This is a genomic window from Bradyrhizobium sp. SPXBL-02 (assembly GCF_051853065.1).
Classification (GTDB): domain Bacteria; phylum Pseudomonadota; class Alphaproteobacteria; order Rhizobiales; family Xanthobacteraceae; genus Bradyrhizobium.
The window spans coordinates 4,611,419-4,720,540 of sequence record NZ_CP182474.1 but is presented as its reverse complement, the minus strand read 5'-3'; the positions used below and the strand labels follow the sequence as shown (position 1 = coordinate 4,720,540).

120 protein-coding genes (2 of these 120 only partly in view) are annotated in these 109,122 nt (G+C 65.5%); 69 read left to right on the top strand and 51 right to left on the bottom strand.

Annotation, left to right across the window (positions count from 1 at the left end):
- Positions 1-516, bottom strand: partial view of a metallophosphoesterase family protein gene (locus tag ACNJYD_RS22255; RefSeq protein ID WP_172786373.1) — the 5' portion only. The gene continues 327 nt to the left of window position 1, outside the view; 516 of the gene's 843 nt are visible here — the first part of the coding sequence; it begins with the start codon at positions 514-516; its stop codon lies beyond the left edge, outside the window.
- A 69-nt stretch (positions 517-585) separates the two neighbouring features.
- Positions 586-1,200, bottom strand: coding sequence for an acriflavin resistance protein (locus tag ACNJYD_RS22250; protein ID WP_439363311.1), 615 nt, complete (start codon positions 1,198-1,200; stop codon positions 586-588).
- Positions 1,201-1,355: 155 nt separating this feature from the next.
- Between ACNJYD_RS22250 and ACNJYD_RS22245 the strand changes: the two genes are divergently transcribed.
- Together ACNJYD_RS22245 and ACNJYD_RS22240 are read left to right on the top strand one after the other, a co-directional pair.
- A complete protein-coding gene (locus tag ACNJYD_RS22245; RefSeq protein ID WP_439363310.1) occupies positions 1,356-1,778 on the top strand; it encodes an MAPEG family protein in 423 nt (140 codons plus the stop codon).
- 35 nt (positions 1,779-1,813) lie between these two features.
- Complete coding sequence (locus tag ACNJYD_RS22240; RefSeq protein WP_439363309.1) at positions 1,814-3,115, top strand: RsmB/NOP family class I SAM-dependent RNA methyltransferase; 1,302 nt, start codon at positions 1,814-1,816, stop codon at positions 3,113-3,115.
- Positions 3,116-3,325: 210 nt separating this feature from the next.
- Here ACNJYD_RS22240 and ACNJYD_RS22235 read toward each other — a convergent pair whose 3' ends face one another.
- The 3 genes from ACNJYD_RS22235 to ACNJYD_RS22225 form a co-directional block, all read right to left on the bottom strand.
- Complete coding sequence (locus ACNJYD_RS22235; RefSeq protein WP_008141931.1) at positions 3,326-3,535, bottom strand: cold-shock protein; 210 nt, start codon at positions 3,533-3,535, stop codon at positions 3,326-3,328.
- A 265-nt stretch (positions 3,536-3,800) separates the two neighbouring features.
- Positions 3,801-4,133, bottom strand: coding sequence for a DHCW motif cupin fold protein (locus ACNJYD_RS22230; protein ID WP_439363308.1), 333 nt, complete (start codon positions 4,131-4,133; stop codon positions 3,801-3,803).
- Between the two features lie 186 nt (positions 4,134-4,319).
- On the bottom strand, positions 4,320-4,691 hold the full coding sequence (locus ACNJYD_RS22225; RefSeq protein ID WP_439363307.1) for a nuclear transport factor 2 family protein: 372 nt from the start codon (positions 4,689-4,691) through the stop codon (positions 4,320-4,322).
- Between the two features lie 149 nt (positions 4,692-4,840).
- On the opposite strand from ACNJYD_RS22225, the gene guaA reads away from it, so the two are divergent.
- From guaA to ACNJYD_RS22205, 4 genes are all read left to right on the top strand, one after another.
- Positions 4,841-6,439 (top strand): glutamine-hydrolyzing GMP synthase, encoded by a 1,599-nt coding sequence (gene guaA / locus ACNJYD_RS22220; protein WP_439363306.1) that lies wholly within the window; start codon positions 4,841-4,843, stop codon positions 6,437-6,439.
- 304 nt (positions 6,440-6,743) lie between these two features.
- Entirely contained in the window at positions 6,744-6,986 is a 243-nt protein-coding gene (locus ACNJYD_RS22215; RefSeq protein ID WP_172786382.1) for a type II toxin-antitoxin system Phd/YefM family antitoxin, read from the top strand.
- Between the two features lie 3 nt (positions 6,987-6,989).
- Entirely contained in the window at positions 6,990-7,427 is a 438-nt protein-coding gene (locus ACNJYD_RS22210; protein ID WP_439363305.1) for a type II toxin-antitoxin system VapC family toxin, read from the top strand.
- 89 nt (positions 7,428-7,516) lie between these two features.
- Positions 7,517-8,767, top strand: coding sequence for a serine hydrolase domain-containing protein (locus ACNJYD_RS22205; RefSeq protein WP_439363304.1), 1,251 nt, complete (start codon positions 7,517-7,519; stop codon positions 8,765-8,767).
- Between the two features lie 163 nt (positions 8,768-8,930).
- On the opposite strand, the gene ACNJYD_RS22200 is transcribed toward ACNJYD_RS22205, so the two are convergent.
- Entirely contained in the window at positions 8,931-9,281 is a 351-nt protein-coding gene (locus tag ACNJYD_RS22200) for a cupin domain-containing protein (protein WP_439363303.1), read from the bottom strand.
- A gap of 189 nt (positions 9,282-9,470) precedes the next feature.
- Here ACNJYD_RS22200 and ACNJYD_RS22195 point away from each other — a divergent pair, with 189 nt between their 5' ends.
- The 3 genes from ACNJYD_RS22195 (at position 9,471) to ACNJYD_RS22185 (ending at position 12,094) form a co-directional block, all read left to right on the top strand.
- Positions 9,471-10,133 (top strand): SRPBCC family protein, encoded by a 663-nt coding sequence (locus ACNJYD_RS22195; RefSeq protein WP_260383363.1) that lies wholly within the window; start codon positions 9,471-9,473, stop codon positions 10,131-10,133.
- Complete coding sequence (locus tag ACNJYD_RS22190) at positions 10,133-10,495, top strand: ArsR/SmtB family transcription factor (protein WP_439363302.1); 363 nt, start codon at positions 10,133-10,135, stop codon at positions 10,493-10,495. Before ACNJYD_RS22195 ends, ACNJYD_RS22190 begins: the two co-directional genes overlap by 1 nt.
- A gap of 345 nt (positions 10,496-10,840) precedes the next feature.
- A complete protein-coding gene (locus ACNJYD_RS22185; RefSeq protein WP_172789764.1) occupies positions 10,841-12,094 on the top strand; it encodes an IS110 family transposase in 1,254 nt (417 codons plus the stop codon).
- Between the two features lie 193 nt (positions 12,095-12,287).
- Here the strand turns inward: ACNJYD_RS22185 and ACNJYD_RS22180 are convergent, their stop codons facing one another.
- The gene (locus ACNJYD_RS22180; RefSeq protein WP_439363301.1) at positions 12,288-12,788 is read right to left on the bottom strand and encodes a peptide deformylase; all 501 of its coding nucleotides are present in this window, start codon (positions 12,786-12,788) and stop codon (positions 12,288-12,290) included.
- A gap of 79 nt (positions 12,789-12,867) precedes the next feature.
- Here ACNJYD_RS22180 and ACNJYD_RS22175 point away from each other — a divergent pair, with 79 nt between their 5' ends.
- Entirely contained in the window at positions 12,868-13,452 is a 585-nt protein-coding gene (locus tag ACNJYD_RS22175) for a TetR/AcrR family transcriptional regulator (RefSeq protein ID WP_439363300.1), read from the top strand.
- Between the two features lie 80 nt (positions 13,453-13,532).
- Positions 13,533-14,108, top strand: coding sequence for a DUF308 domain-containing protein (locus ACNJYD_RS22170; protein ID WP_439363299.1), 576 nt, complete (start codon positions 13,533-13,535; stop codon positions 14,106-14,108).
- A gap of 13 nt (positions 14,109-14,121) precedes the next feature.
- Here ACNJYD_RS22170 and ACNJYD_RS22165 read toward each other — a convergent pair whose 3' ends face one another.
- On the bottom strand, positions 14,122-14,577 hold the full coding sequence (locus tag ACNJYD_RS22165) for a cupin domain-containing protein (RefSeq protein WP_439363298.1): 456 nt from the start codon (positions 14,575-14,577) through the stop codon (positions 14,122-14,124).
- A gap of 89 nt (positions 14,578-14,666) precedes the next feature.
- Here ACNJYD_RS22165 and ACNJYD_RS22160 point away from each other — a divergent pair, with 89 nt between their 5' ends.
- The 3 genes from ACNJYD_RS22160 to ACNJYD_RS22150 all read left to right on the top strand — a co-directional run bounded on the left by ACNJYD_RS22160 (position 14,667) and on the right by ACNJYD_RS22150 (position 16,885).
- On the top strand, positions 14,667-14,954 hold the full coding sequence (locus ACNJYD_RS22160; protein WP_172786391.1) for a hypothetical protein: 288 nt from the start codon (positions 14,667-14,669) through the stop codon (positions 14,952-14,954).
- Positions 14,951-15,382 carry a PIN domain-containing protein gene (locus tag ACNJYD_RS22155; protein WP_439367502.1) on the top strand — a complete coding sequence of 144 codons (432 nt, stop codon included), beginning with the start codon at positions 14,951-14,953 and terminating at the stop codon, positions 15,380-15,382. The genes ACNJYD_RS22160 and ACNJYD_RS22155 overlap by 4 nt, the downstream gene beginning before the upstream one ends.
- A gap of 279 nt (positions 15,383-15,661) precedes the next feature.
- Positions 15,662-16,885: an MFS transporter gene (locus ACNJYD_RS22150; RefSeq protein WP_439363297.1), complete on the top strand. Its 1,224-nt coding sequence runs from the start codon at positions 15,662-15,664 to the stop codon at positions 16,883-16,885.
- Between the two features lie 21 nt (positions 16,886-16,906).
- On the opposite strand, the gene ACNJYD_RS22145 is transcribed toward ACNJYD_RS22150, so the two are convergent.
- From ACNJYD_RS22145 to ACNJYD_RS22130, 4 genes are all read right to left on the bottom strand, one after another.
- Positions 16,907-17,293, bottom strand: coding sequence for an ester cyclase (locus ACNJYD_RS22145; protein WP_439363296.1), 387 nt, complete (start codon positions 17,291-17,293; stop codon positions 16,907-16,909).
- Between the two features lie 53 nt (positions 17,294-17,346).
- Positions 17,347-18,219, bottom strand: a complete 873-nt coding sequence (locus ACNJYD_RS22140) for a bifunctional helix-turn-helix transcriptional regulator/GNAT family N-acetyltransferase (protein WP_439363295.1) — start codon at positions 18,217-18,219, stop codon at positions 17,347-17,349.
- Between the two features lie 54 nt (positions 18,220-18,273).
- Positions 18,274-18,687, bottom strand: a complete 414-nt coding sequence (locus ACNJYD_RS22135) for a cupin domain-containing protein (protein WP_439363294.1) — start codon at positions 18,685-18,687, stop codon at positions 18,274-18,276.
- A 77-nt stretch (positions 18,688-18,764) separates the two neighbouring features.
- Positions 18,765-19,166, bottom strand: a complete 402-nt coding sequence (locus ACNJYD_RS22130; RefSeq protein ID WP_439363293.1) for an Ohr family peroxiredoxin — start codon at positions 19,164-19,166, stop codon at positions 18,765-18,767.
- 148 nt (positions 19,167-19,314) lie between these two features.
- Here ACNJYD_RS22130 and ACNJYD_RS22125 point away from each other — a divergent pair, with 148 nt between their 5' ends.
- Entirely contained in the window at positions 19,315-19,773 is a 459-nt protein-coding gene (locus ACNJYD_RS22125; protein WP_212257500.1) for a MarR family winged helix-turn-helix transcriptional regulator, read from the top strand.
- Positions 19,774-19,853: 80 nt separating this feature from the next.
- Positions 19,854-20,597, top strand: a complete 744-nt coding sequence (locus tag ACNJYD_RS22120) for a 2-keto-4-pentenoate hydratase (RefSeq protein WP_439363292.1) — start codon at positions 19,854-19,856, stop codon at positions 20,595-20,597.
- Positions 20,598-20,650: 53 nt separating this feature from the next.
- Here ACNJYD_RS22120 and ACNJYD_RS22115 read toward each other — a convergent pair whose 3' ends face one another.
- The 5 genes from ACNJYD_RS22115 to ACNJYD_RS22095 are packed head-to-tail and all read right to left on the bottom strand — an operon-like array spanning position 20,651 to position 27,955.
- Positions 20,651-21,832: a VWA domain-containing protein gene (locus ACNJYD_RS22115; RefSeq protein ID WP_439363291.1), complete on the bottom strand. Its 1,182-nt coding sequence runs from the start codon at positions 21,830-21,832 to the stop codon at positions 20,651-20,653.
- Positions 21,829-24,054 (bottom strand): DUF5682 family protein, encoded by a 2,226-nt coding sequence (locus tag ACNJYD_RS22110; RefSeq protein ID WP_439363290.1) that lies wholly within the window; start codon positions 24,052-24,054, stop codon positions 21,829-21,831. The genes ACNJYD_RS22115 and ACNJYD_RS22110 overlap by 4 nt, the downstream gene beginning before the upstream one ends.
- Before the next feature lie 16 nt (positions 24,055-24,070).
- Positions 24,071-25,147, bottom strand: a complete 1,077-nt coding sequence (locus ACNJYD_RS22105) for an ATP-binding protein (protein WP_172786400.1) — start codon at positions 25,145-25,147, stop codon at positions 24,071-24,073.
- Entirely contained in the window at positions 25,144-26,574 is a 1,431-nt protein-coding gene (locus ACNJYD_RS22100) for a DUF5691 domain-containing protein (protein WP_439363289.1), read from the bottom strand. Before ACNJYD_RS22100 ends, ACNJYD_RS22105 begins: the two co-directional genes overlap by 4 nt.
- Positions 26,567-27,955, bottom strand: a complete 1,389-nt coding sequence (locus tag ACNJYD_RS22095; RefSeq protein WP_439363288.1) for an SWIM zinc finger family protein — start codon at positions 27,953-27,955, stop codon at positions 26,567-26,569. Before ACNJYD_RS22095 ends, ACNJYD_RS22100 begins: the two co-directional genes overlap by 8 nt.
- A 58-nt stretch (positions 27,956-28,013) precedes the next feature.
- On the opposite strand from ACNJYD_RS22095, the gene ACNJYD_RS22090 reads away from it, so the two are divergent.
- From ACNJYD_RS22090 to ACNJYD_RS22060, 7 genes are all read left to right on the top strand, one after another.
- The gene (locus tag ACNJYD_RS22090) at positions 28,014-28,226 is read left to right on the top strand and encodes a hypothetical protein (protein ID WP_172786403.1); all 213 of its coding nucleotides are present in this window, start codon (positions 28,014-28,016) and stop codon (positions 28,224-28,226) included.
- A gap of 79 nt (positions 28,227-28,305) precedes the next feature.
- Complete coding sequence (locus ACNJYD_RS22085; protein ID WP_439363287.1) at positions 28,306-29,970, top strand: acetolactate synthase large subunit; 1,665 nt, start codon at positions 28,306-28,308, stop codon at positions 29,968-29,970.
- 205 nt (positions 29,971-30,175) lie between these two features.
- The gene (locus ACNJYD_RS22080; RefSeq protein ID WP_172786405.1) at positions 30,176-30,523 is read left to right on the top strand and encodes a Lin0512 family protein; all 348 of its coding nucleotides are present in this window, start codon (positions 30,176-30,178) and stop codon (positions 30,521-30,523) included.
- A gap of 4 nt (positions 30,524-30,527) precedes the next feature.
- Positions 30,528-31,220 (top strand): GNAT family N-acetyltransferase, encoded by a 693-nt coding sequence (locus ACNJYD_RS22075; RefSeq protein WP_439363286.1) that lies wholly within the window; start codon positions 30,528-30,530, stop codon positions 31,218-31,220.
- Positions 31,221-31,289: 69 nt separating this feature from the next.
- Positions 31,290-32,474, top strand: a complete 1,185-nt coding sequence (locus ACNJYD_RS22070; protein ID WP_439363285.1) for a serine hydrolase domain-containing protein — start codon at positions 31,290-31,292, stop codon at positions 32,472-32,474.
- A 94-nt stretch (positions 32,475-32,568) separates the two neighbouring features.
- On the top strand, positions 32,569-32,778 hold the full coding sequence (locus tag ACNJYD_RS22065; RefSeq protein ID WP_172786408.1) for a YgaP family membrane protein: 210 nt from the start codon (positions 32,569-32,571) through the stop codon (positions 32,776-32,778).
- Entirely contained in the window at positions 32,775-33,296 is a 522-nt protein-coding gene (locus ACNJYD_RS22060; RefSeq protein WP_172786409.1) for an RNA polymerase sigma factor, read from the top strand. Before ACNJYD_RS22065 ends, ACNJYD_RS22060 begins: the two co-directional genes overlap by 4 nt.
- A gap of 71 nt (positions 33,297-33,367) precedes the next feature.
- On the opposite strand, the gene ACNJYD_RS22055 is transcribed toward ACNJYD_RS22060, so the two are convergent.
- Together ACNJYD_RS22055 and ACNJYD_RS22050 are read right to left on the bottom strand one after the other, a co-directional pair.
- Positions 33,368-34,708, bottom strand: coding sequence for an RtcB family protein (locus ACNJYD_RS22055; RefSeq protein WP_439363284.1), 1,341 nt, complete (start codon positions 34,706-34,708; stop codon positions 33,368-33,370).
- Between the two features lie 108 nt (positions 34,709-34,816).
- On the bottom strand, positions 34,817-36,142 hold the full coding sequence (locus ACNJYD_RS22050; protein ID WP_439363283.1) for a TROVE domain-containing protein: 1,326 nt from the start codon (positions 36,140-36,142) through the stop codon (positions 34,817-34,819).
- A 1,167-nt stretch (positions 36,143-37,309) separates the two neighbouring features.
- Here ACNJYD_RS22050 and ACNJYD_RS22045 point away from each other — a divergent pair.
- On the top strand, positions 37,310-37,981 hold the full coding sequence (locus ACNJYD_RS22045; RefSeq protein WP_439363282.1) for a DUF429 domain-containing protein: 672 nt from the start codon (positions 37,310-37,312) through the stop codon (positions 37,979-37,981).
- 6 nt (positions 37,982-37,987) lie between these two features.
- Here the strand turns inward: ACNJYD_RS22045 and ACNJYD_RS22040 are convergent, their stop codons facing one another.
- Positions 37,988-38,191 carry a hypothetical protein gene (locus tag ACNJYD_RS22040; RefSeq protein WP_172786412.1) on the bottom strand — a complete coding sequence of 68 codons (204 nt, stop codon included), beginning with the start codon at positions 38,189-38,191 and terminating at the stop codon, positions 37,988-37,990.
- 163 nt (positions 38,192-38,354) lie between these two features.
- On the opposite strand from ACNJYD_RS22040, the gene ACNJYD_RS22035 reads away from it, so the two are divergent.
- Together ACNJYD_RS22035 and ACNJYD_RS22030 are read left to right on the top strand one after the other, a co-directional pair.
- Entirely contained in the window at positions 38,355-38,501 is a 147-nt protein-coding gene (locus ACNJYD_RS22035) for a hypothetical protein (protein ID WP_175424029.1), read from the top strand.
- Positions 38,502-38,576: 75 nt separating this feature from the next.
- Complete coding sequence (locus ACNJYD_RS22030; protein ID WP_271508350.1) at positions 38,577-39,281, top strand: glutathione S-transferase family protein; 705 nt, start codon at positions 38,577-38,579, stop codon at positions 39,279-39,281.
- A 7-nt stretch (positions 39,282-39,288) separates the two neighbouring features.
- Here the strand turns inward: ACNJYD_RS22030 and ACNJYD_RS22025 are convergent, their stop codons facing one another.
- Positions 39,289-39,660: a tRNA-binding protein gene (locus ACNJYD_RS22025; RefSeq protein ID WP_439363281.1), complete on the bottom strand. Its 372-nt coding sequence runs from the start codon at positions 39,658-39,660 to the stop codon at positions 39,289-39,291.
- A gap of 106 nt (positions 39,661-39,766) precedes the next feature.
- On the opposite strand from ACNJYD_RS22025, the gene ACNJYD_RS22020 reads away from it, so the two are divergent.
- Entirely contained in the window at positions 39,767-40,126 is a 360-nt protein-coding gene (locus ACNJYD_RS22020) for an ArsC family reductase (protein ID WP_439363280.1), read from the top strand.
- A gap of 3 nt (positions 40,127-40,129) precedes the next feature.
- Here ACNJYD_RS22020 and ACNJYD_RS22015 read toward each other — a convergent pair whose 3' ends face one another.
- Entirely contained in the window at positions 40,130-40,810 is a 681-nt protein-coding gene (locus tag ACNJYD_RS22015; protein ID WP_439363279.1) for a hypothetical protein, read from the bottom strand.
- A gap of 305 nt (positions 40,811-41,115) precedes the next feature.
- On the opposite strand from ACNJYD_RS22015, the gene ACNJYD_RS22010 reads away from it, so the two are divergent.
- The 7 genes from ACNJYD_RS22010 to ACNJYD_RS21980 all read left to right on the top strand — a co-directional run bounded on the left by ACNJYD_RS22010 (position 41,116) and on the right by ACNJYD_RS21980 (position 47,609).
- Positions 41,116-41,871, top strand: coding sequence for an ABC transporter ATP-binding protein (locus tag ACNJYD_RS22010; RefSeq protein ID WP_172786417.1), 756 nt, complete (start codon positions 41,116-41,118; stop codon positions 41,869-41,871).
- Positions 41,864-42,610, top strand: coding sequence for an ABC transporter ATP-binding protein (locus ACNJYD_RS22005; RefSeq protein ID WP_212257518.1), 747 nt, complete (start codon positions 41,864-41,866; stop codon positions 42,608-42,610). Before ACNJYD_RS22010 ends, ACNJYD_RS22005 begins: the two co-directional genes overlap by 8 nt.
- Positions 42,611-42,665: 55 nt before the next feature.
- A complete protein-coding gene (locus tag ACNJYD_RS22000) occupies positions 42,666-43,886 on the top strand; it encodes an ABC transporter substrate-binding protein (RefSeq protein WP_439363278.1) in 1,221 nt (406 codons plus the stop codon).
- Positions 43,887-43,961: 75 nt separating this feature from the next.
- Complete coding sequence (locus ACNJYD_RS21995; protein WP_036000843.1) at positions 43,962-44,825, top strand: branched-chain amino acid ABC transporter permease; 864 nt, start codon at positions 43,962-43,964, stop codon at positions 44,823-44,825.
- A gap of 1 nt (position 44,826) precedes the next feature.
- Entirely contained in the window at positions 44,827-45,795 is a 969-nt protein-coding gene (locus ACNJYD_RS21990) for a branched-chain amino acid ABC transporter permease (RefSeq protein WP_172786420.1), read from the top strand.
- A 155-nt stretch (positions 45,796-45,950) separates the two neighbouring features.
- On the top strand, positions 45,951-46,595 hold the full coding sequence (locus tag ACNJYD_RS21985) for a DUF47 domain-containing protein (RefSeq protein ID WP_166816744.1): 645 nt from the start codon (positions 45,951-45,953) through the stop codon (positions 46,593-46,595).
- A gap of 9 nt (positions 46,596-46,604) precedes the next feature.
- Positions 46,605-47,609: an inorganic phosphate transporter gene (locus ACNJYD_RS21980; protein ID WP_260383391.1), complete on the top strand. Its 1,005-nt coding sequence runs from the start codon at positions 46,605-46,607 to the stop codon at positions 47,607-47,609.
- Here ACNJYD_RS21980 and sugE read toward each other — a convergent pair.
- Entirely contained in the window at positions 47,602-47,916 is a 315-nt protein-coding gene (gene sugE, locus ACNJYD_RS21975) for a quaternary ammonium compound efflux SMR transporter SugE (protein ID WP_172786422.1), read from the bottom strand. The two genes, ACNJYD_RS21980 and sugE, sit on opposite strands and share 8 nt — an antisense overlap.
- A 174-nt stretch (positions 47,917-48,090) precedes the next feature.
- Between sugE and ACNJYD_RS21970 the strand changes: the two genes are divergently transcribed.
- The 8 genes from ACNJYD_RS21970 to ACNJYD_RS21935 all read left to right on the top strand — a co-directional run bounded on the left by ACNJYD_RS21970 (position 48,091) and on the right by ACNJYD_RS21935 (position 57,021).
- Positions 48,091-49,713 (top strand): peptide chain release factor 3, encoded by a 1,623-nt coding sequence (locus ACNJYD_RS21970; RefSeq protein ID WP_172786423.1) that lies wholly within the window; start codon positions 48,091-48,093, stop codon positions 49,711-49,713.
- 272 nt (positions 49,714-49,985) lie between these two features.
- Positions 49,986-50,564 (top strand): hypothetical protein, encoded by a 579-nt coding sequence (locus ACNJYD_RS21965; RefSeq protein ID WP_260383672.1) that lies wholly within the window; start codon positions 49,986-49,988, stop codon positions 50,562-50,564.
- 68 nt (positions 50,565-50,632) lie between these two features.
- The gene (locus ACNJYD_RS21960; protein WP_439363277.1) at positions 50,633-51,217 is read left to right on the top strand and encodes an NnrU family protein; all 585 of its coding nucleotides are present in this window, start codon (positions 50,633-50,635) and stop codon (positions 51,215-51,217) included.
- 135 nt (positions 51,218-51,352) lie between these two features.
- Positions 51,353-52,945, top strand: coding sequence for a class I adenylate-forming enzyme family protein (locus tag ACNJYD_RS21955; RefSeq protein ID WP_439363276.1), 1,593 nt, complete (start codon positions 51,353-51,355; stop codon positions 52,943-52,945).
- A 165-nt stretch (positions 52,946-53,110) separates the two neighbouring features.
- Complete coding sequence (locus tag ACNJYD_RS21950) at positions 53,111-53,764, top strand: tetratricopeptide repeat protein (protein WP_439363275.1); 654 nt, start codon at positions 53,111-53,113, stop codon at positions 53,762-53,764.
- A gap of 31 nt (positions 53,765-53,795) precedes the next feature.
- Complete coding sequence (locus ACNJYD_RS21945) at positions 53,796-54,335, top strand: hypothetical protein (protein ID WP_212257523.1); 540 nt, start codon at positions 53,796-53,798, stop codon at positions 54,333-54,335.
- 50 nt (positions 54,336-54,385) lie between these two features.
- On the top strand, positions 54,386-55,768 hold the full coding sequence (gene der / locus ACNJYD_RS21940; RefSeq protein WP_439363274.1) for a ribosome biogenesis GTPase Der: 1,383 nt from the start codon (positions 54,386-54,388) through the stop codon (positions 55,766-55,768).
- On the top strand, positions 55,765-57,021 hold the full coding sequence (locus ACNJYD_RS21935) for a TCR/Tet family MFS transporter (protein ID WP_439363273.1): 1,257 nt from the start codon (positions 55,765-55,767) through the stop codon (positions 57,019-57,021). Before der ends, ACNJYD_RS21935 begins: the two co-directional genes overlap by 4 nt.
- 180 nt (positions 57,022-57,201) lie before the next feature.
- On the opposite strand, the gene ACNJYD_RS21930 is transcribed toward ACNJYD_RS21935, so the two are convergent.
- The 5 genes from ACNJYD_RS21930 to radA all read right to left on the bottom strand — a co-directional run bounded on the left by ACNJYD_RS21930 (position 57,202) and on the right by radA (position 63,408).
- The gene (locus ACNJYD_RS21930) at positions 57,202-58,425 is read right to left on the bottom strand and encodes an ABC transporter substrate-binding protein (RefSeq protein WP_172786430.1); all 1,224 of its coding nucleotides are present in this window, start codon (positions 58,423-58,425) and stop codon (positions 57,202-57,204) included.
- A gap of 267 nt (positions 58,426-58,692) precedes the next feature.
- A complete protein-coding gene (locus ACNJYD_RS21925; RefSeq protein ID WP_439363272.1) occupies positions 58,693-59,433 on the bottom strand; it encodes an SDR family NAD(P)-dependent oxidoreductase in 741 nt (246 codons plus the stop codon).
- A gap of 180 nt (positions 59,434-59,613) precedes the next feature.
- A complete protein-coding gene (gene purF / locus ACNJYD_RS21920; protein ID WP_439363271.1) occupies positions 59,614-61,137 on the bottom strand; it encodes an amidophosphoribosyltransferase in 1,524 nt (507 codons plus the stop codon).
- A 28-nt stretch (positions 61,138-61,165) separates the two neighbouring features.
- On the bottom strand, positions 61,166-61,795 hold the full coding sequence (locus tag ACNJYD_RS21915; RefSeq protein WP_172786433.1) for a CvpA family protein: 630 nt from the start codon (positions 61,793-61,795) through the stop codon (positions 61,166-61,168).
- 167 nt (positions 61,796-61,962) lie between these two features.
- On the bottom strand, positions 61,963-63,408 hold the full coding sequence (gene radA / locus ACNJYD_RS21910; RefSeq protein ID WP_172786434.1) for a DNA repair protein RadA: 1,446 nt from the start codon (positions 63,406-63,408) through the stop codon (positions 61,963-61,965).
- Positions 63,409-63,598: 190 nt separating this feature from the next.
- On the opposite strand from radA, the gene ACNJYD_RS21905 reads away from it, so the two are divergent.
- Both ACNJYD_RS21905 and ACNJYD_RS21900 read left to right on the top strand, forming a co-directional pair.
- A complete protein-coding gene (locus tag ACNJYD_RS21905) occupies positions 63,599-64,747 on the top strand; it encodes an ABC transporter substrate-binding protein (RefSeq protein WP_439363270.1) in 1,149 nt (382 codons plus the stop codon).
- Complete coding sequence (locus tag ACNJYD_RS21900) at positions 64,747-66,816, top strand: putative bifunctional diguanylate cyclase/phosphodiesterase (protein ID WP_439367501.1); 2,070 nt, start codon at positions 64,747-64,749, stop codon at positions 66,814-66,816. The genes ACNJYD_RS21905 and ACNJYD_RS21900 overlap by 1 nt, the downstream gene beginning before the upstream one ends.
- Positions 66,817-66,828: 12 nt before the next feature.
- Here ACNJYD_RS21900 and ACNJYD_RS21895 read toward each other — a convergent pair whose 3' ends face one another.
- Entirely contained in the window at positions 66,829-67,554 is a 726-nt protein-coding gene (locus ACNJYD_RS21895) for a sulfite exporter TauE/SafE family protein (protein WP_172786436.1), read from the bottom strand.
- Positions 67,555-67,773: 219 nt separating this feature from the next.
- Here ACNJYD_RS21895 and ACNJYD_RS21890 point away from each other — a divergent pair, with 219 nt between their 5' ends.
- Both ACNJYD_RS21890 and ACNJYD_RS21885 read left to right on the top strand, forming a co-directional pair.
- Entirely contained in the window at positions 67,774-68,550 is a 777-nt protein-coding gene (locus ACNJYD_RS21890) for a potassium channel family protein (protein WP_439363269.1), read from the top strand.
- Between the two features lie 161 nt (positions 68,551-68,711).
- Positions 68,712-69,080, top strand: a complete 369-nt coding sequence (locus ACNJYD_RS21885; protein ID WP_260383403.1) for a GFA family protein — start codon at positions 68,712-68,714, stop codon at positions 69,078-69,080.
- A 3-nt stretch (positions 69,081-69,083) separates the two neighbouring features.
- Here the strand turns inward: ACNJYD_RS21885 and ACNJYD_RS21880 are convergent, their stop codons facing one another.
- Positions 69,084-69,854, bottom strand: coding sequence for an exodeoxyribonuclease III (locus tag ACNJYD_RS21880; protein ID WP_439363268.1), 771 nt, complete (start codon positions 69,852-69,854; stop codon positions 69,084-69,086).
- A gap of 40 nt (positions 69,855-69,894) precedes the next feature.
- On the opposite strand from ACNJYD_RS21880, the gene ACNJYD_RS21875 reads away from it, so the two are divergent.
- Positions 69,895-70,110: a hypothetical protein gene (locus tag ACNJYD_RS21875; protein ID WP_172786439.1), complete on the top strand. Its 216-nt coding sequence runs from the start codon at positions 69,895-69,897 to the stop codon at positions 70,108-70,110.
- A gap of 140 nt (positions 70,111-70,250) precedes the next feature.
- On the opposite strand, the gene alr is transcribed toward ACNJYD_RS21875, so the two are convergent.
- Entirely contained in the window at positions 70,251-71,516 is a 1,266-nt protein-coding gene (alr, locus tag ACNJYD_RS21870; RefSeq protein WP_439367500.1) for an alanine racemase, read from the bottom strand.
- A gap of 46 nt (positions 71,517-71,562) precedes the next feature.
- Positions 71,563-73,074 carry a replicative DNA helicase gene (locus ACNJYD_RS21865; RefSeq protein ID WP_061876691.1) on the bottom strand — a complete coding sequence of 504 codons (1,512 nt, stop codon included), beginning with the start codon at positions 73,072-73,074 and terminating at the stop codon, positions 71,563-71,565.
- 551 nt (positions 73,075-73,625) lie between these two features.
- On the opposite strand from ACNJYD_RS21865, the gene ACNJYD_RS21860 reads away from it, so the two are divergent.
- Positions 73,626-73,832 (top strand): transcriptional regulator, encoded by a 207-nt coding sequence (locus ACNJYD_RS21860; RefSeq protein WP_439363267.1) that lies wholly within the window; start codon positions 73,626-73,628, stop codon positions 73,830-73,832.
- Positions 73,833-73,841: 9 nt separating this feature from the next.
- Here the strand turns inward: ACNJYD_RS21860 and ACNJYD_RS21855 are convergent, their stop codons facing one another.
- Entirely contained in the window at positions 73,842-75,092 is a 1,251-nt protein-coding gene (locus tag ACNJYD_RS21855) for an SAM-dependent methyltransferase (protein ID WP_172786440.1), read from the bottom strand.
- 276 nt (positions 75,093-75,368) lie between these two features.
- On the opposite strand from ACNJYD_RS21855, the gene ACNJYD_RS21850 reads away from it, so the two are divergent.
- The 3 genes from ACNJYD_RS21850 (at position 75,369) to ACNJYD_RS21840 (ending at position 77,453) form a co-directional block, all read left to right on the top strand.
- On the top strand, positions 75,369-76,268 hold the full coding sequence (locus ACNJYD_RS21850; protein ID WP_439363266.1) for a hypothetical protein: 900 nt from the start codon (positions 75,369-75,371) through the stop codon (positions 76,266-76,268).
- A 109-nt stretch (positions 76,269-76,377) separates the two neighbouring features.
- Positions 76,378-76,974, top strand: coding sequence for a TetR/AcrR family transcriptional regulator (locus tag ACNJYD_RS21845; RefSeq protein WP_439363265.1), 597 nt, complete (start codon positions 76,378-76,380; stop codon positions 76,972-76,974).
- An 11-nt stretch (positions 76,975-76,985) separates the two neighbouring features.
- Positions 76,986-77,453, top strand: a complete 468-nt coding sequence (locus ACNJYD_RS21840) for a PaaI family thioesterase (protein ID WP_212257535.1) — start codon at positions 76,986-76,988, stop codon at positions 77,451-77,453.
- Between the two features lie 74 nt (positions 77,454-77,527).
- Here ACNJYD_RS21840 and rplI read toward each other — a convergent pair whose 3' ends face one another.
- The 4 genes from rplI to rpsF all read right to left on the bottom strand — a co-directional run bounded on the left by rplI (position 77,528) and on the right by rpsF (position 80,000).
- A complete protein-coding gene (gene rplI / locus ACNJYD_RS21835; RefSeq protein WP_172786444.1) occupies positions 77,528-78,127 on the bottom strand; it encodes a 50S ribosomal protein L9 in 600 nt (199 codons plus the stop codon).
- Positions 78,128-78,178: 51 nt separating this feature from the next.
- Positions 78,179-79,156, bottom strand: coding sequence for a DUF2232 domain-containing protein (locus tag ACNJYD_RS21830; protein ID WP_172786445.1), 978 nt, complete (start codon positions 79,154-79,156; stop codon positions 78,179-78,181).
- A 131-nt stretch (positions 79,157-79,287) separates the two neighbouring features.
- Complete coding sequence (gene rpsR, locus ACNJYD_RS21825) at positions 79,288-79,527, bottom strand: 30S ribosomal protein S18 (protein ID WP_007592020.1); 240 nt, start codon at positions 79,525-79,527, stop codon at positions 79,288-79,290.
- Between the two features lie 5 nt (positions 79,528-79,532).
- Entirely contained in the window at positions 79,533-80,000 is a 468-nt protein-coding gene (gene rpsF / locus ACNJYD_RS21820) for a 30S ribosomal protein S6 (protein ID WP_025035823.1), read from the bottom strand.
- 346 nt (positions 80,001-80,346) lie between these two features.
- Between rpsF and ACNJYD_RS21815 the strand changes: the two genes are divergently transcribed.
- From ACNJYD_RS21815 to gmk, 9 genes are all read left to right on the top strand, one after another.
- Positions 80,347-81,051, top strand: a complete 705-nt coding sequence (locus ACNJYD_RS21815) for a TetR/AcrR family transcriptional regulator C-terminal domain-containing protein (protein ID WP_439363264.1) — start codon at positions 80,347-80,349, stop codon at positions 81,049-81,051.
- Between the two features lie 3 nt (positions 81,052-81,054).
- The gene (locus ACNJYD_RS21810) at positions 81,055-82,080 is read left to right on the top strand and encodes a fatty acid desaturase family protein (protein ID WP_439363263.1); all 1,026 of its coding nucleotides are present in this window, start codon (positions 81,055-81,057) and stop codon (positions 82,078-82,080) included.
- A 203-nt stretch (positions 82,081-82,283) separates the two neighbouring features.
- Positions 82,284-83,243: an ACP S-malonyltransferase gene (gene fabD / locus ACNJYD_RS21805; RefSeq protein ID WP_439363262.1), complete on the top strand. Its 960-nt coding sequence runs from the start codon at positions 82,284-82,286 to the stop codon at positions 83,241-83,243.
- Between the two features lie 11 nt (positions 83,244-83,254).
- Positions 83,255-83,992, top strand: a complete 738-nt coding sequence (gene fabG / locus ACNJYD_RS21800) for a 3-oxoacyl-[acyl-carrier-protein] reductase (RefSeq protein WP_172786449.1) — start codon at positions 83,255-83,257, stop codon at positions 83,990-83,992.
- 311 nt (positions 83,993-84,303) lie between these two features.
- Complete coding sequence (locus ACNJYD_RS21795; RefSeq protein WP_008551805.1) at positions 84,304-84,543, top strand: acyl carrier protein; 240 nt, start codon at positions 84,304-84,306, stop codon at positions 84,541-84,543.
- 107 nt (positions 84,544-84,650) lie between these two features.
- A complete protein-coding gene (fabF, locus tag ACNJYD_RS21790; protein WP_212257540.1) occupies positions 84,651-85,916 on the top strand; it encodes a beta-ketoacyl-ACP synthase II in 1,266 nt (421 codons plus the stop codon).
- A gap of 127 nt (positions 85,917-86,043) precedes the next feature.
- A complete protein-coding gene (mltG, locus tag ACNJYD_RS21785; protein WP_172786451.1) occupies positions 86,044-87,327 on the top strand; it encodes an endolytic transglycosylase MltG in 1,284 nt (427 codons plus the stop codon).
- A gap of 117 nt (positions 87,328-87,444) precedes the next feature.
- Positions 87,445-88,332: a YicC/YloC family endoribonuclease gene (locus ACNJYD_RS21780; protein WP_439363261.1), complete on the top strand. Its 888-nt coding sequence runs from the start codon at positions 87,445-87,447 to the stop codon at positions 88,330-88,332.
- A gap of 3 nt (positions 88,333-88,335) precedes the next feature.
- Entirely contained in the window at positions 88,336-88,995 is a 660-nt protein-coding gene (gmk, locus tag ACNJYD_RS21775) for a guanylate kinase (RefSeq protein ID WP_172786453.1), read from the top strand.
- On the opposite strand, the gene ACNJYD_RS21770 is transcribed toward gmk, so the two are convergent.
- Positions 88,928-90,298 carry a hypothetical protein gene (locus ACNJYD_RS21770; protein ID WP_439363260.1) on the bottom strand — a complete coding sequence of 457 codons (1,371 nt, stop codon included), beginning with the start codon at positions 90,296-90,298 and terminating at the stop codon, positions 88,928-88,930. The two genes, gmk and ACNJYD_RS21770, sit on opposite strands and share 68 nt — an antisense overlap.
- Positions 90,299-90,417: 119 nt before the next feature.
- On the opposite strand from ACNJYD_RS21770, the gene ACNJYD_RS21765 reads away from it, so the two are divergent.
- From ACNJYD_RS21765 to ACNJYD_RS21755, 3 genes are all read left to right on the top strand, one after another.
- On the top strand, positions 90,418-90,735 hold the full coding sequence (locus ACNJYD_RS21765; protein ID WP_212257542.1) for an ArsR/SmtB family transcription factor: 318 nt from the start codon (positions 90,418-90,420) through the stop codon (positions 90,733-90,735).
- The gene (locus tag ACNJYD_RS21760; RefSeq protein ID WP_212257543.1) at positions 90,732-91,217 is read left to right on the top strand and encodes an SRPBCC family protein; all 486 of its coding nucleotides are present in this window, start codon (positions 90,732-90,734) and stop codon (positions 91,215-91,217) included. The genes ACNJYD_RS21765 and ACNJYD_RS21760 overlap by 4 nt, the downstream gene beginning before the upstream one ends.
- A 117-nt stretch (positions 91,218-91,334) precedes the next feature.
- Positions 91,335-91,946 carry a cupin gene (locus ACNJYD_RS21755; RefSeq protein WP_212257544.1) on the top strand — a complete coding sequence of 204 codons (612 nt, stop codon included), beginning with the start codon at positions 91,335-91,337 and terminating at the stop codon, positions 91,944-91,946.
- On the opposite strand, the gene ACNJYD_RS21750 is transcribed toward ACNJYD_RS21755, so the two are convergent.
- Both ACNJYD_RS21750 and ACNJYD_RS21745 read right to left on the bottom strand, forming a co-directional pair.
- Entirely contained in the window at positions 91,934-92,635 is a 702-nt protein-coding gene (locus ACNJYD_RS21750; RefSeq protein WP_172786458.1) for a Crp/Fnr family transcriptional regulator, read from the bottom strand. The genes ACNJYD_RS21755 and ACNJYD_RS21750 overlap by 13 nt on opposite strands.
- A 17-nt stretch (positions 92,636-92,652) precedes the next feature.
- Entirely contained in the window at positions 92,653-92,892 is a 240-nt protein-coding gene (locus tag ACNJYD_RS21745) for a hypothetical protein (protein ID WP_439363259.1), read from the bottom strand.
- Positions 92,893-93,049: 157 nt separating this feature from the next.
- On the opposite strand from ACNJYD_RS21745, the gene ACNJYD_RS21740 reads away from it, so the two are divergent.
- Positions 93,050-93,787, top strand: coding sequence for a Crp/Fnr family transcriptional regulator (locus tag ACNJYD_RS21740; protein WP_172786460.1), 738 nt, complete (start codon positions 93,050-93,052; stop codon positions 93,785-93,787).
- Positions 93,788-93,797: 10 nt separating this feature from the next.
- Here ACNJYD_RS21740 and ACNJYD_RS21735 read toward each other — a convergent pair whose 3' ends face one another.
- From ACNJYD_RS21735 to lptF, 9 genes are all read right to left on the bottom strand, one after another.
- Complete coding sequence (locus ACNJYD_RS21735) at positions 93,798-94,517, bottom strand: Crp/Fnr family transcriptional regulator (RefSeq protein ID WP_260383419.1); 720 nt, start codon at positions 94,515-94,517, stop codon at positions 93,798-93,800.
- A gap of 159 nt (positions 94,518-94,676) precedes the next feature.
- Positions 94,677-94,913, bottom strand: a complete 237-nt coding sequence (locus tag ACNJYD_RS21730; RefSeq protein ID WP_212257547.1) for a hypothetical protein — start codon at positions 94,911-94,913, stop codon at positions 94,677-94,679.
- A 75-nt stretch (positions 94,914-94,988) separates the two neighbouring features.
- On the bottom strand, positions 94,989-96,047 hold the full coding sequence (locus tag ACNJYD_RS21725; protein WP_212257548.1) for an alcohol dehydrogenase: 1,059 nt from the start codon (positions 96,045-96,047) through the stop codon (positions 94,989-94,991).
- 23 nt (positions 96,048-96,070) lie between these two features.
- A complete protein-coding gene (rsmA, locus tag ACNJYD_RS21720; protein ID WP_212257549.1) occupies positions 96,071-96,928 on the bottom strand; it encodes a 16S rRNA (adenine(1518)-N(6)/adenine(1519)-N(6))-dimethyltransferase RsmA in 858 nt (285 codons plus the stop codon).
- Positions 96,928-97,965 (bottom strand): 4-hydroxythreonine-4-phosphate dehydrogenase PdxA, encoded by a 1,038-nt coding sequence (gene pdxA, locus ACNJYD_RS21715; protein ID WP_212257550.1) that lies wholly within the window; start codon positions 97,963-97,965, stop codon positions 96,928-96,930. The genes rsmA and pdxA overlap by 1 nt, the downstream gene beginning before the upstream one ends.
- A complete protein-coding gene (locus tag ACNJYD_RS21710; RefSeq protein ID WP_172786466.1) occupies positions 97,965-98,900 on the bottom strand; it encodes a peptidylprolyl isomerase in 936 nt (311 codons plus the stop codon). Before ACNJYD_RS21710 ends, pdxA begins: the two co-directional genes overlap by 1 nt.
- A gap of 61 nt (positions 98,901-98,961) precedes the next feature.
- On the bottom strand, positions 98,962-101,448 hold the full coding sequence (locus ACNJYD_RS21705) for an LPS-assembly protein LptD (protein WP_439363258.1): 2,487 nt from the start codon (positions 101,446-101,448) through the stop codon (positions 98,962-98,964).
- Entirely contained in the window at positions 101,448-102,545 is a 1,098-nt protein-coding gene (lptG, locus tag ACNJYD_RS21700; protein WP_439363257.1) for an LPS export ABC transporter permease LptG, read from the bottom strand. The genes ACNJYD_RS21705 and lptG overlap by 1 nt, the downstream gene beginning before the upstream one ends.
- Positions 102,542-103,708 (bottom strand): LPS export ABC transporter permease LptF, encoded by a 1,167-nt coding sequence (lptF, locus tag ACNJYD_RS21695; RefSeq protein WP_439363256.1) that lies wholly within the window; start codon positions 103,706-103,708, stop codon positions 102,542-102,544. Before lptF ends, lptG begins: the two co-directional genes overlap by 4 nt.
- A gap of 338 nt (positions 103,709-104,046) precedes the next feature.
- Between lptF and ACNJYD_RS21690 the strand changes: the two genes are divergently transcribed.
- The 3 genes from ACNJYD_RS21690 to ACNJYD_RS21680 all read left to right on the top strand — a co-directional run bounded on the left by ACNJYD_RS21690 (position 104,047) and on the right by ACNJYD_RS21680 (position 106,643).
- The gene (locus ACNJYD_RS21690) at positions 104,047-105,546 is read left to right on the top strand and encodes a leucyl aminopeptidase (RefSeq protein ID WP_439363255.1); all 1,500 of its coding nucleotides are present in this window, start codon (positions 104,047-104,049) and stop codon (positions 105,544-105,546) included.
- Positions 105,547-105,552: 6 nt separating this feature from the next.
- Positions 105,553-106,005, top strand: a complete 453-nt coding sequence (locus tag ACNJYD_RS21685) for a DNA polymerase III subunit chi (protein ID WP_439363254.1) — start codon at positions 105,553-105,555, stop codon at positions 106,003-106,005.
- Positions 106,006-106,154: 149 nt separating this feature from the next.
- The gene (locus ACNJYD_RS21680; protein ID WP_212257555.1) at positions 106,155-106,643 is read left to right on the top strand and encodes a hypothetical protein; all 489 of its coding nucleotides are present in this window, start codon (positions 106,155-106,157) and stop codon (positions 106,641-106,643) included.
- A 93-nt stretch (positions 106,644-106,736) separates the two neighbouring features.
- Here the strand turns inward: ACNJYD_RS21680 and ACNJYD_RS21675 are convergent, their stop codons facing one another.
- Complete coding sequence (locus tag ACNJYD_RS21675; protein WP_439363253.1) at positions 106,737-107,210, bottom strand: hypothetical protein; 474 nt, start codon at positions 107,208-107,210, stop codon at positions 106,737-106,739.
- Between the two features lie 24 nt (positions 107,211-107,234).
- Entirely contained in the window at positions 107,235-107,603 is a 369-nt protein-coding gene (locus ACNJYD_RS21670; protein ID WP_212257557.1) for an antibiotic biosynthesis monooxygenase family protein, read from the bottom strand.
- A gap of 97 nt (positions 107,604-107,700) precedes the next feature.
- Between ACNJYD_RS21670 and ACNJYD_RS21665 the strand changes: the two genes are divergently transcribed.
- Both ACNJYD_RS21665 and ACNJYD_RS21660 read left to right on the top strand, forming a co-directional pair.
- Positions 107,701-108,171, top strand: coding sequence for a MarR family winged helix-turn-helix transcriptional regulator (locus ACNJYD_RS21665; protein ID WP_439363252.1), 471 nt, complete (start codon positions 107,701-107,703; stop codon positions 108,169-108,171).
- Positions 108,172-108,327: 156 nt separating this feature from the next.
- A protein-coding gene (locus ACNJYD_RS21660; protein ID WP_439363251.1) for a tripartite tricarboxylate transporter substrate-binding protein crosses the window boundary here: on the top strand, positions 108,328-109,122 show its 5' portion. Its footprint extends 171 nt past the window's final position; only the first 795 of its 966 coding nucleotides appear in the window; it begins with the start codon at positions 108,328-108,330; its stop codon lies off the right edge, out of view.

The window sequence follows — 109,122 nt, the reverse complement described above, 5'->3', positions numbered from 1 at the left end:
CTCGGCATCGTCGGGCAGGTTGAGAAACAGCGGCTTGTGCAGGAACAGCGCGACCGGCCTGCCGTTCGTGCGCGAGATTTCCTGAGACAGCCAGTCGAACTGCTCGGCCTCGAAGGCGAGGCCCGAATTCATCACCAGCGAATTGAGGCCGATGAAGCGCCAGCCCGCGGCTTCGAACGACCAATGGTCTTCGCCGATGATGTCGCAGAACTGCCGGCGCTGCGTCTCGCTGACCGGCGGCTTCGGCGCCGGCCCGATCGCGGTCGGATTGTCGCCGATGTCGTGATTGCCGGGGAGATAGCGGCAGGTGACGGGCAGCGCGTCGTGCAGGCCTTTGGCGAATTCGACGTCGTCGCGGCTCGTCGGCCCGTCGAACGAGACGTCGCCGGTGTTGACGACGAGATCCGGCCTGCCGGCGTCGATGTGCTCGCTGATGCGATGGAAGTTGGCGATCAGGCCGGGGAAGCGCCGGCCGAGATGGGTGTCGGAAATCTGCGTGAGACGAAATTCGGACATGCGATCATCTTACCGGTCGCCGCGCGTAGGAACGATGACAGGCCGGGCATGGATCGCACCGAACAAAGTTTAAAGCACGCGGTAGCGGATGGTGTAGCCGTCCTGCGGGGCGACGGCACCGGCGAGCGGGGAGGCGATGCGGTCGGCGAGGTGCCAGGGGCCGAACTCGACGGAACGATGCGGCTCGGCCGGCAGGCGGAGGCGGAACTCGAAGATGCCCTTGCCGGACAAGTTCACGACCAGAACACGATCGGCCGTGCGGTGGTTGAGCACCACTGCGCCGCGCAGCACCGCCCGGCCGTCCGCGAGATCGCGCACGCCGTCGACCAGCGCCAGCGTCTGATTGCGATCGGTGTGCAGCTCGATCTGGCTGTCGCTCACCGCCGTCAGCATCTCCCGGGGCATGCGGATCTCGAACTCGACGGCAGGCTTGGAGGGATTGAGGCCGAGATAGGCAAGCGCAGCGTGGCGCATGTCGTAGGCGGCGAAGGCGAACAGGGCGACCGCGGCCAAGGCAGCCAGCCCATGCCGGGCGACGTCGCGCCAGGTCCGATAACTCAGGCGGAAGTAGACCGTCATGGCCAGTGCGACCGCGAGCGCTGCCGCCATCCCTGATAGGGCCGACATCAGGATGCCGAGCTGGCCATCGGCGGATTCGGTGAAGAAGCTGGACAAGGAATTCATGGCGCTATCTCGCCTGGGGGCCCACGGGCCCGAAATCGCTTTAACAATCTGTGGTTGGTCGCAAGAGCGGGAACGCCGGTTCAACTCGCTGATTGTCAGCGTGAGAAGCCGCGGCTAATGACGTCTGCGGCGTTCCGCCTCCCGGGAAAGTTCCGATGTCCGTTCAAATGGTCTTGCTGCCGGTCTTCGTGCAGGTCGCTCTCACCTTCGCGCTGCTGATCGGCATGGTCCTGGCGCGCCGCAAGGCCCTGGTCGCCGGCGAGACCAAGATCCGCGACATTGCCCTGGGCGAGCCGAACTGGCCGAAGGGCGCCACACAAATCGCCAATTGCTACCGCAACCAGTTCGAGCTGCCGGTGCTGTTCTACGTCCTGATCGCGCTTGCATTGCCCTTGCGCCGGGCCGACATCTTCATCGTGCTGCTGTCCTGGGTGTTCGTGGTGACGCGCTTTGCCCATGCCGGCGTGTTCGTCTCCTCCAACGATCTCGGCCGCCGCTCCACGGTCTGGCTCGCCGGCGTGCTGGTGTTGCTCGCGATGTGGATCTACTTCGCGCTGAAGCTCTTGTTGCTGATCTGAGCCTGACGCGCCGGATCCCATCTGAAAGATTTGAAATGACCCCCGCTGCCCGGCTGTCCGCAGCCATCGAAGTCATCGACACCATCGAAAGGGACCGCGTGCCCGCGGCGAAGGCGCTGAAGGAGTGGGGCACCGCGCACCGCTTCGCCGGCTCGGGCGACCGCGCCGCCATCGCCGGCCTCGTCTGGGACGTGCTGCGCCGCTACGCCTCGAGCGCCTGGCTGATGGATTCCGATACCGCGCGGGCCCGGCTGATCGGCATGCTCCGCCTCGAGCGCAACATGGACATGGCAACCATGGGCGCCTTGTTCGACGGCAGCCGCTTTGCGCCGGCGCCGCTGACCGAGGCCGAGCAGGCCGCACTCGCCTCGCGGTCCCTCGCGGACGCACCTGCCGCGATCGCCGGCGACTACCCGGAATGGCTCGACCCGTACCTTGCCAAGGTGTTCGGGGAGACCCGCCCGGCGGAAGCCGCGGCGATGGCGAGCCGGGCGCCGCTGGACTTGCGCGTCAACACGCTAAAATCCAATCGCGACAAGGTGCTGAAGGCGCTTTCTCATCTTCATGCAAAACCAACGCCCTGGTCCGCAACCGGCCTGCGCATCGAGCTTTCCGCCGATGCGCGCAACCCCGGCATCCAGGCGGAAGAGGATTTCATCAAGGGCGCCATTGAAGTGCAGGATGAGGGATCGCAGCTTGCGGCCCAGCTCACCGCGGCAAAACCCGGCGAGCAGGTGATCGATCTCTGCGCCGGCGCCGGCGGCAAGACGCTGGCGCTCGCCGCCCTGATGCAGGGCAAGGGCCGGCTGATCGCGACCGACCGCGACAAGCGCCAGCTCGCCCCGATCCATGAGCGACTGTCACGCGCCGGCGTCCACAATGCCGATGTCCGCACGCCCAAGGGCGAGGCCGATCCGCTTGCCGACATCCGCAGCACCGCCGACCTCGTCGTGATCGACGCGCCCTGCACGGGAACCGGCACCTGGCGCCGCAACCCCGACGCCAAATGGCGCATGCGCCCCGGCGCGCTCGAGATCCGCCTGCGCGACCAGGCCGAGGTGCTGGAGCGTGCGGTTCCGCTGGTCAAGCCGGGTGGCCGCATCGCCTACATCACCTGCTCGGTGCTGGCGGAAGAGAACGGCGAGCAGGTGAGGGCCTTCATCGGCCGTCATGGCGAGTTCACGGTCGTCCCGCCCGAGCAGACCGCGAGCGTGCTCTGGGACAAGGCGGACGCTTTTGGCGAGGCCGCGCTGCAGTCCGCCGAGGGCTGGCTGATGACGCCGCGGCGCACCGGGACGGATGGTTTTTTCGTTTCGGTGCTGAGGAAATCGGGCTGATCTCTCTCCGCCGTCATTCCGGGGCGCCCGCAGGGCGAGCCCGGAATCCATCGGGCGGCAGGGTGTGCGGCACAATGGATTCCGGGCTCTCGCTTCGCGAGCCCCGGAATGACCGGGGCAAGCAAAAGCCCCGCAGACCGAACCCGGTCGCGGGGCTTTCGAGTTCCAACGTTCTGCCGGTACGTCCGCGGTCAGAACGGTGCGCCGGCGTTAGCCGACGCGGAGATTGTCAGCCGACGACTTGCCGCTGCGGCGGTCGGCGACGATGTCGAACGAGACCTTCTGACCCTCGTTGAGGGAGGAGAGGCCGGCGCGCTCGACGGCGCTGATGTGAACGAACACGTCCTTCTGGCCGTCATCCGGCTGGATGAAACCATAACCCTTTTGGGTGTTGAACCACTTCACGGTGCCCATAGCCATGGGAATTTCCTTGTTTAGTTAGAGAGGTACGCACGCAGACCGGTACGCAGCATTGCGCCCATGGTCCCTGATGAGTCGATGTTTGGAGAATTCATCTGAAGCGTGCGCGCCCGTCAGCAACGAAGCGAAGCGGCCCAGTCGTTCGGCCAAGTATCGATGATCACAATATAGCGAGAATTTGGGGCCACTTCAAGGCACCACCCGCGGCTCGGCACCTCGCGTGACTTTGCTATTTTGCGGTGCAAATTAACCGCGCCCTCGCGTGTTAGTCGACAATGAAAAGCGTCGCCCCCGTGGCCGTCGAGGACCGGTGCGCAGCGTCGCCGAAATCCGACACCTGGTAGCTCATCCCCGCGGTGAGCTTGAATTTGCGCCCGTCGCGCAGCTCGCTATCGAGCTCGCCCTGCAGCACGTACAGCACGTGGCCGCGATCGCACCAATGATCGGCCAGATAGCCCGGCGAGTAGTCCACAATACGCACTCGGAGCTCGCCGATGTTGAGTGTGCGCCACTTGGCCTCTCCGCTCTCGCCGGGATGCGTGGTCGGCTCGACCTTGCTCCAGTCGGTGACGGTGAAGGGGGAGGCGGGGAGTTTCATGGGGAATCCTGTCTTGGAGCCGGCGGGCGCAGTGTTAGCGCACGCTATCGCCGCAGTCTCCGTCATTGCGAGCGCAGCGAAGCAATCCAGTGATGCATCCGCGGCGGCAGTCTGGATTGCTTCGTCGCACCAGCGCAAAATTGCTTTGCAATTTTGTCGCGGGCTCCTCGCAATGACGGGGGATAGTCAATGCGCCAAATGGTTCGCCGAGCCCTGCACGATCAGCCCCGCCTCATTCACCCGCAGATATTCGCAGATCTTCTTGCCCCGCTCGTTCTCGTAGAACACCACGAGGCTGTCCGGGCTGACGAACAGATCGATCAGCGAGAAATGCAGGTTCGGCAGCAGGGGCAGCGCCTTGCCCCAATAGGCGCGCAGCGCATCCTTGCCGCGCACCGTGCCGCTGGGGTCGAACCCCAGCGCCGGGATGCGGTCCGAGGTCATCACGGCCGCCTCGTCGTAGAGCGCGAGCACGCGCGTGAGATCGCGCGCATTCCAGGCCTCGACCCAGGTCCGGCCGAGCGCGGCCAGCGTTGATGGCTGATGGTGCTGTGGCATGGCATTCTCCCTGATCGGCCCTCTATGTGAGGATGGGGCACAATAGGTCAATAATACTGACCTATATCAATTTGTCCATGCCCAAAGAAGAATGTGGGCGCGCGGCCAGCGCGGTTGCGGCCCGCGCGCCGCCAGCGTATTGGCTGGCCATGACAGCAGCACAGAACGACCGCTCCGCGTCGACGCCCTCGGTGGCCTCGGCGCACGACAAGATTCTCATCGTCGACTTCGGCAGCCAGGTGACGCAGCTGATCGCGCGTCGCGTGCGCGAGGACGGCGTCTATTGCGAGATCGTCCCGTTCAACAAGGCCGAAGCGGCGTTCGAGGAGATGAAGCCGAAAGCGGTGATCCTCTCCGGCGGCCCCGAATCGGTGCATGAAGCCGGCTCGCCCCGCGCCCCGCAGCTGATCTTCGCCTCCGGCGTGCCGGTGATGGGCATCTGCTACGGCCAGATGACCATGGCGGCCCAGCTCGGCGGTGAGGTCGAGGGCGGCCATCACCGCGAGTTCGGCCGCGCCGATGTCGAGGTCAAGGCCGACAGCCAGCTGTTCGCGGACGTCTGGTCGTCAGGCAGCAAGAACCAGGTGTGGATGAGCCATGGCGACCGCATCACCAAGATGCCGCCGGGCTTCTCCGTCGCCGGCACCTCGCCGAACGCGCCGTTCGCGATCATCCAGGACGAGAAACGCAAATATTACGGCCTGATGTTCCACCCAGAAGTGGTGCACACGCCCGACGGCGCAAAGCTCATCCGCAACTTCGTGCGCAAGATCGCCGGCCTCACCGGGGACTGGACCATGCGCGCCTTCCGCGAGGAGGAGATCGCAAAAATCCGCGCGCAGGTCGGCAAGGGCAGGGTGATCTGCGGCCTCTCCGGCGGCGTCGATTCGGCCGTGGCGGCCGTGCTGATCCACGAAGCCATCGGCGACCAGCTCACCTGCGTCTTCGTCGATCACGGATTGATGCGCCTCAACGAGGCCGAGCAGGTCGTCGACCTGTTCCGCCACCACTACAACATCCCGCTCGTGCACGTGGATGCCTCCAAGCAATTCCTCGGCGAGCTCAAAGGCGTCACCGACCCCGAAACCAAGCGCAAGACCATCGGCCGCCTCTTCATCGAGGTGTTTGAAGCTGAAGCCAAGAAGATCGGCGGCGCCGACTTCCTCGCGCAGGGCACGCTCTATCCTGACGTGATCGAGAGCGTCTCCTTCACCGGCGGCCCCTCGGTGACGATCAAGTCGCACCACAATGTCGGCGGCCTGCCCGAGCGCATGAACATGAAGCTCGTCGAGCCCTTGCGCGAGCTGTTCAAGGACGAGGTGCGCAAGCTCGGCCGTGAGCTCGGCCTGCCCGAAATCTTCGTCGGCCGCCACCCGTTCCCGGGCCCGGGTCTCGCCATCCGCTGCCCCGGCGAGATCACCCGCGACAAGCTCGACATCCTGCGCAAGGCGGATGCCGTCTACATCGACCAGATCAGGAAGCACGGCCTCTACGACGATATCTGGCAGGCTTTCGCCGTGCTGCTCCCGGTGAAGACCGTCGGCGTCATGGGCGACGGCCGCACGTATGACTATGTGGTTGGCCTGCGCGCCGTCACCTCCACCGACGGCATGACCGCGGACTTCTACCAATTCGACATGAAGTTCTTGGGCGAGACCGCCACGCGCATCATCAACGAGGTGAAGGGCGTGAACCGGGTGGTGTATGACGTGACGAGCAAGCCGCCTGGGACGATTGAGTGGGAGTAGGGTGTCGCTTATCTGAGACATTGACTAGCCTTGCGCGTCGAGGGCGACTTCTATTAAAGCGCAGTTGGTAGGATGGGTAGAGCGCAGCGAAACCCATCGCGTTTGCAAAACGAACTTGATGGGTATCGCTTCGCTCCACCCCTCCTACGATCTACTTGTTTAATATCTTCGCTTCGTCAGGGATCGTTCACTGAGGCAACGAAGCGGGCGCCGGGCTGGAAAGCACTCTGAGGCGGGTACGGCCAAGCCGTCTTGAAAATCGGGCAGTTTACCTATATGACTACTGTAGTCATATAGGTGTCCCATGCGCGAAATTCAGCTTCGTGATGCGAAGGCCAACCTGTCCGCAGTCGTCGATGAGGCGGTCGACGGCAAGCCTGCGGTGATCACGCGTCACGGCAAGAAGCAGGCAGTGGTCTTGGGCTACGAGGAGTGGCAACGGCTGTCGAAGGTCCCAAGCTTCGGGCGGCTCCTGATGGCGGCCCCCACGAGTGCCGGCGATTTGCCGGCCCGGAATCGATCTAAGCTGCGCAAGACCGATTTTTGAGACGTGTACCTCGTTGACACAAACATTATATCTGCGGTGTCGCCGAACCGGACAGTACCTGCGGCGCTGGTCGAATGGATGGATGCGCAATCCGGCATCCTCTATTTGTCGGTCGTGACGATTGCAGAAGTCGAGGATGGAATAGCAAAGCTGCGGCGCGAAAAGGCTACACGCAAGAGTAAGGACTTGGCGCAATGGCTTGACGCCGTGCTGCACCTCTACGGCGATCGTATCCTGCCGTTCGACATGCCGACCGCGCGGCTCGCGGGGCAGCTGTCGGATCGGGCTCGCGGGCTGGGGCATGCGCCTGGATTTGCCGACATCATCATTGCTGCGACGGCGCGCCAGCACGCGCTGATGATCCTGTCCCGCAACGTCAGGCATTTCGAGCCACTCGGCGTGCCCGTACTCGACCCCTTCACTAAATTGCCGCTCTCCTGATTGTTGCGCAGGTGATGCGCGCTTGCGTCGGGTGTGCGCTGTGGTGGTCCATGATACGACGTCTGCATCACCTTTCCGGAGCCAAGCTTGTGTCGATTGCGCCCGCCGCCACTCAGCCTGCCACCACCACCGACCTCGAGCCCCTCGGCTGGATGCGTGGCTTCCCGCCGTCGCCCGACCGCACCATCGCCTTCCATGACGGCTCGTTCCGCAGCTTCCCCGAGCTGCGCTGGGCCTGGAGCAACATCCGTCAGCTCGTTCCCACCGTGAATGTCTGGCGCGGAGCTGGACCTGCGTCGCCTCTGCCGCGCGCGGACCACGACATCGGCGCGGTCGCCTCGACCACGATGGACGGGCGGCCCATGACGTTCGACAAGATGCTGGAGGAGACCTACACCGACGGCATCGCGGTGCTGCATCGGGGCAGGCTGATCTATGAGCGCTATTTCGGCGCGTTGAAGCCGCACAAGCCGCATATCGCGATGTCAGTGACGAAGTCGTTCACCGGCGTGCTCGCAGGGATTCTGGCCGCCGAGGGCAGGATCGATCCGCAGGCGCCGGTGACGGACTATGTGCCGGAGCTGAAGCCAAGCGCGTTCGGCGATGCGCGCGTGCGCGAGGTCATGGATATGACCACGGGGCTGCTCTACACCGAGGTCTATACCGACAAGAATTCGGACGTGTGGGGCCTGCGGCGCGCCAACGGCATGGCGCCGATCCCTCAGGGTTATGACGGCCCGACCACCATCTTCGATTTCCTCATCGCGCAGAAGAAGCAGGGCGAGCACGGCAAGGCCTTTGCCTACAAGACCGTCAACACCGACGTGCTGGCGTGGATCATCAGGCGCGCCAGCGGCATGACGCTGTCCGATCTCTTGTCCGAGCGGATCTGGCAGCCGATGGGTGCGGAGGAGGACGCGTATTATCACGTCGACCGCATCGGCACCGAGAGCGGCGGCGGCGGTCTCTCCACGACGTTGCGCGATCTCGCCCGCTTCGGCGAGACCATGCGCAATCACGGCCGCTTCAACGGCCGCCTGATCGTGCCGTCACAGGTGGTCGAGGACATCGCGCGCGGCGGCGATCCCGAAAAGTTCAAGCCGGCCGGCTACACCACGCTGCCGGGCGCGTCCTACCGCAATCAATGGTGGGTCACGCACAACGAACATGGCGCCTACATGGCGCGCGGCGTCCACGGCCAGGGCATCTACATCGATCCCAAGGCCGAGATGGTGATCGCGCGCTACGCCTCGCATCCGATGGCGGGCAACGCCGCCAACGACCCCGTGACGCTGCCGGCCTACAGGGCGCTGGCGAAGGCGTTGATGGCGGGCGGGTAGGGTGGATTAGCCTGCGGCTGCGCGAAGCGCAGTCCGCCGGCGTAATCCACCATCTCTCGCCGCGCCGTGTTGCCAGATGGCGAATTACGCCTTCGGCTAATTCGCCCTACGAGCTGGCGAAGGCGCTGATGGCGGGCGGGTAGTGCATCGCGAGGCTCGCGCCTCACTCGCGCGCCTCCTGCCAATGCGGATAGGTGACATAGGCGGTGAGGGCGCCTTGCTCGTGCGAGCGGATCGTGACCGTCTCGCCCTTCGGCATGTAGACGATCTCGCCGGGACCGGCGGTGACGGTGCTGCTGTCGCTGGTGACCGAGAGCTTTCCTTCCAGGACGAGCATGACGTCGTCGACTGCAAGCGTCTCGTTCAGGCTCTGGTTCGGCGCGTAGCGGCCGAAGCCGATGGTGATCGGTCCGCCGTGACGCTGGTCGATCACATTGCCGGCGAAGATATCGCCGTCCTGTCCCGGCGAGCGTTCGAGCGAAGCATCGGCGATGGCGAATTTGCGAACTTTCATGAGTTCCTTCCGTTCTAGGCGGGGCTTGGTGGTGGGAACAGGGCACCGATAGACGCCTGGACAGGTGTTTGGTTCGCGTCGGCGTGCGAGGCGGTTTGACGCAGTAGCGTCACTGAATATAAGGATTGACTTATATTAGTGGTGGTCGATATTCATGACCTCACACGAAAGCGACAGGGAGAAGCGCCAATGGAATTCGACGTCGCCAGGGTCCTCGGGCTCGTCACACGTTCGGTGAGGAATTTCGCCAAGGATGGGAAACCGGCGAGCGTCGTGACCCTCACGCGGCTCTACGACACCGGCGTCGACGATCTCTGGGACGCCGTGACCAGCAGGGAGCGGATCCCGCGCTGGTTTGCGCCGGTCGAGGGCGACCTCCGGCTCGGCGGACGCTATCAGGTCAAAGGCAATGCGGGCGGCACCATCACGGCCTGTACGCCGCCGACCCATTTCGCCGCGACGTGGGAATTCGGCGGCTCGACGAGCTGGATCGACGTCAGCCTGACAGCCGAGCGAAGCCAGGCGCGCTTGACGCTTGAGCACACAGCGATCATCGAGGATCATTGGAATCAGTTCGGTCCGGGGGCGGTCGGTATCGGTTGGGACCTCGCGCTTGCGGGACTGGAGCGTTATCTTGCGACCGGGGCATCGGTCGATCATGAAACGGCGGAGGCCTGGATGGTCTCGCCCGAGGGCAAGGACTTCATGACGACGAGCGGCGAGCATTGGCGTGCGGCGCATGTCGCAAGCGGGGTCGATCCTGCCACGGCAAAAGAGCGCTCGGACCGCACCATCGCGTTCTACCGCGGCGAGATGCCGCCCGACATCGTTCATCCCGGCACCGGAAGCTGATGCACGCCTTCGAAGTCCTCGCCGATCCCGTGCGCCGCCGCATCCTCGAGCTACTGGCGCCCGGTGAGTTGGCATCCGGCGAGGTCGTCGAAATCATCGGTGCCGAGTTCGGCATCACCCAGGCGGCGGTCTCGCAGCACCTCAAGGTGCTGCGCGAGAGCGGCTTTGCAAGCGTCCGCGCCGAGGCGCAACGGCGTCTCTATTCGGTCGACGCGGCCGGGCTGCAAGCGGTCGACGCATGGGTCGGCCAGTTCAGGAATTTCTGGGAGCCGAAGCTGGACGCGCTCGCCACCGAGATCGCGCGCGGCAAACGCGAACGTCGCAACGCGCCGATCACCAAGCGGAGCGGGAAGCGGGCGTGAGGAGAGAGAACGCGTAGGGTGGATTAGCAGACCGCTGCGCAGAGCGCGGCGGGCGGCGTAATCCACCATCTCCCTCGTTTCGTCATGTTCAGATTGGTGGATTACGCTTCGCTAATCCACCCTGTACCCTTGTGGGGTTCGTGGCGGCCTTCGGATGTAGACTGGCCGTCCGGGCCGATCCGCCGGGAGCAGCCTTGTCCACCTGTGCCTCGAGCACCGACGTAGGAACCGCGCCCCGGCGGAGCGACCGCGATCGAGATCCGGTAGGAGGTCGCGCCAAGAGCGCCGGTACAGGGACTGATCAGGATCGTGGTGGCCCGCCTTGCGAGCAAGGAGGTCTCAACAATGATCGAAGATGTACGCTGGTTCGTCGGGATCGACTGGGCAACGCGGAGCCATAGCGTTTGCCTGCTGGATGCCGCGGGAAGACAGGTTGCGCAGCACGAGTTCGACCATGGCGGCGCCGGGCTGACGGAGTTGCGTGACTGGCTGCTGGAGAAGACCAAGGCCGCACCGGGACAGATCGCCGTGGCGATCGAGATGCCGCACGGCCCGGTGGTGGAGATGCTGCTCGAGCACGGGTTTGCGGTGTTTGCCATCAATCCCAAGCAACTGGATCGCTTCCGCGATCGCTTCACGGTGGCCGGTGCCAAGGACGACCGCCGCGATGCTCATGTGCTCGGCGCCTCGCTGCGCACTGACCGTGCTGCTTTCCGTCGGCTTGTGGCAGACGATGCGGCGATGATTGAGCTACGGGAGTGGTCGCGCCTGGCGGACGAACTGCAGCAGGAACGCACGCGGCTTGCCAACCGCTTGCGTCAGCAGTTGTGGCGATATTATCCCCAGGCCACCAAGTTGACCGACGATGTCGCCGACGAATGGTTCCTGGCGCTTTGGCAGAAGGTGCCGACCCCCGCCAGTGCGGTCAAGGCCAGCGAGAAGGCCATCGCAGGTGTTCTCAGGGACTATCGTATCCGCCGTCTCAATGCGGCGACGGTGCTCGGGACTTTGCGCGAGGCACCGCTGTTCGTAGCCCCCGGCACGACGGAGGCAGCCTGCGCTCACATCCGCAGCCTGGCGGCACGTCTGCACCTGGTCAATCGGCAGATCAAAGAGGCTCATCAGAACCTGGACCGGCTATGTGCCGAGTTCGAAGGAGAGGAGAAGCCGTCGGGGCAGAGCTCGGAGCAGTGCGACGTGACGATCCTACGCTCCTGGCCAGGAATCGGCAGGATCAATCTCGCCACACTGCTCGCCGAGGCCGCAGAGCCCCTGCGCAGACGAGATTACCATGCTCTGCGCGCCTTGGCAGGGGCTGCGCCGGTGACGCGGCAAAGCGGCAAACAACGCTTCGTGATCCGCCGCCTCGCCTGCAACAGGCGGCTACAGAGCGCCGTCCATCACTGGTCGCGTGTCGCCATCCAACACGACGCTGCCAGCAGGCGACGGTATGATGCCTTGCGCAGAAAAGGACACGGTCACGCGCGGGCTCTGCGCAGCGTGGGAGATCGCTTGCTTTTTGCCCTGTGCACGACGCTCAAGCGACAGACCCCATACGATGCGGACCATAACGGCACAAAGAACTCCGCGAACGGGTGAGCCCCATTCCTTTGTTCGGCCGGGCGACCATTCCTTCGTCCCGACCTGCCGAGCGCCAGAGCGCCGCCCGCAGATGCTGTCCAGGATGCCGAAGGCACCGGCAAAGCCGGCGCGCAGCGTCCTGGACTGCATCGAGCACGGCGCTACCATATTGCCCTATAAGGACGTTCCCCTTGACCAAGGGTAGGAGGTCCTACGAATTCCGAGCCATCTTCTCGTACTTTTTCACCAGCCGCTCCCGCTTCAGCCGCGACAGCCGCTGGATCCAGAATAGGCCGTCGAGCTGGTCGATCTCGTGCTGATGGCACACCGCGCGCAAACCATCCGATTCCTCGGTGCGCATGTTGCCGTCGAGATCAGAATAGCCGATCCGCACCCGCGCATGGCGCTGCACCTCGTCGTTGACCCCGGGCATCGAGACGCTGCCTTCGCGATGCATGATCATCTCCGGCGAGGCCCATGTGATCTCCGGATTGACGTAGGTCTGCGGGCCGTCCTTCGCGTCGAGCTCCAGCACCACGACGCGCAGGGGCACGCCGATATGCGGCGCAGTGATGCCGATGCCGGGCGCGGCGCGCATCGTGTCGAGCAGATCCTGCGCGAGCTCGCGCAAGGCATCGTCGAACACAGTGACGGGGCGGGCCGGCAGCGCAAGCCGGCGGTCGGGATAGCGCACGATCGGGCGAATGGTCATGCAGGCTCCTACCACTCGCTCACGGATCATTGAAGCATGTCTGCTTGACTGTCTACCTACTGGAAGGTAGCTAAGCGCCATGAGCACCGTTTCCTCGACTGCCGACGACATTCTTGCCTGCGCCCGCACGCTGATCATCGCCGGCGGCTACAACGGCTTCAGTTACGCCGACATCGCCGATGTCGTCGGCATCCGCAAGCCGAGCATCCACCACCATTTCGCCAGCAAGGTCGACCTGGTCCGCACCCTCGTGGCGCGCTATCGCGAGGAGGCCCAGGCGGGACTGTCGGCGCTCGAACGCAATGTCGCCGACCCCGCCGAGCAGCTCAAAAGCTACGTCGCCTATTGGGAGGCGTGCATCAAGGACGCGACGGCTCCGTTCTGCGTTTGCGCGCTCCTTGCCAGCGAGCTTCCGATCCTGCCCGAGGAAGTCGCGCTCGAAGTCCGCGCGCACTTCCGCTCGTTGTCGTCCTGGCTGGCTGCGGTGATGGAGCGCGGCAAGCGGCAAGGCCGGCTCCATCTCACCGGCACGGCGCGGGCCGAGGCGGAGGGATTCATGGCAACCGTCCACGGCGCGATGCTGTCGGCGCGCGCTTATGGCGATCCAAAAATCTTCGCGACCATCACCCGGCCGCTGCTGGAGCGGCTTTCCACCAGGCACTGACGTGATCGGCATAGGGCAGGGCGGTTCGAACCTTTCCGCATCCACTTAAACTACCAACTAGTAGGTAAGGAGCAGCAGCTATGAGAAACAGCGAGATGGCTTTGGGCGCCGATCAGGCGCAATGGCTGAAGCAGTACTACTTCATGCGTGCCGCGTTCTCGGCCGCCTGGGTTGTTGCGGCCTTCGCGCTCGCGCCCTCGTCGGCGGCGATCTCGGCGGCGTTGCTCGTCGCTTATCCCGCGTGGGACGCCGCGGCCAATTATCTCGACGCCCTAAACAGTGGCGGGCTGAACCACAACCGCACGCAAGGCCTCAACGTGCTGGTCAGCCTCGCGACCACCATTGCGGTCATCCTGGCCTTGCAGGTCAGCATGAACTGGGTGCTCGGAATCTTCGGGGCCTGGGCGATCCTGTCCGGATTGCTCCAGCTCGGCACGGCCGTGCGCCGCTGGAAGCGCTTCGGCGCGCAATGGGCCATGGTGCTCAGCGGCGGCCAGTCGGCCCTGGCGGGCGGTTTCTTCATCTTCCAGGCCACAATGCCGGCGGTGCCGTCGATTGCGAATGTCGCAGGCTATGCCGCGGTCGGCGCGATCTACTTCCTGGTCTCGGCGGTCTGGCTCACCGTCGGCAGCTGGCGCCGCAGCGCGGCCCTGTGAGCCGCGATGTCACTTACGGATAAGGCGTGCCGTCCTTGTGCAGAAAGCGGCCGTCGGATGCCGGGCTCATCATGTCGATGTCGGAGCAGGTGATGAGGTCGGCTGGCGAGCGCGAGCCGATCTCGAGGTAGACCGCGGTGGCGTCCGAGCGGTTGATCATGTGATGGCCGTTGCCGCTGGCCTTGGGGAAGGCGGCGCAATCGCCGGCGCGCAGCACGGTTTCGCCGCCATCCTCGATCAGCGTCACTTCGCCTTCGAGAATGTAGACGAACTCGTCCTCGTGCGAATGCCAATGCCGCTGGCTCGACCAGCCGCCCGGTGGCAGGCGCATCAGATTGACGCCGAAATCCGACAGGCCGCCGGCATCGCCGAGCCGTTTGCGAATGCGCTCGGCGCAAGGCGCGCTGAAGGACGCCGGATAGCCGGAGCCCTTGCGGGCCGGCACTTTGGCGACGTCGATCTTTGGCATGAGGGGGACTCCAATCGTCGGTTACCGAGGTCGGCGCATTCGCGAACATCTTGCGGTGTGTTACATAAGGGCGTATGTAAGTCAGCATCATGGCCCATATCAGCATCCGCGATCTACAGAAGATTTCCGGTGAAGCCATTGGTGCTTTGCCCGGCCCGACGGCGGTGAAATCGGGTGAGCGAACGGTCGGGCTGCTCATCCCGCTCAAGGCGACCGATCCGGAGCGCTTGGCTGCCGTGCTGGCGCGCGCGGAGCGGCTGGCCAAGGGACGCGACGCGGCCGCGGACGATGCCGCGCTGGCTGAATTCGGCGAGGTCGATCCGGTCGATTGGTCGATTGCTGCGGTGAAAGCCCTGACGCGCAAGCGGAAGACGTGAGACCACCGTCGGCAACAATCGTCATCGATCCGGCCATTCTGGTCGCCGCTGTTCGCGGTCGAAGTTCCGGGGCGCTTTTGGCCGCCGCGGAGAAGGTGGTCTTCGTGACAACGGACCGTGTCGTCCAGGAGGCACGCCGGCGCATCGCGCTCGGCATGCAGCGCCCCGAACTGCTCGATGTGCTCGACGAGCTCGCCGAGCTGTTGACGATCGTTCCCGTTGCGTCGCTGGAGCCGGTCATGGCCCGGTGCGAGGAGACCCTTCGCGATGCCGTGCCGAGCCGCAATGGATCGGTGCGCGATGCCCACGTGCTCGCGCTCGCGTGGAGCGTCGATGGCGATGTTTGGACCACCGATCGCGACTTCGCAGGAACCGGCGTGGCAACGTGGTCGACGCCCAATCTCGTGCGTGGTCTCGGCGAGATCTGAGCATCGAACCGCACAGCATGCGTGGCCCAGCGATGCTCTCGAATGGGGAATGATGCCATTTTGCCGGTGTTTTGCCCGACGGGTCAACCCGCGCCTCGATCTTGCAAATGGCCGTCCTCGTAAGTCATTGATCCCGCTGGCGCCGGCTACTGTGCATGGGGTTGTTTTTCGAGTTTTGTTGGCAGGTCACGAAAGCGTGCGGCAAATGCGACGTCGGCCTGTCGGCCGGCGCAGTTCCCATTCGTCTTCCACGCGAGACAGACCTGACGGGAGACTGAAATGACTTCTTCCAACTATCGCTGGGTGATCGTCGCCGCCGGCGGCGTGCTTGGCTGCGTCGCGATCGGCGGCATGTTTTCGCTGCCGGTGTTCCTGCAGCCGATCACCAAGGACACCGGCTGGTCGGTGACCGGCATCTCCAGCGCGATGACGATCGGCTTTCTGGCGATGGCCTTCACCAGCATGGCCTGGGGCACGCTGACGGACCGGTTCGGGCCCCTGCCGGTGGTGCTGACCGGATCGACCGTGCTGGCGCTCAGCCTGTTCGCGGCGAGCCTCGCCACCTCGCTGATCGTGTTCCAGATCGTGTTCGGCCTGTTGGTCGGCGCCGCCTGCGCGGCGATCTTCGCGCCGATGATGGCGACCGTCACCGGCTGGTTCGATACCAATCGCGGCCTCGCGGTGTCGCTGGTCTCGGCCGGCATGGGCATGGCGCCGATGACGATGTCGCCGCTGGCGGCCTGGCTCGTCTCCGGCCACGACTGGCGCACCTCGATGCAGATCATTGCGCTCGTGGTCGGCGCCATCATGATCCCGGTCTCGTTCCTGGTGCGCCGTCCGCCGGCGCTCGCGCAAGGCCCGGCCGCGCCCGTGGGCGAAGCCGCCGCCGGACAAAACGAGATGTCGATGGGTGAGGCGCTGCGTTCGCCGCAATTCCTGATCCTGCTCGCCACCAACTTCTTCTGCTGCGCGACGCATTCCGGCCCGATCATCCACACCGTCAGCTATGCCGTGAGCTGCGGCATCCCGCTGGTCGCGGCGGTGACGATCTACAGCATCGAGGGGTTTGCCGGCCTCGGCGGGCGCATCGCCTTCGGCCTGATGGGCGATCGCTTTGGCGCCAAGCGCGTGCTGGTCTCGGGCTTGCTGCTGCAGGCCTTCGGTGCGCTCGCCTATGTCTTCGCGCAACAGCTCACGACGTTCTATGCGGTCGGCGCGGTCTTCGGCTTCATCTATGCCGGCACCATGCCGCTCTATGCCGTGCTCATCCGCGAGAACTTCCCGCTCAAGATGATGGGCACGGTGATCGGCGGCACGGCGATGGCTGGCAGCCTCGGCATGGCGACCGGCCCGCTTGCCGGCGGCCTGATCTACGATGCCTTCTCCAGCTATGCCTGGCTCTACATCGCCTCCTGGGCGATGGGCCTAGGGGCCTTCCTGATGGCGATGACGTTCCGCCCGTTCGCAAAGCCGCAAGGCGAGGTGGCGCCGGCGGCGGCATGAATTCGCGATCGAGGCGCGGCGTCAGAGCTGCGCCTCGATCGCGGCCTTGTCGATGACCGACCAGACCTGCCGGATCTTTCCGTCTCGAAATTCGTAGAACACGTTCTCGCAGAAGGACACGCGCCGCCCGTTGACGGCAAGACCAAGGAACGGTCCAGCCGGCGTGCAGTCAAACTTCAATCGGGCGGCGATGCGGGGAGGATCGGAGATCAGCATCTCGATGTGGAACTGCAGGTCGGGTATCTGCCGAACATCCCGTTCCAGCATCGCGCGATAGCCCTCAAGCCCAAGCGGCCGCGCGTTGTGAGCGACCTCATCATGCACGAATTGTCCGAGTGCCGGCCAATCCCGCCGATTGAGGCAGGTGATGTAGGCGCGGTAGATGTCGGCGAGGTCGTCTCTCGTCATATCGAAGCTCCCACTTCGACCTAACGCGCGAGGATCGCGAACCGGTCCCGGCATCAGAGCCGTTTCTCGAAGAACAGGTCCGGGTAAGGATCGTCATTGAAGCGGGGAATCTCGCGCCAGCCGCTGGTGCGGTAGAGCTGGGCGGCCTCGGGCAGCGCGCTGTTGGTGTCGAGCCGCAGCAGCGTGATGCCGAGTTCGCGTGCTGCGGCCTCGGTCGCGTCCATCAGGCGCCGGCCGAGCCGCAGCCCGCGCGCGGCCGGGGCGACCCAGAGCCGCTTGATCTCGGCGTAGCCGTGATCGGTTCCCTTCAAGCCCACGCAGCCGATCGGCAGCGTGTCCGACATCGCGACGATGAAGGTGCCGCGCGGTCGGCGCATGTCCTTGGCGTCGGGATCGCGCGACAGCGAGACGTCAAAGCCTTGTTTGAAGCGGCGGCCGAGCTCGGCATAGTACTCGCCGAGGCAATAGCGTGCCGGTTCGGACTGAGGGTCGATCTCATCCAGCGAAACGCGCTCTCGCGTCAATGCGGATGCGATCAGGTCCATCGCCGCGAGCAAGGCCTCGGCTTGCGAATTCTGAGCGAGGAAGCCTTCGGCCTGCGCGTTCGAGAGCGCTTCGTAGGCTGCGAACTCGCGCCGGCCCGTGCGCGTCAGCCGCGCCACGCGGCGGCGGGCGTCGTCCGCATGCGCGGTGGTCTCGACCAATCCTTCGTCCTCGAGGCTGCGGAGCAGCCGGCTCATCAGCCCGGAATCGAGCCCGAGATAGTCGCGGATCTCGGCGACGTCCGAACGCCCGTGCCCGATCGCATTGAGCACCCGCGCCGCGCCGAGCGGCCGACCGCGCCCGAGAAACGACGTATCGAGTGCTCCGACGGCCGAGGTGACGGCGCGGTTGAAGCGGCGAACGCGGGAGACGGGGTCGAGCATGATGTCTGACTTTAGTCAGATATCATGCGTAGGTCAATCGAGGGAGCGCCGGCGTCACTTCGCCGGCGTCAGCAGCGGCCTGTCCTTGGCGACGATATAGGTGGCAAGTTCGCTGGCGGTCTCACCGCCTACGTTCTTCGCCGCATGCACCGTACCGGCAGGGATGAACAGCACGTCGCCGGCTCTCAGCGTGACCGGCGGCTTGCCCTCGACGTCGTATTCGATCGCGCCCGCCAGCACGTAGATGATCTCTTCGCCCGGATGGGTGTGCCGGCCGAACGCCACGCCCGGGGCAAGGTCGACGCGTACCTGCACCGCCTCGCGCCCGGGCGAGCTGAGATCGTGGCGCTGGAGGTCGGTGCGCGTGACGCCGGCCTGCGCCGCCGCGGCCGGCAGTGTGAACAGATTTGCCGCGAGCAGGACCGCGCTCGACAGCACGCGGAGGGTTCGCAGATGACGATGGCTCATGGTCGGATCCTTGTGGTCACGAGATTGTCCGCGCCGCGCGGGCCCGGCCGATGCCGACCGGTCCGCGGCGTGGCGATTCAGACGAGGGTGGTGGTCACCTCGATATTGCCGTGCACCGCCTTGGAGTAGGGGCAGATGCCGTGTGCGGCCTCGATCAGTTCCTGCGCCACCGCGCGATCGACGCCGGGAACGCTGACGTCGAGACGGGCACGCAGGAAGAAGGCGCCGCCGGCGTTGTTCAGGTCGATCGCGGTGTCGACCGACGGCTCGCTCGGCAGCTTGACCTTGCGCTGGGCAGCGGCGAGCCCGAGCGCGCCGAGATAGCAGGCCGACCAGGCGGCGGCGAACAGGTTTTCGGCCGCCGGGTGCGGCTGGGCCAGCTTGACGTTCAGGAATCCGTCACTGGAGTGCGCGGTGCCGTCGGCGCCCGAGGTGACGTGGGTCTTGCCGGTGAAGAGAACCTTTGCAGCGGAGGTCATGGTCGTATCCTTCGGTTGAATTATTGATCGTATCCGATCTAATCGGATGCGCATGGAAATATACTCGCCGCACCCACCGGTCAAGCTCTTCCGATTTAATCGGATACGATTTATATTGGTCGGCAGATCACGAATTGCGGAGGTTCCCGTGGCCCGTTCCCCCAAATCAGCCGGCAAAGACCGGAAATTGTCGAATTTCCTCTGTTTTGCGATCTATTCGGCCAATCTCGCTTTCGGCCGGGCCTATAAGCCCCTGCTGGACAAGGTCGGCTTGACCTATACCCAGTACATCGCCCTGGTGGCGCTGTCGGACGAGGATGAGCAGACCGTCAGCACACTGGGCGAGAAGCTGTTCCTGGAATCCAACACACTGACTCCGATCCTGAAGAAGCTCGAGCAGATGGGGCTGATCAAGCGCCACCGCGATCCTGCCGACGAGCGGCAGGTGCGCCTGAGCCTGACGCCCGCGGGGCGCAAGCTGATCGAGCAGGATCTCGGCGGGGCGCTGATTGAGGCGACAGGTCTTGGCGACGATTTTCCGGTGGTGCAGAAGACGGTGAGCAGATTGCGCGACAATCTGCTGCGTGCGACCAAGGCCGATGACTAGCACATCGAGACAGGACAGATCGGGAGTCCCCGCCGCGGCACGCCCGTCGCCGAGGCCGGGCCCCATTACGGGAGGACATCGTGAGCAACGCGAGTGAAGCGGCGGACCGGTTGATCGCAGCCCGAAGCAAAGGCGGATCGGTCGCCTGGCGCGCCATTCTCCCTTCGGATCGCCCCGGCGCCTACGCCATCCAGGATGCCACGCTTGCCCGGCTCGGTCCGCTCGGCGGCTGGAAGGTCGGGGCGTCGGGCCCGGATGCCGAGCCCGTCTGCGCGCCGCTGCCGGCATCCGGCCTGCTTGCCTCCGGCGCGCGGCTCGGTCCTGAATTCCGCCTGCGGGGTGTCGAAGTGGAGGTTGCGCTCCGGGTCGGGCGCGCGCTCACCGCTGAAGACGCCGCATTGCCCGATCGCGAGCTGGCACGCGCGTTCGACGCCGTCTATCCCGCCATCGAGGTGGTCGAGACGCGCCTCGAGGATTGGACGAACAGCGTGGCCCTGGCCCAGCTCGCGGATTTGCAGAGCCACGGCGCGTTGCTGATCGGAGCAGCCTCGACAGTCAGCCCTGCTGCCATCGATCTGAGGGCCGTCGAGGCGGATCTCTCGATCGGTGAAGACATCAGCCCTCGAACCACTGGCGGCAATCCGGCAGGAGACGTCTGGCGTCTGCTGCGCTGGCTCGTCCGTCATTGTGCGGACCGGGGTCTGCCTCTCTTGCCGGGCCAGATCGTCACGACCGGTTCGTGCATCGGCATGGTCTTCGCAGAAGCGGGGACCAGAGCCCGTGCACGCCTTGCGGGTTTCGGCGAAGTTACTGTCGATTTCTGAGCAACGAGGCTTGCTTCGCTTCGGCGAGCCGCGACGCGCTTTCCGCATCACGCTCAGCTTTGGGGGCGGATCAACTTGATGTCCTGATCGGCTGCCCACGCGGCGACATCCTCGCGCTTCAGCGCGGTCGCCATCAGATCCGGAAACTGATCCGGCGTGCAGGCGAAGACGGGGATGCCGAGACTTGCGACCTTTGCCGACAACGCAGGATCATAGGAGGGATGCCCTGTGTCGGTCAGTGCCAGCAGCACGATCACATTGACTCCGCGCGTTGCGAGCCGCGCCAGCCGGTCGACCAGCTCATTTGCATTGCCGCCCTCATAGAGGTCGGTGATCAGGACCAGATGCGCTTTCGACGGCCGTTCGATGCGCTCCTCGCAATAGGCGACGGCGCGGTTGATGTCGGTGCCACCGCCTAGCTGGACGCCGAACAGCACCTCGACGGGATCGGCGAGCTCCTCCGTCAGGTCGACGATCGCCGTGTCGAAACAGACGAGCTTGGTTGCGACCACCGGAAGCGAAGCCATCACCGCCGCGAAGATCGAGGCATAGACGACGGAGGTTGCCATCGACCCCGATTGGTCGACGCACAGGATGACCTCTTCGAGATCGACGATGCGGCGCTGCTGGCGCAGGAAACCGATCAGCCGTTCGGGCACGATCGTGCGATGCTCCGCCTGATAGTGGCGCAGATTGGCCTTGATGGTGCGCGGCCAGTCGATGTCGGCAAAGCGCGGGCGACTGGTGCGTAGCGAGCGGTTGAGGGCGCCGCGGACCGCATCAGCCGTACGCCGCTCCAGCCGCTCCATCAGCTCGGCCACCACCTTGGCGATCACAGTGCGGGCGGTGTCCTTGGTCTTCTCAGGCATCACGCCGCGCAGCGCGATCAGATCGGCGATGAGGCTGACATCGGCCTCGACGGTCGCGAGGAATTCGGGCTCAACCAGCATCTGGCGCAGGCCCTTGCGCTCGAAGGCATCCTTCTGGATCACCTGGACCACCGGCGCGGGGAAGAACTCCCTGATGTCCCCGAGCCATTTGGCGACGCGCGGTGCCGAGCCGCCGAGCCCGCCGCGGCCTTTCTTCGGGGCTCCGTCGCCGTCGCCGTAGAGCGCCGTCAACGCCTCGGACATGCGGCGATCGCTGGCGGACAGAGCAGGGCCGTTCTCGGCGCCTTCGGGGTCGACGCCGAGGGCGAGCGTCCAGCGGCGGCTGCGTTCATCGGCCTCGCTCATCGCGCCGCTCCCGCCTTGACAAGTTCGAGTACGCGGACCTGATGCGCCGGCCAGATCTCGTTTGCGCCGGCGATCAGCCGATAGCCTTTGGCGGCAGCGGTGCTTCGCGCGAAGAGCGCATCCATCAGCCGCCGGCGCTCGGTTCGGTCCAGGGCCGAGAAGACGCGGCGGAACAAGGGCAGGCTGGCGGTGAAGGCCTCCTCGTCCAGCGTCATCAACCAGGCATCGACCGCGCCCCGTAGCGCCGCATCGTGGATCAGCCGTTGGCCGGCGCCCTCGAAGAAGCCTTCGAAGAATCCCGCCGCTTCCGCGACCGGCGTTCCGGGCGAGAGCATTCGGGTCAGCAGGTCCGCGGCATGATCGGCTGTCAGCAGCTCGGCCTCGTAGAGCAGCCGCGCGGCGGTGCCGGCGATCAGGCGGGTCGCGTGATCGTCATTCATCAGTGCCCGCAGCGCATCGCGCCAGCCGGCCACGATGTCGGCCTCGATCTGGGCGAGCTGGATCGCGGCGTCGGCCGCAAGGAGCGCACCGCGCAGCTTGGCTGCCGCCGGCGCATCGAGATTGCGCGCAGCATAGGGCAAGGCAAGTGCCGCCTGCACCACGATACGCGGCATCAGCGCCGTCAGATGCTCGACCGTGCCGGTGCGCGCCTCGCCATAGCGCAGGATATCGGCCATCGGCGGCAGTGCGGCAAGGAGCGACGGGCCGTCGCTCGTCAGTGCCGCCTTCGTCTCCAGCGCGGCGATGCCGAACTCGGTGGCGCGCGCCAGGTCGGCGATCATGGCATTGCGCACCAGGCTCGCCAGCGGGCCAAGCTCGGCTTCCTTGCCCATCGCTTCCATCAGGCGCCCGCCCGCGGCTTCCGCGATGGTCGAACCGTAGAGCAGATTTTCCACCAGCCTGACCGCGAATTCTGGCTCCCAGCGCAATTGCCAGTTCTCGCGGAACGTCCCGCGGCTGCGCCCCGCATCCGTCAACCGTCCCCAGGGCACGTCGAGCGCGTTCAGCCGGTGCAGTAGCGTGGAACGCATCAAGCCGCTTTCGCTGCGCAGATCGATTGTGAGCGCCCGCTCCAGCGCCTCCGGCTTGAGGCGCGTCGCTTTCTGCTGACGCTGGAGATCTTCGAGCAGCGGCGCGAGCGGTGTCGATGCTGGGATTGCACCGACGCCCGCGCCGATCAGGAGTTCGGCCGAAATGTCGTCCCACATGGCGCGCTCGCCGTTGCAGAGGCAGGCGATCGCCGCCTCGCGCAGCTCTGCAAAGCCCGGCGCGGGCCGGTCGCGCAGCGCCGCGAGTGCCGTCCCCAGCCGCTGCGCCTCGATCACCGAGGCGGTGGATACGAAATGGCCGCGATCGCGCAGCGCGCGCGTCACCTTGGCAAGCCACTCGGCAGCGCGATCGCGGTCGCGCGTGTCCCAGACATGTGCGCACCATCCCGGCGCCACGACGCCCGCGCCATAGCCGCTGGCGCGCGCCAGCCGCGGCGCGGTCCATGGCGCCCAGGTCGCCTTGATCTTGGTCCTGGGCCGGCCCTTGAGCAATTCGCGATCCGCAGCAAGGCTGCGGCGCTCGGCGAGCGCCGGCACGTGCCAGGCGCCGCAGACGACCGCAACGGCGCCGTCGCATTCTTTGGCCGCCTTCGCGATCTCGATCCGCATATGGGCTTCGCGCGCGGCCTCGCGCGCCGACAGTGATTTTTCGTCCGCACGCAGCGCGGTCATCGCATCGGCAACGGCCGTGAAGATCGGGCCCGTTGCGGGATTCTCCTCGATGACGTCGGACCACCAGGATTCGCCATCGTCATAGCCTGCGGCAGTTGCGAGCGCGCCGATCGGATCGTGGCTGACCGGGTCGGCCTCGGCCCTTGCTGCGATCTCCTCCGCGATATCGCCATCGCTGGCACCCAGCCGGTCCGATGCCGGCAGGTCGATGAAGCGCAGGGTCGCGCCGTGACGCACCGCCCAGCGTGCGGCCTGGTATTCCGGCGAATAATCGGCAAAGGGAAAGAAGCTGGCATTCGCCGGATTGTCCTCGGCATAGGTGAGGAGGGCCACCGGCGTTACCATGTCGGGATCGGCGAGCATCGGCAGCAGCTCGGATGCATCCGCCGGGCCTTCGATCAGCACCGCCACCGGTTTCAGCGCGTCGAGCGCTTCCACCAGCCGCCGCGCAGAGCCGGGGCCGTGATGCCGGATGCCGAAGAGAGAGACCTGGCCCGCCATCGCTCGCGCCGCTCCGTCAGATCAAGTCGGTCAGCGACGCGTAATAGCCTTCGAAGCCGCGTCGCTTCTTCAGCACGGTCTCGAGATATTCGCCGAGTACGGCCGTGTCCTGCACCGGGTCCTTGACCACCGCGCCGATCATGTTGCTGGCGAGCGTTTCGGGCGTCAGCTTGCCGTCATTGAAGAAGGTCGCCTGGCTGATCCCGCCGATCATCACCGCGATTGCCTCGGCCGTTGACAAACCCCCCGAGGGCGACTTCAGCGCGACCTTGCCGTCCTCGGTCGAGCCCGAGCGCAGCTCGCGGAAGATCGACACCACCCGCGCCACCTCGTCGGCGACGTTCTTCGGCGCCGGCAGGTCGAGAGTCTGCGCCATCTCGCCGACGCGCTTGACGATGATCGCCACTTCCTCCTCGGCGCTGTCTGGCAAGGGCAGCACGACGACGTTGAAGCGGCGCTTGAGCGCCGAGGACAGTTCATTGACGCCCTTGTCGCGGTTGTTCGCGGTCGCGATGATGTTGAAGCCGCGCTGGGCGTACACGGCGGTGTTGAGCTCGGGGATTGGCATCATCTTTTCCGACAGCACCGTGATCAGCGTGTCCTGCACGTCGCTGCCCATTCGCGTCAGCTCTTCGAAACGGCAAAGCTTGCCGCTCTCCATCGCGCGCATCAGCGGAGTAGGCACCAGGGCTTCGCGGCGCGGACCGTGTGCGAGCAATTGAGCATAATTCCAGCCGTAGCGGATCTGGTTCTCGTCAGTGCCAGCCGTGCACTGGATCACCAGGGTGGAGTCGCCGGTGATGCCCGCGGCGAGGTGCTCGGAGACCCATGACTTCGCCGTGCCCGGTACGCCCAGCAGCAACAGCGCGCGATCGGTCGCGAGCGTCGCAACGGCGGTCTCGATCAGACGCCGATCTCCGACATACTTGGGCGTGATCACCGTGCCGTCAACCGCCTTGCCGCCCATCAGATAGGTAACGACCTGCCGCGGTGCGAGTGCCCAGCCCGGTGGGCGATGCTGATCGCCCGTCGCAAGCGCCTTCAGCTCCGCCGCATAGCTCTCCTCGGCGGGCAGGCGCAGTTTCTCGCTCATGGTTTTGCTCCCTTGTCGTCCAACGCGGCGTTGAGCCGCAGCATGTCGAGGCGCGGGTCGCCTTGCAGCAGGCCTGCACCGGCTAGACCATTCAGCGCGCCTCGCGCGCCCTCGCGTGAGGCAATCAGGCCGAGCGCATGAAATTCCTCAGCGTCGTCGGAGGGCCTCGCATCGTCCCGCTGGAGCGCCGCAAGCAGCGTCTTGCCCGCAGGTGCGGACAGTGGATCTCGGAGCCGCGCAGCCGTTCCCGCGATCAGTTGCGCCAGCTCGAAACGGATGCCGCGCGCGTTCAAGGCCGCCTCGGCGTGCCTTGCGCGCTCGGCGGGCGCAAGCCGGGCAGCCAGCGATATGATGAGGCCAGTCGCATCGTGTTCGCTGACCGCGTCGGCCGCTTGCGAGACTTGCGCATCGGCTCCCGTGGCCACGATCAGATCGACCAGCGCCGCATCGGCGGTCTGGTCTGTGTTCCAGTCCCAGGCCGCGATCAGCTCCTGCGGTGCAAGGCCCAGCGCGCCGGCGAACGATGTCAGGTCGGCGCCATCGAACAGCGCCTTTCGGCGCAGCGATTGTGCCGCCGTCTTGAGAGGCTCGGCCTGGACCACGCGCGAGCGGCGCAACAGGCCCTTGGTCTTTACTGCGAAAAATCCGGCGAGCTCCGCCGTGTCCTCGCCCGCAGCAGGGCCGCGGCCAAGGCGTGCGAGCAGCGAGGTCGCAAGCGCCTTGACCTTGGGGGCACGATCGTTCGCCGCGACGCCTTCGAGAAAGGCGAGATCCTCATCGGACAGCCGTTCCGACAGCAAAGACAACAGGCGCCACCGCGTGTCGGCCGTCTCACCGGCAAGCTTAGCTTCCAGCACTGCGCGCGCCGCAGAGGGATCGCGCCTCCTGAGCTCGGCCAAGGCGACCTTGCGCGCTGCCGGCCAGAAATCGTCCCAATTCTCGGCGCTGAGTCGGTCGTCCGTCTGCCGCCGTGTGGCGCTATCGGACGCTGCAATCGCCGCCCAGTCGCGCCACCCGGCGTAGAGATCGGGCACATCGTCATCATCGGCTTGGGGCATCCAGTCGGCAGGATGCATCGTCCAGCCGCGCGCCGCGAGGAAGTGGACGAGGTCGGTCTTGACCTTGCCCTGCTTCTTCGTGGTCAGGATCCGGCGCACCAGCGGACGCAAGGTCTCGGGCACAGTCGGCAATGCAAGCGCGGGAATGTCGGGCAGAATGCGAAGCGATGAGGAGGGCTCCATCGTCAACGCGGTGCCGAGAAACTGACCCGAAAGTGCAAGCAGCCGCAACTCGGCCTCGACCGCATCGTCGCCGAGCTCGGCACGCCAGAACGAGGCTGCTGGCGCGGCTGGTGATCCCATGGTCCAGCGCGTGAGCACCGCACCCATCGCGTCGTAGATCGTCTCGGCCTTGATGACATCACTCATCGCTGCCGATCCGTCCCCAGGAGGTCTGTGCGGCCAGGATCGTGAGCCGGTTGCCCGACCAGATCGCGGCTGTGCGCATCAGCGCTGTTCCGACCAGCAGGCCCTCCGTGTTGCCGGCGACGGGCAGCGTGGCGGTGCCGTCGGCGGCGCGCCACCAGGCACCCCCTGTCTCGTCGCGCGCGATCCGCCCCTGCGGCAGCAGCAGCGGCATTTCGATCACCCACGGCTCTGCGAGCAGGGGGCGTGTCAAGGCGTCGCCGAGCGCGGTGTCTGCAGCCGGCCATTCCAAGGCAGGTGTCTCTTCGCTCGCATCGCGCCGCACGAGCAGGGCGCGCAGCGGCTGCTGCGACGGATAGAGGACGAGCTCAGCCTGGAATCGGTCGCCGGGCGTGAAGACCGAGCCGCGTCGTCCGGCACTCGCCGGGAAGAAGTCGAGCAGCATCGCAAAGCGCGGACCGTTCGGAGCCAGATTGAGCAGCCAGGTCGTTTGCGACACCAATCCGTCGCGGCGCGTCTGCACTTGCTCGGCCAGGACCTCCCAGCGCGCATCGACCCGCAGCGCTTGCGGATCGCTCAGCACGGTCTCGCGCGTTTCCGATGCGGCGACGGCGCGCCTGATCTCGGCATCGCGCGGGGCGGCACGGAAGGCGCGCGCGAGCAGGACCAGCTTGCCGAGCTCGACCACGGCGGCACGTGGCCGGTCGCCTGCGGCAAGTGCGAGCAGGCGGGACGGCAGTTCGTCGATCCGGCCGGCGAGCACCGCGGCCTTGCCGTCGACCAGCCGTGCCGCGATCCGTCGGCATCGCGCGGTGGCATCGTCGATGAAGCCCGACAATCCCAGGCGCAATTGATCGCCGATCCATTGCTCGAGCGCATCCAGCGCGTCGAGAATGGCCCGCTCGGTCTCCTCGCTGCGTCTGGCGGCCTGGGCCTCGCGCCGCGCTATATCCTTTGGATCCTCGGCCACTTCGGGCTCGGCCGCGCGCGCGGCGCGCACATCCTTGTCGCCGGCGGGCGGCGCATTGCTCCCGGGCTTTGCCGCGGACGTGCCGCGCCGGCGGCCCAGCCAATCGCTGACCCAGGCCGGTGTTTCCGCGGGCACGAACGGCACGATCGCTTCTGCATTCAGCCACAACAGGCCGAGCACGTGCTTGCAGGGGAATTTGCGCGAAGGGCAGGTGCACTTGTTGCCGAGATCGCGCAAGTCGGCCATCACGCGGTACGGATTGGCGCCGGAGCCCGCGCATTCGCCCCAGATCAGCGCGCCATCCTGGCTTGCGCCGACGCCGGACCATTTGGCGGGCTTGGCGAGGCCAGCCGCCGCCTTGAGCGAGGATTGATCGGTAGCGAGTTGCTCGACCGCTTTCAGATCAATCGCCACGCCGCTGTCCCAAATCGAATCCAGGAGCGGCAGTATATCGGTACAGGATGAAAGCTCAATGTCGCCGCGAGCGATCCAGGTGCTGCACGCGGGGATGGTGGTGTCGCTCGGCTTCCGCCAAGTCGAGCTCAAGCTCATGGCGGACCTTCCGCGAGAGCTTTGCCGCGATCAGCGCATGCGCCTGCATGAGTTAGGTCGTGAGCTCGGCGTCCGGCAGGGTGCTGTTGCTCGCATGGCAACAGCGAAGTTGATGTGCTGCCGCTCTTTGTGAGTTGTGCCGGAGCCGCGGACCGCTACCATGCGCCGGCTCTACTGGAACTCGAGAGCCAAGCACAATGAGCGGAGGCGACATGAGCGGTCAGCAACGCAAAGCGAAGGGATCGGACCTGTTCGTCGCGGCACTGGAGAATGAAGGTGTCGACCGCATCTTCGGCATTCCCGGCGAAGAGAATCTCGATCTGGTCGAATCGCTGCGCGCCTCCAGGATCGAGCTGGTCCTGACCCGCCACGAGCAGGCCGCTGCCTTCATGGCCGCCACCCATGGGCGGCTGACCGGCAAGCCCGGCGTTTGTCTGTCGACGCTCGGCCCCGGTGCACTCAACCTGTCCACGGGCGCGGCCTATGCGCATCTCGGTGCCATGCCGATGATCCTGATCACCGGCCAGAAGCCGATCATGAGCAGCCGGCAGGCGCGCTTCCAGATCGTGGACGTGGTCGCGACCATGAAGCCGCTCACGAAACTGTCGCGGCAGATCGTCAGCGCCTCGAGCATCCCGACCGTGGTGCGCGATGCGTTCCGCGCGGCGATGGAGGAGCGTCCGGGTCCGGTGCATCTCGAGCTGCCCGAGGACATCGCCGGCGACGAGGTGCCTGATGTCCCGGTGATCCCCGTTCACCCGATCGAAATCCCGGTCGCCCATCGCGCCGCGCTCGACCGCGCCGCCGAGATGATCATGGCCGCAAGGCGCCCGCTGGTGATGATGGGCGCTGCGACCAGCCGGCCGCGTTCGACCCACGGCATCGCAAGCTTCGTGCGGCGGACCGGCATTCCGTTCTTCACCACGCAGATGGGGAAGGGGACCGTGCCCGGCGGCACCAATCTCTACATGGGCACTGCGGCGCTGTCGGAACGCGATTACGTTCACGACGCGATCGATGCCGCCGACTTGATTGTCGCGATCGGTCACGACCCGGTCGAGAAGCCGCCTTTCATCATGGGGCCTTCAGGGCCAAAGGTGATTCACGTCAGCTACACGCCGGCGAGCGTCGAGCAGGTCTATTTCCCCGATGCCGAGGTCGTCGGCGACGTCGGCCCGAGCCTGGAACTGCTGGCGGACCGGCTCGAAGGCAAGCTGCCGCAGGCCGCGGCGCTGCTCCCGCTGCGCGAAGAGATCCTGAAGCACATCGCCGACCGCGCCACCGAGGCGCGCTGGCCGCCGACGCCGCAGCGCATCGTGCACGACATCCGCCAGGTGATTCCCGAGAACGGCATCGTCGCGCTCGACAACGGCATGTACAAGATCTGGTTCGCGCGCAATTACCGCACCCGCGTCGCCAACACGCTGCTGCTCGACAATGCACTGGCGACCATGGGCGCCGGCCTGCCGTCGGCGATGATGGCTGCGATGCTCTATCCCGACCGCCGCGTGCTTGCGGTTGCCGGCGACGGCGGCTTCATGATGAACAGCCAGGAGATGGAGACGGCGGTCCGCCTCAAGCTCAACCTCGTCGTATTGGTGCTGGAGGACAACGCCTACGGCATGATCCGCTGGAAGCAGGCGGTGGATCATTTCGCCGATTACGGCATGACTTTTGGCAATCCCGACTTCGTCCTCTACGCGAAAGCCTATGGCGCCAAGGGTCATCGCATCGAGACGATCGACAGCTTCGGCCCGACGCTCGACGCCGCCTTCAGGGAAGGCGGCGTGCATCTGGTCTCGATCCCGGTCGACTATTCGGAGAACGTGCGGGTGCTCGTCGACGAGCTGCGGGCGCATGAGAAGGCGAAGGGGTGATTGATGAGGACAAAACTGTTTCCACATCGTCATTGCGAGCGCAGCGAAGCAATCCAGACTGTCTCCGCGGAAAGATTCTGGATTGCTTCGCTGCGCTCGCAATGACGGGCGCTATCGGCGGTATCTCCAGCCAACTGAGATCCGCACTTGTACTGCGGATACCGATCCCCGACACTCAATCATTCACCAACCACAGGACTATGAAATGACCCGCATTCGTTGTGTCACCGAGATGGGCATGGGCGTCGACGTCCACGGCCGGGACGCCACCAAGGCGGCGAAGAGGGCGGTGTCGGATGCCATCAGGCATTCCAGCCTCGGCTTCTTCCGGATGATCGGCAAGACCGCGAACGACATGTTCGTGGACGTCACGATCGGGGTTCCGAATCCAGAAGCCGTCGACAAGGAGGCTGTCGCCAAGGAGTTGCCTTACGGCACGGTGACCGTGACCGCGGTCAAGGGCGGGCTGGAGATTCCCTCGGCCACGGAAGTGGCCAACGATCCCATCCTCATTGCCAATGCCGCCGTCATCGTTAGCTTCGACAGGGACTAGGCCGATGTCGGCGAGCAATGAGGCGCTGCTGGATCGCCCGATCTGGAGCGCGTTGACGACGAGCCACAAGCATCTGGCGGAGGGCGGCCCGCAGGCTCTGCGCTATCCCGTGGACATGACGCCGTTTGCCGATATGCCAGATATGTCCGCCGCAAGCTTTGCGGCGCTCGGCGAACTCGTGTCGGGCTCGCAAGTCGCGGTGCTGTTCACGCCCGAGCCGGTCGAAATTCCCGCCGGCTTCAAGGTGCTGCTCGCCGAGACCGGCGAGCAGATGATCGGCTCGCCCGCCGACACGTCGCTGCGTGATGCCGAGATCGTCCGCCTGGGCGCGGCCGACGTTCCCGCCATGATGGCGCTGATCGAGCTGACCAAGCCCGGGCCGTTCGCGGCGCGGACACACGAGCTCGGCACCTTCCTCGGCATCCGCGCGCACGGCGAGCTGGTCGCCATGGCCGGCGAGCGGATGAAGCCCGGCAATTTCACCGAGATGACGGCGGTCTGCGTGCATCCCGATCATCGCGGTCGCGGTTACGCGCAGGCGTTGCTCGCCGCCATCGCGCGCCAGATCGAGGCGCGCGGGGAAATTCCGTTCCTGCACGTGTTCTCGAACAATACGTCGGCCATTGCGCTGTACCAGCGGCAGGGCATGCGGATTCGGCGGCGCCTGCACGTCACCGTGCTGATGAAGCGGGTCTGAGCTGCGCGGTGGGCTTCATATCCCGGCAAATCGCGCTATATCGATTCCAACCACAATTGGGGGGAGCACATGGACGCCAGAACGCCTGATTTTTCCGCCGTACGGACGGCGATGCAACGCTACGTCGATCAGGAGATCATTCCGGGCGTGTCCTGGGCCGTGCTGCGCGGCCGCGAGGTGGTCGATCAGCAATGCGTCGGCTTTGCCGACCGCGAGGCCAACACTGCGCTGCGGCCCGACCACATCTTCCGCGCGTTCTCCAACACCAAGATCTTCGTCACCTGCGCGATCATGCTGCTGGTCGAGCAAGGCCGCATCGGGCTCGATGACCCGGTCGAAAAATTCCTGCCGCAGCTCGGCAATCGCAAGGTGCTGAAGCAGGGCGCTTCAAGCCTCGCCGATGTCGAGCCGGCAAAGAGCCCGATCACGATCCGCCAGCTCCTGACCCACACCTCCGGCCTCAGCTACGGCATCTTCGATCCCGGCACGGTGCTGTTCAAAGGCTACAACGAAGCGCGCGTGCTCAATCCGCTGACGCCGCTCAGCGACATGATCGACAAGCTCGCCGACCTGCCGCTGTCCTATCACCCAGGTACGGCCTGGGAATATTCGGTGGCGACCGACGTGCTCGGCCGGATCGTCGAGGTCGTCTCCGGCCAGCCGCTCGATGCCTTCCTGAAGGCGCGCATCTTCGATTCCCTCGGCATGGCCGACACCGGCTTTTATGTCCCCGAGGCCCAGCAGGGCAGGCTGGTCGCGCTCTACAACGGCGCCGATGTGCTCGATCCCATGAAGCCCGGCCTGACGCGCGCGGACAATCTGCCGTTTCCACAAGCCTATCGACGGCCGTTCCCGCGGCTCTCGGGCGGCGGTGGTCTGGTCTCGACCCTGCCGGACATGCTCGCGCTGGTCCGAGCATTGTTGCCCGGGTCTGACGCGCTGCTCAAGCCGGAGACGCTGCGGCAGATGATGACCAACCAGCTCCCGGCAGGGCAAACCATCCGCTTCGCCAATCTCGGCCCGATCCCCGGCAAGGGCTTCGGCCTCGGCGGCGCCGTCACCTTCGCGCCGACGCCGTTCGATCCGCCGAGCTCGACCGGCGAATTTCAATGGGGCGGCTTGGCCGGCACCCATTGGTGGATCTGCCCGGAGGCCAATACGGCCGGCGTGCTGATGGCCCAGCGCTACATGGGCTTCTGGAATCCGTTCTTCTTCGAATTCAAGCGCCTGGCCTATCAGGCTGTCGGAAGCTGATCGCAAAGAATCTTCCGTCAGCGCGAATCCTTTTTGGCCGTCGCGTCCTCTTGATGGTCGAGGCAATCGGTCTCGGCCCATGTCGGAGGATGTGATGGGATTCTATCGAAAGAACATCGGCGGACTGCATCAGGCGGTGCGGGTCGTCCTGGGTATCGCGGTCGCGGTTGCGGCGTTCGTTTATCTTGCCGGTGCGGCGGCATGGCTGGTCGCGCTCGGTGGCGCCGGCTTCGCGCTGACCGGTCTCGTCGGTTATTGCCCGATGTGCGCGATGGCGGGCATCGGCAAGGGAGGGATGTCGTGAGCGCGGCGGCGATCTCGCCAAGTCTGTTCGAGGCCGCACGGCTCGGCGATATCAGGGCGATCGCGCGCCTGCTCGAGACGGCACAGCCGGACATCCGCCGCTACGCGCGCGCGACCTGCCGCAGCTCGGCGGACGCCGAGGATGCGACGCAGGAGGCGTTGTGGATTCTGTTCCGTCACGTCGGCACGATTCGTTCGCTGCTGGCATTGTCGGCCTGGTTGTTCAGCGTTGTCCGGCGCGAATGCCTGCGGCTTGCGCGTCGGGCCGGCCTTATGCCGGCTGTCGATGAGGGCGAGGCGGAGGCCGCACTGCTGTTGCGCCCTGAGGCCGACCTGCGGCTCGACGTCGCCGCGGCGTTCGAGGCGCTGCCGCCGCACTATCGGGATGTCGCGCTGATGCGCGACGTCAAGGAGATGACGATCGATGAGATTGCCGCCGCGCTGGGCGCGACCAGGCAGACCGTGAAGGCGCGGCTGCATCGCGCCCGCGCGTTGATGCGCGAATATCTGACGAGATGAGAGACGATCGAATTCAGAAAATTATGAAGTGACGTGGGCGGGAGACATCGCCTCCCGCCCACGGTTTCGCTTCAATCCTTCCACGGATCGAACTCGCCTTCGCCGGCCATGGCGACGGCGAACGGCCGCAGCGTGTGCAGCACCCGCACGGTGCCGGCGTGCTGGGCCAGCACGTCCGGCAGGCGGCGATAGGCCATCGGGCTCTCGTCGAGGTCGGCACCGATCAAGGTGACGCCGCGCTCGTTCAGCCAACGGTCCATCTCCTCGCGCGAGAAGCGCCGCTTCGCCTCACGTCGTCCGAACAGGCGGCCGGCGCCGTACACGGTCGAGTAGAGCGAAGCCTTGGCTTCCGGGCTGTCGACGCCCTCGAGGATGACGGCGTCGTCGCCCATCGAGCCGCCGACGAATCCCTTCTGGCCGGGAAACGCCGGGGTCGCGCCCTTGCGCACCACCCACAAATCCTTGCCGTCGTGGGTCTCACGCCAGGCATAATTGTGGTGGTTGTGCACGCTCTCGGTGACGCTGCCGCCGATGATCTGGCGGACACGCTCGACGACCCACTCACGGCCCGCATAGGCGTAACGCCCGGCGAGCTGCATCGCCGCGATGTAGCGGCGGCCGACCTCGCTGTCCTCGTCGACCACGGCGGGCGGGACGTTCATGCCGTCCTTGCCGCCGGCGGCCTTGAGGTAGCGCGTCGCGGAGGTGTGCCCGAGACCGCGGCTGCCGAAATGGACGCCGATCCAGACGAAGCCTTCCTCGTCGCGCATGAGGTCGACATAGTGGTTGCCCGATCCGACCGTGCCGAGCTGCTTCACCGCTTTCTGACGGTAGTCCTCCATGTCGCTTTCGCGCCAGGCGTCGCCGTCGTCGAACAGGTCGTGCTCGGCCCGTTCCGCGTTGGCACGTCCGATGCCGAACGAGATCACCTTGGCGACGTCGCGGATGATCGTGGGAGCGATCTCCGCAATGTCGTCGAAGCGGGTGTCGAGCCGAGCCGCCATGTTGCCGCAGCCGATGTCGAAGCCGACGCCGGAGATGCTGATCTGCTTCTCATAGGCGATGACCCCGCCGACCGGCTGGGCGTAACCGAGATGGCCGTCGGCGCAGATCACGCCGGAGACGACGTTGCCGATCGCCATGCAGTTGCGCATCTGCGCGATCGTCGCATCCTCGTGCGGGCCGAACACCTTCAGGGGCGCGTTCTGGAAGCGGGCGTCCTGCGTCCGGAACTCGGCGATCGAGCTCGCGGTCGCATTGGCCTCGCGGGCAAGATGCTCCTTGCGCGCGGCGTCCTTGTACAGGCACCAGGCCGGCTGGCCGCGTCCTTCGCCGACGCGCGAGTCGGGATCGACACCGGCGGCGAGGCAGAGCTCGCGGGCGCGTTCCATGTAGGGATCGGGTCGTCGCATGGTCCTAGGTCCTTGTCATTCCGCGCGCGCCATAACGGGGCGGGCGGATCATTTCAGAGATTTGCTGGCCCCGGGCGCGGCTCGCGTCCGGGGCCATTGTCGTTGCGCTCAGTTCAACGCCGTCTCCGACGCCGCGATCCACGCGACCACGGCCTCAGAGAAGCCGTTGACGCGGGTCCAGGCGCCGTGGCCGACACCGTGCTGATACGAGGCCACGTTCACCATCGTGCCGCGCGCTTTGGGCTCGGGCACCTGGTCATGGCTCTGCTCGTCGGTGAAGACGATCAGGCGATCGCCCTTGCGGTCGATCTCCGCCACCGCCTTGCCGAGCCAGGTTCCGCTATGCGGCTGCGAGTCGATGATCGCATCTCGAAGCGCGAAGCCGCGGCGGGGAGGGACCTTCACCACCCTGTCGGAGAAGGTGAAGATCTCGACCTCGTCGCAGATCTCGCGCGCGAGGATGGCAAGGCCACACGCCGCCTCCGCGCGCGTCATTTCCGACTGAGCGGAGAGCGTCGCGAACATCGAGCCCGACACGTCGATCAGGAGCCGGGTACGGCCCGGAAGCCGCACATGGTCCTTGACCGACTTGAGCATCGCTGCCTCGAGCTCGGGCTCGAAGTCCGGCGCATAGCGTGCCGCCGTGATGAAGCGGTAGGGAAGGATACGATCCGTCCGCATCGCCTCGATCGCGCCTGCGATGGTCTCGCGCGGGACCTGCGCAGTCTGCATCAGCCGCAGATTGCGCAGCAGCGCGAGGCCGCCGAGCTTTCGCTCGGCGATCAGCCGCTCGAAGGTCTCGCGCTTGTCCTTGCCGGCCGAGAGCGAAACTTCCCAGGTGTCGGGGGAGGCGAGCTCGCCGTCGACGAGCTGCTTCCACACCTTCGCCTGTTCGGCATCCCTGGGCTTGGCGTGCACGAGGAACAAGACGTCCCTGATCCGCACCGCACCGTCGCGGTCCCACTTGGCGAGCTGGTAGGCGTCGAACTTGGTCAGCGCCCGGGCAAGACCCTTCTTCACCTGCGCCGACACCGGCTGCCGCTTGCGCTGCTGCATTGGCCCCAGCGCATCCGCCCAGTAGATCGCGAGCAGCTCCGTCATCTCGTCGGGACGCTGGATCACCTGAGCGAGCGTGTCCGCGACGAGGCCGCGGTGCTTCTCGTTCCGCGCCATCTCGCGGATGACGAGGAGCGGTGCGTGCCGCAGCTTCATCACCTCGCGGGCCTCGATCGCGAGCTGCGCGACGCGCTCCGGCGCCACCTTGGGCACGAGGGCCTTGATGCGGTCGGCGATCGCAACGCCGTCCTCATAGAACTGGTCCTCCCACAGGAGGCAGTTCATCAGTGCCCGCTTCAGCTCCATCTCGGGCGTGAAGCGCCTTGCACGCGCGCCCTCCCGCGTGAAGGCGCGAACGATCTTGTTGAGCCTGACCATGACGGCCTCCTCTTGGGTTGACGGGGACATGAAACGGTGCCGGGGAACAGTCGAGGCTGTCCTGCCCACGAGGGGCTCCACATGCTCTACCGCTGAGCTACGGACTTTCGTCCGGAAGGAGTCGAACCTTCGACAGTGTGATCACGAAGTAACAGCACTCTTCACCACCGGCGGTGGCAGAACGGACACGATCCGGGAACAGGCGATTGCTGTACCCAGCGAGCCGAAGCTCGCCGGAAAGCGCTCTATCCTCTGAGCTACCGGTGCATGGAACACCGGGCGGGATTCGAACCCGCGACCTCTCGCGTTGCAGGCGAAGTAACAGAAATCTTCACCACGGACCGTGATGGGGTTAGCGGGGAACGATCGATGCTGTTGCTGCCCTTGCGGGCGATCCGCCTTTCGGCGCGCAGGGTTCGAACCTGCTCGGCGCTTTCGCGCCTTCACCACGAAGTAACAGACATCTTCACCACCGCCAGGCCGACGCCTTCGCGTCGGCCGTTGATAGGTACGCTGGGGAACGGGCGATATCGCCTTGTTGGGATGGCAACCAAGTGTCCTCCACCTGTGACAATCGCGCAGAGCGCGTAAGTCAGAGGCGAAGTTCGAGCCCGCTCTTCCATCGTGTGAAGTATTCGATATCCTCACCACCAGCGTCGGTTGAGCCGCGACCACTCGCGGCCAACCGATTTACAAAAATTCGATCGCGGCGCTGTCGACGCGCCGCACTTTGCGAACCCTGAAGGGTTCGCTCTGCCATCGGTGTCCGGCTCATCGCCTCGTTCCCTCCGGCAGGCCCCGCGCACTTGGACACGCGCCTTCTCAGCGCGAGCCCGGGATCCGGGTCTCCCGTTCCGGCCATCGCCGGTTGTTCGGTTGGGCCGCGCGGCGGGCAACAAAAAACCCTCCGGAGCGGCAGGCTCGGGAGGGTCCGTGAGAAGCGGACTGTCGATCTTGCGGTCAGGCAAGATCGCTCCCATCAGCCGGGCATGCGCAATCGAATAGCTTGTGGCTATTCGGCGTGCGGACAATTCTTTCGTAGCGGTACGACATCGCTCGGTTCATGGTGTCTGTCGCAAACGGAAGTGCTTGCGAGGGCGCGGGACATACGCCCGCAACTTGCGGATGTCAAGCGAGACGCGTGCGGAAACTGAAATTGACGGACGCATGACTTGCCAAAACTATTTGGGGCTCGACGGATTTCGTTTCGGCTGGGTCGCAGCGTGGATCGACGCGCGCGGCGATCACGGCTTCGATTATTCGCCTAGCCTGACGCGTCTGCTCGCATTGCCGCACGCCCGCGCGATGATCGACATGCCGATCGGACTGAACGTGAGCGGCTATCGTGCCTGCGATTTGCGCGCACGGGAGCTGATCGGCCCTGCCGTGTTTCTGGGCGCGCGCCGCGACCTCTGGACCTTTCCGGACCTGGCGGCGGCCAATCGCCATTACTGGAAGCACGAAGGCGAGGGCAGGGGCGTGTCGGCGCAGCTCTGGAATATCAGGGACAAGATCAGGGAAGTCGATGAGGCCATGACGCCGGCGCGGCAGGCGACGATCGGCGAAGCGCATCCGGAATTGATCTTCTGGAATCTGGCAGGGCGCGTGCGGCTCGAACCGAAGACCTCGCCGCGGGGGCGAAAGCAGCGTATCGCGTTGCTGGGAGACCGCGGCTTCACTGAGGTCGAGAGATGGCTCACGCTTCGCCACGGCACCGGGATCGGTCGCGACGACCTCATCGACGCCTGTGCCTGCGCCGTCGCAGCGCGCGACAGCGCGCAATCCGTTGGCGACGGCAGGACCGATCCGCGCGGATTGCGGATGGAGATCAACTTCTGACGGCGATCAGCCCTCGACTTCGCCTTCGAGCTGACCGCGGCTGTCGGGGTCTGGATATGAGCCGCCCTCGTCGTCCAGTCTCGTTGCTCGCGATTCGTACTCGTCGGCCATCGTCCGCAACCGTTGCGCGGCTTTGCTGTGCTCGAGATCGTTCGCGACGCGGCGACAGCGTTCAGCGTGGTCGAGCAGGGCGCGTTTCTCGATGTTCATCGAGCGACAACGCGCGAGGGGGCCATTGGTCCCTGCGCAAGCCGCCGGAACAGCACGATCGCTTCGCAGCGAGATCGGGAAAAAATAGCAATATTTAGTGCCGCCTGGAACGTGGCGCCTGAGCCGACGTTCTACGCCAGAGGCTGTCGAGGGACATAATACGATGTACGACGTGTGCCAATTGGCGACCGCGATGCTCGCGATCGCCTTTACGGCCCTGCTGTTGATCACGGGTCAACGGTTCATCGAATCTCGGCTGCAGCGTGAAGCAAAGCCCCCGATCGTAGCGATGGCGACGCTGCCGCCCTAAGCACAGCCGGAAGTCACTTGCGCACTGCGGTATCTTGCCTAGATTGAGCACGCCTCAGTCCATGCAAAGGTCCCGATGTCCGATCTGTCCGTCTTCCCCATCACCAAGCGTTGGCCAGCCAAGCATCCCGAACGACTCCAGCTCTATTCGTTGCCGACGCCGAACGGCGTCAAGGTCTCGATCATGCTGGAGGAGATCGGGCTTCCTTACGAAGTCCACCTCGTCGATTTCGGCAAGGACGATCAGAAGACGGCCGAATTCCTCTCGCTCAATCCGAACGGCAAGATCCCGGCGATCCTCGATCCGAACGGCCCCGGCGGCAGGCCGCTGCCGCTGTTCGAATCCGGGGCGATCCTGCAATACCTCGCCGAAAAGACCGGAAAGCTGCTGCCGCAGGATGCCGCGCGGCGTTACCAGACGCTTCAGTGGCTGCACTTCCAGATGGGCGGCGTCGGGCCGATGTTCGGCCAGGTCGGCTTCTTCCACAAATTCGCCGGCAAGGATTACGAGGACAAACGGCCCCGCGACCGCTACGTCGCCGAAGCCAAGCGCCTGCTCGGCGTGATGGATGTGCATCTCGCCGGCCGGCAATGGTTCATGGACGATGACTACACCATCGCCGACATCTCCATGCTCGGCTGGGTGCGCAATCTCATCGGCTTTTATGGCGCCGGCGATCTCGTCGAGTTCACCCAGTTCAGGGCGGTCGGTGCCTGGCTCGAGCGCGGGCTTGCGCGTCCGGCGGTGCAACGCGGATTGAACATTCCGCAGCGGCCGTAGGCCATCCCTAGAACAGCCGCCCGCCGTTCGGCACCGGCTTGCTCGGCTGCACCAGCACGACCTTGCCGTTGGCATCGGGGAAGCCGAGCGTCAGCACCTCGGAGACGACCGGGCCGATCTGGCGCGGCGGGAAATTGACGACGGCCGCGACCTGTTGCCCCAGGAGGGTTTCGAGCGGGTGGTTTTCAGTGATCTGGGCCGAGCTCTTGCGCACGCCGATGGCGGGGCCGAAATCGATCCACAGCCGCCAGGCCGGCTTGCGCGCTTCCGGAAACGGTTTTGCGTCGACGATGGTGCCGACACGGACGTCGACCGCGAGAAAAGAGTCGAAATCGATGATCGGTGCGGCGGCTGCGGCGGGATCGTGGGTGACGTGCATGGTGATGTCCGTTTAAAGAGTTGGCGCGTGCCGCAATATTGTCGCGCGACGCGGAGTTTCGTACAACGCCACGCACATCACCGATACGCCATGCGCGAGGACTGTCTTGCCCACCATCATCTACGGCATCAAGAACTGCGATACCATGAAGAAGGCCCGCGCCTGGCTCGATACCCATGGCGTGGCGTACGCGTTTCACGACTACAAGGCCGCGGGTGTGGAGAAGGACAGGCTCGAGCAGTGGACCGACAAGGTCGGTTGGGAGACCCTGCTCAATCGCGCCGGGACGACCTTCAAGAAGCTGCCCGATTCTGACAAGGAAGCCCTCACCGAGAAGAAGGCGCTGGCATTGATGCTAGCGCAACCATCGATGATCAAGCGGCCGGTGCTCGAAATCGGAAGCAAGCTGCTGGTCGGCTTCAAGCCGGATATCTATGCCAAGGAGGTCGGTGGCAAGGCGCGCTGACGGCTAGTTCAGCTCGATGATCTCGTTGGAAATAGCGGGGCCCGGCTGGTCCGCGAACTCGACCGTCTCGGCGGGTGCGATGCGGCCGGGGGCGCGATGAAACAGCTCGCGGTCGATCACGGCCCGCAGCTTCGGGCGCGGCAGCGCGTCATTTCCGCGCATCAGATTCTTGATCTCGAAGCCGCCGTCCTCGCAGAACGTCTTCACTGACGCGATGACGTGGCTGATCCTGCCGTCGGTCAGGAACGGCAGCAGCAGCCGCTCATACGCGACGATGCGGCCATAGGTGTCGTCGACCTCGGCAACGCTGTAGACCGGAAGGCCGCGCGCGACGCATTCGAGATAGACCGGCACCACGTAGGGTGCGAGCCGAGGTCCGACATAGTCATCGAGCGAAACGCCCTTGCCGGTATGCCCATAGGCGCGCGAGATGCGCGTGCCTTCGCTCTGGATGACGAGACGCGGCGTCGGCGTCGAAAGCTCCACCGTATAGTAGATCAGATCCGACAGCTCCTCCTCGAGCCGTGCGGGCTGATACTCCCAGATCGCCGGAACGATCTGCTGACGCGCATAAAGTCGCAGCCACGTGTTCAGGAGATCGCGCTGCCGGATCGACTTGACGACGGAGGGAGCCGCGCTTGCAAAATCCAAAGCAATATTCTCCGCACGTGAAAACCCGCGCATGATCGGGCTTGCGGGGAAATTATTGATGAAGGCTGGCGCGGGAGACGAAAGACCGTTAACGACGGCTTGATGGCCGGTGCCTTGCGAACCGGGAAGGCCGGGCAGGCACGACATCGACCTCTGCGACTAAGGGAGCATTTGTATCCCAGCCGAAGGCCTGACCTGCTCAGCTTTCCGCCTTGCCTAACCCCCGTCACCTCCGGCATATTCCGCGCCCGGAGGCGGCGCCCCGGTGGGCTGCAAGTCCTCCGGACAGCCGAAGCAACAAGGACAGCCACGCGCCGCGCGGGCAGGGGGAAAACTGTTTGGCCGATGAGTTCATTCTCGAAACGGAAGGCTTGACCAAGGAGTTCGCGGGCTTCTTCGCCGTCCGCGACGTTGCGCTCAAGGTTCGCCGTGGGAGCATTCATGCGTTGATCGGCCCGAACGGGGCCGGCAAGACGACCTGCTTCAATCTCTTGACCAAGTTCCTCAAGCCGTCGGCCGGGAAAATCCTGTACAAGGGGCAGGACATCACCGCGATGGCGCCGGCGGATGTGGCCCGCATGGGGCTGGTCCGTTCGTTCCAGATTTCGGCGGTGTTTCCCCATCTCACCGCGCTAGAGAACGTCCGCGTCGCGCTGCAGCGCCAGCATGGCTCCTCGTTCGACTTCTGGCGCTCCAAGTCGGTGCTCAACCGCTTCAATGATCGCGCGCGCGAGCTTTTGAGCGACGTCGGCCTCAGCGAGTTTGCCAATACGCCCGCGGTCGAGATGCCCTATGGGCGCAAGCGGGCGCTCGAGATCGCAACCACGCTCGCGCTCGACCCGGAAATGATGCTGCTCGACGAGCCGATGGCCGGCATGGGCCACGAGGACATCGACAAGATCGCGGCGCTGATCAAGCGCATCTCCGCGAAATACACCATCCTGATGGTCGAGCATAACTTGAGCGTCGTGGCCAACCTCTCCGACATCATCACCGTGCTGACGCGCGGGCAGGTGCTCGCGCAGGGCCATTACTCCGAGCTCACCAAGGACGAGCGCGTCAAGGAAGCTTACTTGGGAGCCGGTCATGCCTGACACTGCGATCGCCGAGGCTCCGGCCAAGGCTGCGACCGGCGGGAACATCCTGCAAGTCCGCAACCTCGAAGCCTGGTACGGCGAGTCCCACATCCTGCACGGGATCAACTTCGACGTGAATGCGGGCGAGGTCGTCACCCTGCTCGGGCGTAACGGCGCCGGCAAGACCACGACGCTGAAGTCGATCATGGGCATCATCGGCAAGCGTGCCGGTTCGGTGAAGTTCAACAACCAGGAGATCATCCGCGCGACCTCCGACAGGATCGCGCGCATGGGCATCGCCTTCTGCCCGGAAGAGCGGGGCATATTCTCCAGTCTCGACGTCCGCGAGAACTTGATGCTGCCGCCGGTGATCCGTGAAGGCGGATTGTCGCTCGAGCAGATCTTCGAGTTGTTCCCGAACCTGAAGGAGCGGCTGAACAGCCAGGGCACCAAGCTCTCGGGCGGCGAGCAGCAGATGCTCGCGATCGCGCGCATCCTGCGCACCGGCGCGAGCTTCCTGATGCTGGACGAGCCGACCGAGGGCCTCGCGCCCGTCATCATCCAGCAGATCGGCCACACCATTGCGCGGCTCAAGAAGGAGGGCTTCACGATCCTTCTGGTCGAGCAGAATTTCCGCTTCGCCTCCACCGTCGCCGACCGCTATTACGTGGTCGAGCACGGCAAGATCATTGACGGATTTTCCAATTCCGAGCTTGCCGCCAACATGGACAAGCTCCACACCTATCTCGGTGTGTAGCCGAGCAGGGCGGACGATCGAGAGTAACTATCAAAGGAATATTGGGAGGCTGATTATGAAGCACGGCATTTCGGCAATGTTGCTCGGGACGGCCCTGGCGCTCGGCGCGGCAGGTGGCGCAGTCGCGCAGGACAAGAACATCAAGATCGGCGTGCTGACCGACAATTCGGGACTCTATGCCGATCTCGGTGGCTCTGGCTCGACCGTCGCCGCACAGATGGCGATCGAGGATTCCGGGCTCGCTGCCAAGGGCTGGAAGCTCGACCTGATCTCCGCCGACCATCAGAACAAGCCCGACATCGGCTCCACGATTGCCCGGCAATGGATCGACGTCGAGAAGGTCGACATCTTCATGGATGTGCTGAACTCCGGCGTTGCGCTGGCGGTGAACAACATCGTCAAAGAGAAGAATTCCATCCTGATCAACACAGGTGCGGCGACGTCGGATCTCACCAACGCGCAATGCTCGCCGAACACGGTCCACTGGGTCTATGATACCTATATGCTGGCCAACAGCACCGGGCAGGCGCTGGTGAAGGCGGGCGGCGACACCTGGTATTTCCTCACCGCGGACTACGCCTTTGGCCATGCCCTCGAGCGCGACACCGCCGCGGTCGTGGTGAAGTCGGGCGGCAAGGTGATCGGCAATGTCAAGCATCCGCTGAATACTGCCGACTTCTCGTCGTTCCTGCTTCAGGCGCAGGCCTCCAAAGCCAAGATCATCGGCATGGCGAATGCCGGCGGCGACACCACCAACACCATCAAGCAGGCAGCGGAGTTCGGCATCGTCTCCGGCGGCCAGAAGCTTGCGGGCCTGCTGCTCTTCATCACCGACGTGCACTCGCTCGGTCTGAAGGTGGCGCAGGGCCTGAACTTCACCGAGACCTTCTATTGGGACATGAACGACGGTACGCGCGCGTTCTCCAAGCGCTTCTCCGAGCGCATGAAGAACAAGGCGATGCCCTCGATGGTGCAGGCCGGCGTCTACTCGGGTCTGCTGCATTATTTCAAGGCGCTGGAGGCGATGGGCGGCAACCCGCATGACGGGGCCAAGGTGGTCGCCAAGATGAAGGAGATGCCGACGGAGGATCCGCTGTTCGGCAAGGGAACGATCCGTGCGGACGGCCGCAAGCTACATCCCGCCTATCTGTTCGAGGTCAAAAAGCCCGAGGAATCCAAGGCGCCCTGGGACTATTACAAGCTGATCGGCACGACCCCCGGCGACCAGGCCTTCCGGCCGCTGTCGGAAAGCGCCTGTCCTCTGGTGAAGAAGTAACGGTGAACGATGCAGGCCGGTGCGCAACGGCGCCGGCCTGTTGTTGAGGAATAAAAGGGACCGGGTGCGGGATCGATGCAGGCTCTTTACGCTCAGCTACTGGTGGGACTGATCAACGGCTCGTTCTACGCGCTGCTCAGCCTCGGGCTTGCCGTCATCTTCGGCATGCTCAACATCATCAATTTCGCCCACGGCGCGCTCTACATGATGGGCGCCTTCGTCGCCTATTTCCTGTTGAACCTCGGCGGCATCAATTATTGGTGGGCGCTGCTGCTGGCGCCGATCATCGTCGGCATCTTCGGCATGATCCTGGAGCGGACCATGCTGCAATGGCTGACCGGGCTCGATCATCTCTACGGCCTGCTCCTGACCTTCGGCATCGCGCTGATCGTGCAGGGCGTGTTCCAGAACTATTTCGGCTCCTCGGGTCTGCCTTACGCCATTCCCGACCAGCTCAGGGGCGGCATGAATCTCGGCTTCATGTTCCTGCCGATCTACCGCGGCTGGGTCGTCGTGTTCTCGCTGGCGGTGTGCCTCGCGACCTGGTTCCTGATCGAGAAGACGCAGCTCGGCGCTTACTTGCGCGCCGCCACCGAAAATCCGACGCTGGTGCGCGCCTTTGGCATCAACGTGCCGCGCATGATCACGCTCACCTACGGTCTCGGCGTCGGCCTTGCCGCGCTCGCCGGCGTGCTCTCCGCGCCGATCAACCAAGTGCGGCCGCTGATGGGCGCCGACCTCATCATCGTCGTGTTCGCGGTGGTCGTGATCGGCGGAATGGGTTCGATCATGGGCTCCATCATCACCGGCTTCGCGCTCGGTGTGATCGAGGGCCTGACCAAGTATTTCTACCCCGAGGCCTCCAACACCGTCGTGTTCGTGCTGATGGTGCTGGTGCTCCTGGTGAAGCCAACGGGATTGACGGGAAGGGCGGCCTGAGATGACAACCCTGACGGACGACACGCTGCCGACAACCCCGCGCGCGATGCGCGACGAGATGACCGTGTTCGTGGCGATGGCGCTGCTGCTGGCAGCGGTGCCGTTCACGGGCCTCTACCCGTTCTTCGTGATGCAGGCGCTGTGCTTTGCGCTGCTTGCCTGCGCGTTCAACCTGCTGGTCGGCTATGGCGGCCTGCTGTCGTTCGGCCACGCCATGTTCTTGGGGACAGCCGGCTATTGCAGCGCGCATGCGCTGAAAGTGTGGGCGCTGCCGCCGGAGCTCGGCATTCTCGTCGGCGTGGCCGCGGCGTTCGTGCTCTCGATCATCACGGGCTACATCTCAATCCGCCGGCAGGGCATCTATTTCTCGATGATCACGCTGGCGCTGTCGCAGCTGTTGTACTTCATCTATCTCCAGGCCCCGTTCACCCATGGTGAGGACGGCATCCAGGGCATCCCGCAAGGACGCATGTTCGGCCTGCTCGATCTCTCCAAGCCGACGGTGCTGTACTATGTCGTGCTGGTTGGCTTCCTCGCCGGCTTCCTCCTGATCTTCCGCATCATCAACTCGCCGTTCGGCGAGGTGCTGAAGTCGATCCGCGAGAACGAGCAGCGCGCGATCTCGCTCGGCTACCGCACCGACCAGTACAAGTTCCTGGCCTTCGTCCTGTCGGGGACGCTCGCCGGCTTTGCCGGCGCGCTGAAGGTGTTCGTGGCGCAGAACGCCTCGCTCACCGACGTGCACTGGTCGATGTCGGGCGAGGTCGTGCTGATGACCCTGGTCGGGGGGCTCGGCACCATTTTCGGCCCCGTGGTCGGCGCCTTCGTGATCATCGCCATGCAGCAATATCTGGCGGGTTTCGGCCAGTGGGTGACGGTGATCCAGGGCGCGATCTTCGTGGTCTGCGTGCTCACCTTCCGCCGCGGCGTCATCGGCGAAATCGCGCATTACTTCCGGCGGTCGCTCTAAGCGGCTGATATTGCACCAATTTCATTGATGCAGGAAAGCGGTGGATGATCCGGCTCCGCGGGCGTGAGATGACGCGCGCGGATCGAAAATGGTCTATGACAGTTTTATGACAGCCCCTCGCGGGCCTGACCATTTTCAACCGGTAGCCAATCCCCATGATGCGATGGTTTCGTGCGTTCCTGCCCAAGGAAGAACGGTTCTTCGACCTGTTCGACCGACATGCCCAGACCGTGATCCAGGGCGCAATCGCCCTGCAGGGCATGCTCAATGGGGGTGAGGAGACGCCGGTCTATTGCCAGCGCGTCAACCAGTTCGAGAACGACGCGGATAACATCACCCGCGAGGTGCTGACGGCGGTGCGCCGCACCTTCATCACCCCGTTCGACCGCGGCGACATCAAGAACCTGATCACCTCTCTGGACGATGCCATCGACCAGATGCAGCAGACAGCCAAGGCCGTGATGCTGTTCGAGGTGCGCGCCTTCGAGCCGCCGATGCGCGAGATCGGCGGACTCCTGATCGAATGCGCCAATCTGGTGGGACGCGCGCTGCCTTTGATGCAGTCGATCGGTCCGAACGTCGCCATGCTGACCGCGATCACGGAAGAGCTCGGCAAGCTGGAGGGCCGGGTCGACGATCTCCACGATATCGGGCTGAAGGAGCTGTTCCTCAAGCATCGCGACGGCAATGCGATGGATTTCATCGTCGGGGTCGAGATCTACGACCATCTCGAGAAGGTGGCGGACCGCTTCGATGACGTTGCGAACGAAATCAACAGCATCGTCATCGAGCAGGTATAGGGCCTCGCCGTGGATGCCGCGTTGGGTCTTCCCGTCCTGGTCGGCTTGATCGCCGTCGCGCTGCTGTTCGACTTCCTGAACGGCCTGCACGACGCCGCCAATTCGATCGCGACCATCGTCTCGACCCGCGTTCTGCGGCCGCAATTCGCGGTGTTCTGGGCCGCCTTCTTCAATTTCATCGCCTTCCTGGTGTTCGGGCTGCACGTCGCCCAGACCATCGGCACCGGCATCATCGATCCCGCGGTCGTCGACGCCCAGGTGATCTTCGCAGCGCTCGTCGGCGCCATCGTCTGGAATCTCGTGACCTGGGCGCTCGGCATTCCGTCCTCGTCCTCGCACGCGCTGATCGGCGGGCTGGTCGGTGGCGGCATGGCCAAGGCCGGCATCTCGGCCGCGGTGTGGAGCGGCCTGTCCAAGACCGTGCTGGCGATTGTGCTGTCGCCGCTGGTCGGCTTCCTGCTCGCGATGTTACTGGTGGCGATCGTGTCCTGGGCCTCGGTGCGCTCGACGCCGTTCGCGGTCGACCGCGCCTTCCGCATCCTGCAATTCGCCTCCGCCTCACTCTATTCGCTCGGCCATGGCGGCAACGACGCGCAGAAGACCATGGGCATCATCGCGGTGCTGCTCTATTCGCAGGGCCATCTCGGCAGCGACTTCTCGGTGCCGTTCTGGGTGGTGCTGTCCTGCCAGGCGGCGATGGCGCTGGGGACGCTGATGGGCGGCTGGCGCATCGTCCGCACCATGGGCCTGCGCATCACCAAGTTGACGCCGATGCAGGGCTTTTGCGCCGAGACCGGGGGCGCGGCGACGCTGTTCATGGCGACCTATCTCGGGGTTCCCGTCTCGACCACCCACACCATCACAGGCGCCATCGTCGGCGTCGGCGCCGCCCGCCGCGTCTCGGCGGTGCGCTGGAACGTCGCCAGCTCGATCGTCTACGCCTGGGTGATCACGATCCCGGCCTCGGCCATCGTGGCCGCGCTGACCTGGTGGGTGGTCCAGCTCGTCAGGTAACGAGCTTCAGTCCGATGATGCCGGCGACGATCAGGCCGATGCTGGCGAGGCGGAAGGCCGTGGCCGGCTCGCCGAACAGGACAATGCCGAGCGTCGCCGTGCCGACCGCGCCGATGCCGGTCCAGACCGCATAGGCGGTTCCGACGGGCAGCGATTTGAGCGCAAGTCCGAGCAGGATGACGCTGCCGGCCATGGCCGCCAGCGTGACCGCGGACGGAACAAGCTTGCTGAAACCTTCGGTGTATTTCAGGCCGATCGCCCAGGTGATCTCGAGAAGACCGGCGACGAACAGGATGCTCCAGGCCATGACGACCCTCCATCAAGGCAGGGTCGTCCCCGCGGCTGAGGTGCTGATGGGCGGGGAAGGCCGTCCTCCCCCAAGACTGATATATCCACGCGTCGATATGGGGCTGGCCGGAAGTCCCCGCAATCACCAAATGAGGCTTGATCAGGCCCGTTTTCCCTGCCACACGCTCCCGCCATGTCCGACATCGCCACCACCACAGCCGAATCGCCGGCCCGTTCCCCGCTTGCCGCTGAGGTGGCGCGGCGGCGGACCTTTGCGATCATCTCCCACCCCGACGCCGGCAAGACCACGCTGACCGAGAAGCTGCTGCTGTTCGGCGGCGCCATCAACCTCGCCGGCCAGGTCAAGGCCAAGGGCGAGCGGCGCAACACGCGCTCGGACTGGATGAAGATCGAGCGCGAGCGCGGCATCTCGGTCGTGACCTCGGTAATGACCTTCGAGTTCGAGGGCCTCGTGTTCAACCTGCTGGACACGCCGGGCCACGAGGACTTTTCGGAAGACACCTATCGCACGCTGACGGCGGTCGATTCCGCCGTGATGGTGATCGACGCCGCCAAGGGCATCGAGGCGCGCACCCGAAAACTGTTCGAGGTGTGCCGGCTGCGCGACATCCCGATCATCACCTTCATCAACAAGATGGACCGCGAGAGCCGCGACGTGTTCGAGCTGCTCGACGAGATCGAGAAGACGCTGGCGCTCGACACCACGCCGATGACCTGGCCGGTCGGCCGTGGCCGCGACTTCCTCGGCACCTATGACGTCGTCAATGGCGGCGTGCGCCTGCTCGAAGGCGGCGGCGCCAAGACCGGCGCGGCGCAGCAGATCGCGATCGAGGAATTGGCCAAGCTCAACGCCAATCTCGACGTCTCCGCCGTGAAGGACGAGCTCGAGCTCGTCACCGCGGCGTCGAAGCCGTTCGAGCTGGAAGCGTTCCGCGAGGGCCATCTGACGCCGGTCTATTTCGGCAGTGCGCTGCGCAATTTCGGCGTCGGCGACCTCCTGGAAGGCCTCGGCAAGTTCGCGCCCGAGCCGCGCGCGCAGGACAGCGACCAGCGCAAGGTCGAGGCCACCGATCCCCGCATGAGCGCCTTCGTGTTCAAGATCCAGGCCAACATGGATCCCAACCACCGCGACCGCATCGCGTTCGCGCGCCTCTGCTCGGGCAAGCTCAGCCGCGGCATGAAGGCGAAGCTGGTGCGCACCGGCAAGAGCATGCCGCTGTCGAGCCCGCAATTCTTCTTCGCGCAGGATCGCTCGGTCGCGGACGAAGCCTTTGCCGGCGACGTCGTCGGCATTCCCAACCACGGCACGCTGCGCATCGGCGACACGCTGACGGAAGGCGAGGAATTCAACTTCGTCGGCGTGCCGAGCTTTGCGCCGGAAATCGTCCGCCGCGTCCGTCTCACCGACGCAATGAAGGCGAAGAAGCTGAAGGAAGCGCTGCAGCAGATGTCGGAAGAGGGCGTCGTGCAGGTGTTCCGCCCCCGCGATGGCGCCCCGGCGCTGGTCGGCGTGGTCGGCGCGCTGCAGCTCGACGTGCTCAAAGCGCGGCTCGAGGCGGAATATTCGCTGCCGGTCGAGTTCGAGGTCAGCGAGTTCCAGCTGGCGCGCTGGGTCTCCTCGGAGGACCGCAAGAAGCTCGACACCTTCATCGCCGCCAACACCTCGAGCATCGCCGACGACGTCGACGGCGATCCCGTCTATCTCGCCCGCAACGAGTTCTATCTCGGCTACACCCGGGAGCGGGCCGAGGGCATCGAGTTCAGCAATGTCAAGGACGTCAAGAAGAAGGGGTAGGGCGGCGCGCCCTCCACTGGGCGGCCACATACCCGCTGCGCAAGCACACCCTCCGCTGTCACGCAAGCACACCTTCCGCTGTCATGCCCCGGCTTGACCGGGGCATCCAGTACGCCGCGGCCTGTCGATTCAGCCACTACCGTCTCGGAGTACTGGGTCGCCCGGTCAAGCCGGGCGACGACAGCGTGCCTGAACGCGAGCATGTGAACGCGCGCGGACTTGACGCGTTCATGGACAGCGCCACTTTTCTCGTGACCTTGCGAGCTCACTCCATGTGGCGCGGCATTCTCGTTCTGATCCTGCTGACGATCTCAACGATCGTCGTCGACGCACGGCCGCGCCAGATCAATCCGATCCCGTTCGCGCACGAGCCTTGCAGCGTGCTCGACGGCGAGCCCTGCACGCCGTCCTATTGCAGCCCGCTCGAACCCGGGCCATGCATTCCCGAGATCGATTACCCTTACGGCCAGAACCTCCAACTCACCGTCGAAAGCGTGCCGGCGGAAGCTGATCGCGCCAAATATCAAAAGCCCGATCACGACCTCGATACGATCGGCGACCTCTTCGCCGCGCTGCGCAGCTGCTGGTCGCCGCCATCGGACCGTGCGCGCACGGGCATGCAGATGTCGGTGCGTTTCAGCTTCAACAAGGCCGGCGGCCTGATCGGCCCGCCGCGCCTCACATACGCGACTGCGGGTGTGCCGGCGGATATCCGAACCACCTATCTCAACGCGATCAATTCATCGCTGAAGGCCTGCCTGCCGCTGAAGTTCACGAGCGGTCTTGGCGGGGCGTTGGCCGGGCGACCCATCGCCATCCGTTATGTCGACAATCGGGAGCTCGGCAAGTAGCGCGAGTTGCGAGCGGCAGCCAATCGATGATACCTCAGAGCCGGGGGCTGCTTTGCGGGGAGGGTGTCGTGGGTCTGCTGATCATGATCCTGGGGCTGGTGCTGTTTTTTGCATCCCATGTTTTCACAACCAAACGAGAGGCACGCGCGCAGGCGATCGCGAGGCTGGGCGAGGGGACCTACAAGCTGCTCTATTCGGCGGTCTCGCTGGCAGGGCTGGCGCTGATCATCTGGGGCTATGCCCACTACCGCAGCTCCGGCTGGATCGACGTCTGGTATCCGCCGAAGGCGATGAAGCACATCACGCTGGCCTTGATGCTGCCTGCAGTCATCCTCGTGGTGGCGTCCTACATGCGTGGCCGCATCTACGCGACGCTGAAGCATCCAATGCTGGCCGGCATCAAGCTGTGGGCCGCGGCGCATCTTTTGGCCAATGGCGATCTCGGCTCCATCATCCTGTTCGGCTCGTTCCTGGGCTGGGCGGTCTATGACCGCATCTCGCTTAAAGCTCGCACCGACGCCGGCGGCCCGCCGATTCCGGTCGGCGGCGTCACCAACGATCTGATCGCGGTCGCGGTCGGCGTGGTCGCCTATCTGGCCCTGGCCTTCGCGTTCCATCCGGTGGTGATCGGTGTGCCCGTGATCGGGGTCTAGCGCATGATCCGGAAAAGTGTGCAACGGTTTTCCGATAAGATCATGCGCAAGAATTAAGTCAGCTGGTCAGCACAAGACGAAACCCGGATGTCCATGCGCGGAAGATAGCAAGAGCAACAAGCCGAGGGCATCCCGATGGACTGGTCGCAATCTCAGATCCCGCCGATGCGGCTCGTGGCGCGCTTTGGCGATCGAGTAGTGCCGTCGTTTTGCGATCGGCCATCGAGCCTCTGGGCGATGATCGCGGACGCCTGCGCCCGCAATGCCGAGGGCGAAGCGTTGATCTGCGGCAATGTCCGCCTGAGCTGGGGCCACGCGGTGGAGCAGGCCGCGCGGATCGCTGCGGGATTTCGCAAGCTTGGATTGCAGCGCGGCGATCGTGTTGCGATCCTGCTCGGCAATCGCATCGAATTTCCGCTGCTGCTGTTTGCCGCCGCGCATGAGGGGCTGGTCACCGTGCTGCTCAGCACACGCCAGCAGAAGCCGGAGATCGCCTATGTGCTCGCCGATTGTGGTGCCAAGATCCTGATCCACGAAGCCGCGCTCGCCGAGCGGCTGCCCGATGCGCATGAGGTGCCCGATGTGATCCATCGCATCGCCGTCGCCGATGATCCGGCTCTGTCGCGTTTCGCAGGGCTCGCCGACAACCCGCCGGCCGTGGCACCGATCGAGGTGGGCGAGGAGGACACCGCGATGATCCTCTACACCTCCGGCACCACGGGCAAGCCGAAGGGCGCGATGCTGGCCCATTGCAACATCGTCCATTCCTCCATGGTGTTCGTGTCCTGCCTGCAATTGACGGAGGCCGATCGCTCGATCGCAGCGGTGCCGCTCGGCCATGTCACGGGCGTCGTCGCCAACATCACCACCATGATCCGCTGCGGCGGGACGCTGATCATCATGCCCGAGTTCAAGGCCGCCGATTACCTCAAGCTCGCCGCGCGCGAGCGCGTGACCTACACGGTGATGGTGCCGGCGATGTACAATCTCTGCCTGCTCCAGCCCGATTTCGACGGCTACGATCTGTCGAGCTGGCGCATCGGCGGCTTCGGCGGCGCACCGATGCCGGTCGCCACCATCGAGAAGCTCAAGGCGAACATTCCCGGCCTGAAGCTGATGAACTGCTACGGCGCGACCGAGACGACCTCGCCCTCGACGATCATGCCGGGCGAGCTGACCGAGAGCCACATCGACAGCGTCGGCCTGCCGTGCCCCGGCGCGCGCATCGTGGTGATGGGCCCGGACGGACGCGAGCTGCCTCCCGGCGAGATCGGCGAGCTCTGGATCCAGAGCGCCTCCGTCATCAAGGGCTACTGGAATAATCCGAAGGCCACCGCCGAAAGCTTCACGGGCGGATTCTGGCATTCGGGCGACCTCGGCTCGGTCGATGCGGAAGGGTTCGTTCGCGTGTTCGACCGGCAGAAGGACATGATCAATCGCGGCGGCCTGAAGATCTATTCGGCCGAGGTCGAATCGGTGCTGGCCGGCCATCCCGCCGTGGTCGAGAGTGCGATCATCGCCAGGGCCTGCCCGGTGCTGGGCGAGCGCGTCCACGCCGTGGTGGTGACGCGACAGCCGGTGGCCGATACGGACCTGCGCGCCTGGTGCGCCGAGCGCCTGTCCGACTACAAGGTTCCCGAAACCATCGCGATCACGGCAGACCCGCTGCCGCGCAACGCCAACGGCAAGGTGCTGAAGCGGCAGCTGCGGGAGCTGCTGGGAGCTTGAGCCGGGCAGCGGCATCCGGGCTGTCCCGGGTGGTTAACGCCTTGATCGGGCTCGCTTTGCCTTGCCACCGCCATATCGTTAGGCTACCTCGCCGCCACGCGGGGACGGGATTCCTGACGCGAACGCCTTGGCGCGCGCACCCGGATGGGCATGGGATTAGCATAAGTGTCTGAATTCTTTAACGAAGTCGACGAGGAAGTACGTCGCGAACAGCTCAAGAAGCTGTGGGACAGGTATTCGATCTACTTCATCGCCCTGATGGTGCTGGTCGTGGCCGCCGTCGGCGGTTGGCGCGCCTATCAATATTTCGAGGCCAGGAAGGCCGCCGAGGCCGGCGCCGTCTTCGAGAAGGCCGTCGAGCTGTCCGAGCAGGGCAAGCACGAGGACGCCGAGAAGGCGTTCACCGAGCTCGCTGCCAAGGCACCGTCCGGCTATCGCACCTTGGCGCGGCTGCGCGCTGCGGCCGAGGCCGCGAGCCGCGATCCCAAGGCGGGCGCGAAGATGTATGACGACATTGCCGCCGACCGCAGCATTGGCGGTGAGTGGCAGGATCTGGCCAAGATCCGCGCCGCCGGCCTCGTGCTCGACAGCGCCAGCTACGCCGACATGCAGCAGCGGCTGGAAGCTTCCGCCGCGCCCAAATCGACCTTCCGCCACAGCGCCCGCGAGATGCTGGCGCTGTCGGCCTGGCGCAACAACGACATGACCGCAGCCCGCAAATGGCTCGAGGCGATTGACGGAGACGGCGAAACGCCGCCCGGCCTGCGCTCGCGCGCCGAGGCGCTCCAGGCTTTGTTGCCACCCGTCGCCAAAAGCTGACGACGGTTCTCTGACGTAACGAGACACCAAGATGCGCCGCACGCCCCGCTTGATCGCAGCCGCCGTCCTGATCGCCTTCACCGGCGCCCTGGGCGGCTGCTCCAGCTTCGATCCGAGCGACCTGCTCGACTTCCTCGATACCAAGAAGAAGTTGCCGGGCGACCGCAAGCCGGTCTTCCCCGAAGGCGTGCCGGGGCTCGAGCAGGGCGTGCCGAGGGATCTGTACAAGGGCGCGCAGCAGCAGCAACCCGACCCGAACGCACCTGCCGTGGCGGCATTGCCCGCGGAGCCGGAGCCGGCCAAGCCGGCGAAGGGGGCCAAGGCAAAGCATACCAAGCAGCCCGCCGCGGCGGCCGCGCCAGCCGCAGCACCCGCCGGCGAGGTCGATGGCGAGGCCCAGCCGGAGGCCGCGCCAGCGACGTCCGCTCCGCCGCCCAAGCACAAGATCGTCCGCAGGCGCACCACCGCGCCGGATCAGCCGGCCCAGCCGGCGCAACCCGCCCCGGCCACGCAGCAGCAATCGCAGAGCGCCTTCCCGGCGCCGCTGCCGAGCGGCAGCTTCTCGCGCTAGTAATTCCACCTGCATTGACAGGCGCAGCCCCGGCAGCGCACGAATGACCGATGTCCTTCACGATCGCCATCATCGGCCGGCCCAATGTCGGCAAATCGACGCTGTTCAACCGCCTGGTTGGGCAGAAGCTCGCGCTGGTCGATGATCTGCCCGGCGTCACCCGCGACCGCCGGGAAGGCGAGGCCAGGCTCGGTGATCTCCGCTTCACCATCATCGATACCGCCGGCCTCGACGAGGGCGCCAAGGGCTCGCTGACGGCGCGCATGCAGGAGCAGACCGAGACCGCGATCGCGCAGGCCGACGCGCTGTTCTTCGTCGTCGACGCCCGCATCGGCCTGACGCCGACCGATCGCGCCTTCGCCGATTTCGCCCGCAAGGCCAACAAGCCGGTGCTGCTCGTCGCCAACAAGAGCGAGGGCAAGCACGGTGATGCCGGTGCGATGGAAGCGTTCGCGCTCGGCCTCGGCGATCCCATCCAGATCTCGGCCGAGCACGGCGAGGGCATGGGCGAGCTCTACGACGCGCTCGCCGGGCTGATGCCGGAGCCCGTCGAGGAAGACGAGGATGAGGACGACGCGCCGCTCACCGAGGAAGAGGCCGCGACGCGCCCGATCCGGGTCGCCATCGTCGGCCGGCCCAATGCCGGCAAGTCGACGCTGATCAACCATCTGCTCGGCGAGGAGCGCCTGCTGACGAGCCCCGAGGCCGGCACCACGCGCGACTCCATCGCCGTCGAGATCAACTGGAAGGGCCGCGACTTTCGCGTGTTCGACACCGCGGGCCTGCGCCGGCGCTCGCGCATCGAGGAGAAGCTGGAGAAACTCTCGGTCGCCGACGCGCTGCGCGCGGTGCGCTTTGCCGAAGTGGTCGTGCTGATGATGGACACGCAGAACCGCTTCGAGGAGCAGGACCTGCGCATTGCCGACCTGATCGAGCGCGAGGGACGGGCGGTCGTGCTGGCCGTCAACAAATGGGATCTGATGGAGACCAAGGGCGGCGGCGCGATCTCGGGTCTGCGCCGCGATGCCGACCATTGGCTGCCGCAGCTCAAGGGCGTGCCCATCGTCGCCGTCTCGGGCCTGATGGGCGAGGGCATCGACCGCCTGATGCAGGCGATCCAGGACGCCTATGCGATCTGGAACCGGCGCGTGCCGACCTCAGCACTCAATCGCTGGTTCGAGCAGGCGATCCAGGCCAACCCGCCGCCCGCGGTCTCCGGCCGCAGGCTGAAGCTGAACTACATCACCCAGACCAAGGCGCGCCCGCCGAGCTTCGTGCTGTTCTGCTCGCGCGCGGACGCCGTGCCGCAATCCTACTTGCGCTATCTCACCAATTCGATGCGCGAGACCTTCGAGCTGCCGGGCACGCCGGTGCGCATCACGCTGCGCGAGAAGGCCAATCCCTTCGCGCACAAGCGCAAGCGGCCGTCGTGAGCGACGGCGCGGGCGAAGTGGTGGTGCACGGCGCAGCGCCGGCCAGGGGCGGCGCCGTCGCCTTCATCTTCGTCACCATCCTCCTCGACATGCTCGCGCTCGGCGTGATCATGCCGATCCTGCCGAAGCTGATCGAAAGTTTCGTCGACAACGACACCGCACATGCCGCGCGCATATTCGGCGTGTTCGGCACCGCCTGGGCCTTGATGCAGTTCGTGTTCTCGCCGGTGCTCGGGGCGCTGTCGGATCGTTTCGGACGGCGGCCGGTGGTGCTGCTGTCGAATTTCGGGCTCGCGGCCGATTACGTCTTGATGGCGCTGGCGCCGTCGCTTGCGTGGCTGTTCGTCGGCCGCGTCATCTCCGGCATCACCTCGGCGAGCATCTCGACCGCCTTCGCCTATATCGCCGACATCACGCCGCCGGAACGGCGTGCGGCGGTTTTCGGCCGGATTGGGGCGGCCTTCGGCGCCGGCTTCATCTTAGGGCCGGCGCTCGGCGGCCTGCTCGGCGATATCGATCCGCGCCTGCCGTTCTGGGCCTCGGCGGCCCTGAGCTTCGCCAACGCGCTCTATGGCCTGTTCGTGCTGCCGGAGTCGCTTGCACCCGACAAGCGCGCGCCGTTCCACTGGCGCAGCGCTAATCCGCTCGGGGCGCTGCAGCTGCTGCGCTCCAATGCGGCGCTGGCCGCCTTGTCGATCGTCAACTTCATCGCGCAGGTCGCCCACGTCGTGCTGCCCTCGACCTTCGTGCTCTATGCGACCTATCGCTATGGCTGGGATTCCAAGACGGTGGGCTTGACGCTCGCTATGGTCGGCATCTGCGCCATGGTGGTGCAGGGGTTTGCGATCGGCCCCATCGTGCGCGCGCTTGGCGAGCGGAACGCGCTGCTGCTCGGCCTCTGCTGTGGCGCGGTCGGCTTCTTGGTCCTCGGCGCTGCGCCGACCGGACCGCTGTCATGGCTCGGGATTCCCGTTCTGGCGCTGTGGGGCATCTCCGGTGCCGCCTCGCAAGCGCTGATGACGCGGCTCGTCGCGCCGGAGCAGCAGGGCCAGCTGCAGGGCGCGACCGCGAGCGTGCAGAGCGTGTCGCAGCTCGTCGGCCCGTTCCTGTTCACGCTGACGTTTTCCTACTTCATCGGCGCCAGCGCGCCGCTGCATCTGCCCGGCGCGCCGTTCCTGCTCGCAGCGGTGCTGATGGTGGTGTGCGTTGCGATCGCGGTGCGCTCGCTGGGCGTTACGAAGACGGTCTCGTAGGGTGGGCAAAGGCGCGTAAGCGCCGTGCCCACCATCTTTATGCGATATCGAGAAATGGAGGGCACGCTTCGCTTTGCCCACCCTACGGCAGTGCCGCTTGTCGCGCGAGATCCCGGGTCTGGTGCTGCGGGCCGCGCTTCGCGGTCCCGTGCGCACCATCCCGGGATGACCGCTACACGGTCACTTCTTCACCAGCGGGCAGTCGCTGTCCTTGAGCGGCTTGGCCGCATCCTCCGGCGCGATGGTGGCGACCAGCTTGTAATAGTCCCACGGTCCCTTCGACTCCTCGGGCTTCTTCACCTCGAACAGATAGGCGGGGATGAGGCGGCGTCCGTCCTGGCGCAGCGGGCCCTTGCCGAACAGCGGATCGTCGGTCGGCAGCTCCTTCATCTTGGCGACGACCTTGGCGCCGTCATGCGGATTGCTGCCGAGCGCTTCCATTGCCTTCAGGTAATGCAGGATCTCGGCGTAGAGCCCCGCAACCGTCATCGAGGGCATCGAGCCCTTGGGCGAGACCTTCTGGAAGCGCTTCGACCATTCGCGGGTCTGGTCGTTGAGGTCCCAGTAGAAGGATTCGGTGAAGGTCAGGCCCTGCGCCGTCTTCAGGCCGAGCGAGTGCACGTCGTTGATGAACAGTAGCAGCGCGGCGAGCTTCTGTCCGCCCTGGACGATGCCGAATTCGGCGGCCTGCTTGATCGCGTTGGTGGTGTCGCCGCCCGCGTTGGCAAGGCCGATGATCTTGGCCTTGGAGGACTGCGCCTGCAGCAGGAAGGAGGAGAAGTCCGCCGTGTTCAGCGGGTGCTTGACGCCGCCGAGCACCTTGCCGCCGGTCGCCGTGACGACCGCGCCGGTATCACGCTCCAGCGCATGGCCGAACGCGTAATCCGCGGTGAGGAAGAACCAGCTGTCGCCGCCCGCCTTGGTCAGCGCCTTGCCGGTGCCGTTGGCGAGCATGTAGGTGTCGTAGGTGAAGGACACGGTGTTGGGCGTGCAGGCCTTGCCGGTGAGGTCGGCGGTGGCCGCACCTGAATTGAGCAGCACCGCGTTCTTTTCCTTGACGAGATTGCTCACCGCGAGCGCCACGCCGGAGCTCGGCGTGTCGGCGATGGCGTCGACCTTGTCGGCGTCGATCCATTGCCGGGCGATGTTGACGCCGATGTCGGGCTTGTTCTGGTGATCGCCGGAGAGCACCTCGATGGTCCAGCCCTTCGCCTTCAGGCCGGAATCCTCGACCGCCATCTTCACTGCCGCGACCGAGTTCGGGCCGCCGATGTCGGCATAGAGGCTCGACATGTCGTTGAGCACGCCGATCTTGATGGTCTTGTCCTGCGCGAAGGCGGATGTGGCAAAGCCGAAAGCGGCACAGGCCAGAAGGGCCGCGGTGCGGCGTGCGGGCATCGTCATAAAAGGCTTCCTCCATTGTCAAATATGCGAACGGCTCTCTTTGGGAGCCTTGTTCCAAGTGATCGCTCTACCGTGTCCCACGGCCGACGGCAATGCACCTAAAGCCGGATGACGCTGCGTCCTAGCGTCATCCTTCGGTTAACTTTTGGGCAAAATGCGTTGAGACGCTATTTCAGCGCGTGCGATGTCAGCGTGAATTTCTGATTGCGCTTTCCGGCACCGACTTCGGCGGTATGGCCATGCCCCGGGCATGGCGTCCGAAGGCAATCAGGCCGGAGCGCGGAAGCTCATCAGGGTGCGGGTCTTGTAGTCGTAGAACTTGCCGGTCTCGGTCCAGTCGGGCGCGCACAGCGGCACGATGAATTCGGCAACCTGCTCGGGCGTGTCGAGCGTCGCCGGATCCTCGCCGGGCATCAGCGTTGCGCGCATGCGGGTGCGCACCGGGCCGGGATTGAACAGATTGACACGCAGCTTCGTGTTTGCGGTTTCCTGTGCCCAGGCGCGTGCCAGCGTCTCCAGTGCGGCCTTGGACGCCGCGTAGGGGCTGACGTAAGCGGTGGCCTTGTTGGCGGCACCCGAGGTGATGAACACGGCGCGGCCGGCATCGGACTGCTTCAGCAGCGGCTCCATGCAGCGGATCAGCTGGAAATTCGCGGAGACGTTCACCGCCATCACCTCGTTGAAGGTCTTCAGCTCGATATGGCCGATCGGCGAGGAAGGGCCGAGCACGCCGGCATTGCCGACGAGGATGTCGAGCTTGCCGTAGCGATCGTGCAGGCCGGCGCCGAGACGCGCGATGCCGTCGGAATCGGTGAGGTTGAGCGGCACCAGGGTGGCACTGCCACCCTCTTTCCGGATCTCGTCGTCGAGCTCTTCGAGCCCGCCTTGCGTACGCGCGGTGGCAACGATATGCGCCCCGGCTTTGGCCAGTGCGATAGCGGTGGCATAGCCGATGCCGCGCGAGGCGCCGGTGACGAGAGCGATACGGTCAGCGAAGGGCTTTGTCATGGCGGGGTTTTACAGCCGTGGACGGCCGGGACAAGCCCCCGCATGGTCGTCATTCCGGGGCGATGCGAAGCATCGAACCTGGAATCCAGAGGTTTGAGGCAACATGTCGAGATCCTCAGGTGCGCAATTGCGCACCATAGTTCGGTCCTTACGGACTGCCCCGCGATGACGCGTTCGCCGTCAGCTCGCCTCCGCCAGCAGCGACAGCTGCCGCGGCTGCGGCTCGGTCTGGGTCTGGTCGGTAAGATGGGTCGGATAGACGCCGGTGAAGCAGTGATCCGCGAACTTTGGATTGGCGGGATCGCGGCCGGGCTCGCCCATGGCGCGGTACATGCCGTCGATCGACAGGAAGGCGAGTGAGTCCGCACCGATGAGCTCGCGCATCTCCTCCAGCGAATGCGTCGCTGCCAGCAGGCCGCCGCGGTCGGGCAGGTCGATGCCGTAATAGTCAGGGTAGAGGATCGGTGGCGAGGCGAGACGGAAATGCACCTCCTTGGCGCCGGCATCGCGCATCATGCGCACGATCTTCTTCGAGGTGGTGCCGCGCACCAGGGAGTCGTCGATCAGGATGATGCGCTTGCCTTCGATCGCGGCGCGGTTGGCCGAGTGCTTCATGCGCACGCCGGATTCGCGGATCGCCTGCGTCGGCTGGATGAAGGTGCGGCCGACATAATGGTTGCGGATGATGCCGAGCTCGAACGGCACGCCCGAATGCTGGCTGTAGCCGACCGCCGCGGGCACGCCGGAATCCGGCACCGGCACAACGACGTCGACAGGCACATGGCTCTCGCGTGCGAGCTGCGCGCCGAAATTCTTGCGCACCTCGTAGACCGAGCGGCCGTGGACGATGGAATCCGGCCGCGAGAAGTAGATGTATTCGAAGATGCAGGGGCGCGGCGCCATCGGCGGGAACGGCTTGTGGATGTCCTGGCCGTTCTCGTCGAACACGATGACCTCGCCGGGCTCGATGTCGCGCACGAAGCGGGCGCCGATGATGTCGAGCGCGCAGGTCTCAGACGTCAGGATCGGGCAGCCGTCGAGCTCGCCGAGCACCAGCGGGCGGATGCCGCGTGGATCGCGCGCGCCGACCAGCTTCTTGTTGGTCAGCGAGACCAGTGCATAGGCGCCTTCGATCTCGCGCAGCGCGTCGATATAGCGCTCGATGAAGCGGCTGCGCCTCGAGCGCGCCACCAGATGCAGGATCACCTCGGTGTCGGAGGTCGACTGCATCATCGCGCCGTTCTTGACGAGTTCGCGGCGCAGCGTCAGGCCGTTGGAGAGGTTGCCGTTGTGGGCGACCGCAAGGCCACCGGCATTGAGCTCGGCGAACAGCGGCTGCACGTTGCGCAGGATGGTGGCGCCGGTCGTGGCGTAGCGGACATGGCCGACCGCGACACTGCCGGGCAGGCGGTCGATCACCTCGCGGCGGGAGAAGGTGTCGCCGACGAGGCCGAGGCGGCGTTCTGAATGAAAGCGGCTGCCGTCGTAGGAGACGATGCCGGCGGCCTCCTGGCCGCGGTGCTGCAGGGCGTGAAGGCCCAGCGCGGTGATGGCCGCCGCATCAGGGTGACCGTAGATGCCGAAGACGCCGCATTCCTCGCGCAGCGTATCGCCTTCCAGATCGTCCTGAAGCTCGAGTGCGGCCGGGCCTGGACCGGCGTTTCGATCGAGATCAAGCAGGGCGTCCTGGTCAGGGTGTCGCATCTCGTTCTCGCCTCTCTCTAGGGCTCTTTCAACGCGCCGCAGGTTTCTCGATCAGCTTTTTCATGCCGTCACGAGCCGATTTACTGTACCCGTCGCCACTGCCCGAAGGCTGCTGCTCGGATTCAGCTTGATCATCATCTGGTTTGTTTTTCTTGAATCTCTTCAAGATGGTGTTCTCGGGGTCGTCAGGCAAGAGGGCCATCAGCCAATCGCCGGTTCCCTGGAGCACGACGCGGGACTTGGCCCCGGTGACCCAGTCCGGCCGCTGCTTGTCCGGCACCAGCCAGGTGAAGAACAGGAAGGCAACCACCACGATCAAAAGCCCGCGAGCCAGCCCAAACAGGAAGCCGAGGGTGCGATCCAGCGCGCCGATCCGCGAATCCAGGATCATGTCGGAGATCCGGACCGTGATGACGGAGACCACGACCAGGGTGCCGACGAACACGCCCGCGACCACGACCACGCTCGCGACCGTGTCGTTGTTGAAATAGCTCTTGGCGGTCGGCAGCAGCTTCGAGAAGGAATACAGCGTCACGATCGCCGCCGCACCCCAGGCTGCGATCGACAGGATTTCGCGCATGAAGCCGCGGACCATGGCGAGCAGGCCCGAGATCAGCATCACACCGAGCAGGATCAGGTCGAGGAGTGTTACTGGCATCGGCTGGTCTGGTCCGCTCGTACTTCAAAGGTGCTCTAGCGAATCGGTGTTTGGCCGCTGCCCTAAAAGAAGGGCAGACGGCGTTCCCGGCAAGGCCGCAACCACGCAATCCCATGCTGCTTTTGTGACGGCTGTATAGCGGCGAGGGCCTCCGGCGTCACCTCCACCTAACCCTCTCCGCGGCGGAATCTTGCCGGTGTGGCATTTTTCTCTGGCTGCGCGCTGGATTCGCCCCGGCGGGAGCCCCGGGCTGCGATCTCGGCGACCAGTGTCGTCAGGCTGTTCACCGTGTTCAGGGACAGGCCGGCGTCGCCGCCCGCATCGCCCCGTGCCGATTCGGGCAGCACCGCGCGCTGAAAGCCGAGCTTTGCCGCCTCCTTCAGCCGGGCCGGGGTCTGCGCCACCGGGCGCACCACGCCCGACAGCGAGATTTCGCCGAAATAGACGGCATCGGTGGGTAACTGCGCATTAACCAGCGACGACACCAGGGCCGCGGCGGCGGCGAGATCGGCCGCGGGCTCGTGGATGCGCAGGCCGCCGGCAACGTTAAGATAGACGTCGTGGCCGGACAGCTTGACCCCGCAATGGGCCTCCAGCACGGCCAGCACCATCGAGAGCCGGCTCGGATCCCAGCCGACCACGGCCCGGCGCGGGGTGCCGAGCGAGGTTGGGGCCACCAGTGCCTGCAATTCGACCAGAACGGGCCTCGTGCCCTCGATGCCGGCGAAGACCGCCGTGCCGGGCGTGCCGAGATCGCGCTCGGACAGGAACAGCTCCGACGGGTTGGTGACCTCGCGCAGGCCAAGGCCGGTCATCTCGAACACGCCGATCTCGTCGGTCGGACCGAAGCGGTTCTTCACCGCGCGCAGGATGCGGAATTGCTGCGAGCCTTCGCCCTCGAACGACATCACCGCATCGACCATATGCTCGACCACGCGGGGGCCAGCGATCTGGCCGTCCTTGGTGACATGGCCGACCAGGATGATGGCGGCTCCGGTCTTCTTGGCGAAGCGGATCAGCGCCTGCGCCGAAGCGCGCACCTGCGTCACCGTGCCGGGCGCCGATTCCACCGTGTCGGTCCACATGGTCTGGATCGAGTCGATCACGATCAGCCGGGGCACTGCGCCCTCCGACAGCGTCGAGACGATGTCCTCGACCGAGGTCTCGGCCGCGAGCTGCACCGGCGCGTCCGACAGCCCGAGCCGCTCGGCACGCAGGCGCACCTGGGCGACTGCCTCTTCGCCGGAGATGTAGACGACGCGGTGGCCGGCACGCGCCAGGAGACTGGTCGCCTGCGTCAGCAGCGTCGACTTGCCGATGCCGGGATCGCCGCCGACCAGCAGCACCGAGCCGCGCACGAAGCCGCCGCCGGTGACACGGTCGAGCTCGGTCATCCCCGAGGACAGGCGCGGCGCGTCCGGGCTCTTGCCGGCAAGGCTCTCCAGCGCAAACGTTCGGCCCTTGCGTTTGGAGCGGATCGACACCGGCACGCTGCCGCTGGTGTCTTCTTCCGCGAGCGTATTCCACTCGCCGCAGGACTCGCACTTGCCCTGCCAGCGGTTATAGGCCGCGCCGCAGTTCTGGCAGACGAAGGACAGCGTGGATTTGGCCATGGGGACAGCGAGTCGCGGGTTTCGGATGTGCTGATAGCACGGAATGGCGGGCCGATCGCCGGAGCTTCGAATATCTCAATTTGGCACCGGAGATATACCCTTCGTTAGCTCTGTGCCGCCGTGCCCGGCTGGATTTTGCCAATTCTTAGCGGACGGGGGTCCAATCTCGGAACCAACGGGGGCGGCGAAGATGACGAGATTTCTGCGAATATTGCTCGCGGCGGGCGTGGCCTGCGGCGTTTTCGGGTCCGCTGGCCGCAGCCTTGCCAAGCCCCTCAACATCGTCTTCGTCAATCCCGGCAAGTCCGGCGAGGTCTATTGGGACATGGTCGCGCAGACCATGCAGGCCGCCGGCCGCAAGCTCGACGCGCATGTCGAGGTGCTGACCAGCGAGCGGAACTACCGCACCATGCAGGAGCTCGGCTTCGGCGTGGTGGCCCGTGCCGACAAGCCGGACTTCCTCATCCTGTCGAACGAGGAATCCGCCGCCGTTCCCATCCTGGAGGCCGCCGAAGCCGCGGGCGTCAAGACGCTGCTGCTTTCGAACACGCTGATCGGCGAGGACGCGGTGCGTCTTGGACCGCCGAGGCAAAAGCTCAAGACCTGGCTCGGCGACATCACGACCGATCTTCAGACCGCGGGCGCGCGGATGGCCGACGCGCTGATCACGGCCGCGCGTGCCGAGAAATGGCAGAGCGCGGACGGCAAGATCCACATTCTCGGCATCGGAGGCGACGAGACCACGCCCGCCTCGATCGCCCGCAACGCCGGTCTCAAGCTCGCGGTGGATACTGCGTCCGACGTCGTGGTGGACCGCATGTTGTTCGCCAACTGGACGCAGTCCGAGGCCGAGCGGGTTACGGCAAACTATCTGAGCTGGGCCGCACGCAAGGAAATCCGGCCTGCCGGGATCTGGGCTGGAAACGATCCGATGGCGCTCGGCGCGCTGCGTGCGGCAATCGCCGCGGGCCTCGTGCCCGGCCAGAACATCCAGGTGGTCGGCCTCAACTGGTCGGAGGATGCGATGCGCGAGATCAAGGCCGGCCGCATGCTGCTGACCGATGGCGGGCATTTCCTGCTCGGCGGCTGGTCCGTCGTTCTGCTGCGCGACTATGCCGACGGCTGCGATTTCGCCGCCGTTTCGCCCCGCGTCGAGGTCAAGACGTCGGCAATCACCCGCGACAATCTCGCGTCGGTCGGCGATCTCATCAGGACCCGGGCGTTTGACCGGATCGACTTCACGCGGTTCCGGGCGCAGGCCGGGCGCTGCGGTCAATATGACTTCTCCGTCGGTGCGCTCATCTCGTCGCTGCCGCTTGCCGAAGGCGTTGCGGATTGATGCGCAAGGATGAGGCGATGACCGATCCGGATCGCAACCAGCAGGAAGAGCCACCGCGCTTGCGCTCGGTCGTCCACGCGATGATCTGGGCCACCGTGCCCGTTCTGCTGCTGGTGCAATTGCTCGCCTCCGCCGGCGTCGAGGCATCGAGCTTCTGGTCGCGGCTGAGGCAGCTCGACGCCCGCATGGCCCGCGTCGCCGAGAGCCGCGCCGAGCTGATCGCCGAGCCGCTCTGGAAGATGCGCTACGACCAGGTCACGGCCGTGCTCAACGAGATCATGCACGACGAGACCATCGCGGCGGCGGCCGTCTATGACGATACCGGCGCCGCGATCGCCCGTGTGGTCGCGCGCTCGGAAGGCCAGTCGGTTGCTGAGGTCTCGCACCCGATCCGCTACAGCAACGGCAATATGGCCGTTCAGGCCGGCCGCATCGCCATCGCCTATTCGCGTACGGCGCTCTACGCGGATGCGGGCAGCCGCCTGATGCTGCTGCTCGTCGTCGGGCTGCTCGCAACCTTCGCGACCCTGATCGCCATGCGGATCTCCGCCAACATCTTCATCGGCAGGCCGCTCGCGGCCATGATGTCGGCGATCCAGCGCAGCAAGCAGGACGGCCGGGCCTATCCGGCTGATGTCACGTCCTCGAACGAATTTGGCCAGCTCGCGCGCGCCTTCAACGCCATGCAGCACACGACGTCAGGCGCGCTGGACCGGCTCGGGCACATGGCGACGCACGATCCGCTGACCGGGCTGCCGAACCGGCGCTCCCTGACCGAGCGCCTCGCCGTGACGAGCCAGAATGGAGGCGCGGCGGATACGCTGGTCGCGTTCTGCTTCATCGATCTCGACGATTTCAAGGGCATCAACGACACCTTCGGACACGAGGCGGGCGATGCGTTCCTGGTCCAGATCTCGCAGCGTCTTCGTCGCGCGGTCGAAGCCGAGGACTGGGTTGCCCGGCTCGGCGGCGACGAGTTCGTCGTCATTCGCCCCGAGGTGCGCGACGAACAGGCCGCGCACGCATTCGCTCAACGCGTGCTGGATGCCATTTCCGAGCCGATCCGCCTCCACGACAAGCAGGTGGTGCCGCGCGCCAGCATCGGACTTGCCGTGCGCCACGCCGACGATCCGGAGCTGTCGCATCTGCCGACGCTCGCCGACATCGCGCTCTATCATGCCAAGAGCAAGGCGCCCGGCACGGTCGCCGTGCTGGACGAAGCGCTCCAGCGCGACTATCGCCGCCGCAGGGATCTCGAGCTCGCCATTCCCACCGGCTTTGCCGAAGGCCAGTTCGAGGTCTGGTACCAGAGCCAGGTCGATCTCGGCAGCCATGAGGTGCTCGGCCTGGAAGCGCTGATCCGCTGGCGCCATCCCGAGCACGGCGTGATCGGCCCCGGCGAATTCTTGCCGCTGATCGAGCGCAGCGGCAACAATGCGCGGCTGACCCGGTACGTGCTGACCGATGCCTGCCAGGCCTTGCAGCAATTGGCGGCTGCGGGCAGGCCGCAGATCCGGATCGCGATCAATCTGCCGCCGTCCGAGCTTGCCGACCATTCGCTCGCCGCCGAGCTGCGCGCGACCTGCGCGCGCTTCGGTGTCGCGGCATCGATGCTCGAGCTCGAGATCACCGAGGGATCGCTGATCAACAACATCGCCAGCGCCTCCGAAACGCTGCATCGCCTGCGGCGCCTGGGCGCCACGATCGCGCTCGACGATTTCGGCACCGGCTACTCTTCGCTCGCCCATCTGCGCCGGTTTCCGCTCGACAAGGTGAAGATCGACAAGGCATTCATCAGCGAAATTCCTGGCAGCGCGGAGGACAAGGCGATCGTCGGCGTCATCGCATCGCTCGCCGCCACGTTGGGGCTGACATTGGTCGCCGAAGGCATCGAGCGCGCCGAGCAGGCCGCGGCCATGCGCGAGATGGGCGTGCGGCTCGGACAGGGATTCCTCTACCAGCGGCCGCAGCCGCTCGAGGCCGTGCTGCAATGGCTCGATGGCCAGCCGGCGGCGGCGAGCCGCGTCATCGCTGACAGCCCATCGATCACCCCGGAATTCGCTGCCTGAGCCGTGGCCGGGTTACGGCTGCGCTGCGTTCCAGAGCATCGAGAGCCCGGCGGCGATCATGATCGCGTCCATCACCAGGCGGAACACGTCCGGCTTCAGGTGCAGCACGAAGCGCTTGGCGATGAAGGCGCCCGACATCAGCGAGGAGCCCGCGATCAGTCCCTTGATGAAGACCTCGCCAGTCAGCGCGCCGAAACGTTCGAACGTCACTGACTTCGCGAAATAGAGGCCAAGCGAGGAGGCCGCCTCCGTGGCGAGAAAGGCGCCCTTGGACAGGCCGTAGAACAGGAACAGCGGCACGCTGAGCGGCCCGGTCGAGACCACGATGCCGGTGAGATAGCCGATCACCGCGCCGCCGATCGCAAGATGCCAGAGATTGGCCTTGAGGTCGTGCCGCGCCAGCCAGTGCCGCACCGGCACCATCGCGATCAGGAAGAGGCCGATGGCGAGATCGACGGCATGCGCGGGCAGTGCCAGCAACGTCCGCGCGCCGAGCGCCGCCGCCGGAATGCCCGTGACCGAATAGGCCGCACAGGCCCGCCAATCGACCTCGCGCCACCACGCCAGGATCCGGGAGAAGTTCGCCATCACGGAGGCCACCGCCATGATCGGCACGGCCTCCTTCGGCCCGTAGGCATAGACCAGCACCGGCATCAGCATGATCGACGAGCCGGTGCCGACGATGCCTGAGATGGTGCCGGCGGCGAGACCGACGGTGAGGACGAAGAGAAAGGCCAAGAGGAGCGCTCCGGGAATCGGAGCAGTCTAGCCGGAGGGACCGGAGAGGGCGAACATTGTCTCGAGTGCTGCCTCGTTCTCCTCGTTCCTGAATTGCGCGCGCCATTCTTTCGGGGGCGGCAACGTTCTGCTGCTCCGGCAGAAACAGCGCGATTGGAGCGGACCTTGCGGCACCCGTTCCGAGTTGGCATCATTCGTGCGAACCGCGATCATGGTGCCGTGACCATAACGTCTCTCCGAAGCAAGGTCCGCCGCCTTTACGAGGGCGCAACGCCCGACGGCGTGCGCTTCCGCTATGCGCTGCTCGTCTTCGATATCGTGACGGTGCTGTTCATCATTGCAACCTCGTTCCTGCAGCCCAGTGACATCGTCGAGACGCTCGATGTTCTGTTCGGCGCCATACTGCTTCTCGACTTCTCGGCTCGGCTCCTGGTCGATCGGCATCCGCTTCGGAAGTTCACCCAGCTCGCGACCTGGGCAGACATGGTCGCGATCGTGTCCTTCCTGGCGCCGCTTGCCGGCGAAGCGGGCGGCTTTCTCCGGATCCTGCGGACGTTGGGGCTGCTTCGCGACTACCAGATGCTGGTGAGGCTCCGCCTCGATTCTCCATTCTTTCGTCGCAATGAAGACGTCATCTTCGCCGTCACGAATCTGGCGGTCTTCATCTTCGTCATGACCGGCATCGTTTACGAGACCCAGAAGTTTCGGAACGATGAGATCCGGAACTATGCCGATGCCCTGTATTTCACCGTCACGGCACTGACGACGACCGGCTTCGGCGACATTACCCTGCCGGGCACGGTCGGCCGCTTGATCACCGTCGTGATCATGATTTTCGGCGTCACGCTGTTCTTCAATCTCGCCCGCGCACTGCTCAGTCCGCACAAGGTGCGATTTCCGTGCCCGACTTGCGGACTCCAGAGGCATGATGCCGACGCCGTCCATTGTAAGGCCTGCGGCAATGTTCTCAATATTCCCGATGAGGGGGCCACCTGAAGAGCCTCTCACGCCGGCGCGGTGCGCTGTGTGACCGGACTGAGGTCTCCTACTGTGCATGGGGTTGTTTTCACCTTTTTGTTTTGACCGTGCCGCTGCTGACAGCATGTTGGCAGCAGCGGCCGGCTACGACCGCGCTCCTGACAAAACGGGAGCGGATCATGCCGATCGAGGCAAGCTGTCATTGCGGTGAGACGGTGTTCGAGGTGACGGAGGCGCCTTCGAGCGTGACGCGCTGCACCTGCACGCTCTGCGCCAAGCGCGGCGCGCTGTGGGCCTATTACAAGCCTGCGCAATTTCGATTGCTGTCGCCGCCGGAGAACGTCGCGACCTATCTCTGGGGCAGCCGCACCGTCAAACACCATTTTTGCGCGACGTGCGGCTGCGGCACCTTTTCGGAGTCGCCGGACTGGTCGAGCGGCAAGCCCGATTTCGACAATCCCAAGGTCGCCGTCAATGCGCGCCTGTTCGACGATTTCGATCTGGAGGCCGTGCCGGTGAACGTGATCGACGGCAGGAATTTGTGGTGAGGGTCACCGCAACACCACCCACGCCGGCGCGTGGTCGCTTGCGCCATCCTCGCCGCGGATCTTCTTGTCGACGCCGGCTTTGGCGAGACGCGGGGCGAGGGCCGGGCTGAGCAGGAGATGGTCGAGCCGCAGGCCCGCATCGCGCGGCCAGCGGTTCCGCATGTAGTCCCAGAACGTGTAGATGCGCTTGTCAGGATGCAATTCGCGGATCGCGTCGCACCAGCCTTGCTCGACCAGCGCGGCAAAGGCCGCGCGGCTCTTCGGCTGGATCAGCGCATCCTTGTCCCATGAGCGCGTCGGATAGATGTCGATCTCCGTGGGCGCGACGTTGTAGTCGCCGGCCAGCACCACCGGCAGGTCCTGCTTGATGAAGGTCTTGGCGTGGCGCCGCAGCCGCGCGAACCAGTCGAGCTTGTAATCGAATTTCGGCCCCGGCTGCGGATTGCCGTTGGGCAGGTAGATGCTGGTGACGATGACGCCGCGCACGGCGGCCTCGATGTAGCGCGCTTCGAGATCGGCGGGCTTTCCCGGCAACCGGTCGCGCGTCAGCACAGGCTCGGCGTTGCGGGCGAGGATGGCAACGCCGTTCCATGTCTTTTGTCCACGCCACACCGCGCCATAGCCGGCCTTTTCGATGGCGGCCGCCGGAAATTCGCCATCACTTGCCTTCAACTCCTGAAGCGCGACGACATCGGGCTTCGCCGCGCGCAGCCATGCCAACAGATTGGGCAGGCGGCGGTTGATGTTGTTGATGTTGAATGTCGCGATCTTCATGTAGAGCTACCGGCTCCTGCCTTCCGTCCTCGGAGATACAATGTTCAAATTGAGCTTTGCCGCTACTGCCTTCGTCGTCGCGTTCTCCGGGGCCACGGCACAGTCAGCCGAAACGCGCGGCGCGTGCAAGGCGGACTATGACAAATTCTGCGCCGGCATCGCGCCGGGCGGCGGCATCGTCGCCTGTCTCAACGCCAAGCGCGACCAGCTCAGCGCCACCTGCAAGACAGCGCTGGACAGTAGAAAGAAGAAGTAGCCCTCGTGTCCCGGACGCGCGGAGCGCGAGCCGGGATCCAGAAGGCGACACGCTACGCTGTCGAGAGATAGGCCCCGGCTCTGCAGCGCATTACGCCGCGAAGTGCGGCGCACTGCGCTGCGTCCGGGGCACGCGCGCGTTTAACTCTGCAGCGGCGGCTGCTCGATTGGCGGCGGGACGGGCGGCTGCCCGGCGTTCGACGCGGGCTCCGGCTTCGTCAGCGGCTCCTCGACATTGCCGCCCTTGTAGACGCGGGCATAGCGGTGGCCGAGGCTGGTCAGCACCTCATAGCCGATCGTGCCGAAATGGTGCGCGAGCTCGTCGACGGTGATGCCTTCGCCGAGCAGCGTCACCATGTGGCCGCGCCGCACCGCGTTCGGCGCCAGATCGGTGATGTCGATCGCGATCAGGTCCATGGAGATGCGGCCCGCGATAGGGCAGCGCTTGCCGGCCACGATGACATCGGCGCCGCGGGTGCCGTCATTGGAGCTCGCAGCGCGGAAATAGCCGTCGGCGTAACCGACCGCGATGATCGCGAGTTTCGTCGGACGCCGCGCGGTCCAGGTGCCGCCATAGCCGACGGTCTCGCCGCGATCGATGGTGCGGATCTGCACGATGCGCGCCTTGAGGTCGACCACCTGCTGCATGGGATTGTCGGCCTCCGGCGTCGGGTTGACGCCGTAGAGCGCAGCTCCCGGCCGCACCAGGTCGAACTGGAACGGCGCGCCGAGGAAGATGCCGGAGGAGTTGGCGAGTGCCGCCGGCACGCCTGTGAACTCACTGGCGATGCTGCGGAAGGCCGCGAGCTGTCTGGCATTGATCGGGCTGTTGAGCTGCTCGGCCGAGACCAGATGGCTCATCACCAGCGTGATGCCGTGATCGCCGGCATTGATGCGGGGGATGATGGCCTGCGCTTCCGACAGCGTCAGCCCGAGCCGGTTCATGCCGGTGTCGATGTGAATGGCAGCGCCCCCGTTCCAGCCGGTGCGGCGGCAGAACACGTCCCATTCGGCGAGCTCGTTGAGATCGCCGATCACCGGACGGCAATTGATCTTGGCGTAGTGCTCGCCGGTGTTCTGGAAGTAGCCGCCGAGCACGTAGATCGTGGGCTCGGGAACGGCGGCGCGCACCTTGCGCGCTTCCTCGATGGTGGCGACGAAGAAGGTCTTGCAGCCGGCTTTGCTGAGGGCTCGCGACACCTGCTCGGCGCCGCAGCCATAGGCATCGGCCTTGATCACCGCCGAACATTCGGCCGGCACCGCCGTCTTCTCGAGCTTGCGCCAATTGGCGATGATCGCGTCGAGATCGACGGTCAGCACGCCGCCATAGGCCGCGAGCGCGGCGGCCTGGTTGGCCTCCGCGGAGAGTGGGCCGGATTGCGGGATCGATTTCGGGGCGGACGCCATTGTCATGGCGCCGTTTTACGCAAGAGGTAGGTCCGGTTCAAGGAACTCAGTAGTCGTTGTCGCTGCGAGCCGGCAGCTGACTGTCGGGTGCCAGGTCGCCGAACCGCGTGACCGAGGCTTCGAACGCCAAATCGACGGTGCCGGTCGGGCCGTGGCGCTGCTTGCCGATGATGACCTCGGCCTTTCCGTGCGCAAGACTCATGTCGAGCTGCCACTTCTCGTGTTCAGGCGTGCCGGGGCGGGGTTCCTTCATGGCGAGGTAATATTCCTCGCGGTAAACGAACAGCACAACGTCGGCGTCCTGTTCGATTGATCCGGATTCACGCAAGTCGGAGAGCTGCGGCCGTTTGTCGTCGCGGGACTCGACTTGGCGCGATAGCTGGGACAGCGCGATCACGGGAACGTTGAGCTCCTTGGCGAGCGCCTTGAGGCTGGTCGTGATCTCCGTGATTTCCTGCACGCGGCTGTCGCTGGCGCGCTTGCTCGAACCCGAGAGCAGCTGGATGTAGTCGATCACCAGGAGATCGAGACCCTTCTGGCGCTTCAGCCGGCGCGCGCGCGCCATCAGCTGCGCGATCGACAGGCCGCCGGTGGCGTCGACATAGAACGGCAGCGATTGCAGCTCGATCGAGACCTCCCGGATCTTCTCGAAATCGGCTTCCGAGATGCCGCCGCGGCGGATGTGGGAAGAGGGAACACCGGTGCGCTCGGCCACGATACGCGTGGCGAGCTGGTCGGCCGACATTTCGCAGGAGAAAAAGCCGATCACGCCGCCATTGGCGGCCTTCGTGGTGCCGTCGGCCTGGAGTTCCGGAACGTAGGCTCGGGCGACATTGTAGGCGATGTTGGTCGCGAGCGAGGTCTTGCCCATGCCGGGACGGCCCGCGACGATGATGAGGTCGGAGTGCTGCAGGCCGCCCATCTTGGTGTCGAGGTCGCGCATGCCCGTCGAGATGCCCGACAGTTTTCCGTCGCGCTGGAACGCCTTGGCCGCGAGATCGACCGCGACCGCCAGCGCCTGCGAGAACTTCTGGAAGCCGCCGTCATAGCGGCCGGATTCGGCTAGTTCGTACAGCTTTCGCTCGGCGTCCTCGATCTGTGCCCGCGGCTGGAAGTCGACCGGCGCGTCATAGGCGACGTTGACCATGTCCTCGCCGATGCCGATCAGGTCGCGGCGCAAGGACAGATCGTAGATGGTGCGGCCATAATCCTGGGCGTTGATGATGGTGGTCGCTTCGGCCGCAAGCCGCGCCAGATATTGGCCGATGGTCATGCCGCCGACGTCGGTATCGGCCGGCAGGAACGTCTTCAGCGTGACCGGGGTGGCGATCTTGCCCATCCGGATCAGGCTGCCGGCGGTCTCGAAGATGGTCTGGTGCAGCGGCTCGAAGAAGTGCTTCGCCTCGAGGAAGTCGGAGACGCGGTAGAAGGCGTCGTTGTTGACCAGGATCGCGCCCAGAAGGCTCTGTTCCGCCTCGATATTGTGCGGCGCGCTCCGATAGGCGGGAGTTCCGGCATCGGGCGCGAGTTTGAGAACGTTCGAATCAGTCAGTGCCATGGTCGGACGTGCTTAGCAATTTTCTTGGGCGGATGCGGGGCCGGGATAAAGCGCCGCCTCGGTGCAAAGCGGAAGCGAAAGCTGACCGCTATCAACCGCTCAGTTAAAATGGTGGATGATTAGCAGCCGCAGCATGCGCCGCGCTTGACTGGATTTTGGCGGAGCTCGCTCGTCCGAAAGGGGCCGCGGTCGCGCCTTGGAAAAATCCTGAAACCCATGAACCCTGTCGGCTGGCGCGCAGACCTATGGGGAGGCGCGCGAAATGACGCAGCGCAGCCGCATTCGGCTCGGCTTTAGACCAGCAGGAGGTAGACCAGCGCAACCAGGGCCGCCCCGACGCCGGTGACGATCAGGGCGTAATCGGTGCGGAGGTCGTCCTGCACGTCGAATGAGGTTTGGGTCTCTTTGCTCATGGCGACGGTCTAAGCCAGGCCCGACCAGACTTATGTGAAACAGATCACATCTCCCCGGATTCTTTCGGGGTCATGCCGGAACAGGCAGGCGGGCAGAGGATTATCTCATTCCCCGCCGACAGGGATACGAGGCGAGCGATGCAGCCAGAACGGCAGCACCAGAACTGGCGAAGCGAGGCAGGCAGCCGGCTTTGGCTGTCCGGTTTGATCGCCGCCATGAAGCATGCGGAGCGGCCCGAGGTGCGTCGCCAGCCGGTCGCCCCCGAAATCCTGCTGGAATTGCGGGCGCAATTGGCGTTAACGGCTTCTTTCCGGACATCCGGGACTTCGACGCTTCGTCACTAGGATCCGGACCTATTCGCCAGCCAGCTTGAGCCTTGGCGTGGCCGCGCCCTCCCGCGCCCGCAGCCGGGCTTCCTCCCGCGGGACGTAGTCGCGGGTCATCGGCACCACGCCCTGGCGACGGGTGATCTGGATCTGGAAGTTCATCATGGCTTGCTTGCGGAACGTCATCTCGCAGGCCGCCAGGTAGAATTCCCACATCAGGGCGAAGCGCTCGTCGTAGAGCTGCACGGCTTCCTCGCGCCGCGCCATGAAGCGCTCGCGCCAAGCCCTCAGCGTCTCGGCATAGTGCAGGCGCAGAATCTCGATGTCGCAGACAAGGAGGCCCGCACGCTCGATCGCCGGCAGCACCTCCGACAGCGCGGGGATGTAGCCGCCGGGGAAGATGTATTTGGCGATCCAGGGATTGGTCGAATCCGGGCCCTGCGAACGGCCGATCGAATGCAGCAGCATGACGCCGTCTTCCTTCAGCAGCTCGGCGCAGCGCTGGAAGTAGGCGTCGTAAAACCTTGCCCCGACATGCTCGAACATACCGACGGAGACGATGCGGTCGAACGTACCGTCGACGTCGCGATAATCCTGGAGCAGGAATCTGGCCGAGCCCGCCACGCCCTTTTCGGCGGCGCGCGCATTGGCGACCTGCAGCTGTTCGGTCGACAGCGTCACGCCGGTGACGTCGGCGCCTGCAATCTCGGCGAAATAGAGCCCGAGGCCGCCCCAGCCGGAGCCGATGTCGAGCACGCGCTGGCCGTCCCTGACGAGAAGCTTCGCGGCGATGTGCCTTTTTTTGGCAAGCTGCGCGTCGTCCAGCGACATCTCGGGCGTCTCGAAATAGGCGCAGCTATATTGCTTGTCGGCGTCGAGAAAGAGCGAATAGAGCCGGCCGTCGAGATCGTAGTGATGCGCGACGTTTTGACGGGAGCGGGGGCGGGGATTGAACTGCTTGAGGTGCCGCGTCAGGTAACGCAGGTGCCACCACGGCTTTGCCCACTGCGGCAATAGGTCGGGTTGATCGAGCAGGATCGCGAGGGCATCAGCTATGCTGCCACGCTCGACCACGAACTCGCCGTTCATGTAGGCCTCGCCAAGCCCCAGCTCGGGATTGATGAGGACCCTCCGCTCGGCGTCCGCGGTGACGAAGCGGACCGCGACCGGCTCGCCGGAGCCGTCGCCGACGGTGAACTTCGATCCGCTGGCGCCGGTCACCGTCAGCGAGCCGCGGCGGATGAATTGAGACAGGAATCGACGCAACAGACGGTCCATCGGCACTCCTCTCGAGCGAACCCGAAAGATGCGACTAACCCGGCCTTCATATCTGACGCCCAGGCGCCGCAGCGGTTCCTATGCGTTTGCATCTAAATCTAGCGAGCCGGTTCCGGCCGCGCTATTGCACTGTATTCAAAGTAGATATTCGAAAACCGCTTAACCACATCCTTGCGCGTGGACCTGCTTCCATTCGCGGCTCAATCGGTTAAAAGGTGACCGCCGCCGCACCGGATGCCGGCTGCTTCGCAGTAAAATTCAACGGAGATCATGGGAATGTCGAGCCGAGCGCTCAGCCTCGCGACGGTGATGCTTCTGATTGGCTTCGGTGCGGCCGATTCCGTCCTTGCGCAGGCGACGAACCTCGAGGCCGGCAAGTCCCCGTCCCAGCTGTTCGCGCAAACCTGCAATGCCTGCCACAAGAGCCCGCGCGGACTGCTGAAGTCCGTGTCGCCCGGCTCGCTGCCCGGTTTCCTGCGCCAGCACTACACCACGAGCTCGGACATGGCGGGCGTCCTCTCCGCCTATCTGGTCTCCAATGGGGCCACCGACACCCGCTACCAGGCCAAGGACGGCAAGAAGGACGGCGCTTCGCCGGAGCAGCAGGGCCGACGCCCGCGCGCGCAGGAGGCCGCCAGGCCCGAGGGCGAGGGCGCCACTCCGGCCGCCGAGGGCACGCGCCAGAAGCGTGCCGCACGGCCGGCCGATGACGGCGCGAAGCCCGAGGGACAGGCTGCGCCCGAGGGACGCAAGGGCAAGCGCCGCGCCAAGCCCGGGACCGAGGAAGCCCCGAAGGTCGATGCGGCCGCACCGGCGACTGACGACAAGAAGAGCGAGCCGAAGCCGGACGCCGTCAAGCCTGACAGTGCCAAGGTCGAGCCGGCATCCGAGAAGCCAGTCGAGGCCAAGCCTGATAGCGCTAAGCCTGATACCGCGAAGGTCGAGCCGCGCGGCGACGCTCCGGCCTCGCGACCCGACCCCGTCCCGCAGGTGACGCCGGCTGCACCTGTCGCCGCGAAGCCTGCCGAGCAGGCGGCGCCAAAGCCGGCCGAAGAGGCTGCTTCCAGGCCGGCCGCGCCCGCAGCCAGCTCCGAGCCGGCGGCCAGGCCGCAGCCGGCCCCGCCCGCGGCGCCGGCCGAGTCCTCCGGTCCGCCGGCACCGCCGATCTCGCGGTAAGTCTCTTACAGTCCTTAGACAGAGGAGCGGAGGCCGCCTTCATGGCGGCCTCCGCTTCGTATTGACCGGCTCTAGAGTATTACTCTAGAGTAATACTCCAGGAGGCGCGATGGCAGCGGGCGTGCGAGACGATCTGTTGGCGGCCGGGCTGATGGTGTTCGACCGCGTCGGCTTCGAGGCCGCGACGGTGACCGCGATCCGCAGCCGGGCGCGCGCCTCCAATGGCAGCTTCTTCCACGTCTTCGCCTCGAAGAAGGAGCTCGCCGGTGCGTTGTTTCTGGAGGTTCTGCGGCACTATCACGCCGCGGTGCTGGCCGCGCTCGATCCCGTGCCCGATGCCGAGCACGGCATCGATCGCCTGATCCGGGCGCATCTTGACTGGGTCGTCACCAGCCGGCGCGAGGCGCGCTACCTCTTCGAGATCTCGCGCAGCGAATGGGGCGAGGACGTGCGCGACGCCCAGCGGGCGCAGAATGCGCGGCTTGCCGAAGGCATCGAGCGCTGGCGCGCGCCGCTGGTCGCAAGCGGCGAGCTTCTGCCGATGACGCCGGCAATGTTCATAAGCCAGCTGATCGGTCCGGCGCAGATCTTCTGCCGCGCCTTCCTGTCGGGGCGCGACCGCACCGATCCGCGCATCGAGGCGGACACGCTGATCGCCTGCGCCAAGCGCGCGCTGAGGCCGTTCGATCGCATCAACAAGCAATAAGGGGAGACCGCATGCGGGCCGAAGCTGATCCGGAATTTGCGCCGATTGCCGAGCGCATCCACGCCAATGTCGGCCGACAGGGTTTCATGAACCTGGTCGGCGCCGAGCTCTCCGAATTGTCGCGCGGCACCTGCACCATCGCCGTGCAGCGACGGCCGGAGCTCTTGCAGCAGCACGGCTTCTTCCACGGCGGCGTCACCGCCTTCCTGGTCGACAACGCCACGACGATTGCGGCCGCCACCTCGCGCGGCCAGCCGGCGCTGACGGCGGAATACAAGCTCAATCTGTTGTCACCCGCGGTCGGCGAGAAGCTGATCTGCCGTGCCAGGGTCATCAAGCCCGGCCGCCAGGTCGCGGTGGTCGCGGCTGACGTGTTCTGCGTCAGCGACGGCGTCGAGAAGCATACGGCCACCGCGCTGGCATCGATCGCGATGCTGAGCGAGGACGTCGCTGCAAAAACGAAAAGCCCGGCCGCGTGACGCGACCGGGCTGATCCATATCTCGAGCTTCCGGGTCTGGTCCTTCGGACCATCCCGAAATGACGAGATCGGAGTTACTTCTCTTCCGCGGCCGGCGCCGGCGCGACGTCGTCGTGCTGGGCTTCCGGATCGAAGAACTCGCCGGCGGCGGCGATCGCTTCGGCGGCCGCATCGCGATCCTCGTTGCGGGTCGAGATGTCCTCGCCGCGGTTGATGCGCTCGGCCTCGTCCTGGCTGCGCGCGACCGTCACGGTGATCTCGACCTCGACCTCGGGATGAACGGCAACGGTGATCGAGTGCTTGCCGATGGTCTTGATCGGCGCGTCGAGCTGGATCTGCGGACGGGCGAGCGAAACGCCGTCGGCTTCGAACGCGATCACGATGTCGCGCACGTTGACCGAGCCGAACAGCTGGCCGGCTTCCGACGCCTGACGGATCACGATGATGTTCTTGCCCTCGATCTTCTCGGCGACCTTGGACGCCTCGGCCTTCGAGGCGAGATTGCGCGCTTCGAGCTCGGCCTTCATGCCGTCATACTTGGCCCGGTTGTCGGCGGTGGCGCGCAGCGCCTTGCCGCGCTTGAGCAGGAAATTGCGAGCGTAGCCGTCGCGAACCTTCACGACTTCGCCCATCTGGCCGAGCTTGTTGACGCGTTCCAGCAAAATGACTTCCATATTCGTTCTCCTTTTGAAGTGCTCTGTAGGGTTTCAGTTTCGGGGTTGAACTCAGGGGGTAGGCAGTGGTGGCGGCTGCCGGCTGCGCAGGAAGCGCTCGCGGAAGCCGAACACGGCGTCCGCAAGGCCGAGGATCACCATCGCGATCACGGGCCACCCGAACACGACGACGGCGGCGTAGGTCGAGCCGAGCCAGAACGTGCGGCCGTTCAGCGCGAGCGTCAGCGTATGCAGCACGGCGAAACCCGCCAGCGCATAGCTCATCATCAGCGCAGCGGTGGCGATCTGCGCCACGATGGCCAGCAGCCCACCGGTGAAGCAGAAGGCAAGCGAGATGCACAGCACAACCAGCGTCATCTGCGGCAGCTCGGTGGCCTTGAGATCCGGCCAGGGACGGCGCAGCCGGCCCGATGTCGCGGTCACCTTGGCGCTGAGCCAGAGGTTGAGAGTTAGCGTCATCGTCGCAGCGATGGTGGCGGCGGCCGGTGCGATGCGCACCAAGGCGTCGACGAACTGACTGGCTTCACCCGAAGTTTGCGGGTCGGTGGCGCGCAGGAGGCGCATCAGGCCACGGCGCAACGTGCCGGTGATGGTCTCCGCGTCGGTCCCAAGCGTGAGCAGAGCGGCCATCGTGGTCAGCGTGGCGAAGCCTGCAATCCAGAGCAGGATGCGGCCGACCGGGTACCACTCGATGTCCGGCTCCGCGGCGGGCGCCGTGCCGGTCGCAGGCGCTGTGCTTCCCACCTGACGCCCGAGCAGGACCAGATGGCCGAGCCACCACGCCGGCAACGCGACGGTGACGGCGAAGGCGATGCAGTAGGGCAGGCCGAACAGGGCGCCAAGGCCGATCGCGGCAGCGATGCCGCCGAGGCTCGCGCAAAGCGGGCCCCAGCCGATCGCGGCGACCATCAGAGGGAGCGGAGCGAGATAGAACAGGACGAGCGAGATCAGCGCGCCCGAAATGATCGAGGCGAACATCAGGGCCGACGCAGCGCCGGCGATCAGGGCTATCAGTCCAAAGGCCATCATCAGCTGTCCCGCTCCCTTCGAGCGGTTAGAGGCATCGTTTGCCCCAACCATCGGCGACCGGACGACCCGGAAGCCTTATGAGTTCGAAGTCGCGACCGGCGGCTGAGCGGCCGCCGGTCGAATTGGTCGTGTCAGCGAATGACGTAGGGCAAGAGGCCCAGGAAGCGCGCGCGCTTGATGGCGCGGGCGAGCTCACGCTGCTTCTTCGCGGACACCGCGGTGATGCGGCTCGGCACGATCTTGCCGCGCTCGGAGACGTAACGCATCAAGAGCTTGGAGTCCTTGTAGTCGATCTTCGGAGCATTGGCGCCCGTGAACGGGCAGCTCTTGCGACGACGGAAAAACGGGCGGCGTGCACCAGCTTCAGCCATGATTCTTACTCCCCATCCGTGGTTTCAGCTTCGTCACGCGGGCGGCGCGGCCCGCGATCGCCGCGGAAACCGCCCTCGCGGTCGCCACGGAAGCCGCCTTCGCGCTCACCGCGGAAGCCACCGCCACGGTCGTCACGCTCGCGGTCGCGATCGGCCTTGCGCATCATCGCGGACGGGCCTTCCTCGAGCTCCTCGACGCGGACGCTGAGATAGCGGATCACGTCCTCGCTGATGCGCTCCTGGCGCTCGATCTCGGCGATCGCCGCGGACGGCGCGTCGATGTTGAGCAGCACGAAGTGCGCCTTGCGGTTCTTGTTCATGCGGTAGGTGAGGGACCGCACGCCCCAATTCTCGGTCTTGGTGATCTTGCCGCCGAGACCCTCGACGATACCGGTCATCTGCGCAGTCAGCTCTTCGACCTGCTGCGGGCTCGCGTCCTGACGCGCGAGAAAAACATGCTCGTAAAGAGGCATGGTCGTCCTTTCCTCATGTTGGCGCATCGCCCGGCGTCAAACCCTTAAGAGGCCTTCGGAAAGGACTCTGGGATCAAGCTCAGAAGGCGGAAACACGGGACGACGGGCCGACTGGCCCTGCCACACCAAAATCACGAATGATTTGCTGAGACCGTCCGTTCAGCTCCCGGCCGGGGTCTGCGGATGGGCGCCTTATACGGATTTTGGCCGGCTTTGCAAGGTTGGAGGGGCCATTTCGAGCCGTGTTCTTCCTTCCCAGACCGGCAGGACCCCCATCCTCCAATACCAAGATTCGCTTGATCTATTTGTTTGTATGACATACAAATAAGCCAGCGGAGAGGATCCCATGGCGGAAACGTCGGCCGATGCGCCGCTCGAGGCGGCAGGCGCCCCCAAGCACGCCGCGCGCGCGACGCGCTCGGCCGGCCGCAAGATGCGGTCGCTGCTTCTGGATGCTGCGAGCCCGCTGTTTCGGGAGCGCGGGCTGTCCGGCACGGCGATCACCGACATTGCGGCCGCCGCGGACGCATTTCCGAGCCAGATCACCTATTACTTCCGCACCAAGGAGGCGCTGTTCGTCGAATGCGCCTGCCGCGATCTCCTGTACCTGGCGCGGGCCACCGAGCAGGCGGCGCTGAAGGCGAAGACGCCCCGGGAATACACCCGCGCACTGGCCGAGACCGTGACGGCGAGCGATTCGGTCGCCTTCTTTGCCGAAGCGCTGACGCTGACGCGGCGGCGCCAGGATCTCGCGCCATTGGTCGAGCGGACCATCGAGCGCCTGCACAGCGAGGGTGCGCGCGCTTATGCGGGACAGGTCGAGCGGCACGGCTGGCGCTCGCTGCGCGCGCCCGACGAAAGCTCGCGGCGCTTCTGGGCCGTCGCCATCGGCGTCATTCTCGAAGGCTATGCGATGGGCCGTTCGCCCGAGGCGCTCTGCGCCGAGATGCTGCGCGTGCTGGGCGAGCAGGCGAAATCCACTGAAGACACCGGGCGCCTGCGTCTCGTCGAGGCGCGTGAAGCATCCGACAATTCGAACGGAGAGGGCTAGGCCATGACCGCGCTTCGCATGCGTGCCCGCGATTTCCTGACCGATGATCAATTGGCCGAGGTGCGTCAGCGCGCGACGTGGAAAGGCGCTGCGCTGATCGCGCACGCCTGGGCCCTGATCATTGGAGCCATCGCGCTGGTGGCGTGGTGGCCCAATCCGCTCACCTATATCTTTGCCGTCGCCATCATCGGCTCACGCCAGCTCGGCCTTGCGATCCTGATGCATGACGGTGCGCATGGCTGCCTGTCCGCCGACGAGAAAACCAATCTGGCGCTGAGCCAGTGGTTCTGCGCCTATCCGCTGTTTGCGGAGACACGCAGCTACCGGCGCTACCACTTGCAGCACCACGCGCGCACGCAGCAGGAGGATGATCCCGATCTCGTGCTGTCGGCGCCGTTTCCGATCACGGGGCTGAGCTACCGCCGCAAGTTCATCCGCGACATCACCGGGCAGACCGGCTATCAGCAGCGCAAGGCGCAGCTGCTCAACGCGCTCGGGCCAAGGGACTGGTCATGGCGGCAGCGTGCGGCGCATTTCTGGGAGATGCTCGGCCCGCAATGTGTGGTCAACGGGATCATGTTGGCCGCGCTCGCGGCGGCCGGCGTGTGGTGGGCCTATCCGCTGCTCTGGCTGGTGCCGCTATTGACCTGGATGATGGTCATCACCCGCATCCGCAACATCGCTGAGCACGCCGTCGTCCCCGATAGCAGCGACCCCTTGCGCAACACGCGCACGACGCATGCCAATTGTCTCGAGCGCCTGTTCATCGCGCCGTATTATGTGAACTATCACCTCGAGCATCATCTCTTGTTCTACGTGCCTTGCTATAATTTACCGAAGGTACACCGCCTGCTGAGTGCCAGCCGCTACGCCGGCCGCATGGAGGTGCAGCCGAACTACGCTTCGGTGCTGCGGCTCGCCACCGCAAAGCCGAATCGCGAGGATCGGCCGGGGCAACTCGTCAACAGTGCGCGCCGCGCGCGGGCCGGGGCGGACGTCGATGCCAACCAGACCGCCGGCGGGTTTTGAGGGAGTTCATTCCCCGGCGAATGCTGCTCCAGGTTCCCGTCTCGGCTTGACAGTGCGACCCCGGACGGTGTCTACGGCCCCCTTTGGAGCATGATCCGGAACCATGGCCCAAGGAACCATGGCCAAGGAACCACGGACCAAGGCCGCGCGTAATCGGCTGCCGGTTCTCGAAAGGGATCATGCCTGACAAGCAGGGAGCGCCGATGACGGCTGCATTCACATTTCCTGGGCAGGGTTCCCAGGCGGTCGGCATGGGCAAGGCCCTGGCCGACGCCTTTCCGGTGGCGCGCGCGGTGTTCGACGAGGTCGATGCCGCGCTCGGCGAGAAGCTCACGGCCATCATCTGGGAAGGTCCGGCCGAAACCCTCCAGCTCACCGAGAATGCCCAGCCGGCGCTGATGGCGGTGTCTGTCGCGACCTTGCGCGTGCTCGAGGCTGAGGCTGGTTTTTCCGTGGGACGAGACGCGGCCTTCGTCGCCGGCCACTCGCTCGGTGAATATTCGGCGCTGGCGGCGGCCGGCAGCCTGACGGTGTCGGATACTGCGCGTCTGCTTCGCACCCGCGGTCTCGCAATGCAAAAGGCGGTCCCGGTCGGCGCCGGCGCGATGGCCGCGCTGCTCGGTCTCGACTACGAGGCCGCCATGGAGGTCGCGGGCGAGGCGGCGCAGGGGCAGGTCTGCCAGGCCGCCAACGACAATGGCGGCGGCCAGGTCGTCGTCTCCGGCGACAAGGCCGCGGTCGATCGCGCCGTCGAGATCGCCAAGGCCAAGGGCGCCAAGCGTGCGATGCTGCTGCCGGTGTCCGCCCCGTTCCATTGCAAGCTGATGCAGCCGGCTGCGGATGCCATGGCGGAGGCGCTCTCGAAGGTCACGATCAAGGCGCCGGCGGCACCGCTGGTCTCGAACGTGCTGGCAAGCGCCATCACCGATCCCGACGAGATCCGCCGCCGCCTGGTCGAGCAGGTCACCGGCACGGTGCGCTGGCGCGAGTCGGTGGCCTATATGGCAGGGCAGGGCGTCACCCGCTTCTTCGAGATCGGCGCCGGCAAGGTGCTGACCGGTCTCGTCAAGCGCATCGCGGACGGCGCGGTCGGCATTGCGGTCGGCGGCCCGAACGACATTGCCGCCGCCAAGGATGCATTGGCCGCTGCGAAGCAGGCTTAAGGGAGTCATCAATGTTCGATCTGACTGGCCGAAAGGCGCTCGTCACCGGCGCGACCGGCGGCATCGGCGGCGCGATCGCGCAGGCGTTGCACGCGCAGGGCGCCACCGTCGCCATATCAGGGACGCGCAAGGAGGTGCTGGACGAGCTGGCCGGCAAGCTCGGCGAGCGCGCCCATGTGCTGCCCTGCAATCTCTCCAAGGCCGATGAGGTCGAGGCGCTGGTGCCGGCTGCGGAAGCGGCGATGGGCCAGGTCGACATTCTCGTCGCCAATGCCGGCATCACGCGCGACAATCTCTTCGTGCAGCTTCGCGACGAGGACTGGGACGAGGTCATCAACGTCAATCTGACCGCGACCTTCCGCCTGGCGCGCGCCGCGACCAAGCTGATGATGCGCAAGCGCTTCGGCCGCATCGTCGCCATCACCTCGGTGGTCGGCGTCACCGGCAATCCCGGGCAGGGCAATTATACGGCGTCGAAGGCCGGCCTGATCGGCATGATCAAGACGTTGGGGGCCGAATACGCCAAGCGTGGCGTGACGGCGAACTGCATCGCGCCCGGCTTCATCAAGACGCCGATGACCGATGCGCTCAACGACAAGCAGCGCGAAACGATTCTGACCAAGGTTCCGGCCGCCCGCCTGGGAACGCCCGAGGACATCGCGGCGGCCGCCGTCTATCTGAGCTCGAACGAAGCAGCCTATGTCACCGGGCAGACCATCCACGTCAACGGCGGCATGGCCATGATCTGATGTCTCGTGCCGCAGCGCCCGTCAGGGCGGTGCGGCATGCGGCAAACGGCCGTTTCCGGAGCGAAATGAGGCTTGTAGTCAAGGCAATTGAAGTATGATAACCGGACCTTCAACGGATGGGCAAAGAACGCCATTGCAGGTTTTTGAAACCCTGTATATTGGCGATGCGGAGCCTTTGGCCGTCGTTCGCCGGGGCCTCCATCGGTTAGGATGGGCCAAATCAAGTTCGTAAGCGAAGGCAGTCAAACGACCACGACGGCTCGTATCGTCCCGGGGGGTCGGGTCTACAGGGAACAACACGAGGTTAAGCAATGAGTGACATTGGCGAGCGGGTTAAGAAGATCGTGGTCGAACACCTTGGTGTTGAACCCGAGAAGGTTGTCGACAACGCGAGCTTCATCGACGACCTCGGCGCCGACAGTCTGGATACCGTCGAGCTGGTGATGGCGTTCGAAGAGGAATTCGGTTGCGAGATTCCGGACGACGCTGCGGAAACGATTCTCACCGTCGGCGACGCCACGAAGTTTCTCGAGAAGAACGCGAAGAGCTAAGGCTCTTCATTTCGCGGGGACAGCATTGAAACCGGACGGGCCGCTTCGCAGCGGCCAGCCGGTTTCTTGTTATTGGCCGTGAATCTTTCGATGCGGAGTTTTCGGATATGAGGCGGGTTGTCGTCACGGGTCTCGGCATGGTCTCGCCACTCGGCTGTGGCGTCGAGCCGACCTGGAAGCGCATCCTCAACGGCGAAAGCGGTGCGCGCAGGATCGAGAGCTTCGATGTCTCCGATCTGCAGACCAAGATCGCCTGCACGGTCGTGCGCGGCGACGGGTCGAACGACAGCTTCAATCCGGACAAATGGATGGAGCCGAAGGACCAGCGCAAGGTCGATGACTTCATCATCTTCGGCATGGCCGCGGCCGGCCAGGCGCTCGACGACGCCAACTGGCATCCCGAGACCGAAGAGGACAAGTGTGCGACCGGCACCATGATCGGCTCCGGAATCGGCGGCCTCAACGGCATTGCCGACACCGCGATCCTGCTGAAGGAGCGCGGACCGCGCCGGGTGTCGCCGTTCTTCATTCCGGGCCGCCTGATCAATCTCGCCTCCGGCTACGTCTCGATCGCGCACGGGCTCAAGGGACCGAACCATTCGGTGGTCACCGCCTGCTCGACCGGCGCGCATGCGGTCGGCGATGCCGCCCGCCTGATCGCGCTGGGCGATGCCGACGTGATGGTCGCGGGCGGCGCCGAGTCGCCGATCAGCCGCATCGGCATTGCCGGCTTCAACGCCGCGCGCGCGCTTTCGACCGGTTTCAACGAGACGCCCGAGAAGGCCTCGCGTCCCTACGACAAGGACCGTGACGGCTTCGTGATGGGCGAGGGCGCCGGCGTCCTCGTGCTGGAAGAGCTGGAGCACGCCAGGCGCCGCGGCGCGAAGATCTATGCCGAGGTGATCGGCTACGGTCTTTCCGGCGATGCCTATCACATCACGTCGCCGTCGCCCGATGGCGATGGCGGCTTCCGCAGCATGTCGGCCGCGCTCAAGCGCGCCGGGCTGACGCCGTCCGATCTCGACTACATCAACGCGCACGGGACCTCGACGCCGCTCGGCGACGAGATCGAGCTCGGCGCGGTCGAGCGTCTGCTCGGCAACGCCGCCTCCAAGGTCGCGATGTCCTCGACCAAGTCGTCGACCGGCCATCTGCTCGGTGCGGCCGGTGCCATCGAAGCGATCTTCGCGATTCTGGCGATTCGCGATAATGTCGTGCCGCCGACGATCAATCTCGACGCTCCGTCGGTCGAGACTGCAATCGATCTCGTGCCGCATAAGGCAAAGCAGCGTGAGGTCAACGTCGCGTTGTCGAACTCTTTTGGTTTTGGCGGTACCAATGCGTCGGTGATCGTCCGGCGCCTTGTTAGTTAGTTTGTGTTTGAGACGAATCCACCGTTTTGCCGTATTCGGCGATAGTCATGGACGTGGGCGCGTGCGTTTTTGGCAGGGCAAGCGATTGTCGGGCCGCGATTGAACCGGCAGGATTCAGGTTGTTTCGATGAGTGAAAGGCCGCCCATTTCACCCCGGAGTCCGCGGGCCGCGCTCGAGCCCGAGCAACTTCCGCCGCCGCCCAAGCGGTCGGACCGTGCGCGCAATCCGTTCGTCATCGTCGGCAACGCCATCATCACCCTTCTGCTGATCGCTATGCTCGGCGCCGGCGGCGTCTATTATTACGGCCGCCAGGTGCTTGAGGCGCCCGGACCGCTGAAGGAGGACAAGATCGTCAACATCCCGCAGCGTGCGGGCAAGCGCGACATCGCCGAGACGCTGAACCGGGAAGGCGTGACCGACGTCAATCCCTGGGTGTTCATCGCCAGCGTCGCCGCGTTGAAGGCGAGCTCGGACCTCAAGCCAGGTGAGTATTCGTTCCAGAAGAACGCCTCGCTGCGCGACGTCATCGGCACCATCGTCGAGGGCAAGGTGGTGCAGCACGCCGTCACGATACCGGAAGGGTTGACCTCCGAGCAGATCGTGGCGCGGCTGTCCGACAACGACATTTTCACCGGCAGCGTGCGCGAGCTGCCGCGCGAAGGCACGCTACTTCCGGAGACCTACAAATTCCCGCGCGGCACGCCGCGCGAGCAGGTGGTCCAGCGCATGCAGCAGGCGCACAAGCGCGTGCTGACGGAGATCTGGGAACGCCGCAATCCCGACATTCCAGTCAAGACGCCGGAGCAGCTGGTCACGCTGGCGTCCATCATCGAGAAGGAAACCGGCAAGCCCGACGAGCGCAGCCGCGTCGCTGCGGTGTTCGTCAACCGGCTGAAGCAGCGGATCAAGCTGCAGTCCGATCCGACCATCATCTACGGCCTCGTCGGCGGCAAGGGCACGCTGGGCCGGCCGATCAAGCGCAGTGAGATCACGCAGCCCTCGCCCTACAACACCTATGTGATCGAGGGCCTGCCGCCGGGCCCGATCGCCAACCCCGGCCGCGCCTCGCTGGAAGCCGCCGCCAATCCGGCCCGCACCCGCGACCTGTTCTTCGTCGCGGACGGTACTGGCGGGCATGCCTTCACCGAGACCTACGACGCGCACCAGAAGAACGTCGCCAAGCTGCGCGCGATGGAGAAGCAGATCCAGAACGACACGGTCGAGCCGGCCGAGGACGCGCAGCCGCCGGCGGCTGCCGGGTCCGGCGCAGCCGACGCGCCGACCGCGACCACGCCGGCGCGGCCCAATCAGCAGAAGAAGCCGCCGGCGGCACGCCCGGCCGGCCCAGCCAATCCCGCACCGGCCCGACAGGGCGCAGTGCAGGGCTCGCCGCCGGTGGTCCAGCGCTAAAGCCCGCGCGCAGACCAGCTGCCGGGCATTGCTGATTCCACTTTCCGGCAAAATAGTCTTAAGATTCGCGTGGCTTGATGGCCTCGCGAATCCCGTGTTCCTGGAGAATCTGAACTGATGGCGCTGTCGTCCATGACCGGCTTTGCGAGATGCCACGGCGCGAGCGGGCCGTATACGTTCGAATGGGAGTTGAAGTCGGTCAACGCCAAGGGCTTCGACTTGCGCGTGCGGCTGCCGCAGGGCTTTGACGAGCTCGAGGCCCATGCCAAGAAGCGCGCCGGCGAGCTGCTCTCGCGCGGCACCGTCTACGCCAATCTCAACGTCAAGCGCACCAACGCCGCCGCCACGGTGCGCATCAACGAGGACGTGCTCAACGCCGTGCTGAAGGCCGCCGCGCTGATCTCGGGGAAGGTCGACGCTGTGGCGCCGAGCATCGACGGCCTGCTCGCCATCAAGGGCGTCGTCGAGGTCGCCGAGCCCGAGGGCGACGAGGAGGAGGACAAGGCGGCGCGCGCCGCGGCCGCCGAGGCCTTCGACAAGGCGCTCGACGAGCTCGTCGCGATGCGCAAGCGCGAGGGGACCTCGCTCGGGCAGATCCTGACCCAGCGCGTCGACGAGATCGAGCAGCTGGCGAAAAGAGCGGAAGCCGCGCCCGGCCGCAAGCCGGAGGCGATCAAGGCGAAGCTGGCTGAACAGATTGCAGCGCTGCTCGACACCTCCGACCGTTTCGATTCCGACCGCCTGATGCAGGAGGCGATCCTGATCGCCACCAAGGCCGATATCCGCGAGGAGCTCGACCGCATCGCCTCGCACGTCGCGCAGGCGCGCGAGTTGATCGGCAAGGGCGGCCCGATCGGCCGCAAGCTCGACTTCCTGGCGCAGGAGCTTCACCGCGAAGTCAACACCTGCTGCTCGAAGTCGAACGACATCGAGCTGACCAATACGGGCCTCGCCATGAAGAACGTGGTCGAGCAGTTCCGCGAGCAGGTCCAGAATCTGGAGTGATCGATGACGACGGGCGGTCACGGAACTGACGGTGTCGAACGGCGCGGATTGATGTTCGTGCTGTCCTCGCCATCAGGCGCGGGCAAGACGACGCTGTCGCGTCTTTTGATCGAGCGGATGCCGGGCCTGAAAATGTCGGTCTCGGCGACCACGCGGCCGATGCGCCCGGGCGAGGTCAACGGCAAGGATTACACGTTCGTCGACAAGGCGACGTTCGATGCGATGGTCAAGGCCGACGAACTGCTGGAATGGGCGACCGTGTTCGACAACAGCTACGGCACGCCGCGCGGCCCTGTCGAGGCGGCTCTGTCGGCAGGCCAGGATGTGCTGTTCGACATCGACTGGCAAGGGACTCAGCAGTTGAAGCAGAAGGCGCGCGCCGACGTCGTCAGCGTCTTCATCCTGCCGCCCTCGGCGGCCGACCTAGAGAAGCGCCTGCACTCGCGCGCGCAGGATTCCGACGAGGTGATCCGCAAGCGCATGAGTCGCGCTAGCGACGAGATGAGTCACTGGGCCGAGTACGACTACATCGTGATCAACCACGCGGTCGACGAGGCGTTCGCGGAGGTGCAGTCGATCCTGAAGGCCGAGCGCCTCAAGCGCGAGCGGCGGATCGGCCTCGTAGGCTTCGTTCGAAGTTTGCAAGGTCAGCTTCAAGGTTAGGCCGCGACAGTCGCGGCCCTTGCTTGGCCAGCTGTTCCAGCATCGTCGTGATGCCGTCGACGTCGACGGCATCGGCGTCACGACCTGTCGACGCGTCATCGTGATCCTTGCCGATCTCGCCAGCGGCGAGCTTGGGCGCTGCGGCGACGGGCTGGAATATCTTCTCGACCATCTCGACCTTGTTGCTTCTGGTCTCGACGGGTTGTGCGGCCGGAGCGGCGGCACGTTGTCTGCGCGCGTCAATCAGCTCGATCTCGCGGCCGATCGCGGCAAGCTTCGTCGCTTGTCTTGTCGGTTGCGGACGTGCCGCATCGAAGTCGATCGGGCGCGGCGGCTGGGCGGCGGCCGGCAGTGAATCGCGCCAGGGCGCACGGCTTCCCTCCTGGTTCTGCGCCTGCCAATCGTCCCAACGCCCGTGACGGTCCGCCGACCGGAGCCGGACGCGCGCGCCGGCGAAGCGGTAGATGAGGCTGGCCAGGATTCCAGCGAGCGCGAGCGCGCCGCCGATCACGAGCAGCAGCATCTGCAGCGAGCCGGTCGGCTTCTCAGTCGTGCTGTTGTCCGCCGCAGCGAGCGCCACGGGCGAGGAGGATTTCGACGGCTTTGCGCTCGGCTGCGCGGCGGCCGCGACAGCGGTCGGTGCCGGCGACGACGCGGGGGGAGCGGATGCAGTGGAGACATCGGGCCAGGGTGCGGCGCCAGCGGGTTGCTGCGCGTTGCCGTCAGCGGCCTGGTCCGCGGATTGTTGCACCGGCGCCGCCGCGGCGGCTTGCATCGGAACGTTCGCCGTCTTGGCAGCAGCAGTTCCGCGCGGCGTCGGATATTCGGCGCGCGCGTCCTGCACCGGGTTCTGCTGCGGCGCCGGCGCGTCCGCGGTCGATGGATCGCTCACGGCCGGGGCGGCCTGCGCGGTCCTCGCGCTCTCCTTCTCACCGGCGGCGCGCAGATACCAGCATTTCCGCTTCGTCGTGCGATCCAGGCGATAGTACCAGTGCTGGCCCTGCGGCGCGGCATCCTTCGGCGAAGCCAGGCAGGCGGGGGCCGCGTTGGCGGTGCTCGATGGTGCAGGCGCGTTCTGCGACACGGCGGCTAATGGCGCGCCGGCAAGGATGCTGCCAACCAGCGCGGATATGAACTTTGCGGTGCGGTTGCCCATCCTGGTCTCCCGGTTACGCATGACGCAACTCTTAACCACCCCTTTGTCATCAAAGACTTGGGTGGCAATGAGCCGCAAATCCGGAGAGGATGTGGCTTGAATCGGGCCTGCGCGGCGTTCGTTCCGCCGCCGGATGAGACTCTTCAACACCAGGATCAGAGTTCCACGCCGCAACCTCAGCCGGTTGACTGATAATTAGTTTCTACTAATCATTAGTAACAGCTTATTATAGGTCGAACAGGCGCGGCATCGGGCGGCGAGTTTCTATGGCTAAAGACAGCGCACAACTGGCTGCTCTCGGCGATCCGACCCGCAGGCGGATATTCGAGCTCGTGGGTGCACGGCCACGCACCGTCGCTGAGATCACGCGACAGCTGACCGTGTCCCAGTCGGCCGTCTCACAACATCTCAAGGTGCTGCGCGAATCTCGCTTGGTTCGTGCAGAGCCGAAGGGTGCCAGCAACGTCTATCACATCGATCCGGCAGGGCTCGGCCAGATGCGCGCGTGGCTCGACCGCTTCTGGAGCGACACGCTGGCAGCCTACAAATTGGCCGTCGAAAAACCATCGGAGGGATCCAAATGAACACACGTGTATCGGCTGCGCCCGTAAAGCATTCCATCGTCGTCGAGGCGCCGATCGAGCGCGCGTTCAAGGTCTTCACCGAAGACTTCGGCAGCTTCAAGCCGCGCGAGCACACTCTACTCGCCGTTCCCATTGCGGAGACTGTATTCGAGCCTCGCGTGGGCGGAAGCATCTATGATCGGGGGATCGACGGCAGCGAATGCCGCTGGGCACGCGTGTTGGCGTTCGAACCGCCCAATCGAGTCCTCTTGAGCTGGGACATCAGCCCGCGCTGGCAAATCGAAACAGATCCCGCCAAGACGAGTGAATGGGAGGTCCGGTTCATTGCGGAGACACCAAGCCGGACCCGCTTGGAGCTGGAGCACCGTCACCTCGATCGGCACGGCGAGGGCTGGGAAGGCGTCCGCAGCGGCGTTGACAGTGATCAGGGTTGGCCGCTCTATCTGCGGCAGTTTGCCGAGCTGATTGCCGGCAAGGGTTGACGCGCCTTTCCAACGCCGCGTCATGATGAGCTGGAGAGGCCCTATCGAGCCTTGCTCCCGATTGGGCCTGGAAACTTCTCACCTCCGCAGCCGTTATGTCGCGGCTGAGGAGATGTCATGCCGGTCAAGGATCAGATCAAGAATTTCGCCAAGAAGCTGGTGGAGGAGCAGCCCGATGCGGCGACCCTGCGGGCGCTGGTGCGGGCCCGCAAGCCGACCGCCATGCACTTTCGCGACGACGGCATCGTGCCGAACAATCCGCGCTTCCCGGCGCTGCTCTATCGCCGGGCGGTGAAGCTGAACGGCCGGCGCTTTCCGCCGGAGGTCGTCATCGACACGCTGTTCGACACGAACGGCTGGGGCCGGTCGTGGCGCGACACCGTGTACGACTACGTCCACTATCATTCGCAGATCCATGAAGTGATGGGGGTGGCGCGCGGTGCGGCGCGGATCGAGTGCGGCGGGATCAAGGGCCGCATCCTGAATGTGAAAGCCGGCGACGTTCTGGTCCTGCCCGCGGGCACCGGCCACCGGCTGATCGAGTCCAGCCGGGACTTTCTGGTTGTCGGAGCCTACCCGCAGGACGGCACCTATGACGAGTGCACCGACACGCGCCAGCGTCCTGACGCGGTCAAGCGCATCGCCAAGGTCCGCAAGCCGAAGACGGATCCCGTGCTGGGGAGCGACGGGCCGCTGCTCGCCGCGTGGCGGAGCGCTCAGCTCAGATAATCCGGCGTGAAATCCGCCAGTCTGCGCAACTCGTCGGGCTGCAGCAGCTCGATCTCGCTGCCTTCCCAGGCGATGAACCCGCGATGCCTCAGCTCCTGGATGGTGCGATTGACGTGGACGATCGACAGTCCGCAGGCGTCCGCGACGTGCCGTTGCGTCATCGGCATCTGGAAACCGTTCCCTTTGACGAGGCCGACGACCGCCAGCCTTGCGGCCAGCTCGCAGATGAGGTGCGCGACCTTGGGCAACGCCGCCTGCGCGCCGAGGCGGGCGATCCATTGCCGGGAGATCGCCGCGTCGACCAGCGTCTCGCGCCAGAAGGCGCGGGTCAGGTGGATCGAGCTGTCGAGTAGCTGGCGGAGCTGGCTGTGGGCGACGGTGCCGACGATGGTCGGGCCGAGCCCCACGAGGTCCGCGTCCGTCGGCGAGACCAGCAGCGTGTGCAGGCACGGCATGTCGCCGGGAACATGGAAGGCGAGGGTCTGGCTGCGATCGCCGACGATGCGCGACTGGTACAGGAAGCCGCTGACGACGAAGACGCAGCGGGTCGCGGCCTCGCCCTGGCGCAGCACGATCTCGCCATCCGAGACCTGGCGCAGCGTGGACGGCAAGCCCGCGATCTGTCGGCGCTCGTCCTCGGACAGGCCTTCGATCGCTTGCAGACGGGCGATGAACTTCGGATGCGGCATGGGCCTCGCGTGCCGCTTCAGCCGTCACGCGGCCCCGGCGCCTCGGCCAAGCGACGCGACAGTTTCGCAAGTGTCCCGTCGGAAACCGGCGCGGATCGGAACTCGAGGATGGCGCGGGCGAGCTCCTGATCCGACATCGGCCGGACCGGCTCCTTCAGCCTTCCCTTCAGCAAGGCATCGTTGATGCTGTCCAGATGCTCGCCCGCCTCGGATGCGAACAGGCGGCGGATGCGATCCAGCAGAGTGGTACTTTTCATGAGAAGGCCGGCTCGTCCGAAATCGGGGGGATTGGTGTGGCTGCGATCGGTGCGTCGCAAGCCGGTTAGCAACCTGTGCTTCCGATCTGCGTTCTAGTCCGCTGAACGCAAGCCGGACGTATCATTTGATAGAACCGGCGCGATTATTGGCGGCCCCATGGAAAAAGCTCACGACGTGCTGATACGGAACCTCGGCGAGCACACCGCGCTCGCAGATGAGGATATGGCCGAGATTCGCGCGCTGACCTTGTTGCTGCGCGATTTCGCGCCCAACGAGGATTTCATCCGCCAAGGCGACGAACCCGAGCATTCCGCTTTGGTCGTCTCCGGCATGGTCGCCCGCTACCACCTGCTCGGCAGCGGGCGGCGGCAATATCTGGCGTTCCATCTCACCGGCGATCTCCCGGACGCGCAGGGGCTGTTCATCGACCAGATGGATCACGGGCTCAGTGCGCTCGGGCCGGCGTCGGTCGCGTTCATCCCGCACCGCGAATTGTTCATCGCGTTCCGGCGGCGGCCGACCTTCAGCCTCGCCGTCTGGCGCGAGACTCTGCGCGATGCCGCGATCTTTCGCGAGGCCATCACCAACAACAGCGCCCGGCCGATGCAGGCGCGCATGGCGCACCTGTTTTGCGAGCTGTTCTACCGCGCCCGCGCGGCGCAGCTGGTGCGCGGCAATCGTTGCCGCGTGCCGATCAGCCTCGCGCAACTCGGCGAGACGCTCGGCATGGCGATCGCGACGGTGAACCGGACCCTCGGCGATCTCAGGCGCAGCGGAGCGATGGATCTTCGTGACGGCGAACTGGTCGTGCTGAAATGGCGCGAGCTGCAGCGGCTCGGCGATTTCAGTCCGGCCTATCTGCATCTGAAGCGGCAGTCGCCGCCGCTTGGGTGAGTCGGAGGCGTCAACCCTCCGCGGTTGCCGCTCCACCGCGCACCTCGTCAAAATGCTTCTTCACCCAATCGTTGCAGCAGCAGGCCCTTGCTTCGAGCGCTGCTGCATCGAGGATCAGGATGGCGCCGCGGCGGGTCGCGAGGATGCGCCGCGCCTTGAACATCTGGATGACGCGGCTGGCATAGCTGCGGGAGACGCCCAGCATGCCGGCGAGCTGCTCGTGCGTGAGGGGAATCTCGGCTCCGCCGATATGTTCATGCGCGGAGATGATCCACTTGGCGGCACGCTGCTCGATCGAATGCGCGGCGTTGCAGGCCGCGGTCTGCAGCAGCTGCGCGAACTGGCAGTCGGCATAGCGCGCGAAGGCTTCCTGGAGTGTCGCCGACCTCTGCTGCGCCTGCTCGAGCGCGCGCAGCGGCAGCCGCACCAGGGTGCCGCCAAGCTTCACGATCATGCGCGAATAGGCGAGCGAAGGGCTGCGGCCGGCGGCGATGCCCACCGCGCCCTCGCGCCCGACCAGCAGGCTTTCCACCTCGCGATCGTCCTCGACCGGCACGGCGAACGACACCAGCGCGGGCCCGCATGGAAAATGGACCGCGGCGACATCGTCGCCGGCGTGATGCAGGACGTGGCTCGCCTCGAGTTCGACCGGCTGGAGGTGAGGCGCGAGCAGCTCGAAATCCGGATCATTGAGCTGCCGGAGCAGATCGTTCTGGGGCCGACCGGTCACATCGTGTTCTCTTGGGCGGGCCGGGAATCGGCGCCAGCGGCAAACCTACGTTTCCGCGGCGGAACCGACGGTTCCAAAGTGCACACAACGGGCGGTCGGGCGTTGAAAACTACAGCACGACGTCGTGTGCTTCAGCTGGCTGGACGGCAGCGAGGATCGTCAGCCGCAGCGGACTTCGCGATCCCCCGCCAGTCGGCCTTGTGCCGCGGCCGCGCGGTAAGCGTCGATCGCCTTGTTGGCGAGCATCAATTGCCGGCGCTCACCGGTTCGAAGCTGGGCCTCGATGGCGTCGAGCAGGAAGTTCGCGGTCGCGTCCGGCGGCCCGAGCTCGCCGCTCTTCTCCAGGCAGCTCCAGGCGATGAAGAACGCGCTTTCGACGGTGCAACGGATCGACATGCGCAGCCAACGCGGCGCGGCCGCAGGCGTTCCGTGCGGCGGGCGAGACTTGCGTCGGACCCGCCCGCTCTGTTGTCAGTTCTTCAGCACGATGCGGCCGACGACCTTGCCGGCGCGCAATTCGTCGATCCATTTCTGCACGTCGCCCATCGGCTCCTCGCGCATCGGCGTCGGCTTGATCTTGCCGGCGCGGGCGAGCGCCATCAGCTCGTGGGCTTCGGCGAGCGTGCCGACCATGAAACCTTCGATGGTCATGCGCTTGTAGACCCATTGCACCATCGGCAGCGTGAACTGGCCGCCCATCAGGCCGGACACCACGATCTTGCCGCCGCGCGCGGCAACCGCGACGGCAAAGGCCATCGACTTCTCGTTGCCGGCGAAATCGACGATCTCGTCGAAGCCGCCCTCGGTCTCCTTCAGGATGCGCTTGATGACGTCGGGCTCGGCCGGATCGTAGGCCACCGCGGCACCGTTCTTGAGTGCGGTCTCGCGCGCGGCCGGCGAGAGGTCGGCGACCGTGATCGGCTGTTTGAACATCGCCTGCGCGAACGACAGGCCCATCATGCCGACGCCGCCGAGGCCGATCAGCAGCAAATTGCGTTGGCGTGGCCGGTCGACCAGGCGCTTGAGCGCGCCATAGGCGGTGACGCCGGAGCACATCAAGGTCGCGGCCTGGTTGACGGGCAGGGGATCGTAGTCGAGCAGGTACTTTGCGTCGGGGACCAGAACGTGGGTGGCGAAGCCGCCGTCGATGGAGACGCCGAGGAAGCGCTGCTTGACGCAGAGGTTCTCGTCGCCATTGGCGCAATCGCGGCACTGACCGCAGCCGATCCACGGAAACACCGCCTTCTTGGCGCCGACGAGGCTGGAGGGAACATCGGGGCCGATCTCGTCCACGACGCCGGCGATCTCGTGGCCGAGCGTGAAGGGCAGCGTCATGCCGCGCGTGGTGTCGAGCTTCCTGCCGCCGCCGAGATCGGCATAGCCGTCCTGGATGTGGAGATCGGAGTGGCAGAGGCCGCAGCGCTCGATGCGGACCAGAACCTCGGCGCCTTTCGGCTTCGGCGTGTCGACGATGGTCTCGCACAAGGGCGCATCGAACTTGACCAGGGACTGCCGACGCATCAACGCCATTTTCTTCCCTCCGGAATTCTTGGTTACTCGGCTTCGCTGCGTATATCCGCCAATTCACGGGCCATGGCAACAAAGCCGGAGATGGGAATGGTCTCGGCGCGCCGCGTCGCATCGACGCCGGCGGCCTGCGCAAGCCGTGCCGGATCGACGCCGAGCGATTTGAGGCTTTGCCGCAGCATCTTCCGGCGCTGGCCGAACGCGGCGGCGGCGACCTGCTCGAGCAGCCTGCGATCGCACGGCAGCGGCTCCGGCCGCGGCTTGAGGCGCACGACGGAGGAGGTGACCTTCGGCGGCGGCACGAAGGCCGACGGCGCAATGTCGAACAGGATCTTGGTCTCGCAGCGCCAATTGGCGAGCACGCCGAGCCGGCCATAGGCCTCCTCGTCCTCGCGCGCGACGATGCGCTCGCCGACCTCGCGCTGGAACATCAGCACCATCATCTCGTACCAGGGCGGCCAGGGCTCGGTAATGAGCCAGTTGATCAGAAGCTGTGTCGCGATGTTGTAGGGCAGGTTGGCGACGATCTTGGCGCGTTCGCCCGAGAGCAGCGGGCGCGGATCGAAGGTCATGGCATCGCCATGCACGATCTCGAGCCGGTCAGGATAGCGCGCGGCAATATCCTGCAAGGCAGGGATCGCGCGTTCGTCATGCTCGATGGCGATGACGCGCCTCGCGCCGAGCGCGAGCAGCGCGCGCGTCAGCCCGCCGGGACCCGGGCCGATCTCGACGATCGTGGAATCTTCCAGCGGTGCCGCCGCGCGCGCGATGCGGGCGGTCAGATTGAGGTCGAGCAGAAAATTCTGGCCGAGCGATTTGCGCGCCGACAGTGCGTGCTGGCGAATGACCTCGCGCAGTGGCGGGAGGTCGTCGATCGCGCTCATCAGCTTTGCGACGCCGCCATGCGGCTCGCAAGCTTGAGCGCGGCGATCAGGCTCGCCGGATTGGCCTTGCCGGTGCCGGCGATGTCGAAGGCGGTGCCGTGATCGGGCGAGGTGCGGATGAAGGGCAGTCCGAGCGTGACGTTGACGGCGTCGTCGAAGGCGACGGTCTTGATCGGGATCAGCGCCTGGTCGTGATACATGCAGACCGCGCAATCATAGGTTCGTCGCGCCGCCTCGTGGAACATGGTGTCGGCGGGCAGCGGACCCCTGGCCTCGATGCCGTCGTTGCGCAGCACTTTCAGCGCCGGGGCGATGACGGTCTGCTCCTCGTGGCCGAGCGACCCGTCCTCGCCGGCATGGGGATTGAGGCCGGAGATCGCGATGCGCGGCGTTGCGATGCCGAAGCGGGATTTCAGCTCGGCGGCGACGATGCGGACGGTCGAGACGATCAGCTCGCTGGTGAGCTCTCCCAGCGCATCGCGCAGCGAGACGTGGATGGTCACCGGCACGACGGCGAGCTGCGGCGACCACAGCATCATCACCGGCTGCGGCACGCGGCCGCTCTCCGCGGCGAGCTCGGCGAGGAATTCGGTGTGGCCGGGATGACGGAAGCCGGCGCGGTAGAGCACGCTCTTGGCGATCGGGTTGGTGACGACGGCGCCGGCACGGCCTGCGCGCACGTCGATGACCGCCTGCCGGATCGAGGCGAGTGCGGCCGACGCGCTGGATGAATCGGGCTTGCCGGGCTCGGCGGTGGCGCGCTCGCCGGTCGCGACCACGGGCAGGGCATCCTTGAAGGCGGACGTCGCCTCTCCGGGGCTCACCGCGGCAATCCTGATGTCGGTGCCGAGCGCCTTGGCGCGGCGCGCGATCAGCGCCTCGTCGCCGAGCAGATAGAAGGCGGGCAGGTTGAGCTCGGCCCGGCTGCGCCAGGCTGCGATCGTGATGTCGGGACCGATGCCGGCGGGCTCTCCCAGGGTGAGGGCAAGGGGCTTGGCTGCGGACCTGGTGGAGGGCTCTGGGTGGGGCTTGGCCATCAGCGGTTGCGATATTCGATCATCGCCGCCTTGCGGAGCTCGTCGAGATAGGCCTTCTGCGTCTTCTCGTACTTCTCCTGATACATCTTCTCGCGGACCTCACGCTTCTTCGGCGTGTCGATCATGGTCGGCTTGCGCGAGCACAGCACCACCATCTCGATGCCGTTCTTGGTCATCTCGGGCGCGGTCAGGTGGCCGATCGCGGTGTCGTCGAGCACCTTGCGCAGCGGCTCGGGCAGCTCGGCGGTGGTCTTGGTGACGGCGTCGCGGATGGTGGCGTTCGGGGTCGAGCGGAACAGCGAATTGGCCTCCTCGCAGCTCCCGACGCGGGCGCGATAGGACTCGGCTTCTTTCTTCCGGGTTTCCAGGAACGCCGCCGACGAGCCGCGCGGCACGATCAGCACGATCGGCTGCATCTTGTACTCGATGCCCTCGACCTGGAGCTTATCGCCGGTCTGCGCCTGCACGGCCTGCGCGACGTCGCGCTCGCCGACCAGCAGCTTCTCCTTGAAGCGGCCGCGCACGAGGCTGCCCCAGACCATCTCGGCCCTCATGCGGCTCTTCAGCGTCTCCGAGCGGACACCCTTGGTTTCGAGCGTCTTGGTGAGCTGGTCCGGTGTGATGCGCATGCGCTGCGCCATGCCGTCATAGGACTGGTTGATGTCGGACACGCCGGGATCGACGCCGTACTTCTTGCCTTCCTTGATCTTCACCTTGTCGTCGATCAGCTCGTTGATGACCTCCTGCCGGCTCGGGGTCTTCTGCGTCGTCAGCTGGTCGAGCTTGGTGCGCTGCTCGATGTCGAAATCGGTGATGGGATCGCCGTTGACCATCACGACGATGTTTTGCGCGCGCGACGGTGAGGGCAGGGCGGCCAACATCAGTCCGGCACCGATGGCGAGAAGGAGGCGGAAGATAGGCAATGGCGTCGTCATGATGTCGCTCGCATGTCGACCGCGTTGAGATAGGGCAAACGCGGCCGACACTTTAAACTGTTCACTGAAGGCCGGCGGAACTGCTGCTCGTCGACGAGTTCGCCAGCGTGCGCAGGCCGATTTGGAACATGAACGCGTGGCTCAGCGTGGGCGGTGCGGTGCCCGCGGAATAGCTATACGAAGTTACGTAATTCGCCGCCAGCACGAAGCAATCGTCGACATAGCCGGCACCGAGCACATATTGGTTGATCTTGTTGGCCTCGAGGTCCCAGCGCGCCGAGCCCGACACCACCCAGTTGGTCGCGACCTTCAGCGAGCCCGTCGTCAGGATGCCCTCGCGGCGGGTCAGATAGCCCAATTCCGGCTGGGCTGCGTAATTGCCGTACAGCACGCTGACCGACCAGCGATTGAAGTTGGCGCGGCCTTCCGCCTCGAAGCGCTGCACGTTCCAGGTTTGCTCGTCCATGCGGGAGCGGACGCTGAACGTGTAGGTGCTGTTCGGCGAGTAGCTGGCGCTGGTGACGTAATCGGACCGCGGCTTGTCGAGGCCGGAGTTCAGGCCGGTGTTGATGGCATCCTGGACCGCGAAGGAGTTCAGGCCGAACAGGTGGTAGGACTGGCCGAACAGCACCTTGACGGCGCCGCCCCTGTCGAACTGCGTGGTGGACTGCACGCCGACATTGGCGCGGCCGCCGCCCTCGACACGGTCGTAGCCGGAGAACTTGTCGACGTTGAACAGGTTCGCGGCGTCGAACACCAGGCTCTGGGCGTCCTCGTTCGGTAGCCTGCCGGCATAGGTCTCGTTCGGGCGGATGATGATCTGCGCGATCGGCTCGAGCGTGGTCGAGCCCCAGGGCTGAACGTTGATGAACGGATAGCGGTACTCGAGGCCCACGGTCGGCATCAGGCGGAACGCCTCGGTGTCGCCGACGGGCAGGTAGTTCGACACGCCGGGCTGGTTGGAGACCGAGGATTTGATCGCGTCTGCGCGCAGGCTCGCGAACGGCGTCCAGATCTGGCCGAACGGGTCGGTGAAGGACTTGCGCCACTGCGCTTCCGCCGAGAGGCGGGTGTAGGTGCCGGGGAAGCCGCGCAACAGGCACTGCGAGGGCATCCGCGCCAGCGGATCGGCCGATGCCGTGGTGCACAGGCCGTTGGTGTTGGCGAGCGTCGTGATCGGGTCGAACACCGCATCGTCGCGCGACAGGTTCACGAAATTGGTCTTGTAGCTGAACTCGCCGCCGAAGACGGGATAGTTGAGCACGTTGGAGTAGTCGATCACCGGGTAGACGATCGGCACCTGGCTCTGGTTGCCCGAATAGCTCAGCCAGTACATCGTGCGCGCATCGAAGAAGCTGCGGTTGCCGACGCCGGTCAGATAGAGCTGCGACAGCGCTTCCGTCGGCAGCAACAGGAACGAGCCGAGCGGATCGCGGTATTGATAGAGCCGATAGTCCGAGAAGAAATAATAGTCGGACATCAGGACGCCGTCCCAGCCCCAGACCCATTTGTCGTTCAGCGCGAACTGACCCTTGGTGTCGATGGCGCCGCGGAACTCGCGGTCGCCGGGCTGCCCGGCGAATGCTCCGGGATCGAGCTGGTAGATGCCGTAGGCGCGGATCTGGTAGGCGCCGTCGATCAGGCGCTGGCGGAATTCGCCCTGCAGCAGCGCGCCTTGCCGCGACAAGAAGCGCGGGGTGATGGTTGCGTCCATGTCGGGCGCGATCGCCCAGTAATAGGGAACCTCGACGCCATAGCCCGTGTTCGTCGTGCCGGAAATATAACCCGGCATCAGGAAGCCGGATTTACGCTTCACGGTGGGGTCGGGGGTCGAGAAATAGGGCATGTAGGCGAGCGGCACGCCGAAGAATTCGAGCTGCGCCGTCTCGAAATACAGCATCTTCTCCTGCTGATCGTGGATGATGCGGGCACCCTTGACCTGCCACAGCGGCGGCTTCTTCGGATCCTCCTTACACGGCGCGCAGGCCGTGTAGACGCCGTTCTCGAACACCGTGTAATTGCCGCTGGAGCGGTCGGCGCGGCTCGCGGCCATACGGGTTTGATCGGCCGTGTCCACGCGCAGCGAATCGACGAAACCGTCGCGGTAATCGTCGGAGAGATCCATGATCTCGGCATAGGTGATCTTGCCGTCGGCATCCGTCATGCGGATGTTGCCTTCGGCATGCAGCCGCTTGGTCTTCTGGTCGTAGATGACCCGGTCGGCCTCGACGCTCGTGCCGTTGTAGAACAGCTGCACGTTACCGACGGCGGAGACGCGCGAATTGTTGTAGTCGTAGTCGACCTCGGTGGCCTGAACCAGCATCTGGTTGTCGTTGGGGGCCCTCGGCGGCTTCGGACGCGGCGGCAGCGGATTGTAGGTGAAGCTCTGGGCCTTAGCCGGCGCCACGGCAGCGTCGATCAAGCCGCCCAGCGAGGCAGCCGCGACGACGGCAAGCAGGAGCCTGCGGACGGACAAGCCGCACCCGTTCGCGCGCACCAATGTGCGCCGCGTCAAACGAGACACGAGCCCTCGGCGGACGGCAGTCACTATCCGTCCTCCTGATAGAGCAAGGCCAAAAAGCCGGTGAGGCCGCCCACCACAACGGGCAACCACGCCGCAGCGATCGGATGCATCAACTCAGCCTTGCTCAAGTCCTCAGTTACTTTCGACAGAACGTAGAGCAGAAAGCCTGCGCCCACGCCACTCAAAACCATCTTCTGCACGCCGCCCATCCGGAAGAAGCGCAACGACACGGAGGCCGCGAGCATCACCATGGCTGCGAGCAAAAACGGCTGTGCCAGAAGCTTCTGATACTGGAGTCGGTATCCGGCTGTCGCGAAGCCCGAGCTCTCGGAGGAGCGGATGTAGCTCGGTAGTTGCCAAAAGGACACAGTCTCGGGGGTGGAAAAGCTGTTGCGGACCTGCGCCTCGGTCAGCGTAGTCGGTATCTCAAGAACGGGCTGGTCGATCGGCGGTCCGTCCAGCGAGAAGCGGCGGACGCTCTTGAACAGCCAGCGGCCCGACTCCAGCGTCGCCTCGCGCGCCTCGACCCGCTCCTTGAAGTGCTGGTCCTGGTCGAACCGGAACAGCGTCAGCCCGGTGAGCCGGATGCCCTGCTGCTCGCTGCGCGCCGCATTGATGATGGTCTGGCCGTCGTTGGTGAGCTGGTTGAGCCAGAAGCCGGAGGCGTCCTGAATGCCGCCGCCGGGCGCCGAGCCGAACAGCTCGGCCTCCATGCGCTTGGACCGCTCGCGCAAATTGGCCGACATCGGATTGTAGGCGACGGTGGCGATCACCCCGATCAGCAGCGCACTGCCGAGCGCCGGCGAGATGAACTGCCAGGCGGAAATGCCCGCCGCGCGCGCCACCACGAGCTCGAGCCGGCGGGAGAGGGCGAGATAGCAGGTCATGGCGCCGATCAGCATGCAGAACGGCGTCAGCTTCTCTAGCAGTTGTGGCACCCGGAACAGCGAGGTCTCGGCCACCATGATCGCGGAGGCGGAGGCGAGCCCTGAGGTCTTGCGTACCATCTCGATGTAATCGACCAGCACCAGCAGCAGGAAAATGCCGCCGAAGACGCCGAGCGCGGCGACCACGAAGCGGCCGGCGAAATAGCGCCCGAGTGTGTTGGTGAGCATGCTCATGCGGTGGCCGGACGTCCGAACAGCCGCGCGATCCGTGCGTTCGACCTGTTGATAGCCTCCATCAGGCCGGGAGGCGCTTCGACCACGACGCCGCCGATGATCATCCACAGCCCAGCGCCGATCGCGCCGAAGACCATCGCATATTGGACCAGCACCGGGCTCGGCGACTTCACCGCCATCACCGAGCAGGCAAAGCCGGCCATGCGCAGGCCGAACACCGCGACGATCGACGAGGCGATCGAGAAGTTGCGGCTCTGGCGGGTGGTGCGCGGCGCTCCGAGGAAGGCAAAGGTCAGCACCGCAAAGGCGAAGGGATAGACTGGCGCGAGCAGGCTGTCGTGCAGGGCCGCGCGGAACTGCCCGGGAATCTCCTTGTAGACGGGATCGGTCTCGGATGGCCAGAGCAGCTCCCAGAGATAGCGCTCGCGGATGCCGAGGGTGACGTCGCGGCCCTTCGAGAATTTCGACATGTCGAAGCCGTAGCGGCCGAAGGCCACCAGCGCCGGATCGCGCTTGCCCGCCTCGAAGCGCTGGAGATTGCCGGTCTCCAGCACCAGGAACGAGCCGGTCTCGTTCTTCACGACCTCGCCGCGCTCGGCGACGATCGAGACGCGCTCGTTCCGATCGCGCCGGTCGTCGATGAAGATGCCGGCAAGGATGCCGCCCGGCTGGCGTTCGCGAATCCGGATCGTGAGGTTCTCGTCGAGCCGGGCGAAGCGGCCGGGCTGCAGGATGTTGGTGAGCACGTCGGCGGTGATCTCGGCATCCCACTGCTTGATCCGCCGCATGCCGTCCGGGGCGAGATAGGCCGCGATGAAGGCGACCAGCAGGGCCACCACGCAGGTGGCGTAGAAGAACGGATAGAACAGCCGGAACGGCGAGAAGCCGGCGGCATTCATCACGATGATCTCGGAATCGGTCGCGAGCTTGTTCAGCGTGTGCGAGATCGCGATCATCAGCGCGATCGGCGAGATGATCAGGACCAGGGCCGGGATCACGAGGCTGGTGATGCCGAGGAAGGTGAGAATGGTCTGACCCTGGCTCGTCATCAGGTCGATGCCGCGCAACGCCTGCGTAATCCAGATCACGCCGGTGAGGCTGACCAGGACCAGCGCAAACGACGCCAGCGTCGTGCGGAAGATATACCTATCGATCGACCCCATGCGCTACCGCACGAACCCACCCAAGTCCCCAATGTCGACCAGAATTCCGGCGGTCCAACCAATCCCCGTCAGGGGATCCCCAAGGTCGGCCGACAGCTCTTCCGGCGGTTCATTCTCTCACTACCATCCCTTTGATCCGTCAACAAAATGGCTGCCCCGTGGCACCCTCATTATATGGTTAATATTTCGGGCGTTGTGGCCCCGCGGCCACGGCGGCGCTTGGCATCGGGCTGGCCGCTGGCCCATAGTGGGGGAAGCCTCAGTGAATCGCCGTTCAGCTCCGGCTTGTGCTCGGACCCCCGAACGACGAAAAACCCCATGTTTTGGAGGAGTTATCCATGTCCGATGCCATCAAGGTCGGCTTTGTCCCGTTGTCTGCCGCCCCCCGTGGCATCCTGGTCGTGTTTTGCGACGACGGCCTGAAGCTCGGCCCGGCGACGGCCAAGGCGCTGGGTGGCGCTGCCGACATCGTGAAGCGCGCGGCGGCCGCGGCCGCCTTCAAGGGCAAAAGCGGGGCCGCGTTGGACATTCTGGCACCGGAGGGGGTGAAGGCGACCCGGCTGATCGTGATCGGCGCCGGCAAGGCGACCGGCCTCAAGGCGAATGATTTCCTCAAGTTCGGCGGGGTGGCCGCCAGCAAGCTGCCCGTCGGCACCAGCGCCATGACCGTCCTCGCGGAACTGCCGGGTGGCGCCATGACGAGCGAGCAGGCGGTTGCGATCGCCTCGGGCCTGCGCTTACGCGCCTACAAGTTCGATCGCTACAAGACCAGGAAGAAGGACGGCGAGGAGGGCGGCGCGCGCGCCGACGTTTCGCTTGCGGTCGGCGATGCCGGTGCGGCGAAAAAGGCGTTCGCTGCGGCCGGCCACGTCGTCGACGGCGTGATCATCGCTCGCGACCTCGTCAACGAGCCGCCGAACGTGCTTTTCCCGGAGGAATTCGCCCGCAGAGCCGGTCAGCTGCGCAAGCTCGGGGTCAAGGTCGAGGTGCTCGACGTCAAGGCGATGCAGAAGCTCGGCATGGGCGCGCTGCTCGGCGTCGGCCAGGGCTCGGCGCGGCCGAGCCGCACCGTGGTCATGCGCTGGGACGGAGCCAAGAAGGGCGAGGCCCCGGTCGCCTTCGTCGGCAAGGGCGTCTGCTTCGACACCGGCGGCATCTCGATCAAGCCGGCCGGCAGCATGGAGGACATGAAGGGCGACATGGGCGGGGCGGCCTGCGTCGTCGGCCTGATGCATGCGCTCGCGGCGCGCAAGGCGAAGGTCAACGCGGTCGGCGCCATCGGCCTGGTCGAGAACATGCCCGACGGCAACGCGCAGCGGCCGGGCGACATCGTCACCTCGATGTCCGGCCAGACCATCGAGATCATCAACACCGATGCGGAGGGCCGCCTCGTGCTCGCCGACGTGCTCTGGTACGTCGCCAAGAAGGTGAAGCCTAAATTCATGGTGGATCTGGCGACGCTCACCGGCGCGATCATGGTGGCGCTCGGCACCGAGCATGCCGGCATGTTCTCCAACAACGACGAACTGGCCGACCGGCTGCTCACGGCCGGCATCGAGAGCGGGGAGAAGGTCTGGCGCATGCCGCTCGGCCCCGAATACGACAAGCTGATCGATTCCCAGTTTGCCGACATGAAGAACACCGGCGGCCGCCATGGCGGCTCGATAACCGCCGCGCAATTTCTGCAGCGCTTCGTCGACGGTGTGCCCTGGGCCCATCTCGACATCGCCGGCACCGCGATGGGCGCTCCGAAGACCGACATCAACCAGAGCTGGGGAAGCGGCTACGGCGTCCGCCTGCTCGACCGCCTGGTCGCCGACCATTACGAGCGCAAATGATCCGACATGACTGAAGTGCTGTTCTACCATCTGCAAAACATGACGGTGGAGAATGTGTTGCCGCCGTTGCTCGAGAAGTCGCTCGAGCGCGGCTGGCGCGTCGTGGTGCAGTCGACCTCGGAGGAGCGCGCCGACGCGCTCGACTCGCATTTGTGGACCTATCGCGACGATGCATTCCTGCCGCACGCGACATGGCGGGTGAACGATGTTGCCGACCAGCCGATCGTGCTGGCGATCGAGGGCGGCAATCCCAATGGGGCCAATGTCCGCTTCCTGGTCGACAACGCCGCGCTGCCGGAGGACGCACAGGGCTACGAGCGCATGGTCCTGCTGTTCAACGGCGACGATCCCGACGCGCTTGCGCTCGCTCGCACGGCCTGGACGGATTGCAAGGCGCGGGGATTTGATGTCACCTATTGGCAGGCCGACGACCGGGGCCGGTGGCAGAAACGCAATTAGCCGCAATTAATGATAATTTGCACTTTTCGGGCGATGCTGGCTTCGGCCACCTTCGTGCCGCAAAGGGATGTTGGGACAAACGCTTAGGGCTGGTCCTTCACGCGGGGAATTAGTTTATCGTGCGACATCAAAAGCTTCCCGGCTCGCTCATGATTGCGCTCGTTGCCGTAGCACCGCTGGTCGCGGGCTGCTCGGGCGGCACCGACCTGCTGTCGAAGGACGCCGAATGGTTCCAGAAGCCCGGCCGTCTCTTCATCAAGAACATCTCGATCGAATCGCCGCCGCTGACCCCGGACAAGCCGGTCGGAGCTGAGGATCTCGTCAGCGCCGACGGCGCCTGTCCCGGCATGGCGCCGCCGCCCGGACCCGCCGATGCCAATGCCTCGACGACCGCGCCGATGGGCGGCACGGTCGCGCTCGGCCACACCGAATGCGACGTGGTGCGCGGCATCGGCGCGCCCTCGAGCATCAATCTCTCCAACGATGCCGCCGGCCGCCGCGTCGCCGTGGTCACGTGGACGACTGGTCCGCGCGCGGGCGTCTACACGTTCACCGCTGGACGTCTGTCCTCGATCGAAGGCAATCCGGACCCGCAGCCGATGCCGAGGGCGGCCAAGCCGAAGAAGAAGCACGCGTAGTCGGGGATCGCCTGCGCCGCAGTGAAACGGAAGAGTCTCCGATCCAGGAGGTGAGCGGGGCGGACCCGATGCAAAGCCGGCTTGGCGGCGCGCTCAGAGGATCGGCTTGGTGTTGAAGCGATCGGGCTGGCGAGCGCGGAAACGGCCCTTCATCTTGAAGCCGTCGCGCATGTTGAGGCCGAGAAGGGCGATGTTCATCGCGCCGGCAAACAATTCGAGAGTCTGCACCGCGTAGAACGTGGTGTCGAACTCCGCGGCCTTCGCCTTGGAGGCAAGAAACAACGCGGCGGGAATCAGAACCAGGATGCCGTTGCCGGCGATGAACGGCATGCGCTTGATCTTCGCACCGATCAGGCCGGCGCGCCGCTGCTGTGCCAAGACGAATCCCGAACCTCCCGTCGCCGCGAGCATCGGAATGAGCAACAGGAAGCCCCACGGTATGGCGGTCTTCACCATGGCGATGGTCTGGTGTGACGCAAATAGCTCGGTGAGAGCCGTGGAAAGCCAGAAGGTCGCAATGGTCGTCAGTGCGACCGCTCCCGCGATTGGGTGGATGATCCTGGTCATCGGGTCTGCCGTTCTCGAAGCGGGCTACGCGACGCAAATGCCGGGCACCGCGACCTTCTCGAACAGGTGCGGGGAGGCGACGGCGGATGCGGGGTAGGCCGAGATCTTCGACCTGAACTCGGGGTGCGTGAACGCAGCCCGGAAGTCGGCGGTCGTCTGCCAAACCGCATAGTTCAGATACGTGGGGCTTTCGCCAATTGCTCGGTGAAGCTGGGTGGAGATGAAGCCCGGCTGCCGCTTCATGAAGGCGGCATCGTCTTGCCAGATTTGGAGAAAGCTTTGTTCATCGGCCTTGTCGAGCGTGAACAGATTCACCAGCACCACGGGGCCGGTGTCGATGCCGAGCTGGCGCTCGATGGGACAGTCAGGATCCAGTGGGCGTAGGCGCGCCATGACGAACTCCGTCGAGATGGTTTTATGATGTCAATGTGGTACTATGGATAATCTAGTAATTTGACATCATGATGTCAATAACTGTCTATGGTGACGGATGCGAAAATTCCAACGAACGCCGGCCGGCGATGCCCTGACCGACCTCATGCTTGACTTGTTCCGGCTGAACAGCCTGCTTTTGACCGCTGGCGACCGCTTGGTGGCCCGGCTCGGGCTCACCAGCGCCCGCTGGCAGATTCTCGGCGCCATCGTGCAGGCGGAGCGGCCCCAGCCGGTGGCCTGGCTCGCCCGCGATCTGGGCGGCAATCGTCAAAACGTGCAGCGGATCGTCAACGACCTCCATGCGGAAGGCCTCGTTGCTTTCGAGGCCAATCCGCACCACCGCCGAGCGCAGCTCGTCGTCCTGACCGACAAGGGGCGCCGTGCTTTCGATGCCGCCATGGCCCTGCAGATGCCGTGGGTCAACAGCCTTTCCGAAGGGCTGTCGGTCAAGGATCTGCAAACGGTTCATCGCGTCGTCGCGGCACTACGGGCGAAGCTCGAGAGCGAAGCCGAGGCGCAGACGTAGCGCTGGGCAAGCGCCAAGGTCACGCGCGGTCACACCGAAATGCGATGTGATCGGCATCGGTGTGCCCTCGACCGCTGCAATGTTCCTGCTGACGTCGCTATGGCCGCGCGCGCCTGAATGCGCTTTGATGGCGCAAACAACAATCCGGAGGAAACTATGCGGTACATTGCCCTCGTATCGGCGCTGCTTCTGCCGCTCAGTGCGGCATTCGCCCAGGACTATCCGACCAGGCCCATCACCATGCTGGTGCCATTCGCCGCGGGCGGGCCGACCGACACCATCGCCCGGCTGACCGCGGCGGGCATGGCGAAATCCCTGGGACAGCAGGTCATCGTCGAGAACGCGACCGGCGCCGGCGGCACCATCGGCACGACCCGGGCCGCGCGCGCCCAGCCGGACGGCTACACGCTGCTGATCCATCACGTCGGCATCTCGACCGCCGCGACGCTCTACCGCAATCTCAGCTACGACACCAAGACGGCCTTTGCGCCGATCGGGCTCGTCACCAACGCGCCGATGACCATCATCGCGCGCCCCGACTTCCCGGCCGATACGCTCAAGGACCTGGTCGCCTACGCCCAGCAGCAGGGCGACAAGCTGACCTATGCCAATGCCGGCTTGGGTGCGGCCTCGCATCTCTGCGGCATGCTGTTCATGACCGCGATCCAGAAGCAGCTCACCACGGTGCCTTACAAGGGTAACGGCCCGATCATGAACGATCTGCTCGGCAAGCAGATCGATCTCACCTGCGATCAGGCGACCAACACCACGGGGCCGATCACGGCCAAGCAGGTCAAGGCCTACGCGATCACCACCAAGGAACGGCTGAAGAGCCTGCCGGATCTGCCGACCGCCGACGAGGCCGGCCTCAAGGGTTTCGAGCTTGGTGTCTGGCACGGCATCTATGCGCCCAAGGGCACGCCGCCGGCGATCGTTCAGAAGCTGACCGCG

Coding starts and splice junctions, on each gene's coding strand:
- ACNJYD_RS22250 (WP_439363311.1), bottom strand. CDS start 1,200: ATGAATTCCTTGTCCAGCTTCTTCACCGAATCCGCCGATGGCCAGCTC.
- ACNJYD_RS22245 (WP_439363310.1), top strand. CDS start 1,356: ATGTCCGTTCAAATGGTCTTGCTGCCGGTCTTCGTGCAGGTCGCTCTC.
- ACNJYD_RS22240 (WP_439363309.1), top strand. CDS start 1,814: ATGACCCCCGCTGCCCGGCTGTCCGCAGCCATCGAAGTCATCGACACC.
- ACNJYD_RS22235 (WP_008141931.1), bottom strand. CDS start 3,535: ATGGCTATGGGCACCGTGAAGTGGTTCAACACCCAAAAGGGTTATGGT.
- ACNJYD_RS22230 (WP_439363308.1), bottom strand. CDS start 4,133: ATGAAACTCCCCGCCTCCCCCTTCACCGTCACCGACTGGAGCAAGGTC.
- ACNJYD_RS22225 (WP_439363307.1), bottom strand. CDS start 4,691: ATGCCACAGCACCATCAGCCATCAACGCTGGCCGCGCTCGGCCGGACC.
- guaA (WP_439363306.1), top strand. CDS start 4,841: ATGACAGCAGCACAGAACGACCGCTCCGCGTCGACGCCCTCGGTGGCC.
- ACNJYD_RS22215 (WP_172786382.1), top strand. CDS start 6,744: ATGCGCGAAATTCAGCTTCGTGATGCGAAGGCCAACCTGTCCGCAGTC.
- ACNJYD_RS22200 (WP_439363303.1), bottom strand. CDS start 9,281: ATGAAAGTTCGCAAATTCGCCATCGCCGATGCTTCGCTCGAACGCTCG.
- ACNJYD_RS22195 (WP_260383363.1), top strand. CDS start 9,471: ATGGAATTCGACGTCGCCAGGGTCCTCGGGCTCGTCACACGTTCGGTG.
- ACNJYD_RS22190 (WP_439363302.1), top strand. CDS start 10,133: ATGCACGCCTTCGAAGTCCTCGCCGATCCCGTGCGCCGCCGCATCCTC.
- ACNJYD_RS22185 (WP_172789764.1), top strand. CDS start 10,841: ATGATCGAAGATGTACGCTGGTTCGTCGGGATCGACTGGGCAACGCGG.
- ACNJYD_RS22180 (WP_439363301.1), bottom strand. CDS start 12,788: ATGACCATTCGCCCGATCGTGCGCTATCCCGACCGCCGGCTTGCGCTG.
- ACNJYD_RS22175 (WP_439363300.1), top strand. CDS start 12,868: ATGAGCACCGTTTCCTCGACTGCCGACGACATTCTTGCCTGCGCCCGC.
- ACNJYD_RS22170 (WP_439363299.1), top strand. CDS start 13,533: ATGAGAAACAGCGAGATGGCTTTGGGCGCCGATCAGGCGCAATGGCTG.
- ACNJYD_RS22165 (WP_439363298.1), bottom strand. CDS start 14,577: ATGCCAAAGATCGACGTCGCCAAAGTGCCGGCCCGCAAGGGCTCCGGC.
- ACNJYD_RS22160 (WP_172786391.1), top strand. CDS start 14,667: ATGGCCCATATCAGCATCCGCGATCTACAGAAGATTTCCGGTGAAGCC.
- ACNJYD_RS22150 (WP_439363297.1), top strand. CDS start 15,662: ATGACTTCTTCCAACTATCGCTGGGTGATCGTCGCCGCCGGCGGCGTG.
- ACNJYD_RS22145 (WP_439363296.1), bottom strand. CDS start 17,293: ATGACGAGAGACGACCTCGCCGACATCTACCGCGCCTACATCACCTGC.
- ACNJYD_RS22140 (WP_439363295.1), bottom strand. CDS start 18,219: ATGCTCGACCCCGTCTCCCGCGTTCGCCGCTTCAACCGCGCCGTCACC.
- ACNJYD_RS22135 (WP_439363294.1), bottom strand. CDS start 18,687: ATGAGCCATCGTCATCTGCGAACCCTCCGCGTGCTGTCGAGCGCGGTC.
- ACNJYD_RS22130 (WP_439363293.1), bottom strand. CDS start 19,166: ATGACCTCCGCTGCAAAGGTTCTCTTCACCGGCAAGACCCACGTCACC.
- ACNJYD_RS22115 (WP_439363291.1), bottom strand. CDS start 21,832: ATGAGCGAGGCCGATGAACGCAGCCGCCGCTGGACGCTCGCCCTCGGC.
- ACNJYD_RS22110 (WP_439363290.1), bottom strand. CDS start 24,054: ATGGCGGGCCAGGTCTCTCTCTTCGGCATCCGGCATCACGGCCCCGGC.
- ACNJYD_RS22105 (WP_172786400.1), bottom strand. CDS start 25,147: ATGAGCGAGAAACTGCGCCTGCCCGCCGAGGAGAGCTATGCGGCGGAG.
- ACNJYD_RS22100 (WP_439363289.1), bottom strand. CDS start 26,574: ATGAGTGATGTCATCAAGGCCGAGACGATCTACGACGCGATGGGTGCG.
- ACNJYD_RS22090 (WP_172786403.1), top strand. CDS start 28,014: ATGTCGCCGCGAGCGATCCAGGTGCTGCACGCGGGGATGGTGGTGTCG.
- ACNJYD_RS22085 (WP_439363287.1), top strand. CDS start 28,306: ATGAGCGGTCAGCAACGCAAAGCGAAGGGATCGGACCTGTTCGTCGCG.
- ACNJYD_RS22080 (WP_172786405.1), top strand. CDS start 30,176: ATGACCCGCATTCGTTGTGTCACCGAGATGGGCATGGGCGTCGACGTC.
- ACNJYD_RS22075 (WP_439363286.1), top strand. CDS start 30,528: ATGTCGGCGAGCAATGAGGCGCTGCTGGATCGCCCGATCTGGAGCGCG.
- ACNJYD_RS22070 (WP_439363285.1), top strand. CDS start 31,290: ATGGACGCCAGAACGCCTGATTTTTCCGCCGTACGGACGGCGATGCAA.
- ACNJYD_RS22065 (WP_172786408.1), top strand. CDS start 32,569: ATGGGATTCTATCGAAAGAACATCGGCGGACTGCATCAGGCGGTGCGG.
- ACNJYD_RS22055 (WP_439363284.1), bottom strand. CDS start 34,708: ATGCGACGACCCGATCCCTACATGGAACGCGCCCGCGAGCTCTGCCTC.
- ACNJYD_RS22050 (WP_439363283.1), bottom strand. CDS start 36,142: ATGGTCAGGCTCAACAAGATCGTTCGCGCCTTCACGCGGGAGGGCGCG.
- ACNJYD_RS22045 (WP_439363282.1), top strand. CDS start 37,310: ATGACTTGCCAAAACTATTTGGGGCTCGACGGATTTCGTTTCGGCTGG.
- ACNJYD_RS22040 (WP_172786412.1), bottom strand. CDS start 38,191: ATGAACATCGAGAAACGCGCCCTGCTCGACCACGCTGAACGCTGTCGC.
- ACNJYD_RS22035 (WP_175424029.1), top strand. CDS start 38,355: ATGTACGACGTGTGCCAATTGGCGACCGCGATGCTCGCGATCGCCTTT.
- ACNJYD_RS22030 (WP_271508350.1), top strand. CDS start 38,577: ATGTCCGATCTGTCCGTCTTCCCCATCACCAAGCGTTGGCCAGCCAAG.
- ACNJYD_RS22025 (WP_439363281.1), bottom strand. CDS start 39,660: ATGCACGTCACCCACGATCCCGCCGCAGCCGCCGCACCGATCATCGAT.
- ACNJYD_RS22015 (WP_439363279.1), bottom strand. CDS start 40,810: ATGCGCGGGTTTTCACGTGCGGAGAATATTGCTTTGGATTTTGCAAGC.
- ACNJYD_RS22005 (WP_212257518.1), top strand. CDS start 41,864: ATGCCTGACACTGCGATCGCCGAGGCTCCGGCCAAGGCTGCGACCGGC.
- ACNJYD_RS22000 (WP_439363278.1), top strand. CDS start 42,666: ATGAAGCACGGCATTTCGGCAATGTTGCTCGGGACGGCCCTGGCGCTC.
- ACNJYD_RS21995 (WP_036000843.1), top strand. CDS start 43,962: ATGCAGGCTCTTTACGCTCAGCTACTGGTGGGACTGATCAACGGCTCG.
- ACNJYD_RS21990 (WP_172786420.1), top strand. CDS start 44,827: ATGACAACCCTGACGGACGACACGCTGCCGACAACCCCGCGCGCGATG.
- ACNJYD_RS21985 (WP_166816744.1), top strand. CDS start 45,951: ATGATGCGATGGTTTCGTGCGTTCCTGCCCAAGGAAGAACGGTTCTTC.
- sugE (WP_172786422.1), bottom strand. CDS start 47,916: ATGGCCTGGAGCATCCTGTTCGTCGCCGGTCTTCTCGAGATCACCTGG.
- ACNJYD_RS21970 (WP_172786423.1), top strand. CDS start 48,091: ATGTCCGACATCGCCACCACCACAGCCGAATCGCCGGCCCGTTCCCCG.
- ACNJYD_RS21965 (WP_260383672.1), top strand. CDS start 49,986: ATGTGGCGCGGCATTCTCGTTCTGATCCTGCTGACGATCTCAACGATC.
- ACNJYD_RS21955 (WP_439363276.1), top strand. CDS start 51,353: ATGGACTGGTCGCAATCTCAGATCCCGCCGATGCGGCTCGTGGCGCGC.
- ACNJYD_RS21945 (WP_212257523.1), top strand. CDS start 53,796: ATGCGCCGCACGCCCCGCTTGATCGCAGCCGCCGTCCTGATCGCCTTC.
- der (WP_439363274.1), top strand. CDS start 54,386: ATGTCCTTCACGATCGCCATCATCGGCCGGCCCAATGTCGGCAAATCG.
- ACNJYD_RS21930 (WP_172786430.1), bottom strand. CDS start 58,425: ATGACGATGCCCGCACGCCGCACCGCGGCCCTTCTGGCCTGTGCCGCT.
- ACNJYD_RS21925 (WP_439363272.1), bottom strand. CDS start 59,433: ATGACAAAGCCCTTCGCTGACCGTATCGCTCTCGTCACCGGCGCCTCG.
- purF (WP_439363271.1), bottom strand. CDS start 61,137: ATGCGACACCCTGACCAGGACGCCCTGCTTGATCTCGATCGAAACGCC.
- ACNJYD_RS21915 (WP_172786433.1), bottom strand. CDS start 61,795: ATGCCAGTAACACTCCTCGACCTGATCCTGCTCGGTGTGATGCTGATC.
- radA (WP_172786434.1), bottom strand. CDS start 63,408: ATGGCCAAATCCACGCTGTCCTTCGTCTGCCAGAACTGCGGCGCGGCC.
- ACNJYD_RS21905 (WP_439363270.1), top strand. CDS start 63,599: ATGACGAGATTTCTGCGAATATTGCTCGCGGCGGGCGTGGCCTGCGGC.
- ACNJYD_RS21900 (WP_439367501.1), top strand. CDS start 64,747: ATGCGCAAGGATGAGGCGATGACCGATCCGGATCGCAACCAGCAGGAA.
- ACNJYD_RS21885 (WP_260383403.1), top strand. CDS start 68,712: ATGCCGATCGAGGCAAGCTGTCATTGCGGTGAGACGGTGTTCGAGGTG.
- ACNJYD_RS21880 (WP_439363268.1), bottom strand. CDS start 69,854: ATGAAGATCGCGACATTCAACATCAACAACATCAACCGCCGCCTGCCC.
- ACNJYD_RS21875 (WP_172786439.1), top strand. CDS start 69,895: ATGTTCAAATTGAGCTTTGCCGCTACTGCCTTCGTCGTCGCGTTCTCC.
- alr (WP_439367500.1), bottom strand. CDS start 71,516: ATGGCGTCCGCCCCGAAATCGATCCCGCAATCCGGCCCACTCTCCGCG.
- ACNJYD_RS21865 (WP_061876691.1), bottom strand. CDS start 73,074: ATGGCACTGACTGATTCGAACGTTCTCAAACTCGCGCCCGATGCCGGA.
- ACNJYD_RS21860 (WP_439363267.1), top strand. CDS start 73,626: ATGCAGCCAGAACGGCAGCACCAGAACTGGCGAAGCGAGGCAGGCAGC.
- ACNJYD_RS21855 (WP_172786440.1), bottom strand. CDS start 75,092: ATGGACCGTCTGTTGCGTCGATTCCTGTCTCAATTCATCCGCCGCGGC.
- ACNJYD_RS21850 (WP_439363266.1), top strand. CDS start 75,369: ATGTCGAGCCGAGCGCTCAGCCTCGCGACGGTGATGCTTCTGATTGGC.
- ACNJYD_RS21845 (WP_439363265.1), top strand. CDS start 76,378: ATGGCAGCGGGCGTGCGAGACGATCTGTTGGCGGCCGGGCTGATGGTG.
- ACNJYD_RS21840 (WP_212257535.1), top strand. CDS start 76,986: ATGCGGGCCGAAGCTGATCCGGAATTTGCGCCGATTGCCGAGCGCATC.
- rplI (WP_172786444.1), bottom strand. CDS start 78,127: ATGGAAGTCATTTTGCTGGAACGCGTCAACAAGCTCGGCCAGATGGGC.
- ACNJYD_RS21830 (WP_172786445.1), bottom strand. CDS start 79,156: ATGATGGCCTTTGGACTGATAGCCCTGATCGCCGGCGCTGCGTCGGCC.
- rpsR (WP_007592020.1), bottom strand. CDS start 79,527: ATGGCTGAAGCTGGTGCACGCCGCCCGTTTTTCCGTCGTCGCAAGAGC.
- rpsF (WP_025035823.1), bottom strand. CDS start 80,000: ATGCCTCTTTACGAGCATGTTTTTCTCGCGCGTCAGGACGCGAGCCCG.
- ACNJYD_RS21815 (WP_439363264.1), top strand. CDS start 80,347: ATGGCGGAAACGTCGGCCGATGCGCCGCTCGAGGCGGCAGGCGCCCCC.
- ACNJYD_RS21810 (WP_439363263.1), top strand. CDS start 81,055: ATGACCGCGCTTCGCATGCGTGCCCGCGATTTCCTGACCGATGATCAA.
- fabD (WP_439363262.1), top strand. CDS start 82,284: ATGACGGCTGCATTCACATTTCCTGGGCAGGGTTCCCAGGCGGTCGGC.
- fabG (WP_172786449.1), top strand. CDS start 83,255: ATGTTCGATCTGACTGGCCGAAAGGCGCTCGTCACCGGCGCGACCGGC.
- ACNJYD_RS21795 (WP_008551805.1), top strand. CDS start 84,304: ATGAGTGACATTGGCGAGCGGGTTAAGAAGATCGTGGTCGAACACCTT.
- fabF (WP_212257540.1), top strand. CDS start 84,651: ATGAGGCGGGTTGTCGTCACGGGTCTCGGCATGGTCTCGCCACTCGGC.
- mltG (WP_172786451.1), top strand. CDS start 86,044: ATGAGTGAAAGGCCGCCCATTTCACCCCGGAGTCCGCGGGCCGCGCTC.
- ACNJYD_RS21780 (WP_439363261.1), top strand. CDS start 87,445: ATGGCGCTGTCGTCCATGACCGGCTTTGCGAGATGCCACGGCGCGAGC.
- gmk (WP_172786453.1), top strand. CDS start 88,336: ATGACGACGGGCGGTCACGGAACTGACGGTGTCGAACGGCGCGGATTG.
- ACNJYD_RS21765 (WP_212257542.1), top strand. CDS start 90,418: ATGGCTAAAGACAGCGCACAACTGGCTGCTCTCGGCGATCCGACCCGC.
- ACNJYD_RS21760 (WP_212257543.1), top strand. CDS start 90,732: ATGAACACACGTGTATCGGCTGCGCCCGTAAAGCATTCCATCGTCGTC.
- ACNJYD_RS21755 (WP_212257544.1), top strand. CDS start 91,335: ATGCCGGTCAAGGATCAGATCAAGAATTTCGCCAAGAAGCTGGTGGAG.
- ACNJYD_RS21750 (WP_172786458.1), bottom strand. CDS start 92,635: ATGCCGCATCCGAAGTTCATCGCCCGTCTGCAAGCGATCGAAGGCCTG.
- ACNJYD_RS21745 (WP_439363259.1), bottom strand. CDS start 92,892: ATGAAAAGTACCACTCTGCTGGATCGCATCCGCCGCCTGTTCGCATCC.
- ACNJYD_RS21740 (WP_172786460.1), top strand. CDS start 93,050: ATGGAAAAAGCTCACGACGTGCTGATACGGAACCTCGGCGAGCACACC.
- ACNJYD_RS21730 (WP_212257547.1), bottom strand. CDS start 94,913: ATGTCGATCCGTTGCACCGTCGAAAGCGCGTTCTTCATCGCCTGGAGC.
- ACNJYD_RS21725 (WP_212257548.1), bottom strand. CDS start 96,047: ATGGCGTTGATGCGTCGGCAGTCCCTGGTCAAGTTCGATGCGCCCTTG.
- rsmA (WP_212257549.1), bottom strand. CDS start 96,928: ATGAGCGCGATCGACGACCTCCCGCCACTGCGCGAGGTCATTCGCCAG.
- pdxA (WP_212257550.1), bottom strand. CDS start 97,965: ATGGCCAAGCCCCACCCAGAGCCCTCCACCAGGTCCGCAGCCAAGCCC.
- ACNJYD_RS21710 (WP_172786466.1), bottom strand. CDS start 98,900: ATGACGACGCCATTGCCTATCTTCCGCCTCCTTCTCGCCATCGGTGCC.
- lptG (WP_439363257.1), bottom strand. CDS start 102,545: ATGAGCATGCTCACCAACACACTCGGGCGCTATTTCGCCGGCCGCTTC.
- lptF (WP_439363256.1), bottom strand. CDS start 103,708: ATGGGGTCGATCGATAGGTATATCTTCCGCACGACGCTGGCGTCGTTT.
- ACNJYD_RS21690 (WP_439363255.1), top strand. CDS start 104,047: ATGTCCGATGCCATCAAGGTCGGCTTTGTCCCGTTGTCTGCCGCCCCC.
- ACNJYD_RS21685 (WP_439363254.1), top strand. CDS start 105,553: ATGACTGAAGTGCTGTTCTACCATCTGCAAAACATGACGGTGGAGAAT.
- ACNJYD_RS21680 (WP_212257555.1), top strand. CDS start 106,155: ATGATTGCGCTCGTTGCCGTAGCACCGCTGGTCGCGGGCTGCTCGGGC.
- ACNJYD_RS21675 (WP_439363253.1), bottom strand. CDS start 107,210: ATGACCAGGATCATCCACCCAATCGCGGGAGCGGTCGCACTGACGACC.
- ACNJYD_RS21670 (WP_212257557.1), bottom strand. CDS start 107,603: ATGGCGCGCCTACGCCCACTGGATCCTGACTGTCCCATCGAGCGCCAG.
- ACNJYD_RS21665 (WP_439363252.1), top strand. CDS start 107,701: ATGCGAAAATTCCAACGAACGCCGGCCGGCGATGCCCTGACCGACCTC.